Raw genomic sequence first — 115,343 nt, forward strand, 5'->3', positions numbered from 1 at the left:
AGATGGCCTATGAAGAGCAGCGTTACCATGATGCACGCCGCTGGATGATCGCCAAGGAAACACTTGGAAGGCCGTTGACCTACATCACCGTACTGGGCAAGTTCAAGCCGGGCAAGTCGATGAAGGAGCCTTACCGCTACGATCCGACCGTTTATGACTATACCTACACGCCGGTAGAGGAGAAAGCACATGAGAACCGGACCTGGATCGACAAGATGTACTTCCGTCCGTTCAGCCGTGACGAGATCAACCGAAATGCACAGCTCGTGCAAAATCCCGGTTACGATAAATAGTTATCTTTTATTGACTAATTTTACCTGAAACTATGCCTTCTTGAGGGAAGGCATAGTTTCTTTTTTCTATTCAACCCTTCGTTTTTCTGATATGAAGCGAATGCAATTTCTGAAAGCAGGAATAATTCTACTGACAAGCATTTCGATTTTTACAAGCTGCGACAAGTCTTCGCGTAAAGATGAACCAAAAGAAGCTGATGGCGGTCCGCGCCTTTTTACCCTTTTGCCGCCCGAGAAAACAAAGGTTGATTTTGCAAATACACTGACAGAAGGCCTTAATACCAACGTGTTGATGTATGAATACTTCTATAACGGCGGCGGCGTGGCTGTCGGCGATCTCAACGGCGACGGGCTGGATGATATTTACTTTACCGGAAATATGGTTTCCAACAAACTTTATCTGAACAAAGGAAAGATGATTTTTGAGGATATAACCATGGCTGCGGCTGTCGGAGGAAGGGAAAGGCCTTGGAAAACGGGCGTAACCATGGCGGATGTGAATGGTGACGGAAAGCTGGATATTTATGTGTGTTACTCCGGAAATGTTTCGCCCGAAAGCCTGAAAGATCAGCTTTTTATCAATAAGGGCAATAACGCTGCGGGCATTCCGCAGTTTGAAGAATCCGCTGAAAAATACGGTCTTGGCAACCCAAGCAACAGTACGCAGGCGGCTTTTTTTGATTTTGACAAAGACGGTGATCTGGATATGTTTCTGCTGAATCACAATCCGAAATCACTGCCGATTCTGGACGAGGCGAGTACGGCCGATCTGCTAAAAAAAGATGATCCCGTAACCGGCGTCAGGTTGTTCCGCAATGACCAGAAAGGGAAAAACGAGCCATACTTTACGGATATTACCAAGAAAGCAGGCATCCACAGTTCACCTTTGACCTACGGCCTCGGGATCGGGATTGCCGATGTAAATCAGGATGGCTGGCAGGATATGTATATTTCAAATGATTACTCCGTTCCGGATTTTCTATACATCAACAACGGCAACGGAACGTTTACCGATGTCATTGGAGCGGGTATCGGCCATACCTCGCATTCTTCCATGGGAAACGACATTGCCGATTTTAACAACGACGGGCTGCCGGATATTTTTACGCTGGACATGCTGCCGGAAGATAACCGCAGGCAGAAACTGCTTTCCGGGCTGGATAATTACGAACTTTTTGACTTCAATGTTAAAGTCGGCTTTCATCATCAGTACATGCGCAATATGCTGCAGCTGAATGAAGGTTTAGGTAAAAACACGAAAACGCCCTTGTTTTCCGAAGTCGGGCAGTTATCCGGCGTTTCAAATACGGACTGGAGCTGGGCGGCGCTTTTTGCAGATTATGACAATGACGGCTGGAAAGATCTGTATATAACCAACGGAAACCTGCGTGATTTCACCAATATGGATTTTGTCAAATTCATGGGTGATCATTTAAAAAGGATCGAAGGCCAGGTAAAAAGAGAAGACGTGCTGAACCTTGTATATCAGATGCCTTCTTCCAATATGAAAAACTATCTTTTCCGGAATAATAAAAACCTCACTTTTACGAATGTTGCCGATAAATGGGGAACGGGCGACATTTCGAGCAGCGGTGGCGCAGCTTATTCCGATCTGGACAATGACGGTGATCTGGATCTGATTGTCAATAATATCAACAAACCTGCATTCATTTATCAGAATGACGGCGATAAATTGCTCAAAAACAATTTCCTGAAAATAAAACTGAACGGAGCAGGAAACAACACACTAGGCCTCGGGGCAAAAATCACGATTTACCAAAAAGGAAAGAAGCAATATCTCGAACAAATGCCGACACGCGGTTATCAGTCCAGCGTTTCGCCAATCTTGCATTTTGGTTTGGGAAAGGAAAGCGCAATTGATTCTTTGACAATCGTCTGGCTGAGCGGCAAACAGCAAAAAATCACTGCTCCGAAAACAAATCAGCTGCTCACACTTTCTGAAAGTGAAGCAAAATCTGTGAAAAGCATAACTAATACCTCTGAGCCCGTATTTACGCCAGTTCAGTCGCCGGTTGCGTATAAAAATCCGGGTATCAGAACAAATGATTTCAAGCGCCAGCCCTTACTGATCAATCCCATTTCGTTTTCAGGGCCTTGTCTGGTTAAAGGCGACGTGAACGGTGACGGGCTGGAAGATGTATTTGCAGGCGGCGGATCGGGCGAAGCCGGAAAACTATATTTACAGCAGAAAAACGGTTCTTTTACCAATAAACCGGTACCGGCGCTGGAAGCAGACAAGCAAAGTGAAGATACCGACGCCTTGTTTCTGGATGTAAACGGCGACGGATTTCAGGATTTGTTTGTGTGCAGCGGCGGTTACGCCAGTTTTATGCCCGAAGATCCGTTGCTGCAAAGCCGTTTGTATATCAATGACGGAAAGGGAAATTTTACGAAAGACGTTGCTGCATTGCCGAAGATGCTCACCAGTACAAGCTGCGTACGTTCTGCCGATGTAAACGGCGACGGAAAACCGGATCTTTTTGTAGGAGGGCGCGTTATTCCCGGCCGTTACCCGGAGACGCCAAGAAGTTATGTATTGATCAATGACGGAAAAGGAAGGTTTTCGGATCAGACTGCATCGCTGGCTGCGGAAATGGAAAGGATCGGGCTTGTGACGGATGCAGCGTGGATGGATCTGAACGGGGATAAAAAGCAGGACTTGGTCGTAGTCGGAGAGTGGATGCCGGTTACGGTTTTTATCAATACAAACGGAAAGCTGCAAAATAAAACGACTGACTATTTCGATAAATCATATAGTGGATGGTGGAATAAAATTCTGGCCGAGGATATGAACGGCGACGGCAAAACCGATCTGGTTCTCGGGAATATGGGACTGAATACGCAATGTAAGGCGAGTGATTCCGAACCTGTTGAAATGATTTACAAGGATTTTGACGATAACGGCGCGATTGATCCGATCATGAGTTTTTATATTCAGGGGAAAAGTTATCCGTACGTTACCAGAGACGAACTGCTGGATCAGATGAGCATCATGCGTACGCGTTTTCAGGATTACAAAAGCTATGCGGATGCTACGGTAAAGGAAATATTTACACCCGAGGAACTGGAAGGTGCAAAAGAATTGAAGTCGAATTATCTGAAAACGGCCTACTTTGAAAGAAGCCCGAACGGCAAGTTTGCTGAAAAAAACCTTCCTCTGCAGGCCCAGATTTCACCGGTTTACACCATTACGCCGCTGGATTACGATCGCGATGGTAAAAAGGATTTGCTGTTATGCGGCAATGTAAGCCGGGCAAGATTAAGGTTCGGCAAATACGATGCCAATTACGGCGTTTTGCTAAAAGGGAACGGCCGCGGACAGTTCACGTATATTGATCAGAACAAATCCGGGCTGGGCCTGAAAGGCGATGTCAGAAGCGTACTTCCAGTCGGGAATAAATTGTTGTTCGGGATTAATCAGCAGGAAATAAAAGCATATAAAATTGATAAAGTTCAGTAAAGCTGCTTTTGTGATAGCGGCTGTATTGCTGCTTGGCAGTTGTAAAAAAAATGAAAAACCGGATTATGTCAGTCCGCAGGCAATCGGGCAGATTACCTCACGCATGACTGACGTAATGGTGCACGATGTTACGAATCCGCCGCTTGGCGCACGTTTCTTTGCATATGCATGCCTGGCCGGCTATGAAGTTGTGGCGCAGAATGACACGGCTTACAAAAGCATGCATGGCGTACTGAATGAATATCCGGAAATGCAGAAACCGGCAGTTGAAGCTTATTCCTATCAGCTTGCAGCGGCTTTGGCCATGATTGAAACTGCAAAAAAAATGCAGCCTTCGGGCATGCTTCACCAAAAATACCAGGATCAGCTGATCGATTCGTGCCGTCATGCGGGATTCAGCGATGAAGTAATTGCCGGATCGCAGGAATATGCAGCAGCTATAAGCAAGCAGATTCTCAAATATGCCAAAGCCGACCGCTATAATCAGATCAGTAATTTCCCGCGTTACGAGCCTGAAAAAGCGACCGGAAGCTGGTACCCGACACCACCGGGGTATTTTCCTCCGGTAGAACCTTACTTTAAAACGATACGCGCATTTACGCTGGATTCGTCATCCCAGTTCCGTCCGGCCCCGCCGGCAGCATTTTCTGAAAACAAAAATTCGGAATTTTTCAGGCTGATGAAAATGAACTATGATGATCAGAAAGAACCTGAACATCGCGTTATGGCCGCATTCTGGGACTGCAATCCGTTCGCACTTGAAAACAAAGGTCACTTGCTCGTCGGAATGAAAAAGATATCGCCCGGCGCGCACTGGATGGGAATTACGTCCATTGCATGCAGACAGGCAAAATCGGATTTTTCCAGAACAATGCTGGTGACAACTTCGGTAGCTATCGGTTTGATGGACGGGTTCATGGCCTGCTGGGACGAAAAATACCGGAGCAACCGCATCCGCCCCGAAACTGCTATCCGCAAATACATAGATCCGTCGTGGCAGCCATTTTTACAGACACCGCCCTTTCCGGAATACCTCAGCGGACATTCTGTAATTTCCTCTGCGGCAGCATTGATCCTCACGCATTATTTTGGAGATAACTTCGCATATACTGACACAGTAGAAGAACCTTATGGCCTGAAACCGCGTAAGTTCAGATCTTTTCTGGCAGCAGCGCAGGAATCGGGCATGTCGCGGTTTTATGGCGGCATTCACTTTATGGACGCTGTTACCAACGGGCAGAAGCAAGGGTTTCAGGTCGGAAACTGGGTGTTGCAGACTTTGGGAAACAAAACGGATCAATCCGCTGACGAGCTGATGGCCAGAACTGCACAGGAAGTCCCGTAATGAAGTTACTTTGATAATCCGTCTGAGTACATTTTTTCAGCCGCGCCTTCCTGTAATAATGCCATGGTATACCGGTAACCAACATCAAATAACTGGCGTGCTTTCCGGAAATCGAAAATGCTGTAACGGCTGAGTTCCGGCGGTTCGATCAGAAGATTGCATTTTTTGAAACGTTCTTTTGTTTTGCTGTGCATTGCAAGGATCATGCTTCTGTACACGATTTCAGACGTCGTTTTCAGCGGTTTGTCCAATGCAAACGGATTGCAGTGCATACCGATAATGAATTCGGCTTCATTCAGAACCGGTTCAACGGGCAGATTATTGAGCACGCCGCCATCCACCAGCGAATGTCCTTGAAAGAGCACGGGACTGAACAATCCTGGAATGGAACAGGAAGCCAGCACAGGCGTAGCCAGCACGCCTTTTCTGAAATGAACTTCTTCGCCTGAAACAATGTCCGTTGCGGTTACAATCAGCGGTATTTTCAGCGATTCAAAACTGTTTTCCGGAATGTATTTGCATAAAATTGCTTCCATGCGGCTCATCCGTAACAAGCCTTTTGCGCCAAAGCCAAATCGTAGATAAGGATAAAAACTTGTCCGGATAACAGCTTCCAGAATGTCATCCGGCGAATGGCCATAAGCCAGCATGGCCCCGACAAAGGCTCCGGAACTCGTGCCGCTGATGATATCCGGCCGGATGCCATTTTGCAAAAGTGCCTTAATAACGCCGATGTGTGCAATTCCACGTGCCCCGCCGCCCGATAAAACCAGTCCGGTTTTCATACATTCATTTAAATAAAATCACTTAATGCACCGCGCTCACGGATGACAATGCCTTTTTCGGATTGTTCCAGAACCGCTGCTTCGTAAAACGGATCATGTTCGAATAACAGTATATGATTTTCCTGAACGGCCGTTTTTAAAACCTGCTCTTTTTCCTGCATCGTCAGAAGCGGCCGCACGTCGTAGCCCATAACCCACGGCAAAGCAATGTGAAAGGAGGACGGAATCAGATCGGCAGCGTAAATGATTTTCTGATTGTTATAGCTGATCACCGGCAGCATCATTTGCTCGGTATGCCCGTCCACATGGATAAAATCAATGGATGCAAACGGCGAAATTCCTTTTTCAATAAACCTGAGATTTCCTGATTCCTGCAATGGAATGATGTTTTCCTTGAAAAAGGAAGCTTTCTCTCTCGGGTTCGGATGTACGGCCCAGTTCCAGTGCGATTCATTGGACCAGTAAACAGCATTGGGAAAAGTTGGCAGCAGCTTTGTACGGTCCGGATTATAAATGACTGCGCCTCCGGCATGGTCAAAATGCAGATGCGTTAAAATGACATCGGTAATATCCTCGGGCCGGTAACCGCATTTTGAAACGGAAGAAAACAGCGTTGCATCGCCGTGCAGGTCATAATGACTGAAAAATTTCGGATCCTGCTTGTCGCCAAGTCCTGTATCGATCAGAATGAGTTTTCCTTTGTCTTCCACGAGCAGACAGCGCATTGCCCATGTGCAGCGATTATTTTCATCGGCCGGATTGTGCCTGTTCCATAACGTTTTGGGTACGACGCCAAACATGGCGCCGCCGTCCAGTTTGAAATAGCCGGTTTCAATGATATTTAATTTCATAAGGTAAAAGTTGATTTTAATCACCTTTAAACATTGCGCACTTCGGAAAGCGAAGCGTAACATAATATATTTTCGGGATCTTTTGCCCTTTTAAAACGAACAAAAATGACCATGCATTTCCGGTTTTCTTTTCTGCCCGTCCTTTTTCTAATGTGCATGCTGTTTGGCATTAGGAATGTTGCTGCGCAGGAAAAGCCCTTGATTGAATATGTAGAAACCAGAATCGGAACGGCGCCGTCCACAACCGAAAGCGCACGCATGCACAGCGAAGCAGGCAGTGAACTGAAAGGACAAACCATTCCTGTCGCAGGCGTTCCAAACGGCATGACGCACTGGACGCCGCAAACAAGAGCTTCCGAAACAAAATGCATTGCGCCCTATTATTATAACGACACCACCTTTCAGGGATTTCGCGGTACGCACTGGCTCAACGGTTCCTGCGTGCAGGATTACGGCTCGTTTACGGTCATGCCGTTATCCGGCGAACTGATTACAGATGCGGATCAGCGGGCCTCTGCTTTCATGCATGAAAAAGAAAAAACGTCGCCGGCATATTACGGAACATGGCTGGAAAAATATCAGATCAATGCCGAAGTGACGGCAACAGCGCGCGCGGCAATGATGCGGTTCAGCTTCGAAAGCGGTGAAGAATCATTTATCGTTATTGAACCAAACAGCGATGAAGGGGAAGCTTTTATCGAAGTTTTCAAGGAAAAAGGAGAAATTGTCGGCTACAATCCGGTGCACCGGATTTATCAGGGAGCAGGCCAGCCGGCCGGTATCAGCGGCTATTTTGTACTGAAATTTGACCGCCCGATCAAGCAGTTTGGCGTCTGGCGCGGCGATACGGTTTCACCTGCGGGAAGGTCCGTGACCGGAAACGGGAACAAGGTTAAATCCGGAGCGTACCTTGGTTTTGGTTCTGGCAAGCAAGTCGTTTCGGTAAAAATCGGCACTTCCTTTACAAGCCTGGAAGGTGCAAGGCTGAATCTGGAAAAAGAAACAGGAAATCAGGATTTTGAAACGGTAAGGAAGTCTGCTGAAAAAGCATGGAACGAGGCTTTGGGAAAAGTGAAGGTAAAAGGAAGTGAAAAAGACAAAATTCTGTTTTACAGCGCCTTGTACCGCACAAAGCTGTCGCCGAGGCTTTTTTCAGATGTGGATGGGAAGTACCCTTCTTTTGCCGGCGGAACGCCTGTTCAGCATGCGGAAGGATTTGATTATTACTGCGATTTCAGCTTATGGGATACATTCCGGGCAGCTATGCCTTTAAATATTCTTCTGGAACCGAAAAAAACCGGGGATATGTTGCAGTCACTTGTCAAAAAAGCGGAGCAAGGCGGCTGGATGCCGATTTTTCCCTGCTGGAACCATTACACCGCTGCCATGATCGGCGATCATGCCATGTCGGTTATGGCAGATGCTTACATCAAGAACGTACGGAATTTTGATGTAAAAACGGCTTACGATTTTCTGAGAAAAAATGCATTTGAAGTCAATGCCGATCCGAAAAGCTATGAAGCGGGAAAGGGCAGGAGAGCACTGGAATCTTATCTCCGATACGGCTATATTCCTCTGGAAGACAGCGTATGGCAGGCTTATCATAAACGCGAACAGGTTTCCCGAACTTTGGAGTATGCTTATGATGATTTCTGCCTGTCGGTGCTGGCGTCCGGTTTGGGGTTCACAGACGATGCCGCAAAGCTGAAAAAAAGGGCTTTGAATTACAAAAACGTCATTGATCCGGGAACGGGCTATGCGCGCGGGCGCTATGCAAATGGAAAATGGATTGCTGATTTCGATCCGTTTGTGAAGCGTTCCAGCTTTATTACCGAAGGTTCGCCGGCTCAGTATACATGGTTTGTACCGCAGGACATTGCCGGGCTTCAGTCCGCCGCAGGCAGCAGAAATGCATTTACCAGCAAGCTGGACACGCTTTTTGAACAAGGTCATTACTGGCACGGAAACGAGCCGAACCATCAGATTTCGTATTTGTATGCATATGCCGGACAGCCGTGGAAAACGCAGAAACTGACAAGAAAAATCATTCGTGAGGAATATGACACCGGAAACGGCGGGCTGAGCGGAAATGAAGACGGCGGACAAATGTCGGCCTGGCTGGCGTTCAGTATGATCGGGTTTTATCCCGTTGCTCCCGGTACGCCGGAATATGTGCTCGGAAGTCCGGTTTTTGAAGAAGTAACAATCCATTCGGGTAATGGTAAAAAGTTTGTTATTGAAGCAAAAGGCGTTTCTGAGTCAGCGTATTATATTCAGTCGGCTACTTTGAACGGCAAGGTGTTTACAAAAAATTTCCTCACACATGATGAAGTTGTAAACGGCGGAAAATTGGTTTTGCAAATGGGTACGGAACCCAGCAAAACCCGGGGTACCCAACCGGCTGACGAACCTTTTTCTGTTTCAAAAACCAAACTGAAATAAAACAATGATTATTGGTTTGTAATAGAAATATGTAAATGATTAGTTGGACTTTATATTACTATTTAAAAGAATATATGGCTGTTGATCATAAATACAATACAAAGTTTGCAATACTTTGCTGTGTTGCTTAATTTTCGTTTGTATCTATTCTCTAAATCCAGTCCGATGAACCGTAGAAATTTTTTTGCCAAAGCCGTTCCTGCAAGTTTTGCAATGGGTGCGGTTGCAGCTTCCTGTGCGCCCAAATCCCAGCAATTATATCCCGACAAACACTTTCACATCAGCCGCGGTTATCACCAGATTCCCAAACTAAGGCTTTCCACCGATCGTATTGTAAAGGAAACGGTCGGTTTAAGGCCGTTTCGTGCTTCCGGTCCTAGACTGGATGTTGAAAAACTTGGCAACAAAACAATTGTTCACAATTACGGACACGGAGGCAGCGGCTGGTCGCTGTCGTGGGGAACGGGCAATATTGCAAGAAGAAATGTGCTTGCTACAAACGAAAAGAAAATTGCGGTTCTGGGCTGCGGTACGGTCGGCATTGCAACGGCGCGGCTATTGCAGGAAAGCGGCTGCGAAGTCACGATTTATACAAAAGATGTTCCGCCCAATATCACAAGTAATCTGGCAACAGGCACCTGGTCGCCGGCGTCGCGTGTATGTGATGTAAAAGTGGCCAGACCTGAATTCCGGACTGTCTGGGAAGAAGCCACCCGGTTTTCATTTCGCAGGTTCCAGTTTCTGCTGGGCATGAATGAAATTGCCTGCTGGGCGGAGGAATACGGCGTTTTCAGGGAAATGCCGGTGTACACGCCGGGTGCCGGTGGCGAAGATTTTGAGATTGAAGGATTGCTGCCGGAACGTGTAAAGCTGGATTCCAAAGAGCATCCGTTCAAAGCAAATCATGTTACGCGGCGTTCCAATCTGATGTTTAACATTCCTACTTACCTGCGGCATCAGCTGACGGATTTCATGATGTTTGGCGGGAAAGTGAAAATCCAGGAGATCAAAAAGCCGGAAGATATTGATGCGCTGCAGGAAAATGTCGTTGTCAATTGCATGGGGCTTGGCGCAAAGCCTGTTTTCAATGACGAAGAACTTACGCCGGTTTCCGGCCAGCTTTCATGCCTTATTCCGCAAAGTGAAGTTAATTACAAACTCTACACGCAAGGCGCCAATTTTATTTCTAGAAAAGACGGCATATTTATCGGAAGCAACGGCATAGTCGGAAACTGGGACACAACACCGAGTAAAGAGCAGACTGAAAAAACCGTGGGTATTTTACAAAAGCTGATGGAGGAAATGAAGGGTTAATCCGGGCGGATTCAGAAGAGAAGCATATTGATAATTGATTTTCATTCCCAGACAATCCCGGGAATGAAAATCAGCGGCAATCAGAATGAGCTTCCAAGACCAATGATGATACCGGCCTGCAGCGTAAAGAACTTGGTAGAATTATTGAAATCAACATTATTCGCATTTCCCACAGTCAGCGTATTGTCATTTCCGAAGACTATGTTATAAGCGCCTTCTGCAAATACACCAAACGTTTTTCCCAACGGGATCTGAACGCCTATTTTTGGCGCAATACCGAAATTGGACGCAGTTGCTTTCAGGTCACCGCTTTTCAGTTTCAAAAAGTAAACACCGGCTTCTGTTCCCAGATAAGGACGGATTCCTTTGTCTGTAAAATAATATTCGATCAATCCGGAAATCGGAATGATGGAACTGGACGTTTCAACTGATGCTGTACTCGGTGTAATTTCCAGGTCTTCGGTAAATACTTTTGCAGTGGCACCGACAGCTACTCTTGGGCCAAGAAAAAAGCGAAGCTGCGCTCCGCCGCCATAAAGTCCATTGGAAATATCTCCCTGATCCGAGAATCCGTATGATCCGTGTAAAGAAATGGAAGGCTGGGCAGAAGCCTGGCCGTACAATATGCTGCCGAGCAGCATGAGTGCAAACGTACAAAAGATGTTTTTCATTGATTTTAGAGATTATAGTCGATTGAAGAATTAATTTTACATCAATTGCCTTATCAATTATTGTGCCTGAGTTCAGGCCTGTTTCTTCCCAGGCGTTTAGGTTAAAGCCTGAGTCTTCTCAGGCTCCCGGCCGCTGTTTTAGGCTTTTTCCGATCCGCAGCAGTGTAGGAAAACGGATATTTTTTTTAGGATCATTTCCCCATGTTCTGTGGAGTTCTTCTGCAATCAGTTCAACGGGATTGCTATTGTTTTTTTCAATGTAATGCTGCACTGCAGACCATGTATTCATATAATTCATCAAATCGTCGGCACTCCATTTCATGATCTGCGCAAATTGCTGATCTGATTTTATTTCATCAAACGGAAACGGGATTGTTGTGTATCTTTTGTTGATATATTCCCGCTCTTTGTCCCAGTATGGCCCTAGAATATCTGTATATAATTTCTGGACAACTTTGTCTGTTGCTTCATCAATTTCCAGCAATGCATAACCGATTACTGCGATGATGCCGTCATTTTTAAGTACCGAGCGTACTTTCGCATAAAAATTGTCGAAGTTAAACCAGTGAATGGCCTGCGCAATTGTCACAAGGTCAAACTGGTTTTCGGTAAAGCTGTTTTCTTCGGCACTTGCAACAATATACTGGATATTATCTCTTTTAACCGCATTACCAAGCTGTTTCTCGCTGATATCCGTTGCAAAAACGGAAGTAAAATGTCCGGAAAGTTTTGCTGCAAGCTGACCGTTTCCGGTTCCGCAATCCCAGGCAGCATCTTTGGCTTTTACAGTAGAAAGTATAAAGTCAAAAGCTTCATCCGGATAAGTGGGACGAAACCTTGCATATGCATCGGCCTGTTTTGAAAAATTGTCTTTCATGAAATTTCTGGTTTTCTGTTCAGGAAAATATGGTACAAAAAACTCAGGCCTGCGGGAAAGGTTTATTTAGCTGTTGGCTGTTAGCTTATAGCTTTTGGAAATTACAAATGCAGATAGCAAACTATGCTGAAAGAAAGCGTTATGCAAGCCGGATAAAAGGATAACCGCAATCCTTGATGTTCCGGTCAAAAAAAGAACCTTTGGACGGCGCTTTCAGGAAAAGCTGAAATACTTCGGGGTCCACTTCCCTGTAATCATAAACGCTGCCCGACAAAAATTCGACCCGCAAAGTCCGCTTCGGATAATCGTAACCAATAGCCGCCAGACTGGAAGAATCAACAGAAACCATATCCATCATCACTACTTCTAAAAAAACATTTCACATCTTACCTACCACATCTCACCTATTACATCTCACTAAATTCATTCACGCAACATCCTCCTTTAGATGATACCTTCTCCGGATTTCATTGATGAGGAATTTTTTATGCGCTGTAAAACTTTCAGGATGCATGTCCGCAAATAACCTTTTCCATTCCGAAAAGCGTGTTTCATCTGCGTTTCTGAAGGCAGAAGCGTCTATTTTTTTCTGTTTTAAAAATTCTTCAAATTCCATTCTTCCTTTTTTAACGCAATATATCAGTTTAAACTTTCAGGCATACAGGTTTGAAATTTCATTTCTGTCTTCGTTTTTACCAAAATATGCAGGTTCTTTAAAATGAACATTCCGTTATTTGCGTTACAGAAGTTTTTAAAAAAGTATCAGGCCCGGATTCAAAGGGCATCTTTGAAAATGAAAATAGACTTACGAAGCGATACAATTACAAGACCCACACCGGAAATGCAGCAGGCCATGTGGGCCGCAGAAGTGGGCGACGATGTGCTTGGCGACGATCCCACGGTGAATGCACTGCAGGAAAAAGCAGCCAGGCTTTTTGGAATGGAAGATGCCTTGTTCTGTCCTTCCGGAACCATGACCAACCAGCTTGCGATTCGTGTGCACACGCAGCCCGGAAGCGATGTGATCTGTGACAAATATTCTCACATTTATCTTTACGAAGGCGGCGGCATCATGCTGAATGCATTATCATCCGTGAAGCTGCTGGATGGTGACAGAGGCCGCATTTCTGCTGCTCAGGTTGCCGGGGCCATAAGTCCTGCAAATGATATTCATTCGACGGTAACGCGGCTTGTATCGCTAGAAAACACCATGAACAAGGGCGGAGGCTGCTATTATGATTTTCAGGAAATAAAAGTAATTCAGGAAGTTTGTTCGCAAAACAACATTCCGCTGCATCTGGATGGTGCCCGGCTTTTTAATGCTTTGGTGGAAACCGGCGAGTCGGCGGAACAGTACGGGCAGGTTTTCGACAGCATCAGCATTTGTCTTTCCAAAGGACTAGGCTGCCCGGTCGGTTCACTGCTGCTCGGAACCCGGGAAGTAATCAGCAAAGCGCGCCGTTTCCGGAAAGTGATGGGCGGCGGCTGGCGGCAGGCCGGTTTTCTGGCTGCCGCAGGAATTTACGCACTTGACAATCATGTTGATCGGCTTAAAGAAGATCATGGCAGGGCACGCAAGATCGGGGAGATGTTCCGTGCCAGACCGGAAGTCAGAAGTATTCTTCCTGTTGATACCAATATCGTCATTATAGAACTGGACGAAGCGATTTCAGAAGCTGCATATGTAAGAAAACTGGCAGACGCAGGTATTCTGGCGGTCGCGTTCGGCAAAAGTCTGGTCCGGTTTGTCACGCATCTTGATTTCAACGACGATCATCTGGAAGAAATGCACAAAAGGGTCAAACTTCTGGAATAATTTCCTCGTATTCGTACTCAGAATTGGGCCCCTGATAAATTACTTTCATTCCGGTCAGGTCTGCAACATAAGTATGGATTCCGGCATTTCCGATTTCTCTCAGAAAAGTCGGATAATCCGTTACGCCTTCCTGATTGCGCCTGATCGCTGCCTTTACATCTTCCAGTACAAACGCTTCGGCACATTCAAATTCAGGAAAATTGCCGGGAACGATCAGCTTTTCCCCGTTCATGGCGGTGTAAGTTCTTTTATTGTTCTTGACCTTTACTTCATAATTGTCAACACCAAAGGATTTAAGGCTTTTTACAAAATAAGGATAAGATTGTCCCTGCGAACGCTGCTCCACAGACTTAATAAGATCTTCTGTCAATTCAATCAGTTCCATAGCAATGCTTTGATATTTTAGCGTAAAATACCCAATTAGGGCTTTATTTCAAGAAATTTTGATATTAAAAAATCAGGCGAGCCGTAAATTGTTTATGGCTGCAACCCATTCATCTCTTTTACAAACCGGGCACACTGCAGTTCCTGCCTGATGCTCTTCCGTATGGCCGCAAAATGAACATGCATGATAGCCGTCTTTCATAATGGCTTTACTTTTTTTGTTGTACAGTTCCGGCAGCAAGGGCAGGCCGTATTTTACATCTTCATCCTTGAAAAAGAAAACGCTGACCTCGCCGGAAGGTTCAAGGTAGGCATTGCGCACTTGTCCGAGATGCTCAATGCTTTTGACGCGCAATTCAGAAAAAAATTCGTCCTGCGCAAGGCTCTCTTTTGCAAATTCGGTTATGGAAAATCTGCCATTATTGATGAGACAGACGGTTTTGCCTTCAATCAGTTTTTCAAACCATGTATTTTTTCCGGTCAGCCATGTTACCGATCTGTAAAGTATAATGACCGTGGAAAATACGACAAGTGCAGGGATGATGCCTACATCTTCGTAAAACATGGGGTCGCCTGCCGCAGAGCCGAGGGAAATGATGATTACAATTTCAAAAATGGACAACTGTTTTACGCCTCTTTTTCCGGTTATGCGCAATGCGATAAGCAGGAATGTAAACATCACGGTAGACCGCAGTATTACTTCCAGCAGAAAAGTAACGGGCATTTCATTAAACAGCACACGATCCCATTCCAGAATTTTATTCATGTCGGAGAAAATTTGGCATAATACAGGCTACAAAAATGGAATTTCAGGCGTTTTTAATTGCAGGGCTCAAAAGAAAAGATGTTATTCAAACCAGATTCTGGCCAAATAACATCTTGATTCTAAGTAATTTATTGATGAAGTGTAGTATTGTTTATTACGCGTTTTCGTCGTCAGTCGGATGAACGATCAGCGAGCTTCTTGTATCCAGTTTTTTAATCATTTCGGCAGACATTGCATCGGCATAAACACCATAGCTGCTGACGAGCGTACCTTTCAGGCCATCTTTGGATTCAATGGCATAAAGTATGGACATGTCGGAAGGGTTTGTCATGCCTTCGAACCTGAAAACCTGTACGATGTCAAAATCTTCCGGAGAAAGGGCAAGTTTGACGCCGTCTTCTTTATGGAATTCAAGCGAATGAGCCGTCAGGTTAAAATCGTATGTGTAACCTTGTTCCTGTAAACTTTCAAGTGTTTCCACCAGTGTATCCGGCTCACTCATATTTTTATTCGATGGATGCGGTTTTTTTTCGTTATCCTTATCGGTGTGTTGCAAATCCATAATGAAAATAATTTAGGTTATTGATATTTTTATATGATCAGCCTTGCTGACGTTTGTCAATTCAGTTTTATAAGTACAGAAAAACCAGATTCCAGCTTATGCAGTAATGAAATAAACCGTGCTGATTGATTCAATAATCGGGTTACAAGAAAAAACTATGCCGGACATACGCAGCATTCCATATGCAGGAATATTCATTTTATTCATTTAAAAATGATATGCAGGCCGGTGTTGAAAGTGATGCAAAATGCTGTAATCAATCTATTTAAGTTGCTGCCGGTCCTTTGCAGCTTTGAACTTTATTGCGGCTTCTGTTCAGTACTTAGCAGACAGCATAAATGCCAATATGAGGTGCTTTGACCTCATATTGGCATTTATGTAGAAACAAAAACAATAGAACAAGCTTGCTGGAAAACGGCTTAAATCATGTCCCGATCAAAGTGCTTTGTCGAGTCCGCGGTTTTCGAGCAGGTATTTCACATCCGGTTCCCGGCCTCTGAAAGATTTGTATAAATTCATCGGCTCCTCGGTCCCGCCTTTTTCAAGAATATTTTTTCGGAAAGATTTGGCAGTTGCAGGATCAAACAGGTTTCCGGTTTCCTTGAAAGCTGCAAAAGCATCGCTGTCCAGCACTTCCGACCAGATATAACTGTAATATCCGGCTGAATAGCCACCCGAAAATACATGCTGAAAATAGGTGCTGCGATAGCGCGGTGCAATCTGTTTTATTAATCCAAGTTCATTCATTTGTTCCTTTTCAAATGAAGTCGCCTGCACTTTTGTACCAGATCGGATCGTATGATAACGCATATCCAGCAAGGACGCCGCCAGGTATTCCACCGTCGCAAATCCCTGATTGAATTTGGAAGCCTTTTTCATTTTTTCAATCAGCTCGTTCGGAATTACTTCGCCGGTCTGGTAATGTTTTGCATAAAATTTAAGAACCTCGGGTTCAAAAGCCCAGTGTTCCATAATCTGTGACGGCAATTCTACAAAGTCGCGCGGAACGGAAGTTCCGGACAATGTTTCAAATTTCACGTTCGACAGCAAGCCGTGCAATGCATGTCCGAATTCATGAAAGTACGTTTCAACTTCATCGGGCGTCAGTAAAGCAGGTTCGCCGGCAGCTGGCTTTGCATAATTGCAGACAATGGATACAACGGGTGAAATACGCTTTCCATTTTTGACCGCCTGCTTCCGGTACGAAGTCATCCATGCACCCCCGCGCTTGGATTTGCGTGTGAAAAAATCCATGTAAAAGATTCCCACATGTGCGCCGTCCGCTTCCTTTACTTCATAGGCGACTACATCTTCATGGTATCTTGGAATATTTTTGATTTCGCTGAAAGTCAATCCATATAGTTTTTCAGTAACCGTAAAAATGCCGTCTCTTACATTTTCCAGTTTGAAGTATGGTTTCAGTTCTTCTGCGTTATAATTGTATTTCTCTTTTCTTACTTTATCGGCATAGTAAAACCAGTCCCAGGCTTCCAGCTGTTCACCTTTTCCATTTTTATCCATTACCTTTTGCATTTCCAGCGCCTCCATTTTAGCAACCGGAAGAGCGGCTTTCCACAGCCCGTTCAGCAGTTCATATGCCTGTGCAGGCGTTTTAGCCATGCTTTCTTCCAGTACATAATCAGCATGCGACTTGTACCCGAGTAAATCCGCCTTTTCAGCACGCAAGGTTGTAATCTGCGCTATAATTTCCTTGTTGTCGTACTGGTCGTTGTAATTGCAGCGGTTGATGTATGCCGTGTACATTCTTTCTCTGAGCTGTCTGTCGTCCGCATATTGCAAAAAAGGCATCACGCTCGGATTGTGCAAGGTAAATTTCCATTTTCCTTCCTGCCCGGCCTCTTTCGCCGACTGTGCCGCAGTGGATTTGAGCGAAGCAGGCAATCCCGACAACTGAGATTCATTATCGACAATCAGTTCAAAGTTATTTGTTTCGGCCAAAAGGTTCTGCCCAAAACGCACGGTAAGTACCGAAAGCTCTTTGTTGATCTCCCGCATCCGGGCTTGCTGCGCAGCATTCAGATTGGCTCCGCTTCTGATAAATGCCTTGTACATTTTTTCGAGCAGCCGCTTTTGTTCAGAAGAAAGGTTTTCACCTCCCTGCTTTTCATTGACTGTTTTTACCCTTTCAAACAGTTTTGCATTCAGGTAAATGTCATCGCTGTGCTGAGATAACCGGGGTGCGATTTCCTTTGAAATCTTTTCAATTTCAGGATTTGTATGGGCTGAGGAAAGGTTAAAGAAGACGGTGCTCACATTTTTAAGCAAGTCGCCGCTCTCTTCAAGCGCAGTAATGGTATTTTCAAAGTTTGGTGCGGATGCCTGCGTACAAATGGATGAAATTTTCATCTGCTGCTCTTTCATGCCCTGTTCAAATGCAGGCATAAAATGTTCAGGTTTCACCTTGTCGAAAGGCGGAACCTGAAACGGCGTATGGTATTCGGATAAAAAGGGATTGGTACTTTGTTGCGCCTCAACGGCTTTGTTAATTGATAATGTCATGCCGGCAGTCAAGATTATAGCCTGAATTGATCGTTTCATATATCAGAAAATTTTCTTTTCAGCCTGCAATTTATCAATTGCATGTTAAGGCACAATAGCGGATTTTCAGTTCATGCTCAAAGTACTTTCTTCCACGCTGTTCCGAAGCATCAATCCTGAGGAAATGCTAGCCAGTACGAGTTTAAGATCACCGTCCAGATTTTCCCTGATCCATACCTTTCCATTATTTATGACAGAAACTGCTCCGATTACTTTGCCGTCCATTTGAAATTCGTATCCGTAAACATCACCCTGCGTAATCAATGCCGAAGATCCTTCCAGTTCACGAATACCGATGATATCAATCTGCGTTTGACGGTTTCTTACAAATCCGATTGTTTGATTGTTTTTGATGCTGCGGCTTGTGCCATCCACATTGTGTACGATGAAATCCCAGGAATTTTCATCGGAATTCAGCTTAATGCTTCCTGCGAAATAATTTTTGTATTTGAGCGCAACAGAGAAATAATCTTTTATCGGCTCAAATTCCGTTTCCTTAAACCGGCTTACCAAAGCTACATCGGCTGCTTTGTTATTTGTTCCAAATTGCTGAAAGCTCAGCTTTTCCTTGGCTCCCTGAAACTTGACAATAAAAGGAATTGCATAACTGAATGTCCAGCCCCGCTTTACCTTACTTGTTTTATATTCCCCGAATGACAAAGTCTGACCGATTTGGAAACCTTGTCTGCCTTTCACATTAAAGATCTCAGTATGGCTTTGAAGGTCACTGTTTACCGCAACTTCAGCAGTCCGGCAGGATGAAAATGAAAGAGAAATTAACGAAACAAATAAAAATAACTTAGTAATGAAAAGGCTGCTTTTAAAATGAATGTTCATGGCGTTTTGCTTGATTTTTTTATTGAAGAATCAAAATTAGCCATGGAAGTTGTAGGGAGTTAAAGTTTTTGAGTGAACGGCAGCAAGGCTCTGGAAGAGCCTACTGTTTGTAGAATAATAATGCAACATGTAATAAAATGGCTCCTGCCGAGCCTTCTTTCCTGCCAGTCAAGGCAACTCCTGCGGAGTTACATTTTTATACCTGATCACGTTTATGCTATAAACAGAAAGCCCCTGCCGGGGCTCATTTGTTTGCACAATGCGGCTCCGGAGGAGCCTTCTGTTTGTAGAATAATAATGCAACATGTAATAAAATGGCTCCTGCGGAGCCACCTGATTTATGAATAACGCAACTCCTCGGGACTTACATTTTCATATCTAATCAACCTTATGCTATACCAGAAAGCCCCTGCCGGGGCTCACCTAATTCCTTTAACATTCATTTTCAAGCCATAAACCGCCGTTTCAGCCGTAATAAAAAGCAAGTCACGATTTTTTCCGCCAAAACATAAGTTGGCCGTCCAGCCTTTATGCACAGGAAAATGAGCAATTTGTTCACCTTTTTTATCGAAAACAGTAACGCCGTCACCGGTTATATAGAGATTGCCTTCTTCATCAAGGATCATTCCGTCCGAACCTTTCGAGACAAACAAAGTTCTGTTTGTCAGCGATCCATCCTGAGCAATGTCGTATACGTAGGTTTTGTTGTCGCCAATATCGGCGACATAAAGCTTTTTGCCATCTGCAGTTCCAATGATTCCGTTTGGTTTTTTAAGCTTTTCATCTACCCGAACCAGTTTCTTACTTCCTGGGCTCAGGTAATAAACGTGCTCGCCGTCCTGTTGCATTTCAGGGCTCCGTTTCCAGTAATCCCGTTTGTACAGCGGGTCAGTCAGGTAAATGCCGCCTTTCGGGTCAATCCAGATATCATTGGGCCCATTCAAAAGTTTTCCTTCGTAGTCGGTTACCAAAACGGTCGGCTTGCCATTTTTGTCAAATGACCAAACCTGATTTTCTTCATCCGAACAAGCCACAAGATTTCCTTTATTATCAAAATACATACCGTTTGCACGGCCGGAGCTTTCAGAAAAAGTACTGAATTTACCCGTTTCCGCATCCCAGCGAATGATTTTATTATTAGGCTGATCCGTGAAAAACACGTTTCCATCTTTATCGGCAACAGGACCTTCCGTGAATTTGTAACCGTCACCGAGTTTTTCAACCTGGGCCCCGGGCGCAACAATTGATTTAGAATCCATAATTTGAGCAGAAAGTGAAAGCGGCACGAGCATCGCTGTCACACTTATGATGATTGAATAAACAACTGCAGATCTTTTCATATTAAAACAATGCCGGGCAAAATTCATATTTGATTTATTAATAAAGTGCCGCAATGAACCTCCATACTTGGTATTATAATGGAATTCATGTTTCAATAACTTCTGGAAAGGTTTACAAAGTACACGTACGACTTTATCTTTCCTGTTTCAAACAAGGTTGAAATGTTAACAGGCGGGTTTTAAAGCTTACAGATTGTACTTTGCTGCGAGTACAACATTTATTTCAAGCATCAACGTAGCAACAAGCTCGTCTTCCATAAATTCATAGTCATCTGGTATATTTAATACTTCAATTTCAGGCAATTGCAAATAATGGTAAATTTTTTTAATCTTCATTTTCTGATTGCCTTCCATTACAAGAACCAAGTCCGCCCAGTTCAAATCATTTTCGGAAATCTTCCGATTACTTTGTGGACTTAATCCAGCAGACCTGATATTAAATCGGTCATCATTTTTAAATAGATGTTCTGCTGTTCTGCTACGCCTTTTATTTCTCCCGCAAATAACGAGAATATTAGGTTTGATCATGTTTAATTCAAGACTCACTTCTTCCTTTTCACCACTTCATCAATCTCGCCAAGCAGCGACTTTTTTTCTGTGCTGTCCTGCAATAATTGCCAGATCATTACGCCGCTGACTTTTTGTAAAGCCAGTTCTGTCTTTTTTCGGATGGTCGGTATTCCGTTATAGTACACAGCGCCGCCGTTTATTTTCATTTCATCCTGCATGACTGAATCGGGATATTGTTGCAGGATATTTTTGAAAGATATGCTTTCAGGAGCGGTGCCGCCAAAGCCATAACCGTAAAAAGGAACGCCTAACGTCAGTTTTTCCTTTGGAATTTTGCGCGTGCTAAGCCAGTAGTCAAGGTCTTCTTCGGCCATTTCGTAAGGCGAATGCGGACCGGGTTTTTCAGGCCGCCACGGGCCGGTACGATCGTAAGACATGATGTTGACAAAATCAAACTGCGCCAATGCCTTGTCCGTAAACTGATCTTTGTAAACCGTGGCAATAGCCGCCGTGATCTGTTTGTTTTTCTGCTTCAATGACGCTGCCAGATCCACTACAAAATTTTCATAATTGGCATCAATCAATGCGCCTTCCAGATCTACATCAATACCGTCAAGGTTATTGTTAACGGCCAGATTTACAAGATCATTAATCAGTTTTGCTTTCTTTTCCCCGGTCAGAAAAGAAGGATAATAATGGGGTGCGCCGCCTCCGCCAATGGAAGCCATGATCTTCACATTTCTGGAATGCGCCAGCTCTGCCATTGCTTTCAGGTTTGCCGTTCCCATCAGATTTCCCAGTGAATCCGGGTTTACAAATGCAATGTACAAATGCGTAATTTTTGCAAAATCGACCTGAGCGGCGGCGGCAAGAAGATCAGGCCGGTTAGGCAAATAGCCAATTATCTTAAATTGATTTCGGGAAGTTTCCTTACTGGAAACAGAAACATTTTTCCTGCTGCAACCGGTACCTAACGCAAAAATCACCAGGGCGGCGAAAATGCATTGTTTCAACAAATTCGAGATCGCCATGGTGATTTTTGTGTGCATTAAAGTGCTGTTATTTGCCTGTTAACATGATTTTTGCGCCATTTTTCCGGATTGATTCGTAAACTGCGTCTACAACAATCATATCTTTTAAGCCTTCCGCTCCGCTCACGTTCGGGTCGGGCTTGTTGTTGAGGATAATGTCTGCAATACCGTCCATTTGCAAGGTTTGGTGCGTTACGACGGGCTGGTTCATCGGGCCAAGATGCGTATGACCTTTGATCGGGCCGTAACTGAAAGCCGGGCTTAGTTCCGCAAAACCTTTTTCACCAACTACATATAGTCTTTCGTAATTATTAAAATTGTAAGTCGTCCCGCAACTGGCGATTACGCCGCTCGGAAAGCCAAGCTGAAACATAATGGTTTCGTCCACTTCCTTGAATTTCACGGGATCGGTTTTGCTTTCCTGCGCAGTGACCCAAATCGGTTCTTCGCCCGTTGCGTACCTTGCGCCGTTCAGTGCATAAATTCCCACATCCATCATCGCACCGCCGCCAGCCAGTGCTTTTTTCAGCCTCCACTGATTCGGATCGCCGGATTTGAAACCCATGTAATTGTTAACGTGCATAATTTTACCAAATTCGCCGGCTTCGCGCATCCGGATCAGCTCGCGGGTATGCGGTTCAAAATGCATGCGGTAACCGATATAGAATTTTACACCCGCTTTTTCGCAGGCTGCAATCATTTCGCGTGTTTGCTTTGCATTGTCGGCAACCGGTTTTTCGCAAAGTACATGTTTTCCTGCCGCGGCAATTTGCAGCACATGTTTGTGATGCAGCGAGTTGGGTGTAATTACATAAACAAGATCTATGTCCGGATTGTCCTTTATTTTACTTACATTCTCGTAGTTATAAGTATTTTTCTCCGGAATGTTGTATTTCTGTTTCCAGGTTTCCAGCTTGGAAGGCGTTCCCGAAATAGCCCCGACCAGCGTTGCCATTTTACAATCCTTCATGGCCTCTGCAACGCGCGTTCCGTAACTTCCGAGTCCCATAATGGCTACCCGTAATTGTTTGTCAGCCTTGGGGCTGGCACATGATGCGCTGGCATAAGCAGGCAATCCGGAAATGGCCGTTGCACCAATTCCAAGTGAAAGTTTTTGAAGAAAGTCCCGACGAGAATCCATGTGAGTAAGATCTGAATTATTTATTGATAAAGATTTTTGCGCCCTTTTTCCGGATCAATACCCGGTTTGCATTTGAGCCGGTGCATGTTTTCGTAATGATAGCCATTTTTGTTTTCAATTCCGTGTTTCTGCTTGCAGATTAAAGCGATTGATTCTTGGATTATTGAAAAGAGGTTGTGAAGTATTATCTCCTTATATCAAACTATCTTTAGAAAATGGTTAAACTTTGAAAATCTCAGATCGGGTAAGTTTCGGGTGTTGCAACAAGAATCGTTGCTTTTTTTACAATCCTTGATATTTCGGGTAAAAATTGTATTTATTTCATTTTCAATGGCCGTATTGTACTGAATGGCACCTTCAAAATTCTTGAAACCGGAAGCAATAGCAAGATCAGAGGCCAAGTCTTTTCAGCTTTTCCAGGATCAACGCTTTTCTCCGTCTGAAAAATTTAAATTTTGCCGCAGCCTGGATTTCTGCAGCATTGCTTTCCGCAACCTGTGTTTCTGTAACCAGACTTTCATCCAACCCATGAGCAGATTCGTATGAGATGATTAAAGTCCTGAGTTCTTTTCATAGCGATTCAAGTTCTGGCTGTTCCTTGCTAAGCAATCGTAAAGAACTTTCCGCCAAAGCTGCTCTTTCCAGATCGAGTTCAGAAGTTATTTCACCTTTCCGGATTATGGATAAAATATCTGTTTCTTTCATTTCACGATATTGTTGCTTCTAAAAACAGAACTTTTGGAAATGCAGCTTTGTACATTAGACTCAAAAGCTGCATTAAAGTCACAGCGTAATGCAAAAAGCAGGCTTCCGGATCAGCGGAAGCCTGCTTTTAAATTTGATGGAGAAACCGATTACTTCACCGTCAGCATTCTTTCTGTTTTTTGTGCAGATAACTGGAATGTTTTGGACTGGACCTCATTTCCGCTGATTACTTCCAGACGGTACTTTCCGGCTTCCATTTCATCCAGATTTAATGAACGTCCGAATTTCTGTTCGTTTTTATTGATTGTTTCACGGTAAATAATATCGCCGTTTTCATTTTTGATCAAAAGAACTGTATTGGCGTCATTATTGACTTTATCTACCAAAACGTTGATTCTGCCGGTTTTTGTTGGGTAAATGCCTGTTCCGAACGTCGATGCTTTTTTGGTTTCCTTGTCTTCTGCGCTGGCAGTGAAAGTGGCAGATGCTAAAAGAGCTAATGCGAATGCGAAGGTTTTTACTGAATTTTTCATGGCTGTATTTATTTATGATTTGCTGTTGTTGTAACTAAAAGAACATGACAAATGTATATGTTATGCTTGGTACTATGTTATACAAAGTACATGAGCGGAGAAATGGAAATGCTGAGTGGCAATTATCTGAAATAAGCAATTAAACGGTATGGAGTTGTTTGATTGTTTTCTTGTAAAAAGCCCTGAAATTTTGTGAGAAAAGGCCTTTAAAACAAAAAAACGGCTTTTACTCCGAAGCCGTTTTTTTGCTTTATGAAATCGGATATTACTCCTTTTCGATAAAATTCATGTCTTTTGTAAAAGTCTCTTCCAGAAAGTAAAGTGCAGTCAGTGCAACAAGGCTCGTTGTGGCGCCGATCAATAATCCGCTTTGGATTACGCCCAGATCGGGTTTGAAATTTACAAACAATGCAGCCAGCGGGATCGTGGCGCCTCTTACAAAGTTCGGGACAGTGGTGGCAACGGTTGCACGCAGGTTTGTCCCGAAAAGTTCAGCCGCAATGGTGATGAACAAGGTCCAGTAACCATTGCAGAATCCAAGCAAAGTACACATCAGATAAAAGGAAAACAGATCCTGCATAGGAATCATCAGATAACCGATCACCATGGCCAGTGAAAGTATAATGAACAAGCCGATCACCCGTTTTCTGCTTTTCAGATACTGGCTGAGCAGCCCGCTTCCGATGTCTCCCAAAACCTGTCCGGAGAATGCCAGCATAACGGCTTTTCCTGCATTAACGCCTTCAATTCCCTTTGCTGCGCCGAACTCCGGTGAAAATGTAATGAGAATTCCGACTACAAACCAGATCGGTAAGCCGACGAGTATGGCCATCAGGTATTTTCCAAAGCGTTTTCCGTTTGTCAGGATCATCAGGATATTTCCCCGGTCGGCAGTCTGTTCTTTTATTTGTCGGAACATGCCGGATTCGAAGACATTGAACCTCAGCACCAAAAGCAGCAAGCCCATTCCGCCGCCTACGAAATAGGAAATCCGCCATGCAAAAAGATCGGCCACAAAATAGGCAAGTATGGCACCCAGTACGCCCAGCGTTGCAACAAGTGTAGTGCCGTAACCGCGGATTTCTTTCGGAAGTACTTCTGTAACCAGCGTAATGCCCGCTCCAAGCTCGCCTGCAAGTCCCACGCCCGCAATAAAACGAAGTATTGCATACTGATCCAGCGATGTCACCAAGCCGTTGCCGATATTGGCCAGTGAATACATGATAATGGAGCCGAAAAGTACCGATAACCGTCCTTTTTTATCTGCAATGATTCCCCAGAGAACGCCGCCGATCAGCATTCCTGCCATTTGATAATTGAGCAGACTGATTCCTTCCGTAAGCAATCTTTCGGCCGGAACATTCAATGCCTTCAAACTGGGAACACGCACAACACTGAACAGAAACAGGTCATACATATCGACCAGATAACCCAATGCCGCCACAATAACCGGCACTTGTAAAAGTTGCGAAAGCAAAGAAGGGCGTGATTCGGTTGTTTGTAGCATGGTTGTTGGCTGTTAGCTGTTAGCGATTGGCTTTTGGCTTTTGGGGATTTGATTAACTATTTTTGGGAGTTACAATGGAGTAAATCTTATATTTTAATATTTATATTTAATTTCTTGATAACAGGTGAAATAGCTGAAAGCTATAATTCAAAAAACTACATTTCACATCTCACATTTAACAACAAACAGCCAAACGCTAAAAGCCATCACAACCTGTCAATCAGCATTCCGCCATCTACGCCGATAACCTGTCCGGTAGAGTAGGGGAAATCGCCTCTTGTGAGCGATGCAACGGCTTTCCCGACATCCTCCGGCGTGCCCCAGCGCGATTGCAGTGCAATGCCGTTCTGAAACAGGTTATCATATTTTTCCTGAACCTTGGAAGTCATATCGGTGGCAATGATGCCCGGCCTTACTTCATAAACCGGAATGTTGAACTCGGCCATTCTGACTGCGAAAAGCAAATTCGTCATGGCAAGTCCGGCTTTTGAAATGCAGTATTCACCGCGGTTTACCGACGCTACGGTTGCCGAAATGGAGGTTACAAAAATGATCGCAGCTTCAAAAGCATGATTGTTCTGTTTGATGTGCGCCATTCTTTTTGCAATGGCCTGCGTCAGGAAAAACGGCCCTTCCAGATTTGTTTTCATCACTTCATAGTAATTCTCAATGGAAGTTTCCAGAATGTCCAGCCGTTCGCGGGGCGCAATGCCGGCATTGTTGACAAGTACATTGATCTGCCCGAAAACGGAATATGCTTTTTCTATAACCAGTTCTCTGTCGATTGAACTCGCGACATTTCCCTGACAATACAGTACCTCCGCGCCAAGCTGACGAAGTTCGTCCAGCGCGGCCGCAGCGTTTTCTTCATCCCGTACACCATTAATCGCAAGGTTAAAACCTTCACTTGCCAGTGCTTTGGCAATGCCGAAACCGATTCCGCGGCTTCCTCCGGTAATCAGGGCTGTTTTTTTCATAATTCCTCGATGTTGACCCATTGCCGTTTCTCCCAGCTTTCAATTCCTTTTTCAGCCAGCTGAACGCCTCTTGCGCCTGCTTTCAGATCCCACGGAAAAGGCGTGTCTTTTACGATGTGTTTTAAAAACAATTCCCATTGTGCTTTAAAAGCATTGTCATAAACTTCCTGTTCAGGCACTTTTGCCCAGCCTTCAAAAAACGGAATCGGCTGCGGAATATCCGGGTTCCAGACGGGCTTCGGCGTATTTCCGTAATGCTGGATATAACAGTCGCGAAGTCCGGCAACCGCAGAGCCTTTTGTTCCGTCAACCTGTAAAGTCAGCAAATCATCGCGGCGGACGCGCACGGTCCATGAAGAATTAAAATGTGCAATGACATCGTTTTCCAGCTCAAAAGTCGCATAACAGGCATCATCGGCAGTGCATTTGTACGGGTTTCCGTTTTCGTCAATCCGTTCGGGAATATGCGTGGCCCCGAGGCAGGAAACGGCTTTTACATTGCCGAAAAGATTATCCAGCACATAGCGCCAGTGACAAAGCATGTCCACAATAATGCCGCCGTCATCTTCCTTGCGATAGTTCCAGGACGGGCGCTGTGCCGGAATGCTGTGCCCTTCAAAAACCCAATAGCCAAATTCCCCGCGTACTGACAGGATTTTTCCGAAAAAGCCATTCTCCATCAAACGTTTCAGTTTCAGCAATCCCGGAAGCCAGAGTTTATCCTGCACCACGCCGTTTTTCAGTCCGGCCTTTGTTGCCAGTTCATACAATTCAAGTGCTTCCTGCACAGAAGTTCCCGTCGGTTTCTCACAGTAAATATGTTTCCCGGCAAGAATCGCCTTTTTTACAGACTCGGCTCGTCTTCCGGTAACCTGCGCATCAAAATAGACCTGATACTGCGGATCAGCCAGCACTGAATCAAGATCCGTCGTGTATTTCTGAATGCCGGCCTGTTTGCAGAGTGCCTGCAGTTTGCTTTCATTTCGTCCAACCAGAATCGGATCGGGCATAATGGTTTCCTCCGAAGAAATTTTCACGCCGCCTTGCTCGATAATGGCCTTTATGGATCTTAGCAAATGCTGGTTGGTTCCCATCCGGCCGGTTACGCCGTTCATGATGATGCCAATGGTATGTGTTGTCATGTTTTTTAGTTTTTGGCTGTTGGTTGATAGCTGTTAGCTTTTAGCTGTTAGCTTTTTTAGCTTATAGCTTTTGGCTGTTAGCTATTGTTTTTTTGTTAATTGCTGTTTTAGTAAATGACGTTTATGTATTAATTTTCAAATTCTTGCTTCTGAACTAACTGCCAGGAGTTACTAAAAGCTAACGGCTAATAGCTAACAGCTTTAAGCCATTAGCTATACTTTCGAGACAAATGCCTCCGTAACTTCTTTCAGAAACAAATGCTGATCTTTTGCCCAGTGTATATTTGAAAAAATCTCTACTTCGCAGAAACCCTTAAAGCCGGTGTTTTCCACCCAGCTGCGGATTTGCTTCAGATCAATGCAGCCTTCACCCATTAATCCGCGGTCGTTGAGCATATCGATCGTATTTACTTTCCAGTCGCAGACGTGAAAAGCAAAAAGGTTTCCGTTTGCGCCGCATCGTGCAATTTCACTTTCCAGATTCCCGTCCCACCATAAATGATATACATCCACAGCAACACCTACAAACGGAGAATTAAAAGATTCCGCCAGGTCATTCGCCTGCGCCAGCGTATTGATTGCAGAACGGTCGGCGGCGTACATCGGATGCAAAGGCTCGATAGCAAGCTTTACTTTCAGCTTTTCAGCCAATGGCAGAACCGCCGTAATTCCTTCTTTTATCTGTTGTCTGGATATTTCCAAGGACTGTCCGGGCGATGCGCCGCAAACCAGTACGAGCATGGGAGCGCCCAGTGCAGCGGCTTCTTCCAGCAGCTTCTTGTTGTGTTCAATCGCCTGTGCTCTTCCGGCGCTGCCGGTATGCGTAAAAAAGCCGCCCCGGACGTAAGAAACAATTTCAAGACCCGCCTCGCGGATTATTTCACCTGCACGATGAGGCCCGATTCCTTCCGTAGCATTCTGCCAGACGCTGATTCCTTTTACACCGGCAACGGCATAATTTTCAACTGCTTCGGGCAAGCTCCACGGCTTGGTTGTAATCGTATGAATGCAGCAGCGATCGAGTGTTATATTTTCCAAAGTGGATTTGTTATCAGGTAAATAATGAATCCTCCCGGATTACTTCACACTTGCTGTATAGGCGTAATAAGGCAGCCCTTTGTTAATCCGGTGCAGGTACAAGGCGACTTCGCGTGCGTGGTAATCGCCCCACATGCTGGATTCTCCGTTCGGGATTTTTTGTCCGGCCGGAATGTTGTCCCAACCATTTGGCCGGTGATAAATGGAATGCAGGATCAATCCCTGATGATTCGGGTCCGTGGAAAGGTATGGCTCGTCAAAAAGTGTGTTTAGTGCGGTCAATCCTGCCTGCCAGTAACGGTTTCCTTCTTCGGACCGGTTTTTGTCATTCAGGTATTTTCCCAGACGAAGCAATCCCTGCGCACCGATGGCCGCCGCCGAGCTGTCAACGGGCTCAAACTCGTTATAAGGATCGGAACTGCGACTGGTGTAATCGCCTAATCTGTACAGTTGCGGCGCGCCCGTGTCCCAGTAAGGAATGCCGTCCGAAGCGGTATTTTCTATAAAAAAATCGCAGGTTGCTTGGGCTGCTTTCAGGTAAATGCTTTCAATTTCAGCTCGTCCGCCCAAGGGAGCCAGTTCTTCGTCCGAAAAGAGCGGCAGCGTTTCAAGCTGTTCTGCAAACCCGGCCATGGCCCAGGCAAGTCCGCGCGTCCACGTTGTAAACCCTGAAAATCCCTGCTGCGAATTCGGGCAGCGGTAATTTCCGTCATTCGTGTTGAATACACTTTCATGCGCCGTTCGTCCCCACAAATCATAACTGTCGCGGCTTGCGCCATAATAAACCGAATACTTTGCGGTAGCAATGGAATGCAGTGTTCCGCGTTCGAGCAAACTGGTTTTTACATCGTTTTCACCCATCAGGCTATGGCCCAGCAAATGCGAAACCATCAATGCGCGCACGGAGCGGATTGTGTCAACGAATAAAGAATGCGGACCGTTGAATGAATGGATAAAACCTTGTCCGTCCTTTGTTGCCGTCCAGCGTTTTGCCTGAACTGAACCGGATACTTTCAGTGCGATTTCATAAAAGTTGCGTTCCCATTCGTTTTCCGGAATACGCCCTTCGTTCATTAGTCTGAGCAGATTTCCGTAAGTGCTTACATTATTGAAACCATGATCATGCACGCCGAAATGACTGACATGCGATGCCATGTTGCCAACCGTATTTTTCCGCGCACTTTCCAGAAAAGCGGTTTCGTTCGTTGCATCAAACTGCAATACTTCCGCGCCGTACTGAAATCCCTGCGTCCATTCGGTCCAGCCGCGCAGTGTGTATTTGCCGTTTACGGTAAATACCGGCGTACCTTTGGAGTTGTCGTATTCTCTGGAAATAAGATTGATTTTCTCGGCTGAAAGCTGCCAGAGCTTATCGATTTTCGGCTGGATTGCTGCGGCGGTAAGATCGTTGCGGATTTGCATGATTTATAATTATGGTACTATTTAGTCATTTTTTATAAGTATAACGCAAATATATTCTGGTCTAAATGCCGCAGCAAGGTACATTTTTGCTATTAAATGGTACTTTTCCGAACATGGTCCCGGTATTCATTCGGAGTCAGGCCGGTTTTCTTTTTAAATATTCTGCTGAAATACGATGGATCTTCGAGATTAATATGATAACCGATTTCCTTGCTGCTCAGGCTTGTAAAAACAAGCAGCCGCTTGGCTTCAAGCAGTAATTTATCCAGAATATATTCCTGTGAAGAAATGCCGAGGTGTTTCCGGACGATTTTGCCCAGATAATCTGGAGAAACCGAAAGTGCCTGTGCATATTGCTGTACTTCATGCATCTGCCTGAAATTTTTCTCAACCATTTCCTGAAATCTGCCGGCCAGTTCCGGAACGGTATGCGCCGGAGATTCGGGCAAATTGTCTTTTTCCCTGACCAGAGAACTGCATTTCTGAAGTAAAATGCCAAGGTATTTGCCAATCATGGTCTGGTCCGCACCGGCATGCAAATAATCGCAAACCATATTTTCCAGAATATTATGAAAATACCTTTTTTCAGGCTCTGAAATAGTTATAACGGGTTGCCGGCGTGCAGGCTGGAAAAACGGAAGCGACGAAAGCGAAGGATTTACCGGATTGTAAAAAGTATAAAAATCCTCGGAGAACGCTACGATATAACCCTGAAATGAAGTGGAAAATGTAAGTAAATGAACTTGCCCCGGCGTAAGAAAATGCAATCCGGCACTCTGGATAGGGTAGGAACGGAAATCAATTTCGTGAAAACCTTGTCCTTCTTCAATGAAAAGGATTTCGTAATACGTATGGCGATGCGGCGTATTCGTGGGCAGCGGGGTAATCGGCAGCGATACCGGCGATTCTTTCTGTGCGGTGCTGCTGTTTTTAAACCTGTATATTTTCAGCGCCAGAACCTGATCTGTTGTTTTGGGAAGGGAATGAACAGGAATGGCGTCGCACATTGCAAACAGGATCAGTTATAGCTTTTTCAGACTCATTAACCTTTTTAAAAGCCAGATCACCAGCAAAACTACCAGTACGATTGCAATGAAAGGCAGAAAAATCGCCAGACCGGACAAGCTGAACGAAGCAACGTTTTCTGCCGTGGAAACAACCGGGTTGCCGAAACCGGCAGTCGTTTTGGAAGAAAGCAGCCGGAGCAAACCCGTACCCGCCTGCACAATGCCGGCCGTGCCGCCGCCCAGCATCAGGCCCAGTCCCCAGTGCAGCACAGGATTGTTGATTTCGATAACCGAAGTTGTAAGCAAAGTTCCGGCGATTACTGCTGCGGGCGTGGCAATGGTATCGAGCAGATTGTCAACAAACGGAATGTAATAGCCGCTGATTTCAGCGATTGTAGCGGAAAGCAATGCAAAGAAAGCCGGCCAGGTGCTCAGCCAGGCAAACTGCTCGCCCGGCGAAATCCAACCGCTCATAGCCGCAACGTTGGCTGCAAGCATGGGCAGAAACACCCTGAAACCGCAGCTGGCGCTCAGGCCCAGTCCTACGCAAAGGCTAAGCAGTAAATCCATATTCATCCGTGCGAAGTGTAAAGCATGTAAGGTAAGTAATTTGTGCAAAATGCATTCCCGGGAAAGGTTTTTTTAATCTGCGGGTGACATTTTTTACATTTACATTGTTGATCTAAAAAAGCCATAATCCAAAAAATACAAGGTGAAGCAGGAAACCAAAAGCGGCCAGATATTTGATCTTCCCACATTAAGACGTCTTTATACATTCGTTCGTCCCTATCAGAAACAGTTTTATCTGCTGATCGGGATTATTTTACTGAATGCGCTGCTGGCGCCGCTTACGCCGCTTTTGATCAAATACACCATTGATACGCCGATTGCCAACGGTGATTATTCGCAGCTGACTGTAATGTTGGTTGTGATGATTGTCGTTACCATTATTCAGGGCCTTGCGCAGTTCTGGAATACGTACATGTCGGGCTGGCTCGGGCAGTATATTATCCGTGATATCCGTGTGCAGCTTTATCAGAAAATCATCGGGCTGAGGCTCAAATTCTTTGACAATACGCCGATCGGGCGCCTTGTTACACGTACCATTTCCGATGTGGAAACACTTTCCAATGTTTTCAGTGACGGAATGGCGGCCATTGCAGGCGATATCTTGCAGCTTACGCTCATCATTGCCGTCATGTTTTATACCGACTGGAAGCTGTCGCTGATCAGTTTGTCCATGATTCCGGTCATGCTGTACTGCACGTATATTTTCAAGGAAAACATCAAAGATTCTTTCAATGAAGTGCGTGCGGCTGTTTCCAACCTCAACTCGTTTGTTCAGGAGCATCTGACGGGAATGGGAATCGTCCAGATTTTCAGCAGTGAAGATATCGAGTACAGGAAATTTCAGGAAATCAATAAAGTTCACCGCGATGCGAACATCCGGTCTATTCTGTATTATTCCATTTACTATCCGGTTGCCGATGTTATTGCAGCAGCGGGAACAGGCCTTGTTGTATGGTATGGTTCCAGGCAAATCCTTGATGCAGAAGTGACTTTTGGTACGGTTACCGCATTTGTCATGTTTATCAACCTGTTTTTTCGTCCGATCCGGCAGCTTGCAGACCGTTTCAATACCTTGCAGATGGGAATCGTAAGTACCGACAGAATCCTGAAACTGCTTGACAGCGACGAGTATACTTCCAATGAAGGAACCATTGCGCCGGAAACGATCAAAGGAAATGTGGAGTTCAGGAACGTCTGGTTTGCTTACAATGAAGAAGAATATGTACTGAAAGACATCAATTTTACGGTTAAAGAAGGCGAGACCATCGCGTTTGTAGGCGCGACCGGTGCCGGAAAATCATCCATTATCAATCTGCTGTCACGTTTTTACGATATCAATAAAGGAAGCATTTATGTTGACGGTATCGAAATCCACGATTTTGAACTGAATGCATTGCGTAAGAACATCGGTGTCGTTCTTCAGGATGTTTTTCTGTTCTCCGATACGATTGAAAACAATATCCGGCTGGGAGATTTTTCCATAACGCATGAAAAAATTGTGGAAGCAGCCAAGCTCGTCGGTGTTCATGACTTTATTGAAAGGCTGCCGGGCGGTTATGCTTATAATGTCATGGAAAGAGGTTCCACGCTTTCTGTCGGGCAGCGTCAGCTTATCTCCTTTGTGCGTGCCATGGTGCATGAGCCGAAAATCATTGTTCTGGACGAAGCAACTTCTTCAGTAGACAGTGAAACGGAAGAACTGATCCAGAAAGCAATCGAAACGTTAATGCAGGGGCGCACGGCCATTGTCATTGCGCACCGGCTTTCCACGATTCAGGAAGCGGATAAAATCATTGTGGTGGACAAAGGACAAATTGTCGAAGAAGGCAATCATATTCAGTTGCTTGAAAAAGAAGGCTTCTACGCCAATTTGTACCGTATGCAGTATAAGGAAGTTCTTAAAATCTAGTTTCAGTTGGCGCTGCCGGTATCCAGCGGAATCGGCGGCGGCCCGATCAGGAATTCATCTTCGTCGTTTCTTTTGGCAGGCGTGCTGTCGCCTTCTGCACCCAGCGAATCACTTTCGTAACGCTGATAATAAGTGGGGCAATTGTACGTCTTTACCACTTTGAAACTTGGTTTCGGAAATGGTCCGGGTTCAATGCCGTTGGATTTATCCCGATAAATTTTTTCCAGAAAACTGCCGACGATCGGCAACGCGGTTTTAGCGCCTTCACCCAGGTTTGTTGTTCGGAAGTGAATACTTCTGTCATCGCCGCCAACCCACGCGCCCACGACAAGGTCACGGGTAATGCACATAAACCAGCCGTCGGAATTGTTGGATGTTGTTCCCGTTTTGCCGCCGATTTCGTTTCCGTTTTTGGTTACGTCAAATTTCCAGCGAATGCTTCCCGACGTTCCGCCCGGCTCTTCCACGCCGCCTTTCAGCATCTGAACCATCAGAAACGCAGATTCTTCGCTGATTGCCTGACGGTGTTCCGGCTGAAACTCTTCAATAACCTTGCCGTTACTGTCCTCAATTTTGGTGACCAGAATAGGCTGTGTGTAAGTTCCGCTGTTTACAAAAACGCAATAAGCGGCAACCATATCATAAAGCGAAACATCAAACGGTCCCAGACCAATGGAAGGAAGCGGTTCGAGCGGTGTCGTAATGCCCATTTTTTTGGCATAGCTGGCAACATTGGCCGGCCCGACCTGGTCGGTCAATTGTGCTGTGACGGAGTTTATGGATTGTGCAAGTGCCCGTTTCAGCGTCATGTTGGAATAAGAAAATGTGCCGGTTGCATTTCTTGGCTTCCATTCTTTTTCCACACCGTCTTCCATATACTTTTTTTCAAACGGCTTGTCCACAATCTGATCGCACGGCGTCATATTGAAGTTCGGATCGTCAATCGCAGTGGTGTAAACAAACGGCTTGAAAGTGGAGCCTGGCTGCCTTTTGCCCTGTTTTACAGCATCATACTTGAAGTAATTATAATCCAGGCCGCCAACCCACGCTTTGATCTGTCCGGTATGCGGGCTCATGGCCATCATGCCGGCTCTTAATACCCTTTTGTAATAATCCAGCGAATCCATTGAACTCCAGTATTTTTTCATTTCGCTGCTGTTTTTCCAGTCATAAACCGTCATGGTATCCTTTTTGTTAAGGTAATAACGGATGCTGTCGGGCTGGTTCGGGAATTTGGCCGCGAGATTTTTGTACTTGCTTGTTCTTTTAACGACATTTTCAAGAAAGTCCGGAATTTCCTTACCCTGTTCGTCAACCCACGGATTTTGCTTGCCCCAATGCGCTTCAAACACACGCTGAAGCTGTTTCATTTTTTGCGTCATGGCTTCTTCCGCATCCGCCTGCATACGCGAATCAATGGTTGTGTAGATTCTGAGACCGTCGGTATAAAGGTCATATCCGTTTTCATCACCCCATTTTTTTACAAAATCAACAACGGCATTTTTGAAGTAATTTGCGTTTCCGTCGTACGGCGTTTCAAACTTTGTTTTCAGTTCAATGGGCAATGCGCTGATGGAATCGGCCTGTCTGGCGCTGATGAATCCGTACTTCTGCATTTGCCCGATCACGACATTGCGGCGTTCCAGCGAACGTTTTTTGTTACGGATCGGATTGTAGGTTGTCGTTGCTTTCTGTAACCCGACCAGCACTGCAGATTCCTGAATGTTGAGGCTGTCGGGCGATTTACTGAAATAGGATTGTGCGGCCGTATTGATTCCGTACGTATTGTTGCCGTAATCAACCGTGTTGAAATACATGGTCAGGATTTCTTCTTTGGTGAAATTCCGTTCCAGTTTGATTGCCGTAAGCCATTCCTTGGTTTTATAAATCAGCGTACCAAATCCCGGAATGTAGCCCAGAAAGCCGCGTGCATCCGTTTTTCTGGTTTTAAAAAGTTTTTTTGCCAGCTGCTGCGTAATGGTACTTCCGCCGCCGCGATCCGTTGCGCCGGTTATAATCCCGACCGCAACACTGGCCATGGCTTTGTAATCAATTCCTGAATGCTTGTAAAAACGAACGTCTTCAGTAGCAATCAATGCCTTGATCAGATTTGGTGAAATCATTTTTGCGGTGACGGGCGTACGGTTTTCGGTATAGAATTTACCGATCATCACGCCGTCGGCAGTGTAAATTTCGGAAGACTGCGCCACTTTCGGATTCTGAAGATCTTCCACGCTGGGCATGCTGCCCATCAGCCAGAGAAAATTGGTTTCAACGCAGAAAATGTAAGCAGCAAATGTCAGAAATCCGTAAATGAAGGTTTTCCAGATGAATTTGACCGGGCGGTAATAAGCAGAATGTACATCTACCGTTTCGTCCCGCCAGTTCCTGAATGCTTGTTTCTTTCTACGGTATGACAAAAAAAATGAGTCAGCTCGTTCCTTGCCGGTTATTAACGAAGTTAGCTTGTAGGCAGTACGGTTAATGAATGTTGAAAGCTGATTCCCAAGGTTTTGGAACATTGCCTGTAATTTATAATAAATTGATCGGTATAATTTCCTGCCAACTTTTCTGTTCGCTGGAATTCAAAGATAACAAAAGCCGGATATATCTGACCAGATCCGGCTTTTGTGTAATTACGCTATTCCGCTTTCTCGAATTTCAGGGCAGCGCCGTTCATGCAGTAACGCAGGCCGGTCGGACGCGGGCCGTCGTCAAAAACATGGCCCAGATGCCCGCCGCATGTACGGCAAACTACTTCGGTGCGCGTCATGCCGTGACTTTTATCCACTATTTCTTCCACATTTCCGGAAGCCACCGGCTGAAAAAAGCTTGGCCATCCTGTTCCGGAGTCAAATTTGGTTTCAGAACTGAATAAAGGCGTTCCGCATGCTGCACAAACGTAAGTTCCATTTTCTTTATTGTCGTTATATGGATGCGAAAACGGTCTTTCCGTCCCTTTTTCGAAAAGAACAAAGCATTGCTGACCGGTGAGTTCTTTCCTCCATTCTTCCTTGGTTTTTTCTATTTCTCTCATTGTCAAAATATTTTTATAATCAATGGCATAAATTAGCAAAATTATGCCACTTATATCATCAACGAACAGCTGACGTTTATCGTTTGTTAAAAATGCGCCTCAGCCACGAATCCTGCGGCGGCCAGCACTTGTTCTGCGATTCCGGGGACTTATGGTAAATGCCTGCCGCTATTCCGAAGTATACGTTGAATGCTTTCGGGTTACCGATATTCAGTAGCCCGGCCAAATGATCCGTCCCCATCCATAACGGTCCGGCACGGCCTGCCAGTCCAATTGCCGGCGAACGGTAGCGGTTCATCAGTGAAAGCGGAACGGATAATTCATACCATTTATGTTCATAACGCGGCGTTACCGTAACGGTGGATTCAGCTTTCATGCCAAATGCTTTTTGCGGAACAAGGTTCTGCACCCATAATCCGCTTACATACACATTAGGCCTGATGTTGTAATCCACACTCGCCTGAAAGGCTGCCGGCAGAACGGAACGGAAGTCCGGTGCAATCGTCGGGCCGCCGTCCAGTGAATTATTGATGGCATTGAAAAATCCTTCTGATCCGTCCAGCTTCTGAAAATCATCAAACCTGAATTCCTTGTTGGTTGTGTGCGTTTCCTGCTGCAACAGATATGCCGGATTGTTGAAACGGACCCGGCCGATATCCGTTAACGAAACAGCGACGCGGTAGAGATATTTATTTTTTGAATGATCCTTTTTGCGTTCGCCTTTTTCGTAATAACTGTATTTGCTGACATCCGGCCGGTATTCGTACACAGCACCGACATCAAAGCCCCAGCCCATGCCGGGAGGCCTGCCGCTTGGCGCCAGGCCTTCGTCGCGCGTCATGGCGTAGCGCACATTGATTTCATTGACGTTAATATACTGGCGTTTGTTTTCCCAGGATGCATCGGGCAAAACGTTGAAGGATGAGTTTTCAATGATGGCATGCGCATTATACAGTCCGATAAGTCCTTTCAGCGTTACACCGACTTTCAGAAAATCGGTTTCATTGTCCATCACCACGCCGCCTAGTGCAAATGCAATTTCGCCCAGACCGTTAAAATGAAGTTGTCCGGACTGGTTATTGAAAACAGGGCCCTGCAATGCTTTCAGCTGCGTCGTTTTGCTGATCAGTCTGGCCAGATCTTCAGTAATGCCGGAAGCATTCAGAATATATCTTGCCCTCAGCAGAACAGCAGCGCCCAGTCTTCCTTTCAGCATGTTGAACATAACGGATGGAAGCCGCGTATCGCCGCCTGCATTCATATATTTAAGATTGCCGTTCAGCTTTTCACCGAGGTAGGAGCGGGGAAACTGTACAACGCCGCGGCTGCTGCGGTATTTGGCAGAAACCGTATTGGTAAGTAAATTAAAAAATGAAAAAGGTGCTTCATACCTTACATGATTGTTGGCCGTATAAATCTGTGTGGCAGCCACATGGATATAAGCCCGGTACCTGCTGTCGGCAACAAATGCCGGATTATGGTATAAAGCGTTGGTCCCTGCATAATTTCCCATGGAAGCTCCCGGTAAATGCTGCGACCAGCCCGTAAGTGCCCAGCCGAAAACCATTCCGAGTGCAAGTAACCAGTTTCTGTGCATAGTGGATTGATGACATTTGATATTTTCCTGTCATTTCAGTGTGCAAAGAAAGTGCAAACGTTCCTGTAATGCGTGTTTGCCGGTCAGAAAAATAATATGGAGCAGGAACCAACCGCATGATTTTAACATTTAAAACAAAAGCATTGGTCATTGGCCGGCCCTTGTTTTCAGGTTTATTTGAATTCAGCATAACAGTGTAAGTGTATTAATAAAGACAAGATTACAGAATTGGAAAAGGAATGTAAGTGCAGATTGTTTTGTATAGTCAAACATTGACCATATATTGTTCTGTAAATAATGGAAGTATACTTATTCAAATTTTGTATTGTATGAATTTTTCATTTTCAAATTATCAAAGCGAAAATTTCTTCGATGAGATGTTTACCCCAGAGGGAGAAATACGGCCGGGCTATGAACATTTAAAGAACAAATTTGAAAACCTGACACACGAAGATCTTACAAACCGCCAGCTGGCTACGGAACGTGCCCTGCTTTCAATGGGCATTACTTTCAATGTTTATTCCGAAGGAGAAGGAACCGAGCGCATTATGCCGATCGACATCATTCCGCGCGTACTTTCCAATGCGGAATGGGAATGGCTGGAAAAAGGATTGAAACAGCGGATCAAGGCACTGAACATGTTTATTGACGATGTTTACAATGATCAGAATATACTCAACGACGGCGTCGTCCCGCGTGAACTGATCGAATCCAGCAAATGTTTTCTGCGGCCCTGCATCGGCCTGAAACCACCGAAGGGAATCTGGTGCCATATAACCGGTACGGATCTTATCAAAGGCGAAGACGGCACTTTTATGGTGCTGGAAGATAACCTCCGCTGTCCTTCCGGTGTTTCCTACATGCTGGAAAACCGGGAGCTTTCCAAGCAGATTTTTCCGGATGTGCTGGCGCGTACGGGCGTAAGGCCCGTTTCTGATTATCCGACAAGGCTTCTGCAGATGTTGCAGCATCTGGCCGACAGGCCCAATCCGACCGTTGCGGTCCTGACGCCGGGTATTTACAATTCCGCTTATTTCGAGCATTCCTACCTTGCGCAGCAAATGGGTGTCGAGCTTGTGGACGCGCGTGATCTTGTGGTTTCGGACGGCTATGTGAAAATGCGTACAACTAACGGACTTCAGATCGTGGATGTGATTTACCGCCGCATTGACGATACTTTTATGGACCCGGATGCATTTAATCCCGATTCACTGATCGGTATTCCGGGCATTTTCGAGGTTTATAAAAAAGGCCGCGTTGCGCTGGCGAATGCGCCTGGAACCGGTGTGGCCGACGATAAAGTGGTGTACGCCTATGTTCCCAGGATTATTAAATATTACCTCGGAGAAGAAGCCATTATACCCAATGTGAAAACCTACATATGCGGAGAAGAAGAAGACTTCAATTATGTTCTGGAAAATATTTCGCAGCTGGTTGTAAAGGAAGCCAATGAAGCCGGTGGCTACGGTATGCTGATCGGGCCGAAGGCAACTGAAGAAGAGCATGAGCAGTTCAGGGAAAAGATAAGAAACAATCCGCGTAACTACATTGCGCAGCCCACTATTTCACTTTCACGCGTGCCGTGCATGGTGGACGGGCATGCAGAAGGAAGGCATGTGGATCTGCGCCCTTATATTTTATACGGAGATGATATCAGCGTAATACCGGGCGGCTTGACGAGAGTAGCCCTGAGAAAGGGTTCACTGGTTGTAAACTCGTCACAAGGAGGAGGAGGAAAAGATACCTGGGTTTTGTATTAAACGGTCATGATTGTTGCTGGACACATCGATGAAAATGATTGTTACAATTCTAAAAGCCCGGAATTGACTTTCCTGATTTTAAACGAATTACAGCAACTTAAATGAAAACGAAATGCAACGCGAGGTAACAGGCTGGTTTAGTCCGTCACTGAATGAACATATGGATATTGCGGTATACGGGCACTATGGGTTTGCATTGCTGCTGATTCCCACGGCAGCTTCAAACTTTCTGGAATATGAGGAAAAAGGACTTATAGAAAGTATCCAGCCGTTTATCGATTCAGGAAAAGTAAAAGTATACTGCATCAACAGCATTAATTCGGAAAGCTGGCTTAATCCGTACATGCATGGTTATGACAAGGCAATAAGGCATCAGCTGTTCAATGATTATGTGATCCGGGAAGTGATTCCGTTTATCAAGGAAAATTCGAGCCCGACAAACGAAATCATTGCAGGCGGTGCATCATTCGGAGCCATGCATGCGGCCAATCTTTTCTTCAAGCACCCTGATTATATCCATGGCGTGATTGCAATGAGCGGATGTTACGATCTGAGTGTATATACGGAAGGGTATCACGACGATAATGTCTATTTCAATTCGCCTGTTCATTATCTGCCGCAGCTGAAAGCGGAATGGCACCTGTCCATGTACAGAGAAAGCCGCCACATTCATTTTATAACCGGCTCGGGCGCTTACGAAGTGCCGGAATACTCACGGCAGATTTCCATGATCCTGACATCCAAAAATGTTCCGCACGAGCTCGATATCTGGGGAAGCGACATGCCGCACGATTGGTGGGTATGGAAAAGAATGCTTCCCTATTATCTGGAAACAAGATTTTAACATCGTTTTTTCGGCAGAGCAGATTACTGAAATCTGCTCTGCTGAAAAAATCAGGCTCCTTCAAACTGCCTTAAAAATCTTACGTCATTTTCGGTAAACAACCGGAGGTCGTTGATTCCGTAACGCAGCATTGTAATCCTTTCAATTCCCATTCCGAAGGCAAATCCGGTATATTCCTCGCTGTTTATTCCGCAGTTTTCAAGTACGTTCGGGTCCACCATGCCTGAGCCGGCAATTTCCACCCAGCCACTGTGCTTGCATACATTGCAGCCTACGCCCTTGCATATGAAACAGGTTACGTCAATTTCCGCGCTTGGCTCTGTAAACGGAAAATAGGACGGACGCAGACGGATTTTTGAATCTTTCCCGAACATTTCCTTGGCAAAGTGATACAAAGTGTCTTTCAAGTCTTTAAAGCTCACATTTTTATCTACATACAAGCCTTCCACCTGATGAAAAACGCAGTGTGCACGTGCGGAAATAGCTTCATTCCGGAATACCCTTCCCGGCATTATGGACCGGATCGGCAATTTCTGTCTTTCCATCAGCCGAACCTGAACATTGGACGTGTGCGTTCTCAGCAGAACATCTTCTTTTACGTCACTTTCACTTTTCGAGATAAAAAAGGTATCCTGCATTTCACGCGCGGGATGATTATCTGCAAAGTTCAGCGCACTGAAATTATACCAGTCTTTCTCAATTTCTGGCCCGTAGGAAACATTGAAACCCATGCGTTCGAATATTTCAATGATCCTGCGGCGTACGATGGTCAGTGGATGCAGGCTGCCCTGAAGATTGGGTATTACTGGCAAAGTAAGGTCCGGAGCCGCCTCCGAACTTTCCTCGGAAGCATTTTCGAGAATAGCTGAAAACTCCTGAAAGCGGTTTTGTGCCAGATTTTTAAGCGTGTTCAGTTCCTGTCCAACCGTACGCCTGTCTTCCTGCGGTACATTTTTCAGACCTTCGAAAAGTTCTGTGACAACACCTTTTTTACTGATGTATTTTAATCTGAACGCTTCCAGCTGTTCTTTGCTGGCTATTGTAACCTGTTCAATTTCCGAGATTAGTTCCTTTACCCGTTCGGTAATCATATCACTTTTTTTGTATCAGTTGCAAGTAAGCTGTCTGCCTTAAACATGGCGGCAGCGTTTGTTCATTCACACTTCATTACGCAATTTATACGCAGCATGCGTTACTAAAACACGGCAAAGATAATTAAAGTTGAGGCTACAAATGAGAGCACCCGTATTCTTATGTTCCTTCAGGTGGGTTTTCGTTGCAGATACGGGGTTTCCGGAGTAGGTAAAATTACGTGTTTTAGTAAGTTCAGTTACGTCTTTTTGTATTATTGGTCCAAGATAAGTAATTGGCATTCAGTCGATTCTTGATATGCAAGTATTTTTACGTATTTCTTACGTTTAGGCTAAATGTTAATTTTGATACAAGAAACAAAAACATTTATTAGCCTTACTTAACATGAAAAATTTTACAAGTATCGTTCGCCCTAATCTGTCAGAAAAAAACTTGAATGACAGCAAGGCTTCCATCTCCGTTCAGTCGATGGGCAGAACTGTTTTTTTGACTCCTGACGTAATCATCTTTCTGGAAGGTGAGGGAAATTATACGTATATATATACAAATACCGGAAAAAAATATCTGGTTTCAAGAACTTTAAAATCGCTTGCTGAACAACTGAATCCTAACTTCATGCGTGTACACAAATCGTACCTTGTGAATGTGGATTATGTTGTCGAACGTCTGGAAGATGACCGTCTGCTCAAATTGTCCTGCGGAAAAGAAGTCGTGGTTTCTCGCCGTAAAATAAAAGAGATCACAGGATTGCTGGATCATTCCAACCTTCGCATCAGCGCGTAAGTCTTATAGTGAATTAAATTAGTGGGTTATTCATAAAAACAGCAGCCATCGCTTGATCGAAGGCTGCTTGTTTTGTTTTATAACCTTTATAAATTTTTCTTAAAGCAGTTTAAGCCCCAGAGTAACCTGCCACGAACTGATTTTCTGTTTGATGGATGCATCGCCGCCCACAGACTGGCCATTTACCTGAAAAGAGGCAAGGTTTGTAAATGAGCCCTCTTTTCTTACATCCAGACTTATATTTCCTATATCAATACCCGCACCCAGCTGATACCCGAAACTCGCTTCGGACAATGCATTGTTCAAATCCGAAGTATATTGTTTGAAAGCATCTCTCAAACGCTGATTATCGCCGATCCTGAAAGAAGTGACCGGCCCCGCCAGGATCCGGATCGGTCCGCCTTTAAGCCCGATCAGTAACGGAACATCAATATTGCTGTATTTGATATTAACGATTTTGCTTACAGGCTGCTCCCGGTCCATTTGCACGATTTCAAAAGAGCCTCCTTTGGTAGAAACCAGCACTTCGGGCTGAATAAATATCGTACGCCCGAACCGCATATAAATGCCGCCCACGGCACCTGTTCTTGTGCTGAAGCTTTGTTTCAGATTATCCTTTACTTCCTTTCCATCATAGCCCAGATACGGGTTTCCGTTGTCGTCATAGCGTGTCGTAAAAACATCTCCCATCGTCAGACGTGAAAGATTCACACCTCCCTTAATACCAAATGCAAAGCCTTTTTTCTGCGCTTTCGCTGTAGAAACCGCACAAATGCACAACAAACAGATACAGGCTACTTTTTTCAGGATGTTCATGGATAATATAATTTTTTAAGTAAAACCGGATAATAACGCTAAAAGGAAGAAAACTGTACCTTGCCATTATTTTTTTTGGAATGATGACCAAAACATGCGAATATTTGGATATTTATGCCTCAATTCTTGTTATCAATAAGCTAATCTAAAATTATACTTTTCTCCTTATGGCCAAAGCCAAAACAGCATATTTTTGTCAGGAATGCGGATATAATTCTCCTAAATGGGTGGGACGCTGTCCGGCCTGCGGTGAATGGAACACGTTTGTTCAGGAAGTTATTGAAAAAGAAGATAAAAAGCCGACAGTTACTTTTAAAGGCGTTAACCTCGCCAGCCGGCCACGGGCCATTGCCGAAATAGAATACGAGAACGAGCCAAGAATCGCAACACAGGACGGCGAACTGAACCGGGTTCTGGGCGGCGGTATCGTTCAGGGTTCACTTGTGCTGATCGGCGGCGAGCCCGGAATCGGAAAGTCTACATTAATGCTCCAGATCGCTCTGACGCTTGGCAATAAAAAGGTTTTGTATGTCTCCGGTGAAGAATCGGAACAGCAGATTAAAATGCGTGCGGAAAGAATGACTGCGAAAAGCGACCGCTGCTATATTTTTACAGAAACGCATACGCAGAACATTTTCCGGCAGATCGAAGATTTCCAGCCTGAAATCCTGATCGTGGATTCTATTCAGACGATGCAGTCGACATACATTGAATCGGGCGCAGGAAGTGTTTCACAGGTGCGGGAATGTACGGCGGAATTCATGAAATATGCAAAGGAAACAGGCGTTCCCGTATTTCTGATCGGGCATATAACCAAAGACGGCTCGCTTGCAGGGCCGAAAGTGCTGGAACATATGGTGGATACCGTTTTGCAGTTTGAAGGCGACCGGCATAATACGTATCGGATTTTACGTACCATCAAAAACCGCTTCGGCAGCACTTCCGAACTCGGGATCTATGAAATGCTGGGCTCCGGTCTGCGGCAGGTAAGCAATCCGTCCGAAATCCTTATTTCACAGCGCGACGAACCTGTCAGCGGAATTGCAATCGGCTCCATGATGGAAGGCAACAGGCCGCTGCTCGTCGAAATTCAGTCGCTTGTCAGTGTTGCAACTTACGGAACACCGCAAAGGAGCAGTACCGGTTTTGATGCAAAACGGCTGCAGATGTTGCTTGCCGTACTTGAAAAACGAGGCGGGTTCCGGCTGGGCGTGCAGGATGTTTTCCTGAATGTTGCCGGCGGGTTAAAAGTGGAAGATCCGGCCATTGACCTTGCCGTTGTGTCTTCCATTGTTTCCTCTTATGAAGACAAATTCATTGCGCCGTCGGTCTGTTTTGCTGCCGAAGTCGGGCTGGGCGGTGAAGTGCGTGCGGTAAACCGGATTGAAAGCCGGATTTCAGAATCGGAAAAGCTGGGATTCAAGAAGATTTACATTTCGAAGTATAACAGCAAGGGACTGGATCTGAAAAAATCAAAAATCGAGATTATTCCCGTTGCACATCTTGATCAACTGTTTATGTCGCTTTTTCTGAACTCCTGATCTAAGATTACAGGTGCAGTTTGAAATTAAGGACAATAAATTACCGCATTTTGGAGTGTTTTACCAGGTATGCCATCAGAATCGGGTCAAAGCCTTTGGCGATATCCGCTTCAATAAAGTCTATTTTGTACTGACCGCATTTTAATTTGAGCTGCTGGTAAAAATTCCCGACAAATTCCTTGTAAGAATCTCTGACCTGATCCGGCTGAACTTTTATTTTTTCGCCGGTTTCAAGGTCAATAAATTCGTAAGGACGGTTTTCAAAAGAGAAATTCTCTTCGGTTTTCCGGTCGGTAACATGAAACAGAAGCACTTCATGCAGATTGTGCCGTAAATGCTGCAAAGCAGAAAAAATCTTGTCCGAATTTTCCAGATTGTCGAACATGTCACTGAAAATAACCACAAGCGAACGCTTATGTATTTTTTCTGCAATCTGATGCAGTACGTCAGAAACGGAAGTTTTGAGAAGCGGTCGCCTGGACTGGAGCAGATTTTCCAGTTCAAGCATGATTTTATGAACGTGCGAAGGCGTTGATTTTACAGCTGTCTGAATTTCAATGTTTTCAGAAAATGTACACAGGCTCACAGCGTCTTTCTGCCTTTGCAATAAATAAGTCAGGCTGGCGGCAGCCATGACGCTGAATGTCATCTTGCCGTTATTTTCTTCCGGATAATACATGGAAGAAGATGTATCCAGCAAAATATGGCAGCGCAGGTTGGTTTCTTCTTCGTAGCGTTTCACATAAAGCCGGTCGCTTTTTGCAAAAACTTTCCAGTCGATATTTCGGGTGGATTCGCCGGTATTATACAGCTGATGCTCGGCAAATTCGACGGAAAAACCGTGGAATGGCGATTTGTGCAGGCCGGTGATAAATCCTTCGACAAGTTGCTTGGCAAGAAATTCAAGGTTTCCGAACTCTCTTACTTTCGCTAAATCAAGCTGCCTGCTGCTCATCTGAAAGAAAGATTTTAATGCTTGGTTCGCATCGTAATAACCTTGCCGGATTTCGGATCGATGTCTTCATTGGATCCAAGTAAAACCATTCCTTCCATACCGACTACGCGAATCGAGACATTGGCAACGCCTTTTGCAATGATTCCAAGCAGTCTTGCGGCTTCCTTGCTGACATCCACTACGCGGTTTTTGGAAAAAGGGCCCCGGTCATTCACTCTTACTATTACTTTTTCATCGTTATCAAGATTCGTCACTTCCAGCATCGTATTAAGCGGGTAACTTTTGTGAGCGGCAAGCAATTCGGTGCTGTTATGGACTTCACCAAATGAAGTTTTCTTGCCATTGAACCGGGTTGCGTAATACGATGCATTTCCGGTTTCCGTTTTGCCTAGTTTAACCTGAGCGAATGTGTCTGGCTGTGCAGCAAAAGCTAAAATGATGAGAATCAGAATACGATTATAAGTCATATCTCTGGATTTAGGTGAAACTGAATAAGGCTGAACAACCTTACATTGATCCTGTTTGTCCTGGAATTTCGCGGAATTTGAAACCCGGGAATTTCAAAAGTAATACAAAATTCGAAGAAACGTATAATTTTTAAGGTGAAAGTGCAAATCAATATGAAAATTCAAGATGTTCAATGCTAACAAATTGCTAATATCCCGTGGTTTTTTTGTTCGCAGCAATAAACTTTATATTTTAGCGTTTGAAAACCTATTTAAACTAATCATAGTGGAAGACAGAGAGCAAATCTACTCCAAAAGGGTCAGGGCAGGAAAACGGACTTACTTCTTCGATGTTCGCTCTACGCGATCCAACGATTATTATCTAACGATCACTGAAAGCCGCCGGCATCCTCAGGGCGATGGCTTTACGTACGAGAAGCACAAGATGTTTTTGTACAAGGAAGACTTTGATAAGTTCGTAGATGCGTTAAAGGATGCAGTGGATCACGTCAAAACTGAGTTGATGCCAGAGGTTGACTTCTCTCAGTTCGAAACCAAAGCCGATGAAGTCGACGTAGTCGGAGAATCGGATCTTAAGTGGGATTAAAAAAATGATGCTAAAAATGGAAGCCTTCGCAATCTCTTACGAAGGCTTTTGGTTTTTGTACCCGCTAAATGGTAATTTTGTCAAAAATATCATTTAGCAGTCAGGAGTTCTTTGCCTGTGCATTGAAGATTGCCTGCTATTCACTGCATACCTTTATAATATGAGTCTTCAATGTGGGATTGTTGGATTGCCGAACGTAGGGAAATCCACTCTTTTTAATGCCATTTCTACCGGTAAAGCCGAAGCTGCAAATTATCCTTTCTGTACTATAGAACCGAACGTTGGCGTCGTTACCGTGCCGGACGAACGTCTGGATATCTTAACTGAACTGGTAAAGCCGCAGAAAGTAATACCGACCATCATAGAATTCGTCGATATAGCCGGACTGGTGAAAGGTGCAAGCCAGGGTGCCGGTCTCGGAAATAAATTTCTGGCCAATATCCGTGAAGTGGATGCGATCGTGCATGTTGTACGCTGTTTTCAGGATGAAAATGTCGTGCATGTGGAAGGACGTGTCGATCCGGTTTTTGATAAGGAAATCATTGATATCGAACTTCAGCTGAAAGATCTTGAATCCATAGAAAAGAAAATCCAGCGTACCGAAAAAGGAGCCAGAGCCGGTGATGCCAAAGCAAAAGCAGAACTGGAATGGCTGAAAAAGTACAAGGAAACGCTTGAAGCCGGCAAAAACGCGCGAAGCCTGCAGATTGACGAAGAAACCAAGGAAGCTGTAATCGGCGATCTTCAGTTGCTTACTGCAAAGCCGGTTTTGTACGTTGCCAATGTGGACGAAGGTTCCATGCTTACAGGAAATGAATATTCAGAAAAGCTGAAGGAAGCTGTAAAGCACGAAGGTGCCGATGTAATCGTGCTTTGTGCCGCAATCGAATCGCAGATTTCCGAAATTGATGATCCCGAAGAACATGCCATGTTTTTGAGCGAATATGGTCTGCAGGAATCCGGATTAAGCAAACTGATCAAAGCTTCGTATGCGCTTTTAAATCTGATTACTTATTTTACGGCAGGCGTTAAGGAAGTGCGTGCGTGGACGATCATAAAAGGCTGGAAAGCACCGCAGGCCGCCGGCGTGATCCACAGTGATTTTGAAAAAGGATTTATCCGTGCGGAAGTGATCAAAATTGCTGACTACGAACAGTACAAAACGGAAGCAGGCGTAAAAGAAGTGGGAAAAATGGCCGTTGAAGGAAAAGAATACGTCGTGGCGGATGGCGACATCATGCATTTCCGGTTCAACGTATAAGCCAATATATTCAGTCAGATACAAAAAAAGGAGCAGTTTTGAAGCTGCTCCTTTTTTTGGTATAAAATCAGTCTTCCTGAAAATCGGCAAGGTCATTGTGTATAACGGCACGCAAGGTTCTGGCCATTCTCAGAATGGAATCCACCCGGTAATGCGCTTTTTTGAGTACTCCGGCATTAAGCCCTTCATGGACAAGCCGGGCAAAAATTTCTCTGAGATAAAAAAGCTGATCAATATTTACTGAAAAATCTTCAACGATATACATCTGAAATCCGCGGTCCTCGGGATTTGAAAAGTATAAAACAAGGTACAGATCTTCTTTTTCGTAAAATGAAATTACATGACTGCACTCGAAATCCGCCGGCATTTCTGCATGATCTGCAAGGAAATCAATAATCAGACTTTCATCATTGGTAATCCACAAATTCGGAGCAAGGCAAGTCTTCTTTGAAAGTAATTTCATAACCGTAACTTCATTTAAGTAAATTGCTGAAGATCAGTTTAGATTAACATTTTTATGATAATCCGAACAACTCACAGCTAATTGCCGGCAGCTTCTCGTAAAAACCGTTTTATCTTCTTCTGTTCCATTCCACCGTTCTGTAACCTACCAAAAGATCGGCTCGGCCGGCCTGTGGACGGTGATAAACCAGAATGTCGTAATCGTTTTCTGTGGGTGCGTAATTGCCTTCAATGTAGGCTTCATCCGGTTTTGCACCCGCTTCTTTCACCATCGTATAGTCATAATTGATCACACCTTGTTTCAGCATGATTTCCACTTCATAAGCATTTGTAGCCGGATTGTAAGTCATCCGGTTGCGGTCGTTCAGCTGCCAGAGATTAAAAGCGCCGTTTACATAAAATTCTGTGCCGGGCTCCTCCGGAATGTGCAGGTTAAAGAGTACCGGCGTATAATCGGCCTCAATGCTGCCCCGTCCGGATTCCCTTTGATCCACAACATACTGGCCGTTAAAATCATCAATCTGAATGTAAGAACCGTTTGAGCGGAATTTGTCGGGAAAAAGGATCAGCCTTGTGAATTCATCCGTTCTTTCAATTTCCGTAATCCCGTATCCGCGTCCGGTCAGCGAACGGCTGTCGAAGTAGCGGAATTCATTGCCGCCGGGAAACGTATTTTCAAGGTCAAAAAAGGCATATTCAAGAAGCTGGTCAAACGGCCTTACATTAGTTGGCTTGAATCCCGTACGGATCTGGTCCCAGCGGAAGTTCTTTCTTATAAATACCTTCAGGTCGGTCTGCGGCGCATTCAGCGGATAACCTTTGTAATCGATATTAAAATCAATCTGCTGATCTGTAAACTGCTGCTGGATACCTTGTGAGAAGCGCGCTTTCGCATCAATATTTACCCTGTTTTCATACAGCATAAACCGCCGGCTCAGAACGACTTTCCGTCCGCGCTCGGCATATACATAAACTACATAATTGCCGGATAATTTCAGTTTGGGCAATTCAAGCCGGTAATGAAAATACGGCACTTTGGTGCTGAAAGACTGTTCGGAACTGTGAATCGGATATTCATTATATTCAAAAGTAAACTCGATGTCATTCAGGTTGGATTTGCTCCAGTCCGCATTGCAATGAATGATTTTCGCACGATACCCTTCAAACTGACCGGAAAGATCATCGAATTCAAGAACGAGCGGAGCGTCGCTGTTCAGCGGTTTGATCGCCGGCGTTAAAAGACGTGCAGGATTTTCCGGATCCTCAAGGGCGGGATAAAGCAATACCGTTCTGATTTGCTCATTGTAAATGTGATCTTCGAGACGGACATTTTGTGCATTTGTAAATGATGCTAGTAAACACGACAGTACACAAAACAGAAGTAATAAACGCATAACAGTTTTTTAAGATATTAACGTTACTATTGAATGAAAGGTACGTATTGTTAGGAAAAGGTATTTGATGACAATTAATTATTTTTGTATTAACAGCTACGTATAAATGTCCGCACAACCTATTAAAATGTATTCAGAAAAAGAATATCTCGAACTGGAAAGGGAAGCCCCTTACAAAAGCGAATTTTACCGTGGTGAAATTTTTGCAATGGCCGGCGCCGGACATAATCATAACCGCATTGTAGAAAACCTGTCTGGCGAATGTTATATCATGTTCAAAGGCAAATCCTGCAGAACTTATTCCAGTGACCAGCGGCTGCATATTCCTGAAAACGGCATTTACACGTATCCCGACCTGATAATTGTATGCGGTAAAAATGAATATCTGGATGCAAAAAAAGATACGATCCTGAATCCAAGCGTCATTATCGAGGTGCTTTCCGAAAGTACTGCCGCCTATGACCGGGGTGAGAAATTTCATTTTTACCGCAGCATTCCTTCGTTGTCGGAATATGTTCTGATCAATTCACAATCCGTAGCGGCCGAGGTTTTCAGGAAAAATGAACAGGGAATTTGGTTCCTGGCTTCCGAGGCTTACCATATTGATGAAAGTATCCGTTTGCAAAGCGTAGATTTAAGTCTGAAACTGTCGGATATTTATGCTGAAGCAGAGGATTTGATCAACAGCTGATAAAATATAACTATTGGGCATACAGTAAAAAAGGAGATCGCCGGATCTCCTTTTTTACTTAGTTTATTTACCTGCAAGCTCGTCAACTTCAAGCATGAGGTTCTCCCACGTCTCGGTACTTTGTTGCAGCTTCTTTTTGATGTCTGAATAAGAAAAGTTCAGTTCGGCAAGCGCAGCATTGTCATTGTAGATTTTCGGATCGGCGAGTTTCGTTTCCGTCTCTGTTTTCTTTATTTCAAGATTTTCAATACTTGCTTCCAGTTCTTCAATCTGCTTCTGTACTTTTTTCAGTTTCTGGGCATCTTCATTGGAAACTGGCTTTCCGTTACTTTTCTGAGGATTACTGTTTGCCGCCGGCTGCTGATTGCTCTTCACCTGCGGCGGCGCGCTGCTCACCACTGCTTTTTCACTGACAGCAGACTGCAATCCGCGTTCTTCCACCCAGATCTCATATTCTTCATAGGTTCCCGGATATTCTTTTATCTTGTGATCTTCAATATACCATATTTTGTTGGCTATGTTTTCGACGAAATAACGGTCGTGGGAAACAACAATGTAACTGCCTTCATACTGCTGCAATGCCTGAATAAGGATATTCACCGATTGCATGTCAAGGTGGTTTGTAGGCTCATCCAGAAGCAGGAAATTGGCTTGTGAAAGCAACACTTTGGCTAATGCAACTCTGGACTTTTCACCTCCTGAAAGCACTTTGATTTTCTTGAACACGTCATCGCCTGAAAAAAGGAAGCAGCCAAGAACCGTTCTCAGTTCAGTTTCTGTTTTGTTCGGATTGGCGTATTTAAGCTCTTCGATCAGGTTATGGTTAATATTCAGCGATTCCAGCTGATGCTGTGCATAGAATGTAAAAGATACATTATGCCCGAGTCTTCTTTTCCCTTCAATGGGCTCCGTTCCGGCAACAACGCGCAGAACCGTTGACTTTCCACGGCCGTTGGCCCCGATCAGCGCAATCTTGTCGCCCCGCTCCATGCTGATGTTCGTGCTGTCCAGAATAACTTTGTCGCCGTAAGCCTTGGACGCATCTTCCAGCTGGAAAACATGCCTTCCCGGCTGTGTTGTGAACTGAAAGCGGAAATGGACTTTTGCATTTTCATCCACTACCTGATCCACAACTTCCATTTTGTCCAGCGCTTTTACACGGCTCTGAACCTGACGGGATTTTGTTGCTTTTGCTTTGAAACGCTCAATGAAACGCTCCGTCTGACGGATTTTAGCCTGCTGGTTTTCATATGCACCGCGCTGGATTTCATTGCGTTCTTCTTTTTCCTCCAGATAGTAAGAATAGTTTCCGGCGTAATAATTCAGCTTGCCGCCTGAAACTTCCACCGTTGTATCAATGGTATTATCCAGAAACTGCCTGTCGTGAGAAACCACAATAACCGCGCCTTCGTAACTCTGCACGTATTTTTCCACCCATTGAATAGAAGGCAAGTCAAGGTGGTTGGTCGGTTCATCGAGCATCAGCAGCGAAGGCTTTTGCAAAAGCAGCTTGGCAAGCATGACCCGCATGCGCCATCCTCCTGAAAACAGTCGCAGCGGCCGGTGAAGGTCATCGGTCGAAAATCCCAGACCTTCCAGAATGGCTTCCGCTTTGGACTGGATGGTATAACCGTCCAGCGCGTCAAATTCATCCTGAACTTTCGCCAGTTTGTCAACAAGTGCATCCGTGTAGTTATGCTCCATATCATGCAGGATCTTGTCAATCTGAATCTGAAGTAGATTCTGGCGTTCAAACGCCTGCATGGCTACAGAAAGAATCGAATCGTCACTTTGGTAGGAAAGCAGATCCTGATTCAAAAATCCTATGGTGCAGTCGCCTGCTTTGGAAATATTTCCGCCGTCCGGCTGAAATTCCCCGTTTATCATTCTGAGAAGCGTTGACTTTCCCGTGCCGTTCAGGCCGATAAGGCCGATTTTCTGTTTGGGCTTGATATGCAGCGAAGCACCGTCATAAAGTGCACGGTCGCCAAGAAAGTAACTGAGGTTTGTAATCGCGATCATGCTGCAAAGGTACGGCGAAAGATGGAGATAGTAAAAGTGTAATTGTTGGAATAGTTATAAAGACATACGCATGGCGCAGTATTTGTAAGTTTTAATGTAAATTTGATATATGAACAATCTGTTTCCCATATTCCTGAAACTTGAAAACCTGCATACGCTCATTGTCGGAGGCGGTTATGTCGGCCTGGAAAAGCTGACGGCTGTCCTGGACAATTCGCCAATGGCAAAAGTCACTTTGGTTTCGCCCGAAATCAGGCAGGAAATCCTGGATATGGCTGAACGGAATTCTCGGATTAATTTAATCTTGCGCAAATTTGAAGACGAAGACCTTTCGGCAAAAGACCTTGTAATTGTGGCAACGAATGACAAGGAAGAAAACAAAAGGATGTGGGAACTGGCACGGACAAGGCACATTCTGACCAATGTGGCCGATACGCCTGCCATTTGCGATTTTTATCTTTCGTCCGTTGTCCGGAAAGGTAACCTGAAAGTGGCGATTTCAACCAACGGCATGTCACCGACTTTTGCCAAACGCCTGAAAGAAGTGCTCGGCGATGCGCTTCCGGATAATCTGGATACGGCTATGGAGCAGCTTAAAGCCGTCAGGGATATGCTGAAAGGAGATTTTGCCCACAAAGTAGAAGAACTTAACCGCATTACAGCCGTGCTGACTACAAAGAACAACGGCGAATAAATGCTTTCCGGATTCCGGCCGAAAAAACCAGAGTTCAATTTCAGGAAGTTTATAAATGCTTGAAATATTGTAAAATACACTTGCTGCCGGCACAATAATCCGGGGTTTTGCATTGTTTTACATTAAAACCGACGCCGGTTTCCAGCCTCTCCGCATCCGTAATTTATTCTGCTTAATACCGTCGTTACCAACTACGGTCATTTTGTTTTTTTGTGTAAATGCTTTTGAAAAGATATATCGACATTCCTGTTAAAATACTTTTCGTTTTTTACCTTGATAATTCGTATTATTGAATTCATGATTATTTAAAGCCCGTTAATTCAGAGTCAGACTTATACTTACTTTATATGGATGTTTTTTATCGGATCAGTGGCCTGAATCGGCTTCTAGTGCTGTGTTTAAGTTTAATTCTCCTGCATCTTTCTTATTCCTCATTTTCATTGCCTTTGGCAGCTATTGATGTAAAAGGCGTTGTCAGAAGCGGTTCCGGCGAATTACTGATCGGTTCTACAATCCGTGTGAAAGGAACGCAGCAAGGAACGGTCACCAATGAAAAAGGTGAATTTGTGCTTACGGATGTGAATGAAGGTGCCACGCTGGTTATAACAATGATCGGGTTTTTGCCGAAAGAAGTTAAAGCTGCCAGAAACATGAGTATCGAGCTTGCAGAAGATGCGGTCGGCCTTCAGGATGTTGTCGTAACGGGTTTTCAGCAAATTGACAAGGATAAATTTACCGGCTCGGCCGTCACGCTTAAAACAGACGATGTTAAAATCGACGGTCTGCCGGATGTAAGCCGCATGCTGGAAGGCCGTGCTGCGGGTGTTTCCATTCAGAATGTTTCAGGTACTTTCGGCGCTGCTCCGAAAGTAAGGATCAGAGGCGCCACTTCACTGAACGGCGACAACAAGCCTTTGTGGGTTGTGGACGGCGTTGTGCTGGAAGATATCGTGAATATTTCCAATGACCAGCTTTCCAGCGGCGATCCGACTACTTTGCTCGGTTCTGCCGTTGCAGGTATCAATCCCAATGACATTGAAACCTTTGATATCCTGAAAGATGCGGCAGCGGCAGCGTTGTATGGTGCACGTGCCATGAACGGCGTGATTGTAATTACAACCAAGCGCGGTAAAAGCGGCAAGCCGGTTATTACTTATTCCGGCAATTTCAGCACGCAGCTGACGCCTTCTTACAGGAACTTCAATATTATGAATTCGGCCCAGCAAATGTCTGTTCTGGGCGAGCTGGAAAGAAAAGGTTATCTGACTTCTTCCGTTCTGTCCAAGCCGGATTACGGCGTTTACGGCAAATATTACAATTCCGTGACCGGTGATGACGAGGGAAATTTTCCGGTAGCGAACACGCCGGAAGCAAAAAGGGATTTCCTGCTCAGATACGCCAGAGCCAACACAGACTGGTTTGATGTGCTTTTCAAACAGAACTTCATTCAGGAGCATTCGGTGAGTGTTTCCTTTGGTACGGATAAATCAAACTCCTATTTTTCAACAAGTTATCTGGATGATAATGGCTGGACGATTGCCGATAAGGTAAAAAGGTATACGCTCAACTTTAAAAATACCTACAACCTTTCAGATAAAATCACATTGGTGACTTCCACGCTTGCATCGGTAAGAAGGCAGCAGGTGCCGGGTTCGTTAAGCCGCAGAAGCAACCCGGTAGAAGGGAAATTTGACAGGGACTTTGATATAAACCCGTTCAGTTATGCACTGAATACAAGCCGTACGCTTACTGCGTACGATGAGAACGGCAACCTTGAATTTTTCAGAAGAAATTTCGCTCCTTTCAATATTGTTCATGAACTGGCAAATAACAAGATCAACCTGAATCTGGCAGATATCAAATTACAGGGTGAATTGTCCTACAAAATTACGGATCATTTGACCTACGATTTTCTGGGTGCATTGCGCTACACACAGACCGGGCGCGAACATATTATTACAGAAAATTCAAACATGGCAAATGCATACCGCGCTGCCGATAACTCAACCATTGCACTAGCCAACAAATACCTTTATACAGATCCCGACGTGCCTAATGCCTACCCGATTGTCGTATTGCCGAGCGGCGGTTTTTACAACCGGACTGAAGATCAGATGTTGTTTTACAATGTTCGTAACAATTTGAGGTTCAATCAGACTTTTGCGGCAAGGCATGCGGTTAACTTACTTGCGGGCTCCGAAATAAAATATACAAACCGGCAGAATTCCAACAATACAGGCTACGGATTTCAGTATGAGCAGGGCGGAACGCCGTTTGTGGATTACAGGATTTTAAAGCAAACCATTGAAAGCAATTTTCAGTATTATGGAATGAAAATGGATTACGAACGTTTTGCCGCATTTTACGGAAGTGCCGGTTATACGCTCGATGACAAGTACAACTTTACAGGCTATATCCGCTATGACGGTTCCAACGGATTCGGGAAATCGGCGAGGGCTCGCTGGCTGCCAACTTACACCGTTGCGGGATCGTGGAATTTTGACCGTGAAAATTTCTTCAAGAATTTCAAATGGCTGAGTATGGGCCGTCTTCGTGCAAGCTATGGACTTTCTGCGGATACCGGCCCGGCAACCAATACGGCCGCATTGTTCCAGAGTATCATTACGAGAAGGCCGTATACCGACGAAAAAGAATCGGCTACGCAACTGGCATCGCTTGAAAACACGGAGCTTACGTGGGAAAAACTTTACAGCGGCAACGTAGGTGTGGATCTTGGATTTCTTGCCAATCGCATCAATCTTTCGGTAGACGGCTACATCAGGAACAGCTTTGACCTGATTGACAGAATCAAAACGTCAGGCATCGGCGGGCAGATTTACAAGGTTGCAAATTATGCCGATATGGAGTCGCATGGTGTGGATGTTTCCCTGGACGGAGTGCTTTTCAAAAGCAAAGACTGGGATTTCCGTTCCAGAGTCACGGTCGGTTATGCCAGAACGCTGATTACACATGTCGATAACAATCCGAATATTTTTGAGCTTGTGAAGGCAGAAGGCGCCAATGTGCAGGGCAAGCCGGTAAGAGGGTTGTTTTCAATTGATTTCAGATCGCTTGACCCGAAAACAGGCGTTCCGATATTTGTGAACGAGACCGGAGAAGTCAATTCGGATGTATATCTTCAGGACCAGAATGTGAATTATCTGAAATATGAAGGCCCGGTTGATCCGCCCATTACCGGCGGTTTCAATAATACGCTGACATACAAGGATTTTACACTGAATGTGTTTCTGACTTATCAGGCCGGAAACAGGATCAGGCTGAATCCTTTATACAAAGGTTCGACGCTAAGCAGCAATTCGTTCAGCGATCTGGATGCCATGCCGAAGGAATTTCTGGACAGGTGGGTTATGGCCGGTGATGAAGCCAGCACAACCATGCCATCCATCAGTGACATGCTTCAGCAGCAGTATCTTACCGGAACTTATCCGTACAATATTTACAACTACTCAACCGAACGTGTTGCCAAGGGCGACTTCATCCGTCTGAAATCGGTTTCATTACTGTACCGGGTTCCTTTGCCGGTTGCGGTAAAGGCAGGTTTCAAGGCCGCAAGCATTCAGCTGTCGTCCATTAATCCATGGCTGATTTATGCGGACAAAAAGCTGAAAGGACAGGACCCCGAATTTTTTAATTCCGGCGGCGTTGCCCAGCCGATCCAGAAACAGTTTACCGTAGCCATCAAACTGACGTTATAAAAGTGCATAAGCCGGGAATGTTGAAGTTCAGAATGATTTTATGTATCCGCGAAATATGAAAAGCCTATTTTACAAGAAATTTCTACTGATTATACCCGTACTGATTTTTTCAGGCTGCGATGAATTCCTGTCTACAGAACCGGATAGCACGCGGGCAACGATCAGCACGCCGCAGCAGGTTTCACAATTACTCACAACCGCTTATCCGCAGGCCAATTACATTGTGTTTGCAGAAGCCATGAGTGACAATGTCGGGGATAAAGGAGTAGGCGAGGACGATAAGACGAACCTTGCATCGTATATTTTTCAGGAAGTGGAAGCAACCGTGGACGATTCGGACTCTCCCGACTTGTACTGGGCAGAATGCTACCGTGCCATTTCGGTTGCCAATCAGGCGCTTCAGATTATTGAGACTTCCGACGATCCTTCCCGGTTTTCGGCGCAAAGGGGAGAAGCACTTCTTGCAAGAGCTTACGCCCATTTTATGCTGGTTACTTTTTTCAGCAAGTTTTACGATCCGGCACAGCCGAACACCAATCCGGGGATTCCTTATGTAACGGAGCCGGAAACAGTCGTAATCAAGAAATACGAAAGAAAAACAGTAGCTTACGTGTATGAAATGATAGAAAAAGACCTGCTGGAAGGATTGCCTCTGATCAGCGACGGTTCTTATTCCGTTCTCAAATATCATTTTAACCGTGCAGCTTCCTATGCATTTGCCACCCGTTTTTATCTGGTTAAAAAAGATTATGCAAAAGTACTGCAGTATGCCAATCAGGTTTTTTCGGAAGGCAGTATTGCCGATTATCTGAGGCCGTGGAACACAACTTACTCCTCTATGTCGCCGGAGGAATTATTCAATACTTACTCACGTGCCAGCGAAAATGCCAATTTGTTACTGATTGAAACGGCTTCCACCTATGCCCGCTTTGTTGCCAATTACCGATATGGACTAACTTATGCAAAATGGCTGGAAATATCTTCCGGCGAAGGCGTTATTGCAGGATCGGCAAATCTGATTTATCCGTTGTATTACCGCGGCGATAACAACTATTTTATTCCGAAACTGAAGGAGTACTTTGTACGTGAATCGGTAAATGCTGAAATTGGGCTTCCGTATGTGATGCTGCCGGCTTTTACAGCAGAAGAAGTTTTGTTCAACCGTGCAGAAGCCAATGCATATCTGGGCAATACAGCGGCTGCTCTTGCTGACCTGAATGTGTTTGCAAGTAAAAGGGTAAGCAATTACAACGCCTCAAAACATGTAATTACAACGGCAAGTATCCGCAGCTTTTTCGGGACTTCCAACGTAAGGCAGGGATTGGTCAATACAGTACTTGCGCTGAAAAGGATTGAATTTGTGCAGGAAGGAATGCGGTGGTTTGATATTCAGCGACATGGTATTGAGGTGGAGCATGAAACTGTTTTCGGAGCAGTGATTACGGTTCCGGCCAACGATCCGAGGCGTGTTTTACAGATTCCGCAATCCGCAACCATTTCAGGAATTGCACAGAACGACAGATAACATTTTGAAACTTTACGATATGATCATTAATAAAATACCGGGATTTTTTCTTGCCGTGCTGCTGATGAGTGTTTTGCTGAGCGGCTGCAAAGAAGAGGAAATAGGCGAAGTGGATGATATATCCGGACTTGGCGGCAACGAATGGGTTAAGGGCCCGCTGGACAAATGGATACTGGACAGTCTGGTTACGCCTTACAACATTTCAGCCAAATACAAATGGGACCAGTTTGAATTCGGCAACATTACAAAAAACCTCGTGCCGCCGGATGAAGCACAGGTGGTACCGTTGTTAAGTTCCATTAAAAGGGGATGGGCCGCTCCTTACGTTGAAGAAGCCGGAAAAGTGTTTTTTAACAAATACTCGCCCAAGTTCTTCATTCTTTCGGGAAGTAATGAATACAATACAAACGGAACCATAACGCTGGGAACTGCCGAAGGCGGACGCAAGGTGATTTTGTACGGCGTAAATCTTTTCAAGGTAAAAGGAATGACCGGATATGATGCGGCAAGAGATTCATCTTTTGTTAAGCAATGGTTTTTTCAAACGATACATCATGAATTCGGCCATATTCTGCATCAGACGGTTCTGTATCCTGTAGAGTATAAAAGTGTAAGTGCCGGCGTATATCAGGGCGGAAACTGGATCAACTGGGACGATGCATATGCACGGAGAAACGGGTTTATTACCGCTTACAGCTCTTCCAGCTTTGACGAGGATTTTGTTGAAATGATTGCCATCATGCTGATTGAAGGCAAAGCCGGTTTTGATAAAATAGTAAACAGCATTCCGGAAGGAACCAGTGAACAGGGTATAACCCGCGCTCAGGCACAGGCTGCGCTGAGGCAAAAAGAAGCCATTGTTGTGGCATATTATAAAAATACGTGGAAGATAGATTTTTACAGCCTTCAGGCCAAGGTCAGGAAATCCATGAACTCGCTTTTTTAACAGAAATATCAAACCAGTTTTTGCAAGCTATTCCAATTACAAAATTATTCCGGATGAAAAAGTCCATATTATACCTGCTGTTTCTGAGTGCTGCTTTCCTGTCATGCGAAAACAAGGACGATACCGTTTTTGAAGAAACAGCGGACGTTCGCATCAATGCTGCTCTTGCATCTTATGAAAAACAGCTGGTGGAAGCGCCGTATGGATGGAATGCCGTGGTTTATCCGGCACTCGGAGGTAGTTATGGCTTTTATTTCAAATTTGACGACAAGAACCGCGTGGTGATGTATTCGGATTTCAGCAATGAAGCGGCGGCAACTTCCAAGGAAAGCAGTTACCGGCTGAAAGCCTTGCAAACACCCACTTTGATTTTTGACACGTATTCGTATCTGCATGTGCTTGCAGACCCCGATCCGGAGGCAAATAATGGTGTAACCGGAGTTGGGCTTGGTGCCGATTTTGAGTTTAGCATTTTTCCGGATTCTGTGAAAACGGATGTAATTTCACTGGTCGGAAGAAAAAACCAGAGCCGGCTTGTGCTGACAAAAGCCACGCAGGAACAATCGGCTGCATACCTGAAAGGTGATCTTGCAAAAGGATTGTTGTTTAATAATATAGAAAAATATCAGACTTATTTCAAGCGTGTGACACTAGGCGGCGTAACGTATGAAATATCAGCCAACCCTATTGACAGAACAATGAAGCTGACATGGCTGGACGGCAATGCGCCCAAGACTTTTACAACCAATTATTATTATACATCCTCGGGTGTTGCTTTTGTTTCTCCGCTGACGAACGGTTCACAAACTATAACCGGTTTCAGTAATATAACATGGAATGCAGCCACTCTTCAGCTCGGCGTTTCGGCCGGCGGTTCTACGGCCATTGTACAAAGTGCTCCAAAACCCTTGTCAGTTGATGCAGGCGCTGCAAAAAGATGGTGGCAGTCCCCGATAGAATCGGGAGGTGAATGGCGGTCTGACAGTGCATTTCACGTAAACGGAGCGGATGATGCATACAATGTCAGTACATTGAAAGTGGATCAGGGATTTTATGTGTTTTATGTTTATCAGCCGGGAATCAATGCTAAATATGACTTGTTCGGACCTGCATTTGTAGTGGGTAATGCATTGACACTAGAATACGCCGATGCGCCGGCGACGCCAACCTTTGCAGCTGACGGCAGAATAATTTTCACCAAATACGGCACATTCGGGGAGTTTCCGAAAACGGGGCCGGCTGTAAGTACATCCAATTTGCTGTTTGATACCAGCGGCTATTACATGGTTCAGACCTCGGCAACAACTTATGATATGGTAAGTGCCAAAGACGCCAAATCCTGGATAAGCTGGTACAGATAATCATTTGTAAAAGGTATTACAACAAAAAATCACTTCTTTACGGAAGTGATTTTTTGTTGTTCAGTAGATTGTTTAAAACGCAGTATTCCTAGTTATAACCTTCATTCTGAACCAGTTTCGGATTCACATCAATTTCGCGCTGCGGAATCGGAAGAATGAGTTTCGGCGAGTTGTACGGCAGCGTTCCGACATTGCCTTTGTTGCGTTTGATGTCGTATAAAGTATGGCCTTCAAAAGCAAGTTCAAGATGACGTTCCTTTAAGATAGACTCCAATGTAACCGTTGTCACAGGTTTCAGCTTTGCACGGGTGCGGATTACATTGATATCTGCAAGCGGTGTTGCTCCGATTGCTGTTCCCAGCCGGAAATTGGCTTCTGCCCGGGTGAGATACATTTCCGCAAGCCTGAATACGATGACGTTACCGAATGTATCAAGGAATTTTCGCGTAAATGTATTGTTGGTCGGGGTGATAAAGAAAGTTCCTCTTACGTCACCCGGCTCATAAAGGCTGATATGCTTTGGTAAAATCCTTATATCCCCACGTCCGGAAGTACCCGGAATATCAGAAATGGTTGTTCCGAAAAAGGTATTCATGTCATTTACTCCATCTTGCTGTGTAACAGTCATGGCAAATATATACTCTGCGGGACTGGAGCCTCCGTTATTCAGGAAAGTGTTGTACAACGATTCAAAATTCGGTGCAAGCGTAAACTGGCCCGAAGTAATTACTTCATTTGCCTCATCCCGTGCACCCTGAAAATTGGACTGCATCAGATATACACGAGAAAGCTGTGCAGAGGCAGCATATTTGGTTGCGTAAATGGTATTGGTTTCCGGTAACAGCGTCTTGGCCGCTGTAAGGTCTTCCAGAACCTGCGCATAAACTTCTGCAACGGAGTTTCTCGGAATTTCATTGGCTTCTGTTACAACGCGTGTTGGTGTAAGCACAATCGGAACACCCGGATTGGAAGCATTATCCCCGTCACCCCAGGTTTTAGCAAACAGTTTTACCAATTCAAAGTAAACTGACCCGCGTATAAAGCGTGCTTCGCCTTCAATACGTTGCCGCTTGTCTTCATCCACTTTGTCCAATGCCGAAAGTACATTGTTGCAGCGGTTAATCGTAACGTAGGAATCCCGCCAGGTTGCCGCCGCTGTCACATTGGCTTTGGTAATTTCTTTATTATACATTTCCAGCAAATTCTGGAAAGTTCCTCCGAATCCCAGTTCGCCGTTGTTGCCAAGCAATTCCGACGCATACTGAAATGCTCCGCCATAAACATCAATATCCTGCAGAGCGTCATAACAGCCAATCAATGTCACTTCTACATCTCGAGAAGTGCTTAGTGCCTGGCTTTCATCGATACTTTGTGTTGGCTGCACATCCAGTTTGTTATTGCAGCCAACGGTAAAAAACAATCCGGCGGATAATGCCAGAGAATATATAAATACTTTCTTTTTCATAGTTCTTTAATAATTAAACCTGATGCTATTAGAAACCGATATTAACGCCCAATAACAGCGTGCGCGGCTGAGGGGCTGTGTAAAAATCATTTCCAAGCGCAAATTTCAAATCCCTTTCACTCATGTCATCCGTATTTACTTCCGGGTCCCAGCCTTTATAGTTGGTAAAAGTGGCAAGGTTCAAAGCAGAGACATAAATGCGTATGCGGTCCATTTTGATCCGGCTCACAAGACTTGACGGAAGGTTGTATCCTAATGTCATTGTGCGAAGGCGAAGGTATGAACCATCATAAATATAGCGCGTGGATGCCTGATTGCCATTTCCACGGTAAAAACGTGCTTCCGGAACATTTGTGTTCGGATTTTGCGGCGTCCATGCATTCAACTGATCGGCAGTCTGGTTGTCTTCATAAATGCCGTTTGCAGAAGAATACTGGCCTACTCCGTAAAAATTGATTTTATTTCCTGCAACACCGTTAAAGAATACGTTCAGGTCAAATCCTTTATAAGAGAAAGTATTGGTAATACCGCCTACAAATTTCGGGTTCGGATTGCCCGCTGCTACGCGGGTAGCACTGTTATAACCATTGTTTGTTACGGTTGAACGATCCACTGTTCCGTCCGGATTGGGTGTGTTTTTATAGAAAAGGGCGTCTCCGTTTGCAGGATCAACACCTGCATACTCTACAGTATAAAAAACACCGACCGGCTGTCCTTCCATAACGCGGCTCATATTCCTCATTCCTCCTTCAATAATTTGTCCCTGAATGTCGATAACCTTGTTCTTGTTATTTGCGACATTAATGGAAGTGTTCCATTTGAATGCACCTACAAGGTTCTGTGTGTTCAGTACGAATTCAAAGCCTTTGTTTTCCAGCTTTCCAACGTTGGCAACCTGAGTAGAGAAACCTGTTGTATTTGGAACATTTACTTCCAGCAAAAGTCCGTTGGTCTTTTTTACATAGTAGTCGATTTCACCATTAATACGGTTGTTGAAAAAGCCGAAATCAATACCAAAATCAGTTTGCTTTGTGGTTTCCCATCTCAGATCAGGGTTGCTAAGCTGCGAAGGCCGCTGTCCGGCTGCCCCTGCGTAACCTGCATCTCCTGCATACAAGCCAAGCTGAGGAAAATCGCCGATTTCTGAATTACCTGTAGATCCGTAGCTTCCTCTGAATTTAAGAAAGCTTATGATGTTGTTGCTTTTAAGAAAGCTTTCTTCGGTAAGAACCCAGCCTGCAGACACAGACGGGAAAAATCCGTAACGGGAGTTTACTCCAAACCTGGAAGAACCATCAATACGCGCGCTTGCTGAAAGCAGATATTTATCTGAAAACTTGTAATTCAGACGTGCAAAATAAGACAGGAACCGGAAATTCGTTTCGGTCGAAGATCCGTCCGATTTGGTAGCAGCACTGGCAATTTTTTTGTAAGAATCGGAAGGGAACTGGGTTCCTGCAATGTAGCTGTACTTCGTTTGTGACTGCTGATACGACATACCCAATGTCGCTCCGAAAGAATGAGCATTGTGTATCTTGTCATATGAGATAAAGTTGTTGGTATTGTAATTGGTGACGAAAGTAGCATAGTTTTCACCCAGCCCACTACTTGCATTGCTTACATTGCGGATATTCTGACTTTGCCAGTAACCTTCCTCATTCTGGTTTAAAAGGTCAATGCCAAGCTCACTGCGGAATTTCAGATCTTTTGTAAAGTTAATCTGAGCATAAGCATTGGTAAGGTTCCGGAAAGAAGTAGCTACATAACTTGCGTACTGGATTGAAATCATCGGATTGAAGTACAATGGCACGTTCACGTCACCGGGAGGTGTTCCGGTAGGCAATCCCGTTTCAGGATCGGTAAACGGTGTCAAAGGCGTAAGCGCTGCCATCTGCAATGGATTTGAGAAAGCGTTATCTCCGGGCAAACGCTTGTTATTGGTACGTGCAAGTCCCATGGATAATCCGATCTGCAGCCAGTTATATGCCTGATGATCCAGGTTCATACGGGCTGAAAGACGATCCAGTTTGTTGCCGATGATGGTACCTTTCTGATCAAGGTATTGGCCTGATAAAAAGAATTTTGTTTTTTCACTTCCGCCATTTAACTGAAAGTCAAGCTGCTGCATTGGGCCTTTCTGAAATGCCTGATCCTGCCACAAATATTCCTTTTGATTTGGCGTATTGTAAGTGCCGAGGCTGTAATATTCAAGAAATCCGCCGGGGCCCAGCATGTATTGGGTGTAAGAATCCGGATCCGTTGTTTCAACACCGTCAATACGGTCGCGATTATTGGCAGCCATGGTATAAAATTTCACGTACTGCTCAGCATTCAGGAAGTCAACGCGTCTTGTGGCTTTGGATGAACCCAGCTGATAGTTGATGCTTACATTGGTTTTTCCGGCTTTGCCGCGTTTTGTTGTGATAAGTACAACGCCGTTTGCAGCACGGGAACCATAAATGGCGCCTGCGGAAGCATCTTTCAGTATCTCAATGGATTCAATATCATTGGAGTTGATATCGGATAAAGGGTTGGTCGCACCTCCGTTGTTGCTCAGGTCCGATGTCGTGATCGGCATTCCGTCCACCACGTACAATGGCTGGCTGCTCGCACTGATGGACGAATTGCCCCGGATACGCACATTGATTCCCTGCCCCAGTTTTCCCGAACCGCTGTTAACATAAACTCCGGCCGCACGTCCCTGCAATGCAGCATCCACGCTCGCAACGGGCATGTTCTGGATTTCAGTGCCTTTTACCTGCGCAATGTTTCCGGTAAGGTCGCGCTTGATCTGCGAGCCGAAACCGGTAACAACCACTTCGCTCAGATTACGCGAGTCACTTGCAAGCTTTACGTCGATAACCGTCTGGCTGCCTACGGTTATTTCCTGTGCAAGCATTCCTACAAAGCTGAATACAAGTACAGAGCCGTTTGATGGCACACTGATGGAATACGTTCCGTCGGCATCCGTCTGTGTTCCTGTTGTTGATCCTTTAAGCTGGACAGTAGCACCCGGCAATACAGAATCTTCGTCATCAGATGTAACTTTTCCGGTTATTTGCACACTCTGCCCGTAAGCGGACAGCCATGCACTCAATAAGCAGAAAATTACTGCTAGCAAAACTTTTTTCATAATAGTTAGATTTGGTTATTTGCTTTTATATTAAAACAAATATATCTCTATTGGCATAACAACCAAATGTTGTAATAAGATATTTGCTAATATCCCTTTTTTTATTACAATATATTTTTACAAAAAACGACTGTCGTGTTCGTCGGCAGGAATGAAGAAATTCCGGAAATCACGCAATTTCAGGGCTTGTTCAATTTTTTAAAAATTGGATTATTTACCAGTACCGGCCATTGCGGCGGGCAAACTGAAACCCTCTCTGAAAAATAAGCAGGTGATTGAAAAGGGCAGGAATGAGGCCGAAATGCTTGCGCAGAACATGAAATCTGTCCATCAGCGAGCGACGGTGATTTTTGACCGAAATGCCGCCCAGGAGGTATTTGCAAAGCAGAAAATCGAGGTACTGCACTTTATCTGAACGTTTCAGGATCTGAATTTCCCAGTCAATGTCCGCACTGAGATTCTGGTCGTCGTAATGAGGGGCAATCTCTTTTTTTGCGATAAAAGCCTGATGGCAAACTTTCATTCCGAATGCAAAATCCTGCCATTTCAGGTTTTTCGGAAGATCGTGCGGCGTGAACCGGCTTCTGAGCCCCACTTCATTTTCATCGTCTTTTACAAGCATGGCATCGCTGTAATACACATCCGCATGGCTTTCAAAATTCAGGAAAAGCTTTTTCATGACATTTTCATCGTAAATTTCATCGCCTGCATTCAGAAACCAGATGTATTTTCCGGTCGCAAGTGCAAGTCCTTTGTTCATGGCGTCATAAAGCCCGCGATCAGGTTCCGAAACGATCCTGGAAATAATCTGTTTGTGTTTTTCAGCAATTTCCAACGTTCCGTCCGTTGAATTTCCGTCAATAATCAGGTATTCGGTTTGGGACGGATTATCCGTATTTTTCAACGCCAGTTCAACGCTTTTCAGCGTCCGTTCAAGAAAGCGTTCTGCGTTGTAAGTAATCGTGATAATCGTAAGTAGCGGTGTCGTGTTCATTGTGCAAGTAAAGACTGATACAATTCCTGATACCGGCGGGCAATAACATTTTCTGCATACGAGCGGATAACCTTTTCACGCGCAAGCCTTGACAATGAATAACCGGTATTGTTATCCATAATCCATTGCATCCCTTCTGCAAGTGAATCGGACGATCCGGCTTCTGAAACATAGCCATTCACTTTATGATCGATCATTTCAGGAATGCCGCCCGTACTGAACCCTGCGACCGGCGTTCCGCAGGCCATTGCTTCCATAATCGTATTGGGCAGATTGTCTTCAAGCGACGGAACGGCGATTATATCCGCTGCATTATAAGCATTTACAAGTTCCTGCTGATCCGATATCTTTCCCAGATAATGAACGTTCGCCGGAAAGCCGGTAAAGTTTTCCGGGCGCGATTTTCCCAGGACAAGCACTTCGATTTCTGTGGAATTGCGGTTCAGTTTGGCAACGGCATCTTTGAAATAGGAAAAACCTTTCCGCGGGTCCTGCGTGTTGGCGCCGGCAAAAAGAACCAGTTTTTTATCCAGCGGTAAATTCAGCCTTGCACGTATTTCTGACTTGTCCAATGAAGTAAACAAACCGGTATCAATGCAGTTCGGAATACTCTGGGCATGTATATTTTTGGTTAAAGCGGCGCTTTTCACAATGTCATCGAGCCATTGGCTTGGCGATACAAGTGCCATCCGCGCATTGCCGTACATGGATCTTTTACGTTCAAACTGTGCAAATGACAAATCATACGCTTCCGGCCGGGCAAGAAACGGGCAGTAACGGCAGTGCGAAAGGAAATTTTCACATCCTTTGCTGTAATGGCAGCCGCCGGTAAAAGTCCACATGTCATGCAAAGTCCATACAATCGGTTTGCCCAGTGAAAACAGTTTTTCGAGAGAATGAAGCGACAGAAACCCGAAATTGATCCAGTGAAGGTGAATAATGTCCGCTTGCTGAACCAATGGATGCATACGGATGTCTGCGCCGATTGCGGCCGGCGAAAATGCAAACCGGACACTTTTATCTTTTTCATAAGGTAAAAAAAATGCCCTTTCCGCAACAAACCGCATCCATGCCTTTCGTGCCTGCCATTTGGTGTTCGCCAGGCCGTACACGCCATTTTCTTCATGCTGAACAGCCGGTACGAGCATGCCGGAATCGGATCCGGAACGGAGCAATGCCCTGTGCAGCCGGGTCGCTGCAACGCCGGCTCCGCCTTCCAGATGAAAAGTACTCAGGTGAAGCACCATTTGAATTTACTGCTTGTGTTCAGAAATGAGCGACTGATTTACAGGTCCGTTTTGCAGCCTGAAACCGGTGGCTTCATCATTCCCGGATAATGGGAATGAACTTATTGCGGTAAAATTAAATAGTTCTGCGGTTAAATAATCAGCTGTCGGCAATTAGCTTTCAGCAGCGAGGAAGATAAATATATAACAACGGGCAAATTGTAAAAACTAAAAATCTCAACTAATTTTAAGCAAATACTTGATTTTTATAGCTTCAAACTATCTTTATCAAAAATTAAGATTTCAGGAACAATGTCCAATGAAAAGCGGAGCCATGAGGCGCATTCCGGATGGTATGAAGTACAGTACGCTACACAGGAAGCGAAGGATAAAGCCATTGAGCTGTGGGAATATGACGAGGCAAACAAGACTATAAATTGCTGGATTCATCATCGTTTGCTGGATCTTACAAAACCGTTTGTAAGTGAGAAAAAATCGTGGCTTACGGTTGGGGACGGTTATGGATTTGATGCCAATTATTTTTTCAGAAAAGGGCTCGACGTAACTGCAACGGATATTTCCGGTACCTTTCTTCCTTTGTCGCAGTCGCATGGATTTTTTGAAAAATACTCGATTGAGAATGTTGAAAAGCTGAGTTTTGAAGACAACAGTTTTGACTATATTTTCTGCAAGGAAGCATATCATCATTTTCCGCGCCCGTACCTCGGCGTTTATGAGATGCTGCGCGTTGCGCGTGAGGCCATTATATTGATTGAGCCGCATGATCCGATTTCCAAAATGCCTTTGCTGCTGGCTTTAAGAAACATTTTTGACCGCTTTGATACTTCCCTTTTACAGAAATACTGGAAAAACAGGTATTCTTTTGAAGAGGTTGGAAATTATGTTTTCAAGCTTTCCGAACGTGAAATGGACAAGCTTGCGAACGGGATCGGACTTCCGATGGTTGCTTTCAAGGGCATCAACAATAATTACTATCATCCGGCTACCAGCAAGGAAAAAGCGGACGATTCTTCGCCGGCATTCCGGAAAATAAAGAAGAAACTGGCTGTTCATGACCTGCTTACAAAACTTTCGTTAATGCCTTCGCAAGTGCTTTGTGCCGTTATTTTCAAGAAAATTCCTTCGCAGGAAACGATGGAAGCCATGAAAAAAGAAGGTTTTCAGATTCATGTTTTTCCGCCAAATCCTTATGCCCGATAATTTGCAGGAACGTTCATTTTTATTCCCGCCAGCCAAAAATATTCAACTGTAAATCCATGGAATCATTTCCGCGGTAACGATGATTTGCAAATGGCCGCGTGCGGTGCTGATTGGTGTCAATAAAATACCGGAACCCGTTCTCTTCAAAAATTTTGATGGTTTCGGCCAGTCCCTGCGGATTTCCGATGTAGGAATGGAATTCAACAAAAAGGTTCTGAACGTGTCCGAGGTTTTCGCGGCAATCGGCAAGTACCGGCTGCTCTGCGCCTTCAATATCGATTTTCAGGAAGTCAATTCTTTTTTCTGCGAGTAAAAAATCCTTTAAACGGATTGAAGGTATTTTTTTCTTGTCTGAATTCGAATAAATGGAAGAAGAATCGGCTGCTTCGCTTCCAAACCAGACGCCGTTTTCATCCGTCCACACCGCTTTGTCAACAATGCGCACGCCGCTGATTTGATTGGTATTCAGGTTTTCACGCAGCAAGGAGGCAATTTCAGGTTCGGCTTCAAATGCAACAATTCTTGATTTCGGATACAATTCCTTGAAATACAAAATGCTCATTCCGACATTGGCGCCGCAGTCCAGAATGACAGGTTCGGCGTCCGGTGCCTGGAAAAAATAGAATTCATCCGCAAAGATTTCCTTGTACTGCCACAAAAACGACATACTATCCGGAACTTTAAGTTTGAACCTGCTGAACTGAACCGGCGTAAGCACATGCCTTTTGCTGTTTCCATACTGAAACAGCAACCTTAAAAACTCGCGATTGGAAGTTGTGCGCAAGGAATGATAAGGTTCTTTAAGCAAATAGCGAAGCCAGTACATAATTGAATTTCTTTATTCAGATCCCGTATTTGATCCGGTTTTTGATTTTTAAATAAAATGGAAGATGATAATAACGGCGAAAAGCGGTGATCATTTCCGGATCCGGTTTCAGCAAAGGATCAAATGAAACTTTGTCCGGATTCATTTCTTTTCCGTAATAACCCGTTTTAAAGGTAAAATTGGTCCCGCTTCCGTCCGTACCGATGTTTTTTATCTTGGATTTAACAGGATATACGCCGTATGCCTTGTTTTTGAACTGGCTGTACGTCCAGCGGATCGCCCAGGAATCAATCATGCCGAGCTGCTGCTTGGCGAGCATGGGCCAGAGGTCTTCGCCGCCTTGTGAAAATGCCTGTTTTTTGTCCGGATCATTTTTCAGCGAGTCAAAATCATTTACTTCCCAGTCCGCGTGCTGCCATCTGGATTTCCAAGTTCCCCAGCCCCACGAACTTGCCCGGGGCGCCAGATACAAATCATGCCTGTAAGCGGCAGGAACTTCAATGGGCGGACTGTAAGCCGTGACCGAAAAAACATCCTTTCTTTCCTGATAAATATGCAGGGCTTCATTCATGAAAGTCAGGAAATCGGGCGTACTGAGCATGTCATCTTCCAGCACAATGATTTTTTCATATTTTTCCAGAACGTCACTAACGCCCTTTATAACCGATTTTGCCAGGCCGTTATTTCTTTCTGCGGCAATTACCTTTACAGTTTTAAATCCCTTTATATCAGCAATGTAATTTCTTATATCTGCAATAAAAGGCTCATCCGACGGCAATTTCGGGCCGTCAGAATAAATAATCAGTTCACTTTGGGAAGCATGTGAATTGAGCTGCAGGGATTCGATAGTCTGCCGCAGATGCCAGGGACGATTGTAGCAAAACAGTACAACTGGAGCCAGATTTCCGGACAAGCCCATTTCAGCTTTTGTAAGCATCAATAATCAGAGAAGTATAGCCGAGCTTGCCGTTCTGGTTGCGGCTATCGTGATCTGCCGAACGGCGGATCATGCCGTCTTCCGGTTTCCACGGCGCTTTGTGAAATTGTCCGTTTTCATCAAAGTATTCCAGCAGTTTCACCGTAAACCCGATTTCCTGAAGAAAGCCGGACATCAGCTTGTAATTATACAGGATTTTATGGTCGTCTGCGCCGTTTCCGGTGCCGCCCGGCTTTACATAGTTAATGTACTCTTCGCTCGGATTATAGCCGTCGGGAACGGCAACGCGTAAAAAGCCGCCGGGTTTGAGATACGTATAGCAATGCTGAAATGCCAGCTTTCCTTCCGCTTCCGTCAGATGTTCCCAAACGTGCTCAGCCAGAATCCTGTCAATGGAATTTTCTTCAAAATATTTTTCCCAGTCGCTCCTTTTCAAAAGGTTGAGGGTTTCAATATCGGAATGTATCCAGCCCTTGTAAAGCGAAAACATGGAGCCTACGACCATATTTACCGGTTTGGTACGATCATACGTCATCAGCTGATACAAGCTGAAAGGCTGTTTTAAAACACCGGCAACAATTTTCTGCGTTAGCGACATCGGAATAAAATATTGAATGATAAAACGGCGTGTAAATGGCTGTTTTATTTTCCCAAAGATAGTAAAAGTTAAAATGGCAAAAGGCCGGCCTTATTTCATTTTCAAAAAGCTTGTTTTTACAAGGTTCCAGCCCGAGCGAAAGCCGCCGCTGATATCTTCCGAAACATTCCAGAGCAAAATTCCGCCTCCGAACAGGAGCGTGATCAGCAGCGATTTTGCAAACATGACTGCAAGCGATTCCAGAAGGATTCCATTTGCGGGATCGGGCACGAAGGATGCGGCAAGATAAGACACCATGGCAAGAACAATGACTTTCAGCGTGCCCGTTGTAAACGGCTGAATACCCATTTTGTACCTGATAAAAAGCAGTTTGACTACATTATAGGTTACGGTTGCAAAAAGTGCCGCCGCCGCTGCGCCGTTGTAGCCGTAAAGCGGAATGAGAAACTGGCTGCTTAAAAGAATCAGTGCAGTGAAAAAAAGCATGAAAACAATGTCGAAACGGTAAAAACGGGAATTGGTCAGTATTTCAGAATTCAGGCCCGTCATCATATCCGCAATCCTTGAAATCCCGACCATCAATACCACCCATTTGCCTTGTGAATAGATGTCGGATTTCGGGATAAGTCCGAAAATGGCATCGATATTGCACCAGATTCCGAGAAAGAGGAAAGAACCGATGATAAAAAGGTTAAGCGATGATTTTTTGTAAATCATATCAATATGCGCCAGGTCATTCCGGGCATATGCTCCGGAAATGATCGGTGCGCTGATCATGACAATGCTGTTCCTCGGAATGGAAATAACCAGTGCAATGCGCGAGGCAATGTCAAAAATGGCCGTGCTGCCGAGTCCGCCCTTAAAAGCGGGCAAAAGCACTTTTTCGATATGCGGAAGCAGCGCGGCACTGGCTCCGCCCAGCAAAACCCACAGCCCGTAGCGGTACATTTCGGAAAATGCAGGATGTTTTATAAAGCCGAAGTCAAGCGAAGTATACAAACGTTTCTGAAAATACAGGTAAATCAGCATGGCGACAATGGCCAGCGCGTAACTGACGACCGTAAGATTGACCATGGTGTCAAAAGAAATGATCTTGAAGCCGAAAAGAATAACGACAAGGCTGTTGGCAAGCCGCAGGCCGACTTCCCGGATCAAGGAAGGAACGGCAATGCGCAGATTGATCCTCGAATAGGATTCCAGTGCCAATAGATAAACCATACCGACCGTCAACGGAATGAAAACGTAATAATACCTGACGAGCATCGGGGAATGATCCAGATAAAATTTCAGGTAAAGCGGCTTGAAGAGAAGATAAAGGATCGCAAAAGCCGCCAGCCCGACAAGTGGTGTAATGATTATAAAAGTAAAAAGCTGCCTGCGCGATGCATGATCCTGAAACCGGCTGTGAAAGCGTACGGCCACGGAAGGAACGCCAAGCAGCGCAAATGACATGTAAATAACCGGAAAAGTAAGCAGCGTGGATGCGTACAAACCCAGCTGTTCCTGCGTAAGAAACTGGTTATAAAGTATCAGGATATTAAAAATGCCTATAATAACCCCGATATAAGAAACAATGGAGCTTTTAAATCCCTGCCGTACGATAATCCCCATTGAGGTACTACTTGGTTCACAGGGCGAAATAAGACAAAAAGCATAAGATAGCCTAACGATAATTGGCGATAACTTCACAATGACAGTAATTATAACTTGGGCCTGAAAACTTAAATTATGAATCTTTGAAAGTTCTGAATATCGTTGGCGCACGTCCCAATTTCATGAAAATAGCACCGATTCACAGGGCATTTATGAAATACAGTGACATCAGCTCAAAAATTGTACACACCGGCCAGCATTATGACGCACGCATGTCCGGCCTATTTTTCAGGCAGCTCGAAATGCCCGAACCGGATTATTTTCTGGGCATAGGTGCAGGCTCGCACGCGCAGCAGACGGCCGGGATTATGCTGGAATTTGAAAAAGTGATTTACAGGGAAAAACCCGATCTGGTCGTGGTGGCCGGTGACGTGAACTCTACGCTGGCTTGTGCATTGGTTGCCGTGAAGGAACAGATTCCCGTTGCGCATGTGGAAGCAGGTTTGAGAAGCGGCGACAGGCGCATGCCGGAGGAAATCAACCGTATCATGACGGATTCCGTTTCGGATCAGTTGTTCATTACCGAAAATGCAGCGCTTGTCAATCTGAAAAAAGAAAATGTGGATGAAAGCAAAATTCATTTTTCAGGCAATGTCATGATTGATTCGCTGCTTTATTATCTTCCAAAAATCAAAAAGCTGAATATTCCGGAAAGCATCGGCGTGGCCCCGAACGCTTACGTGCTGATGACCATGCACCGCCCGGCAAATGTGGATGGTGCGGAAGGGTTGAAAAAAATCCTGCAAGTTGTAAAGAAAATTGCCATGCTAAAAAAGGTTGTTTTTCCGGTTCATCCGCGCACTTTGCAGCATATGAAAATAACTGGTTTGAAAAAGGAATTTGAAAACATTGCCGGTCTCAAAATGCTGGAACCGCAAGGATATCTGGAATTTCTTAACCTTACATTACATGCCGCTTTGGTGCTCACGGATTCGGGCGGCATTCAGGAAGAGACGACTTTTCTTCAGATTCCGTGCATTACGCTGAGGGAAACCACGGAAAGGCCAGTTACGGTGGAATCGGGAACAAATTATTTACTAAGCAGCCCGGATGCTGAAGACGTTGTAAAACTTGCCCATGAGATTTTTGCAGGAAATGCCAAGAAAGGCATTATTCCGGCGCTCTGGGATGGAAAAGCTGCGGAAAGGATCGTTTCGGTTTTAAGAGAAAAATACATTAATTCGTACGTTTGTGGCAATTAACCGGCAATTGGCTGAAATAGAATGATCAAAAAAATAAAGAATAATGCCTGGAACGTTCTGAACGGGATGGGTCTGGGCGGAAGTGTTCAGCTGATTCTGGATGGCGCCTTAAAGCAGTACGGCTGGTTCAGAAGCTTTCATACCAAGCAGTCTGTGGACGCCAACGGCGACCCGCTTCCGTGGTATACGTATCCGTTTATTCTTTTCCTGAAACCCCGCATCAAGCCCCATTTCAACGTTTTTGAATACGGATCGGGCAACTCTACAAGATGGTATGCAGCGCGTGTGAAGCATATTACGGCAGTAGAACACGATGCCGACTGGATTAAACAGATCAGTCCGAAGCTTCCGGCGAATGCAAAAGTGCTGGAAAAGCCTTTGGGCGAATCTTACATCAAGGCAGTAAAATCAACAGGCGATTTTTATAACATTATTGTTGTCGATGGCCGTAACAGGGTAAAATGTGCCGTTTTTGCTGCCAGTTATCTTACGCCGGACGGCGTTCTGATCCTCGATAACTCGGAACGGGAATGGTATAGCAAGGCAAAGGAATTTCTGGCTGAAAAAGGCTTCCGGCGGCTTGATTTTATCGGAATGGCGCCGATTGTAGGCATTGAAACCTGTACAAGTGTGTTTTACAGAGACAATAACTGTCTGGGCATCTGATCTAGAATTTCTGTGAATAAGTGATTTTAACACATGCTTCTCCGCCGACGTTCTGTTTGAACCGGCTCAACGACGGCTTGTGAATGCCGTTGCCGTCAGCAGAAATGCCAAGATCAAGCATGCTGATCTGCTTTTCCTGACAAAACCGGTAAATAGTTTCCAGTAACAGGACTGTCGGACTGAATTGCCGGTAACTGCAGAGATCTGCCGGAAGGAAGTTGTACAAAACACGTTCGTTAACACGGACGGTCAGTGAAAGTGCAATAATCCGGTCAGTATCTTTCACAGTAAAAATTTGAAAATGATCCGGGAATACGTTCAGCAGCAGCTGCATTTGCAGCAAAGGAACCGAAACGGCATAGCCTTTCTGCAGGCGGCATTCCTGAATAAATTCGTAAGCGGTCTCATAGGAAACAGTAGAATCCGGACCGGAGATAAATTTTGCATCCACGGCTTTTCTTAATCTTCGCCTTTCGGCGGCAGCGATGCGGTTGCAGAATGGAACCGGACTGACCGGGATAAAATGACTGGAATAAGTACTTTCCGGAATAAAACCGGCATTCATGTAACAATTATGATAAAAAATGTGCATTTTCAAATCATAAGCCGAAGGAGCCGTCTTGATCGTCATTTTTTTTCCGGAAAATAGATTAACCCATTTTTTTATGCAGTTTAGAAGGAAAGTAATCTCATTTTCATTACATTTCCCATCAGACTGGATTCCACCGAACGGAGCGGCCAGCGGTGAGTACCAATTATCCTCCGGATCTCGGGTGCAGTGAAATACCGCAGCAGCATGTTCAGCATTTTGACGAAAAAGCATAAAAGTGTATATTTCACCTGAAGCTTGCGTCTGAATATGTGCGGAAGAAAAATACAGGTCAGGGAAAAAGCCCAAATGCTGGTTGCAATGCGAATTTCCTGTAAAAAGATGAATGCTGAAACCGGTATTCGGCCAGCTGTATTCAGAATTAAGTGTGTGTATGATAGTAGTAATAATTAATAGTGGTTACAATGCATATATTTTTGCCGTTTTTTAGAATTTATATCCTGATATTGTAACGTTTGGTAAATAATAATATACTAATTTGATTTTTTTTAGGTTTAATACAGCGTTGATTACTATTTTTGTTTATTATTCAACTTTCCTGATGGGAAATGTCGTAATTGTTCTGGTTTAATTATCAGGAACTTTAACAAAAATATGTATCTGTTCACATAAAGTTGATAGATTAATTTAACTTTGACACCAGGATAATTTTATATTCAATTGGACTCAAACCCATACATGAAACACATACTTATTGCTGAGGACCATGCAGTGGTTAGAATCGGTACGAAACACCTCCTCAAATCACTTATTCCGGAATCCACTATTTCGGATGTGGACGATTTTGACAAATTACTTCAGGAGCTTGAAGTAAAGCCATACGATCTTTTAATTCTGGACATTAACATTCCGGGCGGCAACACAACCAAAATGGTTGAGACCATTCGTGCCAAATCTCCCGGCGTAAGAATATTGATGTTTTCAAGTTATGACGAACAACTTTATGGTCTTATGTATCTTCAGGCCGGTGCAGACGGATATTTATCCAAGGATGCTCCGGAAGAAGAGTTCAAAACAGCCGTTATGAGCGTTTTGAACAATAAAAAATACATGAGCGAAGATATGCAGCAAATGAATATCAACAGGCTGATCAATCCGCGGGAATTCCTTCCGGATCCGGTTGTAAGCTTGTCGCCGCGTGAAACGGATGTGATGAATTTGCTGAAAGAAGGTCTGGGTACCGCCAAAATTGCCGAAAAACTTAACTTGCAGCTGTCTACGGTAAGTACTTACAAAGCCCGGATTTTTGAAAAGCTGGGTGTGAAAAACATTGTAGAACTCATTACCAAAATCAAATAAAGTTTTTTGATGAACTTGAAAAATCCCTGTGCGTGCTGCGTGCAGGGATTTTTTGTATCACAACGGATCTGTTCCTTTGGCAAAGATTTTATTATTTTTAATCGGTTGAAAAAACTTTCATGCGAAAACTGAGCGTTGAAGAAATGGGCCGCATGACGGTCGAAGAATTTAAAGAAGCAGATAAATTTCCTTTTACAATTGTACTTGATAATATTCGCAGCCTGAACAACATCGGGTCATTTTTCAGGACGGCTGATGCTTTCCGTGCAGAAAAAATTCTACTATGCGGCTACACCCAGAGCCCGCCGCACCGTGAAATAACCAGAAGTGCGCTGGGTGCGGAACTGGCGGTGAATTGGGAAAAGGTAGCGGATACGTTAGACGCGGTAAAGGATCTGAAAGCCGCAGGCTACAAGGTCTGGTGCGTGGAGCAGGCCGAAGGAAGCGTCCTCCTGCAGAACTTCATGCCGGAACCGGATTCTTCGTACGCATTTGTGTTCGGAAATGAAGTGGAAGGCGTCGCAGATGAGGTCATTGCAGCATCCGACGGATGTCTGGAAATTCCTCAGTTCGGCACAAAACACTCGTTTAATGTATCCGTTTCTGCAGGCATTGTTTTTTGGGAATATATCAGAAATAAATTAACATAAATATAACACAAAAAATTAGGTATTTACGACTTTATAAGTGGTAATTGCAGGTTATAAGCGTGAGCGAAAACAGTCCTTTTCCTGTTTGCAAAGCAAGTATTAACCCTGCGTCCGGCATATTGTTAATGTATTCACAAAACTAAATTATGAAATCTGCTACAAAAAAACTGACCGTTGACATTGCGGAATCTCTTTCAGAGAAAATAAATTCCGTTTCTGCCGGTTCCAAGAAAATAAAGAAATCGATTGAGAAAGCGGCTGCCAAACTTGCCAAGAAGGTCGTCAAGTTTGAAAAGGAAACGCAGAAAAAAAAGGAGAAAGAAGCCAAGAATGCTGAAAAGAAGTTAAAAGGCAAGGACAAAAAAGAAGGTAAAAAGCACAAGCATGAAAAAGTTGCTGCCCTCGTAGCCGAAGCTTCTTCCAAAGTTCCGGTGGCACCTCCGGCAAAACCGGTTGCAGCCAAGCCGGCAGCAAATACCAAAACAGCTGTTAAAACCGAATCGAAACCGACAGAAACTTTACCGCAAGCCGTTGAAGCAGCGGATAACAGCAGTGCTTCCGCAGAATAATTCTGATCACGGAATCCGCAGAAAAATTCAGCTTTTCAGAAAGCTGAATTTTTTTGTTTAAAGATCATGGGTTTTCATTCCAATTGTTGCCAGCATTCTGCCGGTAACCCCTTTTTCATGTCTGTACGAAAAGTAATCGCTGTTATTTAATACAGTGGAGAAAGCAGATACCTCAATATTTTCATTCTTCAGACCCGCATGGATCAGCTGATCGCGGTTGGCAAGTTTCAGGTCAATAAAATATTTGCCGCTGGTTTCATCCGCACGTTTGTAAGCGGATTCAAAATGTTCTGCAACTTCTTCACCCACTTCAAATGAACATTCGTCGATGCAGGTGCCGACGTATGCATAACAATGTTCAGGAACGGTTCCGTATTCTTTCTGAAGAGCAGCCACGGTTTTTTGTACAATGTGTTTTACCGTTCCCCGCCATCCGGCATGAATGGCCGCAACAGCATTGTGAACCGGATCAAAAATCAAAATCGGGGTGCAATCCGCAATTGTTACTGCCAGCTGCACATCGGGTTTACCGGTTATCAGGGCATCAAAAGTTTCAAACCGGCCAGGTTCTGTCACTTTCAGAATGGCATCGCCGTGAATCTGATGCGATTTTGCAACACGTTCCAGCGGCACCTGTAAGGCATTGAAAAAACGTCGCACGTTTTCTGCTACGTTTTCAGGTTTATCCAGCGTCGAACCGCCGAGATTCAGTGATGCATAGGCGCCTTCGCTCACGCCGCCGTGCCGTGTACTTTCTGCTGCAATAAGGTTCGGGAATTGTAAAAAGATGCCGGGAGCTCTGTAAAGCGGCTTTTCCGGCATTTCAGAATGGGTTGTCATGTTTAAAAATCAGTTTCAGAAATGGGGTTTTCTCTCTTGACCAAACATCAAGAGAACTTATTTAGCAGGAAATAGTTTTTAAAAGTATCAAAACCGTTGCAAAAAGAACCGGAAAATAGTTGCATTCCGTTATATGCAGTTAAATAAACTAGATTTGCAGCAGGCCGGACGGCTTTAATCAATGAAAAGGGATTATGATAAAAGTGAGTGTTTGTGTAGTTACCTATAACCATGAAAAGTTTGTCGCAAAAATGCTGGACTCGATTCTGATGCAGCAGACCACTTTTCCGTATGAAATCATTGTAGGCGACGATTGCTCAAAAGATAATACGGCTTCTATATTAAAGGAATACCAGCAGAAGTTTCCTGAAAAAATCAGGCTTATCCTGCATCCGAAAAATCTGGGTCTGAACGGAAAGTATAATGCATTGTCCACATTTGCCGCTGCAAAAGGTGAGTACATTGCGCAGTTTGACGGCGACGATTATCTGATTTCTCCGCACAAGCTTCAGAAGCAAGCGGAAATGCTGGACGCCAACCCGCATTATTCTGCCTGCTATCACAATGCACGCGTTATTTACGATGATAACGCTGCACCGCCGTATCTTGTGAATACGTTGTCCAAACCGGAAATAACCGTCGATGATCTGATCGGTGAAGACGAACTTTGCTTTATTGCGACTTCAAGCCTGATGTTCCGGCGGGAAGACTTTGCCAGAAATCCCGATCCCGAATGGACAAACCTTTCCACAAGCGGCGATATTCCGAGAAACATCATGTTTGCAACACGCGGCCCGATCGGGTACATTGATGAAGTGATGTCCGTTTATCGTAAAAACAGGGGAGGAGCCAGCTTTGCAGACAATCACTACGGTGCGGATTTCCTTTTCAACCGGATTCAGCTTTATAGTAACATCAACAAAGAGCTGAAATACAAGTATGACGATAAGCTTAAAAAAAATATAGCATCTTATTATTACAAGTTGCTTTTTTCAAGGGAATACGGCCATACATACTGGCCGAGAATGAAATATGCCATGAAATATCTTTCTCTGGCGCAGCCCGGCCCGGAGAAGAAAAAGGAAATTATCCGCGATTTTATCATACCTCCGTTTGCCATGAAGATTTACAGTTTTCTTGCACTTGGCCTCTACAACATCAAGGAAAAAGGAAGGGCATAAACAGGAATCATATTTTTTATAAAACAGAATTGCCCGGCAGATCATAAAAGATTGCCGGGCAATTTTGTTAAAACCAGCGCATTTTACAGCAATCGGTTTTCAACAGAAAATCAGAACAATTTTTCCTGCGGCGGTTTGATGCCTTTCATCCGGATGTAAACGGTAGCTTGTCCGCGGTGATGGGTCTGGTGCTCAAATGCTTTTTCAAACGCAGTTCCGGCCTTCATGTCCATATTAAAGATTTTTACGTCTTTGGCCATATCCGCATCGCTCATTCCTTTCAGGCTGGAAATTACAAAATCGTAACTGTCCATCACTACTTTGGTTACAGCAGCTTTGGACTGATCGGTCATCTTTTCTGCCGAACTGGTCATCGGGCTCTTTTTACCGGATGCGCCTGAAATAAATGCATAGTTTGCATCGGCAATATGATCCATCTGTTCTGCAAAACTGCGTATTTCCGGCGTTGGTTTGTAAGCATAGCCGTCTTCCGGCATGGCATCCAGATATTCTTTTGTGTATGTTTTGGCTCTTTCCCAGTCGGCAAGCTGCTTGTTGAGCATGGATTGCGCGAAAGCGGAATGAATTGCAAAAAGCATAAGGCAGGTAATTGTCAGTCGTTTCATCAGGTTCTGTTTTTGGTGGTTAATATTTACGGGAAAGGTAATTCTAACTAATGCGATTGTCAACACCCGGATCAAATTATTAGTAAATGAAACGCAAGGCGTGGTTACAAATCTGAATCCGCATGAGCAATAAATTTAACCGGCAGCCATTGACGTTTGTCAAGTTATTATTTTATTTACCAATCACTCTTAAAATTTCGAAAATCAAACGTATGCCTGAAACTTCACAGGATCGAACAAAAAAGTATCTGGATCTGGGGCATAGCGAAGCGGAAAACCACGCCAAGACACAGCTTGAACTTTACGAAAAGCATGTAAAGGACACTTCATCAGTCACCAATGTAATTTCAGAGTTTTTTAAAACCAATCTCGTCGGTTTTGCATGGCATTACATCAAAAGCCGATTTGGTCCGAGGCATCCGTATCAGTCGTATCCGAGAAACGGCGATTCCGGAGTTTACAGGTTACAGTCGTCTGTTCCGTCGCGCAAGGAAATCAGTCTGGCCCTGCTTTCCGACTGGGCGAGTGATACCGAAGAATCGGACAAAGTTGCGCATCTGGTCGCACGCTATGCACCCGATTATACGGTTCATATGGGTGATATTTACTTTGTAGGAAGCCCGCAGGAAGTCGAGGCAAACTTTACGGCGCCTTATGCATCGTGGTATTACGGCGCTTCCGGGAGCCTGGCATTATCCGGAAACCATGAAATGTATTCCAACGGCAATGCATTTTTCAAACATTTGCTGCCGGCCATGTACATTCAGGAAGGCGAAATCCGGAAAACGCAGCAGGCCGGTTTCTTTTGTCTTGAAAACAAATACTGGCGCATCATCGGGCTGGATACCGGTTATACATCCGTAGGAAGGCCATTTGTCGAGATCATTTCACCGCCGGACTGTCATTTAAAGAAAGAACAGATTGAATGGCTGCGGGATGTTGTGCGCATCGGCGATCCGGACGACAAGCGTGGATTGCTGTTTTTAAGCCATCATCCGTACATTTCTGCCTTTCGTGAGGATTATGCAAAGCCGGGCGAACAGATTCAGGAATTGCTGAAAGGAGCAGAGCGTCCGGTTATATGGCTTTGGGGCCATGATCATCGTCTGGTCATTTATAATCCGGGAAAAAACGGAAACGGGCCGCTTGCATACGGCCGTTGCCTGGGCCATGGCGGATTGCCGGTTGAGATAAAAATGCCTGATCCGAACGATCTTGAAAGAATCGGTTTTTATGACCGCCGCGTCAGAACGGTTGTTAAAAGACATGCGCTGGGTTATAACGGCTTTGTACGGCTGCTGCTGGATGAACAAAATCTGAAAGCCGAATACCGCGATCTGGAAGATACCTGCGTGTTTGAAGAGTCCTGGACAGTAAATATGCAGAACGGCCAGCTCGAATGGAAAATACTTCAGTCCATTCCGGAACTGGCCGTCCGTTGAATTTCTAGATTACTGTAATGGTCATTGCTGATGGTACCGGGTCAGTGATGGTCGGCGCCATGGCTGTCGTCCCTGTAAAATGCTGCAAATGTTACGATAAGTCCGACTGTTCCCAGAATAAAGGTGAAAAGATCACCGAATACAGCCAGTATAATGAACAGAATGATGAAAGCTATGATATAGACTGCACTTGGAAGCGAGCCGGATTTTGTATGCGTTGTTTCGGACATGGTTTCAGAAAAAGGTAAATCGTAATCGTTTGTTTCCGCTAAAATAATAAATCCGGTTCAAGTTTATACCAGTATTGCATATTTTTTGAAAGCGTGCCTTTCCGGCCGTTTTGTAAGGACCGGCATACGGACTTAAAATTTGCCGTTATAAATCCATTTCTTGGTTTGAATCCATACATTTGCTTCCGTGCAATTTTTCAGTTCGGCCTGCAATCGAATGCCAGCCGCTGTTACTAAAACAAAGAGAAATGTCTTACATTATTGGTTGTGATATCGGCACAACAAATGTGAAAGCGGTTGCTTTTGATTCCGTTTCCGGTGCAATACTGAACTCACACAGTGAAAGTTATGAAATGATGCATCCTCATCCCGACTGGAGTGAGCAGGACCCGGACGATATTTACGAAGCCGCATGCAAAACATTGAAAGCAGTTGCTGATTCCTGTACAGGAAAAGGCAAATTGCTCGGGATCAGTTTCAGTGCCGCCATGCACGGCGTACTGGCGCTGGACAAGAACGGAAAAAAACTGACGGGTCTGATCATCTGGGCCGATAACAGAAGTTCCGACATCGCCGTCAAGCTCCGGTCGTCCGTAACCGGGAAAAAAATATATTACAACAACGGAACGCCGATCCACGCGATGACGCCCGTCTGCAAGCTGCTCTGGCTGAAAAGTCATCAGCCTGAGATCTATAAAAGCGCAAGCAAGTTTCTGAGTATCAAGGAATACATTATTTATCGCCTGACAGGAAATTTCGTTGTGGATTATTCCATTGCTTCGGCCACCGGAATGTTCAATATCCGGGAACTGAAATGGGATGAATATACACTCAAAAAACTGGGTATTAAGTCTGAAAAGCTTTCCAACGCCGTATCGCCGTATCATATTGAAAAATTGCCTGCGAATAACGCCGTTCAGCTGCCCGAAGGCACGGCGCTGATTATGGGTGCCAGTGACGGATGCCTTGCAAATCTGGGAAGCGGTGCAGTCAGAAACGGTTCCATGGCCGTTACAATCGGTACAAGCGCGGCCGTACGTATCTGCTCGGACAAGCCTTATTCCGATCCTTATATGCAGACATTCTGCTATGTGCTGGATGAAAAAAACTATATAATCGGAGGCCCTTCCAACAACGGTGCGGTTATTTTTGAATGGCTGATGAATACGTTCTTTGAAAATGAAGAATATGATGCCGTTTTTCAGAAAGCATCTTCCGTCAAACCGGGCTCGGACGGCCTGCTGTTTTATCCTTATCTGCTCGGTGAGCGTGCGCCGTTATGGAGTTCAACGGTTCGCGGCGGTTTTTCAGGACTCGATATTCAGCACGGGAAAGCACATTTTGCAAGGTCCGTTATGGAAGGCATTCTGCTGAACCTTTACAGTATCGGAAAAATCCTGATGCAGATGAAAGAGACGGATACAATTTTTGCCAACGGCGGTTTTGCAAGAAGCCCGATATGGGTGCAGATGCTTTCGGATATTTTCGGTAAAAAGGTCATGCTGAATGAAACGGTGGAAACGGGCGCTGTCGGCGCGGCTATGCTGGGTTTGAAAGCACTGGGCGTTTACAAGGAATACTCGGAAATGAAATCTTTTACAACCGTCGGCAAAGAATTTGATGCTGTTTCGGAAGTGCATGTGCAGTACGATGAGCTGAGTAAAAAGTTTGTTAAAGGAGCACAGTTTATGCTGGCGTCCGGGGTTCAGGATTAGTAAAATGGAGTTTGTAAAATGTAAAATGAGTTTTGTGATATTAGTAAAAAGTCCCGGTTCGCAAGTTCCGGGACTTTTTTATTTTCAGAATTTGTAAGCAAGGCTCAACCTGTAATTTCTCGGCGCTTCCGATTGCCAGTAGTAAGCATTCAGCCATTGGTAATAACCGCCGCTATAAAGATATTTGTCCAGTAGATTGAATGCATTGAGCGTAAGCCGCAGTTTGTCTTTTTCCCAGAACAATCCGCCGTCCAGTTTGAAGTAATTTGGTAGGTTCATGCTGCTGTTTGTTTGACTCCAGTTGGCCGTTGCCCTGTCCGCCAGATATGTAAACCCGGCAGAAACGCCCGCACCTTTCAGTGCACCGTTCTGGACTTTATAGCTCAGCCAGCTGTTTACCGTATGTTTTGCAAATCCCGGAACAACTTCTCCGACCTGAATGCCTGCGACACCTTCTGTAACTTTCGTCACTTCCGAATTGGTATAGGCATAGTTTGCAGTAAGGTTCAAGCCTTTTACAATGGTTCCTCTAAGGTCAAACTCAACGCCTTGTGCACGTTTTTGTCCAAGAACGACGCTCAGCCCGGAATTGGGACCACTGTTCGGGTCGCCCGTAAGTTCGTTGTTTTTTACAATGCGGTAAATGGAAACCGTTGTATTCCATCTTCCGTCGGCCCAGTCTTTTTTAACGCCCAGTTCCCGGTTGCTGCCGGTAATCGGTTTTACATTGCCGCCGCCTGCAAGTCTTCCCGACTGAGGCAGAAAAGCTTCGTCATACAAGGCATAAAGTGCCGTATTGTTATCAAGCGAAACACTCAATCCAAGGCGTGGCGTAAAATGATGCGCACTTTCCGGTGTTCCGCCGTAAGATGACTGGCTTACATAAGTATAACGGCCGGCAACGGTCAGGCGGATTTTGTTATCCACAAAGCCAAGTTCGTCCTGCGCGTAAATGCCGGTATATTTCTGATCGATTGTTCCGCCGCCTTTTACCGCTCTGGCTTCCAGATTTAATGTACGGTCAAAAACAGGAAAGCCGTTTGCAGGCGCGGCATATACCGGAGCCATCGGATCAAACAAACCGCCCAATGTATCCAGCGGATGCGATTGTGACCAGTCTGCAAAATAGTTTTTTGAACCGATATCAATTCCGCCCAGAATCCGGTGCTTTACGCCGCCGGTTTGTACGTCGCCATTGATAAAAGCCTGTGCCAAAGTCATTTCACTTTTTGCGTCCCAAATGCCTACTGCACGCCGTATTTTTCCTTCCGGTGCTACGGAATTCGGCCACATGCTCGATCCTTTCTGTTGATAATTCAGGTAAGCAACCTGTGCAGTCACTTTCCAGTCTTTGCTGATCTGGTGCTGAAGATTCAGGAAAAGGCTTTGGTCCTTGATTCTGGTCGGTTCCAGTCCCGGAGGCATTGCCGTAAAATCGCGGGGCAGCGTCGCATAGCCTTTCGGTGAAAAAACATAGAATGAACCCACGTCTGACATTTTAGCATACTGCATCGTGTATTCTGCAGTAAACTTGGTCTTGTCGTCAATCTGATAGGAAATAACAGGTGCAATGCTGTAACGGTTGTTGTATTCGTAGGCTCGATGTGAATTTTTGTTCTGTCCGGCTGCATTCAGTCTGTAAAGCAATTTTCCGTTCTTGCTCAGTTTACCGTCCAGATCCAGCGCGGCGCGGTACAGGCCAAAACTTCCGGTCGTCAGACTGAATTCGCCTTTCGTTTCTCCGGTCGGCTTTTTGGTAACGACATTATACAATCCGCTCGGATCGCCGTTGGCCAGCATAAACCCGGCCGGGCCTTTCACGAATTCAATATGGTCTACAAAACTCATATCTTCGGTAAGCGGTCCCCAGTAGGAACTCACAACGTTGAACCCGTTGCGGAAGGCCTGAATCTGTGAACCGCGCATGGTGATGTTTGCATAAAGATCGCCCCAGTGTTCCAGACGCGTTGCGCCGCTCACATTGCGGATCAATCCGTCGCTCATGCTGATTACTTGCTGGTCGGACAAGACTTTTGAAGTAACAACCTGTACGTTCTGAGGCGTTTCCAGAATAGGAGTGAGCAGCTTCAGGCTCGACGATACCTGATCCGATTTGTAAAGATTACCGCTTTTTACGATCACTTCCTGCAATTGATTGGCGCTTTCAGACAAGGTGAAAAGTACGTTCACGGTTTCACCGGCAATTACTTCAATGTCTTTTTGCTGCGTTTCCAGACCCACGAAACTGACCAGAACGGTATAGTTTCCGGCTTTGATTTTTTCAATAGTAAAATTTCCTTTTTCATCCGATACTGCGCCTTTGGAACTGCCTTTGATACCCACCGAAACCTGTTCGGCAGGCTTTCCGTCCGAACTGATAATCTGTCCGGTTATTTTTCCATTTTGGGCGAATGCCGCGCCCGCAGCCATCATGAACAGGAGAAAAGTATAGATTTGCTTCATCGTAATTTTAAATTGTTCTAAATAGTAAATTATCCGGCAAATATGATTCAGCAATATTTGCGATACAAGTTTTTATTTAGATTTATTTAAAATAAGAAACAAAGATAGAATGAATTGTACAAGAGCAGAATAAGTCAATAAAAAAGCAGGATTGCCGTCGGACAAATCCTGCTTTTACCTGGATGAGAAAAAACGGTTTACTTTTTCTCTTTGGTTTCTTCAACCATTTTTTCGGTTACGATTTTCTTGTCGGAAGAATTTCCCCAGGAATTGCTGATGTAATTGACGACGTCGGCGATTTCATCGTTTCCAAGTCCCGGATTAGGCATCATATTGTCATAGTCAATGCCGTTAACTTTTATTTTCCCCATCAAACCGAATTTTACTGCCCTGATTGCATTTTCAGGCGCATTAATAAAGTAATCCGATTTGGCCAGCGGAGGAAAAGCGGCAGGAACGCCCTCGCCATTTCCCATGTGACAAGTAATGCAGTTTTCCGAATAAATCATTTTACCGCGCTCAATGCTTTTGGCAAGTTCATCGTCCTGATTTGGCATAACGGCTGAACAAAAAACACCGGCAGATAACAACGTCAGCAATTTCTTCATATAAAAATAATTAGGCAATCAACTTTTCGGGCTGATGCGGACGACTTTTCCTGAATTTTCGAGCACTACATAAATATTTCCGTCCCAGCCCTGACGCACATCGCGTACACGGCCGATTTTGTCAAAAACAATTTCTCTGCTAATCACTTTATTGTCTTTTACAACCAAATGCTGCAGATACATGAATTTCAGCGAACCAATTAGAAGATCGCCTTTCCAGTCCTTGAACTTGTCATTCGTAAGGAAAGTCATGCCGCATGGTGCAATGGACGGACGCCAAAAGGTAACAGGCTGTTCAAGTCCGGTGCGCGCTGTATCTTTTGAAATAATGCTGTTATCGTAGTCAATGCCGTACGTAATCAGCGGCCAGCCGTAGTTTTTGCCTTTTTCGATGATATTCAGTTCGTCGCCGCCTTGAGGTCCGTGCTCATGTTCCCAGATTACGCCGGTTGAAGGATGAATAATCATTCCCTGCGGGTTGCGGTGGCCGTAAGTCCAGATTTCAGGTCGTGCGCCTTCGGTTTTTACAAATGGGTTGTCGGTCGGGATTTTTCCGTCTTCATGCAAGCGTACAACCTTGCCCTGATCTCTGCCCAAATTCTGGGAATTTTCCTTTTGTCCGCGTTCGCCGAGTGATAAAAACACATAGCCTTTTTTGTCAAAAACAATGCGTCCGCCGAAATGGACATTGGCTTTTACATTCGGAATGGCTTTAAAAAGCGGCTGAATATCCGTTAATGCATGGTCTTTCAGTTTGGCACGGATCAGCGCCGTATTGGCGCCGTTGTCGTCGCCTTCTTCGCCAGCCGCTTTCGGAGAAGAGTAACTGATGTAGATCCAGCCATTGGATTTATAATCCGGATGCAGCGCAATGTCGAGCAGGCCGCCTTGTCCTTTGTAATAAACCTCCGGGATACCGGAAATTTCCTGCGGGTCCAGTTTTCCTTTATGCACCAGACGAAGTTTGCCGCCGCGTTCGGTAACAAGCAGATCGCCATTCGGCAGCAATGCAGAAGCCCACGGCATGGTCAGTCCGGTTGCAACCGTATCTACCTGCAGATTGGCTTCCGAAAATTTCTTTTCAGGCTTTTTATCCGGGTTTATACCGCTGTTGCTCATCAGCCCGGCAGATGCCATCAGCAATGCACCTCCGAGCGCAAGGGGAATGTATTTTTTCAGTAAAGGAATGTTTTGGTTCATAAATGTAAGTAAAGGCTTGTTGTTGTTTAAGACGGTTATGGTCAAAGATAGTAAAAAGAAAAGGTAGCGAATGCTACCTTTTCTTTCTTAATTAACAAGTTCCAGCTTGTTAAGGTGCTCCGTTATGAAGCTGATTTCCTCCTGACTTAAATCGATATCAATGGCGGCAGCATTCTGAAGGGCCTGTGCAGAATCCCTTGCGCCCACAAGCGCGATGGTGATGCCGGGCTGTTCTACGGTCCAGCGCAGCACAAGCTGCCCGAGCGATGCATTTTTTTCATCGGCAAGCGGCCTGATCTGATCCAGAAAGCTGTTGACCCTCTGCAGGTTTTCATCTTTGTAATATTTCAGAGAAGCGCGGTGATCGTCCGGAGCAAACTGGTGCCCGGGCTTCATTTTTCCGGTAAGCAAACCTCTTTCCAGCGGGCTGTATGCCAGAATGGACTTGTTGTTCTCCATGCAGTAAGGAACAAGTTCCGCTTCGTTTTCACGCTTCACCATGCTGTAAGGAACCTGATCGGAAACGAGATTAATGTACTTTGCAGCTTCTTTCATCAGTTCCGCGTCGTAATTGCAGACACCCGCATAGCGCACTTTTCCCTGCTCGATAAGCGTGGAAACAGCTTCCATCGTTTCTTCAATCGGCGTGGTTTTATCATGCCAGTGGATCTGGTAAAGATCAATATAATCCGTTCCCAGTCTTCTCAGGCTGTCTTCACATTCCTTGATCACGCCATCCTTGCCGGCGTATTTGTAAATGTCAATATCCTGGCCTTCGTTGTTTTTGCTGTGCATGGCCAGGTCGCCTTTGGCAATGTCCCAGCGCATGCCGTATTTCGTCAGGATCTGCACTTTGTCACGCGGGAAATCCTTGATGGCTTCACCCACAATTTCTTCGCTGAGACCCTGGCCGTAAACGGGGGCCGTATCAATGGAAGTAACACCCGCATGAAACGAGTCCTGAATGGCTTTTACAGCCTCACTTCTTTCCGTTCCGCCCCACATCCACCCGCCGGCCGCCCATGCGCCGAAAGTGATGACCGAAACTTCAAGGTCCGAATGTCCTAGTTTTCTGTATTTCATAGTTTGCTGATTTTAACGGCAGCCATTTGCCGGCTACCGCAATTTTTTTTACTTTGTTAATGAAAACGGCGCTGCTTCGGGCTTGGTTCCCCATGTTCCCGACGGTTTGCTGTCCATTGTAAACTGGATTGTTCCTCCCTTTTGGATGTCAGCATGTTCCAGAAATGTATTTCCGTAAGGCTTTCCGTTTAAAGTAGCCGCTTTGATGTACATATTGGCATGGCTGCTTGCCGGCGCCTGCACTACAAATTTCTTGCCATTCTCCATCGTCATGGTGGCTTTTTTGAAAAGCGGCGAGCCGATCACGTACTGCGTGGTGCCGGGCGTTACCGGATAAAAACCGAGTGAGGAGAAAACATACCATGCGGAAGTCTGGCCGTTGTCTTCATCGCCGCAGTAACCGTCCGGCGTTGCCTGATACAGTTTGTTCATCACCTGACGCAGCCAGTATTGTGCCTTGTCAGGTGCGCCTGCGTAGTTGTACAGGTAAATCATATGCTGGATCGGCTGGTTTCCGTGTGCATAATTTCCCATGTTCATGATCTGCATTTCGCGGATTTCGTGAATCGGGAAACCGTAATAGCTGTCGTCGAAGATCGGAGGCAATGTAAATACCGTATCCAGTTTCTGAACAAATGCTTCTCTGCCGCCGACAAGGCCGATAAGTCCTTTAACATCCTGAAAAACGGACCATGTATAATGAATGCTGTTTCCTTCCGTAAATGCATCGCCCCATTTGAATGGATTGAACGGCGACTGGAACTTGCCGTCCTTGTTTTTGCCGCGCATCCATTTGGTTTCCGGGTCAAATAAATTTTTGTAATTCTGGCTTCTTTTCAGGAACAAATCAATTTCTTTCTGCGGCTTTTTCAGTTCCTTGCCCAATTGCGAGATACAAAAGTCTGCATACGCGTATTCCAGCGTTCTGGCTGCGTTTTCATTTACTTTTACATCATAGGGAACATAGCCAAGCTCGTTATAATATTCATGTCCGAAACGTCCGACAGAACTTACCGGGCCGGCATTTTCAGTATTTTTGATAACCGCCTCATACAGTTTCTCAATGTCATAGCCCCGGATTCCTTTAACATACGAATCGGCAATGAGCGAAGCGGAATTGGAACCGATCATACAATCGCGGTGCCCCGGACTTGCCCATTCCGGAAGGTAACCGCTTTCGTCGTATGCATTTGCAAGTCCTTCCATAATGTGCGCGTTCAAAGTCGGGTACATCAAAGTGAAAAATGGAAATACTGCGCGGAAAGTATCCCAGAAACCGTTATCCGTAAACATATAACCCGGACGTGTTTCGCCATTGTAAGGGCTGTAATGCACTACTTTGTTGCTTTTGTCAAATTCATAAAACTTTCTCGGAAACAGAAGCACGCGGTAAAGGCAGGAATAAAAAGTGCGGATCTGATCCACATTGTCGCCTTCCACCTGAATCCGTGAAAGTTCGTTGTTCCATGCTTTCCGGCCTTTTGCCATGGTCGCATCAAAATTGTCCTTGCCGATTTCACGCTGAAGGTTAAGCTCGGCCTGTTCCGGACTGATAAAAGAGGAAGCCACTTTCACGCCGACTTTTTCACCTTTTTTTGTTTTGAAACCCACAACGGCTCCGGTATGATTGGCTTTCAGTTCCAGCGTATCTTTTGCCAGCGCCTTGCCGCGGAATGCGGATGAAAAGGTAAATGCCTTGTCGAATACAAGTACAAAGTAGTTTTTGAAGTTGGAAGGAACGCCGCCGCTGTTTTTGGTTGTATAACCGATGATCTTGCGCTCGGCAGGGATTATTTTGATGTAAGATCCTTTGTCGAATGCATCCACAAGAACGAAGGAACTGTCAGCTTCGGGAAATGTAAAACGGAACTGTGCAGCTCTTTCCGTCGGCGCTATTTCGGTGGTTACGTCATAATCTGCAAGATAAACCTTGTAATAGTGCGGCTTGGCAACTTCGGCTTTGTGTGAAAACCAGCTTGCACGGCTTTCTTCATCAATTTTCAGCTTTCCGGTTATTGGCAATATGGAAAACTGGCCGTAATCGTTGATCCACGGACTCGGCTGATGCGTTTGTTTGAAGCCGCGTATTTTTTCAGCATCATACATATAACTCCATCCGTCGCCCATTTTTCCGGTTTGCGGCATCCAGAAATTCATTCCCCACGGCAAGGCAATGGCAGGATACGTATTGCCGGATGACAAACTGAATTTGGACTGGGTTCCCATCAAGGGATTTACAAAATCAACGAGATCCTTATTGGTTTCAGACTGGGCAAAAAGCGTCGGGGCAGTAAAAAGCAGAAAGAGAAAGGAAAGGATTTTTTTCATATCGGGAACGATGCGTTACTGTATATATTAATTGAAAAACCGGTAAAGAGAACAAAAGTAATGGAAGGCCGGCTAACAAAAAGTAAACAGCTAAAAGATTTGCCGGAGGACAGGAAAACATGACAATTTGTACGGGCATAGTTCTTTACGTTAATAAAACATAAAGGTAAAACCTGGTTTCCGGCAATAACTGCAAGCAGTTGCAATCTGCTCTGTAGGCTGTTATTGCCGGGATGCAGAATGTATAAAAATTACGTATTCATTTAAATTACAATGACTGAACACTTAGACCGCTTGACCCCGCGTCAAATCGTTTTTGAGCTTGACCAATATATTATCGGACAAAATGACGCAAAAAGAAACGTGGCCATTGCATTGAGGAACCGGTGGAGGCGAATGAACAGCCCCGAAGACATACAGCGTGAAATTATTCCGAACAATATACTCATGATCGGTGCAACGGGCGTTGGCAAGACAGAAATTGCACGTCGTCTGGCCAAAATTGCCGATGCTCCTTTCGTGAAAGTGGAAGCTTCCAAATTCACCGAAGTGGGTTATGTGGGCCGGGATGTTGAAAGTATGGTACGCGATCTGGTGGAGCAGGCCGTTGGAATGGTAAGAACGCAGAAAAAGGAAGAAGTAAAGATCAAAGCGGAACAGGCTGTAGAAGATATTATTCTGGATGCACTCATACCGCCCGTACATGCATCGGGTATAGCAAAAGCTAAAACGGATACCGGATCGCCCAATGCAATTCCGGAAGATGAAGGAGAACTTAACCAGCGTACCAGAGAGCGGTTTCGTGAGAAAATCAGAAACGGAGAACTGGACAGCCGCAAGATCGAGATTGAAGTGCAGCAGAATCAGTCTCCGAATGTGGGCATGATCGGCGGCGCCGTGGACGACGTTTCGATGATGAACATTCAGGAAATGATCAGCAACATGATGCCGAGACGCGGTAAAAAAAGAAAAGTAACCGTGGAAGAAGCCAGAAAGATCCTGCTTGACGAAGAAGCGTCCAAACTTATCGATATGGATGAAGTCAAACTGGAAGCAATCAAAAAGGCAGAAAACCTCGGCATTATATTTATTGATGAAATTGATAAGGTTGCTTCCAATAAATCGGGCGGCGGCGGGCCGGATGTAAGCCGCGAAGGTGTTCAGCGCGATCTGCTTCCGATCGTGGAAGGAAGTGCAGTTACAACCAAACACGGCATAATTCATACAGATCACATTCTTTTTGTGGCAGCGGGTGCATTCCATGTTTCCAAGCCATCCGACCTTATTCCCGAGTTACAAGGCCGTTTCCCGATCCGCGTAGAACTGAACAGCCTGACCGAATCGGATTTTTACCAGATTTTGAAAACACCTAAAAATGCGCTTACAAAGCAATACGTAGCCATGATGGAGTCCGAAGGCGTAGAGCTGGAGTTTGAAGACGGAGCACTTCGTGAAATTGCCAAAATTGCTTTTGAAGTCAACAGCGAAGTAGAAAACATCGGCGCACGCAGGCTGCAGACTGTAATGAGTTTACTATTAAATGACTTCATGTATGACATTCCGGACATCATCGGTGCAGATTCCCACATTGTCGTCACTGCCGAACTTGTCACCGAAAAACTTTCGGCACTGGTTAAAAACCGCGATCTGAGTCAGTATATTCTTTAAAAAGAGAAAGGAGAATAGGAGTAGGGAAGAAAGGGAGAAAGGATCTAAGGAGGAAGGAGAAATACGTTTTTCTTTCCTCCTTTTTTGTTTTTCAATTTGTCAAATTTGTACATGTTTGCTCCGGAGGAGCAGCCTGGCGGAAGTAAAAGGAAACCCCTCCGGGGTTGATATGCATTCAATCATGTATTCAATTTTCTACAAACAGGCCACCGCTCTGCGGTGAACATTGGCTCCTGCGGAGCCTTCTGTTTATAGCAAGATTTGATTTATAAAATTTGTACATGTTTGCTCCGGAGGAGCAGCCTGGCGAAGGCAAAAGGAAACCCCTCCGGGGTTAATATGCATTCAATCATGTATTCAATTTTCTACAAACAGGCCACCGCTCTGCGGTGAATGTTGGCTCCTGCGGAGCCTTCTGTTTATAGCAAGATTCGATTCGTCACATTGGTACATGATTGCTCCGGAGGAGCAGCCTGGCAGAAGCAAAAGAAAACCCCTCCGGGGTAAATACGATTAACATATCTTCAACTTTCAACAAACAGATTACCGCTCCGCGGTGAACATTGGCTCCTGCGGAGCCTTCTGTTTATAGCAAGATTCGATTTGTCACATTGATACATGATTGCTCCGGAGGAGCAGCCTGGCGAAAGCAAAAGGAAACCCCTCCGGGGTAAATACGATTAACATATCTTCAACTTTCTACAAACAGGCTACCGCTCTGCGGTGAACATTGGCTCCTGCGGAGCCTTCTGTTTATAGCAAGATTCGATTTGTCACATTGGTACATGATTGCTCCGGAGGAGCAGCCTAGCGAAAGCAAAAGGAAACCCCTCCGGGGTAAATACGATTAACATATCTTCAACTTTCTACAAACAGGCTACCGCTCCGCGGTTAATGGCTCTTGCGGAGCATAAGAACAAAGAAAAACAATCAATGACCAGAAATGACCCAATTCCTTTCCTCCATCCTCCCTTCCCTCCATCTTCCCTTCCCCTGATTCCTTACGCTTCAAAAAATAACCACCTAAGCGCAACAGGAAATTCCTTGCTCCATTGTTCTTCGTTATGCTGACCTTCGGGATCGATGGAAGTTTTGATTTTTACACGGCTGTAACCAAATCCTTGATTTTGCAGCGTTTTCTGAAGCCTTTCCACATTCGGGAGCATATTTGCGCCTTCTTTGCCGCCGGCATACAGATAAATGCGTGTTTCAAAAGGTTCAAAAAAGTGGATCGCATCAAAATAAATCCGTTGCGAAATCCAGAGCGAAGGCGAAAAAATCATCAGTCTGCCAAATACATGCGGAAACATTAGTGCAGCATAAATACTCAGCAACCCGCCGACGGAACTTCCTCCTATGCCGGTATTAAGCCTTTCCGGTTTGGTACGGTACGTTGCATCTACATGCGGTTTCAGTGTTTCCGTGACGAATTTCAGAAACAGATAACCAAGTCCTTTTCCAAGCCGCGGATTGTCATACGGTGAAAATTCCTGTATTCTGTCTTCTTCTCCATGATCAATGGCAACAATAATGACATTCGCTTTATCTTCTTCTGCAAGATGAGCAAGACTGGAATCTATGTTCCAGTTTCCGTACGGAGAACCTTCACCAAACAGATTTTGCGCATCCGTCATATAAAGTACCGGATAATGTTCTTCCGGCTTGTCGTAGTAATCGTGTGGAAGCAGCACATGTATGCGCCGGCTTTTGTTGAGCTGAGGTATCTTAAAAGTTTCTGAAAGGACCTCAATAATCGGGAAAAATTCTGTTTTTAATTCGTTCATTGCAGGATTATGATGACTGTTTGTTTTATAAGCAAGTCCTTACTTGCACATCCAGCCATCAGAAGTTTGTTGAGAATTGTTACATTTAATTGTAAAACAAATTTTTTTACAATTCATTCCGTCTGATGTAATCTGCAAACACAAACGGGAAGTGATGACGTTCATCCGCTTCGTGAGTAATGCGGTTGGTTTCCGTCCAATCGGAAGGTTTTATGATTTCAAAAAAGGTATCGCCTTCTATAATCGTTTTAACTTCTGTGATATAAAGTGTGTCCGAAATTGGTTGTGCCTGTCTGTACAGTTCACCGCCGCCTATAATAAAAGCCTCATTTGCATCCATTTCTCTGGCTTTTTGCACAGCTTCTTCCAGCGAATGTGTTACGGTTACACCTTCATAAGCGAAGTCGGGGTTGCGTGTGACAACGATGGAAGTCCTGCCGGGAAGCGGTTTGCCGATGGACTCGAACGTTTTTCGGCCCATAATAATCGGATGGTTCAGGGTCAGGTTTTTAAAACGTTTGAGGTCATCCGGCAGGCGCCATAAAAGCTGATTGTCCTTTCCGATTACGCCGTTTTCGGAAACTGCAACAATAATTGATAGGGTCATTAATGAATTTGGATTGCGTTTTTACGCGTAATTGAAAAAAGTCAGTCTATATCTGAAAACGATTATCGTTTTCCCGGATCTTAAATTTTGTTTCCTCTCAGGAAATCGCCGGTATTCATTCTTTTTTTGCCTTCCAGCTGCAAATTTTCAACTGAAATCCAGCCATCGCCGGTACAAAAATGGAGATAAGTCTTATGATCCGTGCGGTATGCTCCGGGTTGTTCATCTTTTTGACTATCAACGATTTTTGTTCTGAATATTTTGCAGGAAAGCCCGTTCAAAACAGTCCATGCGGCAGGGTAGGGCGAAAGTCCTCTTACAAAATTGTGGATTTCCAGTGAAGGCCGCTTCCAGTCGATTTCGCAGGTTTCACGGAAAATTTTCGGAGCCATTTTAATGTCGGCCGGCTCTTGCTGCGGTTCCTGCGGAAAGCTGCCGTTTTCTATTGCCTGAACCGTTTTTACAACCAGCTGCGCACCTTTGAGCATAAGCCGGTCGTGCAGTGAACCCGCGTCATCGTCCTCAGAAATCGTTTCTTTATCCTGAAAAATGATTTTTCCCGTATCAATATCCTTTTCAATGAAAAAAGTAGTTACGCCGGTTTCCGTTTCACCGTTTATAACCGCCCAGTTGATCGGTGCCGCTCCGCGGTATTGCGGAAGCAATGAACTGTGCAGGTTGAATGTGCCTTTTGGCGGCATGTTCCACACAACTTCGGGCAGCATCCGGAAAGCAACTACAACCTGCAGGTCGGCGTTATAGGACTTTAATTCTTCCAGAAACTCCGGATTTTTCAGTTTTTCAGGCTGGAGAACAGGGATTCCTTTTTCCTGCGCATACATTTTTACAGGCGAAGCAGTCTGTTTCTGTCCGCGTCCCGACGGCTTGTCCGGAACGGTTACAACGGCTACTATATTAGAATTGCTTTCGACCAGGCTTTTCAAGCTGGGGACTGCAAATTCCGGCGTTCCCATGAAAATGATTCTTAACGGATTTGACATAGATTGTTACTGCTTTGTATAAAAATGGTGTTACCATTTACAAATATTGTTATTTTTGTCGTTCTTAACAGAAAATTATGATGCAGATGAAATCATATACGAGCCGAAAAGAAAAGGTCTTATAGCCTGCTACTACAAGTATCACCAACTTATGTAGAGCGGTCTTTGAGCCGTTCTTTTTTTTTATTCAATATTTCAAAATCAAGGACTTATAAACTTAATTAAGGTCATGGCTAAAATTTCATACTATACGGTAGAAGGATTAAACAAGCTGAGGAATGAGCTGAATGATATGAAAACCAAAGGCCGCACGGATATTGCACGACAAATTGCAGAAGCGCGGGATAAAGGGGATCTGAGTGAAAATGCAGAATATGATGCGGCAAAAGATGCGCAGGGAATGCATGAAATGAAAATTGCAAAGCTTGAAGAAATTCTTTCCAATGCCCGTGTGATCGACGAATCTTCTATGGATAATTCGCAGGTCGCAGTTCTTTCAAAAGTAAAGATCAAGAACCGTAAAAATGGAATGGAAGTAACCTATACGCTGGTTTCGGAAGAGGAAGCCGATCTGAAAACGGGTAAAATATCCGTCGGCTCGCCGATAGGAAAAGGATTGCTGGGCAAAAAAGTAGGGGATACGACCGAAATCAAGGTGCCTGCCGGTTTAATGGAATTTGAAGTCCTGAATATCAGCCGGTTTACAGAGTAACATTTGCCGGTTGCCGAATGTTGGATTATAAAATGAGCAGATCATTTCACGATCCAACATTTTTGTTTACAAAGGGCGAGGTAAATTGATTCAGAATTTTTTGTTACCAGAATATAAAGCCGGTCGTCAAAGATGAAATTCAAAGGGTTTTTGCTGAATATTTCATTCCTGTGGGTGGAAGGCATGGCTGTTTTTCCCTTTATTTTCCTGAGACGCAAGGCCCCCAGCCGTTTTCTCATCAATCATGAACAGATCCATTTGCGGCAGCAGCTTGAAATGGGGCTTGTTATCTTTTACATATGGTATTTTGCTGAATATTTAATCCGGCTCGTGCAGCACAGAAAACATTATTTGGCATATCTTCATATTTCGTTTGAAAGGGAAGCATACCAGCATCAGGCCGATCTCGATTATCTGAAAAAACGCTCTTTCTGGGCTTTCCGGAAATATTTGTAAAATTGGAATACGATTCGGACGAATCAGTCAAGCGCATAAATGGAATTACAATTTAATCAACACATATGTCTGAACAAAGCAAAGAATTTCTTTATAAATACCTTAACAATGCTTCTCCGACCGGATTCGAGTCGACCGGACAGCAGATATGGCTGGATTACATCCGACCGTACATTGAAGAAACGATTATAGATGTTTACGGCACGGCAGTCGGGGTAATTAACCCGGGCCAGGATTACAAGGTTGTCATTGAAGCGCATTCAGATGAAATTTCCTGGTTTGTAAACTATATTACCGACGACGGCTACATTCATGTGCGCCGCAACGGCGGATCGGATGCGGCCATTGCGCCGTCCATGCGTGTCAATCTGCATACTGCAAAAGGCGTTGTAAAAGGCGTTTTCGGCTGGCCTGCCATTCACGTACGTGATACGGCAAAAGACCAGGTTCCGAAAGTGCATGAGCTGTTCATTGATGTCGGCGCTGCCAAAAAAGACGAAGTACTGGAAATGGGAATCCACGTCGGTACTGTTGCTACGTTTGCAGACGGGTTTGATGAACTGAATGACAAATATTATCTCGGAAGGGCGCTGGACAACCGCATGGGCGGCTACATGATCGCGGAAGTTGCGCGTATGCTCCACGAGAACAGCGTTAAATTGCCTTTTACTCTGTATGTCGTAAATGCAGTTCAGGAAGAAATCGGCTTGCGCGGTGCTGAAATGATCTCGCGCCGCCTGAAACCGGATCTGGCGATTTGTACCGATGTGACGCACGATACGCAGTCGCCGATGTACAATAAAAAGGAACAGGGCGATCTTAAAAGCGGAAACGGTCCGGTTATCTGCTACGGTCCGGCAGTTCAGAACAACGTTCGCGATATGCTCATCCGGGTTGCGGAAGAAAAAAATATTCCGTTCCAGCGTCAGGCGGTAAGCCGCTCCACGGGAACCGACACGGATTCCTTTGCCTATTCAACCGAAGGAATCGCTTCTGCCCTGATTTCGCTTCCATTGAAATACATGCATACGACTGTTGAAATGGTTCATAAAGAAGATGTTAAAAATGTTATTCAGCTGATGTACGATGTGCTGCTTTCGCTAAAAGGCGGTGAGGATTTCAGATACATCCGATAAACCGGCTCATTTTTAGAAAGAAAAAATTTACGTCCGCTTTAAACAGGCTGGCGTGAATTTTTTGTTTTATAAACCGGCATGACGGCGGCTGCGAGAACACATCGCCGGCATTATGTCATCGTGTAAATTGTAACAAGCTGAAATATGGACAACGGTGCGAGAGGTCGCGGGGCTGGAATGAACACCCGTAACAAATTTTCAAAACTGCAGACGGAGTACATTTCCGAAGAATGGCAGCAATGGGAAGAGCCGGCTGCAAATCCCAAAACCCGGTTTATTGAAGAAGAATCCAAAACGCTGCTCAGTGTTTCGGACAGTCCTGATCTGGGCCGTTATCATTCTGTCAATCCATACCGCGGCTGTGAACATGGCTGTATTTACTGTTATGCACGCAATTCGCATGAATACTGGGGTTTTTCCGCCGGGCTTGATTTTGAAACAAAAATCATTGTAAAAAAGAATGCGCCGCAGTTACTGGAAAAGCTGTTTAATTCAAAAAACTGGCAGCCCAAAAGCATTCATCTTTCCGGAAATACCGATTGTTACCAGCCCGGTGAAAAAACGTACAAGCTCACCCGGCAACTGCTTCAGATTTGCCTCCGGTACAGAAATCCTGTCAGTGTCCTTACCAAAAATGCATTGATTCTGAGAGATATCGACGTGCTTGAAAAACTGGCGGAACTGAACCTTGTACATGCCGCTGTTTCTATAACTACTTTGAATGAAGATTTGCGCACTGCGCTGGAACCTCGCACGGTTACGGGTAAAAAGCGTCTTCAGATCGTTAAATCGCTGCATGAAGCCGGCATTCCGGTTGGTGTCATGACGGCACCGATTATCCCCGGCCTCAACGATCATGAAATTCCTTCCATCATTCAGGCCGCAGCTGAAAATGGCGCAGTATGGTCTGCTTATACGGTTGTGCGGCTCAATGGTGCTGTCGGTGAAATTTTTGAAGAATGGATCAACCGGCATTTCCCCGACCGTGCTGCAAAAGTACTTAACCAGATCGCTGCATGTCATGGCGGCTCGGTAAACGATTCCCGCTTCGGGCTCCGCATGACCGGCGAAGGGCAGTATGCCGAAAACATAAGGCAACTGCATAATCTGGCCTGCCGGAAATATTTCAAAGACAGGAAATTGCCGGATCTGGATACGTCCCGGTTTATAAAAGGCGGCCAGATGAAATTGTTCTGAGCTTTGAGCTGATGCTGATGTTTTTGAATATCCGTGGTAATTCGTGTATTCGTGGCTTAAAAAAACTATTTTAGCAAGCTCAATCCGGATCTTATGAAATCAATTTCAGCAATAATCAGCCTCACTATTCTCATTTGTCTTAACAGTAATTGTGTAAATTCCTCATCCCAGAAAAGTCCGGTAATCACCGGCACCGGCGGCGCGGATTCTACATTGAACCGCCCGGTAAAAGCAGCTCCGCTTATTACCGGCGCAGACCAGATTTCGGAATACGTCAGTTATCTGAAAGGAAAAAAAGTAGGGATTGTCGTGAATCAAACTTCCATAATCGGCAATACACCCATTGTAGACAGTCTGGTGGCCCTTGGAATCAATATCGTTACTATTTTCGGACCCGAGCATGGTTTCAGGGGAACAGCGAGCAATGGCGATAAAGTAAATGACAGCGTAGATCCGAAAACAGGCATTCCGGCCATTTCATTATACGGCAAACTGAAAAAGCCTACAAAAGAGCAAATGGCTGCTTTGGATATTATGCTGTTTGATATTCAGGATGTCGGCGCACGTTTTTATACTTATATCAATACGCTGGGGCATGTAATGGAAGCATGTGCCGAGAATGACAAGGAAATGATGATTCTCGACAGGCCAAATCCGAATGGTTTTTTAGTGGACGGCCCGGTTCTGGAAGATCATCTGCATTCGGGAATCGGAATGTACGCCATACCAATCGCACACGGAATGACGATTGCAGAATTTGCACAGATGATAAACGGTGAAGGCTGGCTGCCCAACAAAATAAAATGTAAACTCCGGATTGTTAAGGTCGCAAACTACACGCACGATACGCCGTACACTTTGCCTGTAATGCCTTCACCCAATCTTAACACGCAGCAATCCGTTATGCTTTACCCGCATATCTGTATGTTCGAAGGCACCATCATCAGCCAGGGAAGAGGCACGTACATGCCTTTTACGGTACTCGGAGCACCTTTGCTGAAAGGTAAATACGAATTTTCGTTCAAGCCGCAAAGTATAAAAGGAATGAGTGAAGCGCCTTTACACCAGAATCAGGAATGCTACGGGCTGGACTTGAGAAAGTACGATATGCAGCAGATCAAAAAAAGCCGCAAGCTGCATCTCGACTGGCTTATTGAATTGTACAAAGCATATCCGGAAAAAGAAAGATTCTTTGACATGAGCCAGAGCAAACAAATGGGAAATTTCGATAAACTCGCCGGAACTGAAAACCTCAAAAAACAGATTATTGCCGGAACCTCCGAAGAAGAAATCAGAAAAAGTTGGGAGCCAGGTCTGTCCGATTTTAAATCCGTTCGGAAAAAGTACTTGCTTTATCCATAACATACCAAATCGCAGCCTGCCATTTAAAATAAAAAATCACATCATTCAAGATGACAAGGAATGACAAACAATGACAAGAAATGACAAGGAATGACAAGGAATGACAAGGAATGACAAGGAATGACAAGGAATGACAAACAATGACAAGGAATGACAAACAATGACAAGAAATGACAAACATTGACAAGAAATGACAAACATTGACTTGTAATGACAAACATTGACTTGTAATGCCATCTCTGCAATTATTTTGATTAAATGCCCGGACCTCTTTTTGAATCAGAAGTCCGGTTCATCATGCCGTGAAATATTTGGAGGATAGAGGTATGGTTTACGTGGTGCAAAATTACTTCTATGTTTATTCTTTTATAATTCCGTGTGGTAAAAGGCCTGTATGTTGGGGTTTGCGTCGGAAATAACAATATATAATCTCGAAAATGCTTCAAAAAGGGCTTAGGAGAAAGTTTTCACCCGGCTGAGCAGCTCATTTCTGTTGTCGTTTGTAATAGGTATTTCTATATCGTTGATAATTACATGTACATAATTGATTCCGGTAATTGCATGCAGATTGATAATAAACGATTTGTGAACGCGAAAGAAGAAATTCGGAGGCAATTGATTAAGCATATTCTTCAGCGTTTCCCTGATCGTGTACTTTTTTCTGCTCGTATGTAGTTCCAGATAGTTGTCGTCACTCCGGATATACAGGATATCTGAAAGGAGTATTTTGGTAAACATATGTTTTTCCTTAATGAAAAGGGCGTCTTTTATAACCGTCGTATCCTGTTTTTCTTCCATGTCCGACTCGCCTGCAATTGCCGCCAGCCGGTAATTTTTAAGCGCCAGTTTCACCGCCGTGTAAACCGTAATTTTCTGAAATGGTTTTTGTAAAAAGGCATGCGGAGCCGATTGCAAGGCAGCATTGATTACCGCAATGTCTTCATGACTGGAAAGGAACAGGAACGGAATCTGGTAATTTTCCCTGATATGGTCCGCAAGATCAATTCCCGTTTGGTAGCCATTCAGGTTGATGTCGAGAATGGCAAGATGAAACACTTTATTGCTCAGCATTTCCGTTGCCATTGTATAGTCAGAAGCGATGTCTTTGGCTTCATAACCAAAACCGTTGAGCAGATATTGAAGATGTTTCGCAATGATATAATCGTCCTCAACAATTAAGATATTCATTCTGGTTTATAGTGTTCAGCTTAGCCTGGTGTGAAAAGGCTAAATGTGTTAATGGAATTTATGACCTGTGTACTATCCAAAAACAAATTTAGCATAATACACGAAGTAATTCTACTGATTTAAATCTATTTGTAAAACTTTTTTAAATATAAACTGAAAAGCTATTAATTGCTATTTTGTAGCAATAATAACTTGAAAATGAGAGATAAATCTATGTACGAAAAAGAAGCTGCTAAAGATGAGCATGCAGCGTAAAATATCCGGATGCTGAAAAATCAAATAACGGATGTGTACACCGGTGTATGTGACGGCGGTTGCCGGGAAATTTGCGGCATGCAGAAAAATGATTGCGTCCTATTGAATACGGCCGGTACTTGTCGAGAGGCAAGCATCAGGCGTCAGGCAGACAGCAACTTCGCCAATTGCAAAAGGCAATTCGAAAATGTACAAGTTCAGATTTTCCGCTTTATTTCAAAGCGTTCTGTGCCGGCCCGTGGCAACGAAGAAAACAGTTACAAGAGCAAGGCCGGCAAAAAACCAGAGGCTGAGTACCATATTATAATAAATGATGGCAATCAGGCAGATTGTGGACAAAACAAGTGCAATCAATGGAAAGAACGGGAATCCCGGCACCATAAACGGCCGTTCCAGTTCAGGTTCTTTTTTCCGTAAGACAAACAGGGCAACCATACTGATCATATACATGACAACGGCTCCAAGCGCAGCAAGAATAATAACCTGGTCCGTGGTTCCGAGCAGCAAAGCCATACAGCCGATAATGCCCCCGGCAATCAATGCCCAGTGCGGCGTTTGAAAACGAGCGTTGAGCCGGCCAAGAAAGGACGGCAGATAACCGCTTCTTGCCAGTGCAAAAATCTGCCTTGAATAACCGATCACAGTACCGTGAAATGAGGCAATCAACCCGAAAAGCCCGAGGCTTGCAAAAAGCTGCGTAAGACTGTTGTCGCGTCCGAGCACAATGCCCAGCGCCGCTGGAAGCGGATAATCAATTTCACTCAGCCGCCGCCAGTGTGCAACGCCGCCGGTGAAGATCATGACGGCCAGTGCAAGTACAACCAGCGTAAGAATCCCGTAAATGTAACCCAGTGATATCGTACGTTTCGGATCTTCCACTTCCTCCGCCACCATGGCAACGCCTTCTATGGCCAGATAAAACCAGATTGCAAACGGAAGCGCTGCAAAAACGCCCGGCCAGCCAAACGGCATAGGCTCGGTCACGAAAGTTTCATAGGAAAAATGCGGCGCAACAATGCCGATGTAAATCAGCAGTTCAGCAACGGCAAGGATGGTGACAACCAATGAGAAAAATGCCGATTCCTTGATTCCCAGTAAATTGATTACAATAAAAATAGCATAACACGCCAATGCAACTTCAAGGACCTGTAACGATGGATATAGAAAGTGCGTGTAACTGCCAAGTGCAAAAGCAATCGCCGGCGGGGTAATCAGGAATTCGATCAGCGTTGCATATCCGGCAACAATGCCTCCCCACCAGCCAAAAGCCCGGTGCGAGTACGAAAACGGGCCTCCTGCCTGCGGAATCGATGTGGTGAGTTCGGTAAAGCTGAATATGAATGTCACATACATAACGGTCACAACCAGCGTGGCAATAAGAAATCCGACGGTTCCGGAAACGCCCCAGCCATAGTTCCAGCCGAAATATTCACCGGAAATAACCAGTCCGACAGCAATGGCCCAGAGATGTATTGGTTTTAGAACTTTTTTAAGAGAAGCAGATTGTTCAGCAGACATGCAGCAGTTTTTAACTTTTGATAAAACAGCACAATATAATCTATAACTTTCCTAATGCAATTGATTGTATTTGGAAAGTTATAGATTTATGATATTTTATTTGGAGTTGTTATCGGGGCGCAGTACGAAGATAATCGCCCATTTCCCTTACTTTGTCCGTATTCAGGTAATCCACGCCCAGCATCATCATGATTTTCCAGGAATTAATATTGTCCGGAGTGGCCCATATCCGCATTTTTTTTCCAAGGCTGTGTGTCTGGTTAAGTACCTGAACAATCCGCTTTTTGTCTTTTTCGGGCAAAGGACCTTCACCGTTCCATCGGGAATATTTATCAAAAGCCTGACTGATCAGTCCGATGCGTTCCAGTTGCTTCGGCGTGTAAGTTGTTTCCGGCCGGCCGTCGAAGAAAATATAGTCGGGGTATTTTTCGAATGACGAAGGTTCCGGAACATTGCCGCTCACAACGATCCGGACCGTTCCTTTCGGCGCCAGAACATGCTTGTGCGGTTCCAGTTCTTTAACCAGTGCGGCCAGCGTCGGTTCAGCCGAAGTTTTCAGGTCGATAAGCAACTGAAGCGGCACATCTTCCTGCGGATAAATACTGCCGCCGTTCTTTTCAATCTGCTTTAAGATTGGCTGCATGTAAAGCGATGCGAATGTTCGTCCGGGACGGATGTCTTTTACAGTATGCGCAACAAAAAGCGTGTCATTTACCAGAAAAAGATCCGCTTCTATCGAACCGAATTGCTGGTCATAGGCATCATGAAAAGCTTTTTTTCTTTCATAATCATTGTGCGAGTGTGCTTGTGCGGTTGTGTAAGACTTGATGCTTTGTGCATGCAGCTGCGGATAAAAAAGCAGGGTTCCAAGGAGAAAAAGTATAGTAAGCTTCATTAATCAGAAAGATAAGGGGCGTAAAATCGGGTAAATATATGCTAAATTAGGATCAGCTGTTATTGAAAAAAGAATCCGTTTCGGAATTAGGCAATCACGGTTGTATTCTCCTCATTTTTAGGACGGCTCCCGTTTTTTACAAAACCGTTTTTCCCGGATTGCGGTACAAAAAATCAACTTAAAAGGAGTTGCGGCCAGAATATTGCTATTTTAGCTAAACTATTGCTTACTGACGTTGTGATAACTCGATTACTTCATGAAACAAAATTCTGCTCTCTTTCGTAAAAAAACAGTTGATCAAATACTGAAAGATGCCCACTCAAATGAAAACAGTCTGGCCAAAATACTCGGAGTGCGTGATCTTGTTTCGCTGGGCATTGCTGCCATTGTAGGAGCAGGTATTTTCAGTACAATCGGCCTGGCCAGTTACAACGGCGGACCGGCTGTATCTCTTTTATTCGTTTTTACTGCCGTTGCATGCGTTTTTACTGCTTTGTCCTATGCCCAGTTTGCAAGTACGGTCCCGGTTTCCGGCAGTGCTTATACTTACGCATACGTTGCCTTCGGGGAACTTTTTGCGTGGATTATCGGCTGGGCGCTTATTCTGGAATATGCCGTTTCCAACATGGTGGTTGCCATTTCCTGGTCCGAGTATTTCGTAAGCATGCTCAAAGGTTTTGGTATCAATTTGCCCGGCTGGCTTACTATGAATCAGGAATCTGCATCTGAGGCATTCAGCAAATTGCAGCTTGCAGGCGCGGCTCAGTTAACGGATTATGAGCGCTTTGCAGCGTCGGCTTACGAAATGGCTCCCCGCATCGGAGACTTTCCCGTTATTCTCAATCTTCCCGCCGGGCTTGTTACCTTGTTCATTACGGCGCTTGTTTACATCGGCATACGCGAGTCCCGGACGGCCAGCAACATTATGGTTGTGCTGAAAATCGGCGTGGTGCTGCTCGTTATTCTTGCAGGCGCATTTTATGTAAAACCGGAAAACTGGTCGCCGTTTGCACCAAACGGAGCCAAAGGTGTTTTGAGCGGAGTTGCGGCGGTATTTTTTGCATTTATCGGTTTTGATTCCATTTCAACAACGGCGGAAGAATGCAAAGATCCACAAAGGGATATGCCCAAAGCCATGATTTACTGTCTGATTATCTGTACCGTTTTATATGTGCTGATTACGCTGGTCCTGACGGGAATGGTGAATTACAAGGAACTGAAAGTAAGCGATCCGCTGGCGTTTGTTTTTCAGAAAAACGGCCTTGATTTCATGGCAGGCGTTATTTCGGTAAGTTCCGTAATTGCCATTACAAGCGCCTTGCTCGTTTATCAGCTCGGGCAGCCGAGGATCTGGATGACGATGAGCCGCGACGGGCTTTTATGGAAAAGGTTTTCGAAAATTCATCCTAAATACCAGACGCCTTCTTTCGCCACCATCGTCACGGGCTTTGTCGTAGGCATTCCCGCACTGTTTTTCAAAATGGATTTCTTTGTCGATCTGACGAGTGTCGGGACGTTTTTTGCCTTTATTCTGGTTTGCGGCGGCGTGCTGTATCTGGATCACAAAGGCATTTCTGCGCAGTCCAAGTTTCGCGTACCTTACGTGAATGGAAAATATCTGGTCGGGATCCTTTTTATCCTGTCCATCATGGGACTTTTACTGTACGGGCAGGAAGTAATTCAGGAGTGGAGTCTTCTTTCAGCAGAAGCAATATTTGAACACAAGCTGCTTACGATTATATTCTGGATTGTGTGGGCGGTACTTTCGGTAATGAGTTATCAGTATAATTTTTCCATTCTTCCCGTTGCGGGCATTCTTACAAACCTTTATCTGATGACGGAACTCGGCTCTTCCAACTGGCTGATTTTCGTAATCTGGCTGGCAATCGGGCTGGTGATTTATTTCAGTTACGGTTACCGCAGGAGCAAGCTGGCCGTTGGCAATCAGAATTTGTAAAAGTGATTTTGAAAATGCCGGTCAGATAATCAGCGTAAAAACAGTCCCTTTTCCGACTTCGGAAGAAACGTTGAGCTGTCCGTTATGCTGCTGCAGAATCTGCCGGGAAAGGCTTAATCCGATTCCCGAGCCTGTTTTTTTGGTGGTATAAAAAGGAATAAAGATATTCTCAATGGCTTCGGGCTCAATCCCGTCGCCATTGTCTTCCACCTCGATCATCACCGCATTGTCCGTCTGATATGCGGATAATGTAATCAGGCGGTTAGTCTGGGAAGAAAATGCTTCGGCGGCATTTTTGATCAGGTTGATCAGGACCTGCTGAATCTGGCTCGCGTCGGCTTTTACAGTCAGCGTTTCAGGCTTGACGGAAAGTTTCCAAAGCACTTTGGATTGCGTCAGATCTGTTTGCAGAAGCTGTATAACTTCATGTAAAAGTTCGGCAACACTCAGGCTCGCAAAAACCGGCTTGGGCAAAGTCGTAAAATCGCGGTATGCATTTACAAACTGCATCATGCCCTTGCTTCTTTTTTCAAGCGTGTGCAAAGCTTCCTTAAGGTCGTTTACCGCTTCCTGGTCCGTTGTGGATTTCTCAATGTCTTCATTTACAATGAGCCTCATCGTACCGACAAGCGAAACAATCGGCGTCATGGAATTCATGATTTCATGGCGCAGCACCCTCGTCAGATTTTGCCAGGATTCCACTTCCTGCTGCTGAAGTTCGGTCTGGATATTTTGCAGAACCACAATCCTGACCCACATGCCACGCAGCTGAATGGCCGCGCCCTGCAGGGCAAGAGGCTGGTCTGAAGGTGTCCGGTACAGTTCACGTACGCCGCTGTCCAAATTGGAAAGCAGTTCAAAAAGCCTCGGATGTTTGTCTTTCAGTTCGCCAAGCTGATGCAGCCTGTAAATGCCGAGCATCCGCAAAGCCGCATTGTTGATCAGATTCACTTGCCCGGTACTGTCAAAAGTGATGAGCCCGGTTCCGATATGCTGCACAATGGTGTTCAGATACTGAAGATTGGCTTCTTTTTCGGCCCGCGCCTGACGAAATGCGTGTAAAACTTCATTGAACTGCTGATTTAGCTCCTTGAAAGTCCTGCCCATTTTATTGTCCGACCGGAAATTGATCGTAAAATCGGAATAACGGACCGATTCCAGAAAATAGGTCAGTTTTCTGTTGACATTGGTTACATACTGATACAGCAGTGAACCCTGCACGAAAATAAAAACGGCGCCCAGAACATAAATGAGCATGCTGTTGGTATGTCCCGAAGCCAGCCATGCCACGGCAATAACGCTCAGGATAATCACTGTTATCCTGAGCATGATCATGATGCTGAAATGTCGTAATCCGACCATTTAAAACCCGGTATTCAGAAATTTGCTATTCGTTTTCCAGTACGTTCTGCGGTACACCCGACATTTCGCTCAGCACATACTTTTCCAGCGAAGGAATTTTATAATGCGCCAGATTGAATTTGGAATGTTCGTATACTTCCATAGCAGGGACCGAAATCGTGATCATTCCGGCTGCATGCGCTGCACGGAGGCCGGCATGAGAGTCTTCAAACGCAATGCATTCTTCGGGCAGTACGCCCAGTTTGGCAGCAGTTGTAAGGTAAACTGCGGGATGCGGTTTTGTGAATTCTTCCAGTTCGCCGGAATGCCATACATCAAAATAATCGATTATTTCAAGTCTTTTAAGCACGCCTTCGATCAGCTCCATGTGCGAAGCGGAAGCAACAGCCAGTTTGAGTCCTTTCGCTTTCAGATCTTTGATCAGGTCAATGGCTCCGGGCATGGCTACGGCATGGGCAAGAATGTTTTTATGCGCAAGTTCCAGAATTTCACTTTCCAGTTCCTCAAACGAAGGCGTGTTCCAAGGTTGCAGCTGGTGGCAGAAATCCAGGAACAGTTTCACCGACAGTCCGGTTGTCTGCTGTTTGAGCGCATCAGTCAGGTCAAAATTTACTTTCCGCATGACGTCACGCGCGGCTTGTGTCCAGATGGGTTCCGAATCAATCAGCAACCCGTCCATATCGAATATGGCAGCTTTAATCATTATCAGGTGAGTGGATTATAATTTATTATGGTTTTCCGGACTTCCGAATTTTTTATTAATCGCCCAAAACTACTACATTCGCCGGTAAGAATGGCTTTGGGGGTGTCCAAAAAGGACTGAGATTCATACCCTTTGAACCTGAAACAGTTTATACTGTCGTAGGAAAAAGCAATATCAAGGTAATAACTATCTTTTTTGTCTTTTAGTTGTCGTGCAATTCATCTTGTATGGCAGCTTCTTCCTCTTTGCCGTTCCGTTTGTCAATCTTTTAAATCCGAAGGAATGGAATTTAACCTTGCAAATAACCTGCACAGCCTGAGAGCTTCCGCTCCGCTTGTTCACAATATTACCAATTATGTGGTGATGAATTTTACAGCCAACGCCTTGCTGGCAATCGGTGCTTCGCCCGTGATGTCGCATGCTGCAGAAGAAGTGGAAGATATGGTTTCCATTGCCGGCGCATTAGTCGTAAACATCGGTACTTTGTCGCCGGAATGGGTAAAAGGCATGAAGCTCGCCATGCGCAAAGCAGCACAAACGGGCAAGCCGATCATTCTGGACCCGGTAGGAGCGGGCGCCACGCCTTACCGCAATGCGGTGCTGACAGAATTGCTCGAAACAGCCGCTCCGGCAATCATCAGAGGAAATGCTTCGGAAATCATGGCGCTTGCCGGAACAAACATTCAGACAAAAGGCGTGGACAGCACGGCAAGTTCGGCGGACAGTATGGAAGCGGCAAAAGCATTGAGCCTTAAGTATGGTTCCGTCATCAGTGTAAGCGGTGAAACGGATGTAATCGTGAGCGGCACGCAAACTGCATTCGTCTCCAACGGCGTTCTGCTGATGACAAAAATAACCGGAATGGGCTGCACGGCTTCTGCGCTTGCCGGCGCATTTGCGGCAGTAAGTTCTGATCCTTTTCATGCTGCCGTGTCGGCGGCAGCGGCCATGGGCGTATGCGGAGAGCTGGCTTACCGCCATGCAAAACTGCCCGGCTCGTTCCAGATTGCCTTTCTGGATGCACTTGCGGACATTTCACCGGCGCATCTTGCCGAATTGTCGAAAGTAAAATTTGCTTTCTGAGATAAGCCAGGTTTATTCTGAAATATGAAGCCCTAAAATCAAACTTAATTTTTTCCCAAATGGAACTTTACCTTGTAACGGACGAAGCTGCATGCCTTGGCCGGGATTTTTTCTGGGTTGTGGAAGAAGCTGTAAAAGGCGGTGTGACTATGGTTCAGCTGAGGGAAAAAGCGTTGTCAGCAAATGCTTTTATCGACAAGGCGAAAAGGCTGAAAGAGCTGCTGGCGCCGTATAAAGTGCCTTTGATCATTAATGACAGCGTGGAAGTTGCACTGGCTTGTGATGCCGACGGCATTCATGTCGGGCAAAGCGACATGCCGTTTCATGAGCTGAAAAACAGGTTTCCTGCCGGCAGGATCATCGGTATTTCTGCTGAAACCAGGGAAAATGTGCAGGAAGCGGAAGCGTGGAATATTTCTTATCTCGCACTGAGCCCGTTGTTTGCAACACCTTCCAAAATGGACACCGGAAATCCGTGGGGAATGAACGGGATCAGCTGGGCAAAGCGAAACAGCAGACATCCTTTGCTGGTCATCGGCGGCCTGAGCAGGCATAATACAAGAGAAGCCATTCTGAACGGAGCGGACGGAATTGCTGTCATTTCTGCCATATGCAGTTCGCCTTCACCGTATGAAGCCGCCAAAGAACTCGGATCCATTATTGCAGCCTCCAAATCCGGAATACACTTACCTCCACAAATGGAATTTCCCAACAAATAACTTGCTGAAAGTGCATGAAACGATACCCAACAGTACTAACCATAGCCGGTTCCGACAGCAGCGGCGGAGCCGGAATCCAGGCCGACCTGAAAACCATTGCAGCATTGGGCGCTTACGGCGCCTCGGTCATTACGGCGCTTACGGCCCAGAATACGCAGGGTGTAAAAGCCATTCATCCCGTTCCGGCAGATTTCCTGAAAGAACAGCTCAATGCAATTTTTGAAGATCTGACCGTGGATGCCGTAAAGATCGGTATGATCAATACCGTGGAAGCAGCCGTAACCATTGCGGAAATACTGGACCGCTACAAGCCGGGATTCGTTGTTTTTGATCCGGTAATGGTTTCTACAAGCGGATCAAAACTGATAGAAGATGAAACCGTTGCCGTTTTGTGGAAGGAACTGTTTCCGCGCGTGGACTTGATCACGCCCAATCTGGATGAAGGCCAGATCCTTATTTCCGGAAAAATTGATTCTGTCGGACAGCTGAAAGAAGCTGCCGAAGCAATGGTTCAAAAAGGCTGCAAAGCGGTACTGCTGAAAGGCGGACACCTGGTGGCACCTACGTTATCTGATGTTTGTGCCAGGCAAGATGAAGAAACGTTGATATTGGAATCCGGCTACATTGCAAGCGGTAACCTGCATGGAACCGGATGCACGCTTTCTTCGGCCATTGCAACTTACGTCGCGTTGGAAAATTCGCTTCCGGAAGCAATCATTTTTGCCAAAGAATATATTTCAGAAGCTATTGTAGCCGGCAAAGATGTAAAAACCGGCCACGGACCGGGACCGTTAAATCATTCTTTTTCTCCGATAAAAATGCAGTTTATTTTATGAAATTTACAGACCAGCTCTGGACGGAAGCTTTGCCGATCTATGAAAAGATAAAGCTCCACCCCTTTAATCAGGAATTGAAAAACGGCACGTTGCCGGTTGAGAAATTCAAATTCTACATTCTTCAGGATTCACTTTATCTGGCAGATTTCGCACGGGCGCTCGCCACGGCAGGAACGCGCGCAGGCACCAGCAATGAACTGCTCGATTTTCTGCAGTTTGCGCAGAATGCCATTCTGGTTGAGCGTGCGCTGCATTTGAGTTATTTCAAGGAATATGATATTCCATATGAAGGCAAAAAGGCGCCGGGTTGTTTTGCTTATACCAGTTATTTAATGGCTGTAAGTGCATTTGAGTCTTATGAAGTAGCCGTTGCTGCATTGCTGCCCTGTTTCTGGATTTACAAGAAAATCGGTGACTATATATATGAAAGCCAGGTTTCACCCAATCCTTATCAGAACTGGATCGACGCCTATGCAGGTGAGGATTTTGCACATTCTGTTGAAAAAGCGCTGACGATTTGCAATACGCTGGCAGAGACCGCTTCGGAAAAAACCAGAAAGCAGATGACGGAAGCATACCTTACCGCTTCACGGCTGGAATATGTGTTCTGGGACAGCGCTTACAGGCTGGAAAAGTGGGAAGTATAGACAGGCGGGCGGCTCATTCAGAAGTTCATCGCTGCATTTTGCTTCTTCATCATATGATTTGTTAACTCCGTCAGATTCGCATGTTCATCCGTCGAAAACGGATTTATATTCGTAGGTCAGCAGCCGAAAACGCTGATTTTAACCAAAAAACAAAAAAGCTATGGAAACGCCGCGCAATGAATTTCTCTGGAGAAAAGCAAAACAAAGAGCATCGTTTAAAATGCATCTTCGTACGTATCTGGTTGTCAATGCAGGTTTGTGGCTGATTTATCTGGTAACATTTTACCCAAATGCCGGAAGAGGCGGTTTTCCATGGCCGGTGTTCCCGATGCTTGGCTGGGGAATCGGCCTTGCATCGCATTATCTTTCGGCTTACGGCAGTCTGGATGAAAAAAATCTGGCTGAAAAAGAATATGAGAAACTGCTGCGTAACGGACTGAGATAACGGGTTCCACTGTTTTATACAACCGCATACCCGGTTTTGGAACAGTTGTTTTATTGATATCGAAGAATATTATTTTTAAGATTAAATAAAACAATCATGGAAAAGGACCTTCAGAATAAAGAAGCGGTAAAAAAACTGAAATCAGCAGCTGAGGATATTCGTTTTTGTATGTATACAACTTACAAAAACGGAAAAATCGAGTCCCGGCCAATGACGACGATCCAAATAGACGAGGACGGAAACGCATGGTTTTTCACCAGTAAAAAAACCGAGATCGGCAGCGAAACAAATCCGGAAGAAGCCGTAACGCTTATTTATTCCGATCCGAAAAACAATACTTATCTGAGCGTTTCGGGTAGTGCGGTCGCAGTTGAAGACCAGGCGAAAAAAGATGAGCTGTGGAATCCGATGACAAAAGCATGGTTTCCCGAAGGTAAAGATGATCCAAATGTTGTATTGCTGAAAGTTACAACCGACGAAGCAGCATACTGGGACAATACATCGTCACAAATGATCGTATTTTTCTCGATGGTAAAAGCAGTTTTGACGGGTACTACGCCGGATGGCGGCGATTACGGCAAACTGAATCTTGCCTGATTTTAACAGATAAAAAAAGAAGCCGTTCAGAATTTTTCTGAACGGCTTCTTTTTTTATAAACGATTTACAAATTCTGCTTATTCAGCGCTTGCTTCTTCATTTACATACGTTTCTGCAAGTGCAGTCAGTTTGTGATCGGTTTCGCCTTCCTGATCCAGCGTTTGTTGCAGCAAATCAGCTACATCTGCATGTCCCAATGTTCTTGCGATGTTACGGAGCGTACCGTAAGAAGCGATTTCATAATGCTCAACTTTCTGTGCTGCCATAATCAATCCGCAGTCACGAACCATGGTTCCTTTATCTGTGCTGCTTACGATTTCATTGGCTTCTTCGATCAGACCTTCCATGGCTGCACATTTTTTAGCCTGTGCTTTTTCGCCAACCAGTTCAAAAATTTGTTCCAGTCTTGCTGCATGTTCTTCTGTTTCAGTTGTATGCTGTTCGAAAGCAGCTTTCAGTTCCTCAGAAGTTGCACTTTTTGACAATTTGGTCAATGCTTTTGCCAGATTTTTTTCTGCCCAGTAAATATCTTTCAGACCGTCTACAAACAGTTCTTTCAATTTAGCGCTATCTGATTCTGTAATCTTGTTGGTTACTTTGCTCTTAGTTGCCATGATAATAAAAATTAAAAAGGTATTTGGTTTGAAAATGAATTTGGATGACAAACGTCATCTTGTTTGATTCCGGATGTTTAAAAAACCGTACCAATTTCAGTGTTGCAGTAACGGGCTTTCGGCCGGGCTGTAATGAAGAGTTAAGTCTACATATGCGTAAAACGGCTCTTTAATGCATAGACAATTCTGTTTTCAATCAAATTCCGGAGTATCTTATTAAAAGGTATGATTTTTATCTTCACCGCTCTGAACCAATAATTTAACCAATATGAACGGAAAGTTTGTAAAAACGCTGCTGATTGTCATTGTGCTGCTGATTGCCGGCGGTTTCGGCTGGTATATGTATAAAAAGAAGAACGAAAACCCGGTTTCCGATCTCAAACCACGTGTGGAAATGGGGATCGGGCAAATCAACAATATTACGGACAGTACGCTGGATATGGATTTGAAAGTACTTGTACATAATCCGC

Annotated in this window: 101 protein-coding genes and 1 riboswitch (1 of these 102 running past the window's edge); of the genes, 42 read left to right on the plus strand and 59 right to left on the minus strand. The window is 44.9% G+C overall.

What is annotated here, in order from left to right; translation table 11 throughout:
• The 3 genes from FEM33_RS25270 to FEM33_RS25280 form a co-directional block, all read left to right on the plus strand.
• The coding region (locus tag FEM33_RS25270) for a RagB/SusD family nutrient uptake outer membrane protein (RefSeq protein WP_139014760.1) at positions 1-293 on the plus strand (293 nt) is incomplete at its 5' end.
• A gap of 100 nt (positions 294-393) precedes the next feature.
• Positions 394-3,774 carry a VCBS repeat-containing protein gene (locus FEM33_RS25275; protein WP_374756452.1) on the plus strand — a complete coding sequence of 1,127 codons (3,381 nt, stop codon included), beginning with the start codon at positions 394-396 and terminating at the stop codon, positions 3,772-3,774.
• Positions 3,758-5,119, plus strand: a complete 1,362-nt coding sequence (locus FEM33_RS25280; protein ID WP_229214412.1) for a vanadium-dependent haloperoxidase — start codon at positions 3,758-3,760, stop codon at positions 5,117-5,119. The genes FEM33_RS25275 and FEM33_RS25280 overlap by 17 nt, the downstream gene beginning before the upstream one ends.
• A gap of 5 nt (positions 5,120-5,124) precedes the next feature.
• On the opposite strand, the gene FEM33_RS25285 is transcribed toward FEM33_RS25280, so the two are convergent.
• Complete coding sequence (locus tag FEM33_RS25285) at positions 5,125-5,904, minus strand: patatin-like phospholipase family protein (RefSeq protein WP_139014762.1); 780 nt, start codon at positions 5,902-5,904, stop codon at positions 5,125-5,127.
• Between the two features lie 8 nt (positions 5,905-5,912).
• The gene (locus FEM33_RS25290; protein WP_139014763.1) at positions 5,913-6,755 is read right to left on the minus strand and encodes an MBL fold metallo-hydrolase; all 843 of its coding nucleotides are present in this window, start codon (positions 6,753-6,755) and stop codon (positions 5,913-5,915) included.
• A gap of 105 nt (positions 6,756-6,860) precedes the next feature.
• On the opposite strand from FEM33_RS25290, the gene FEM33_RS25295 reads away from it, so the two are divergent.
• Together FEM33_RS25295 and FEM33_RS25300 are read left to right on the plus strand one after the other, a co-directional pair.
• Positions 6,861-9,197, plus strand: coding sequence for a GH92 family glycosyl hydrolase (locus tag FEM33_RS25295; protein WP_229214413.1), 2,337 nt, complete (start codon positions 6,861-6,863; stop codon positions 9,195-9,197).
• Positions 9,198-9,362: 165 nt separating this feature from the next.
• Positions 9,363-10,511: an FAD-dependent oxidoreductase gene (locus FEM33_RS25300; RefSeq protein ID WP_139014764.1), complete on the plus strand. Its 1,149-nt coding sequence runs from the start codon at positions 9,363-9,365 to the stop codon at positions 10,509-10,511.
• A gap of 80 nt (positions 10,512-10,591) precedes the next feature.
• Here FEM33_RS25300 and FEM33_RS25305 read toward each other — a convergent pair whose 3' ends face one another.
• The 3 genes from FEM33_RS25305 to FEM33_RS25315 form a co-directional block, all read right to left on the minus strand.
• Positions 10,592-11,182, minus strand: coding sequence for an outer membrane beta-barrel protein (locus FEM33_RS25305; protein ID WP_139014765.1), 591 nt, complete (start codon positions 11,180-11,182; stop codon positions 10,592-10,594).
• 118 nt (positions 11,183-11,300) lie between these two features.
• Positions 11,301-12,059 (minus strand): class I SAM-dependent methyltransferase, encoded by a 759-nt coding sequence (locus FEM33_RS25310; protein ID WP_139014766.1) that lies wholly within the window; start codon positions 12,057-12,059, stop codon positions 11,301-11,303.
• Between the two features lie 139 nt (positions 12,060-12,198).
• Positions 12,199-12,417, minus strand: coding sequence for a KTSC domain-containing protein (locus FEM33_RS25315; RefSeq protein WP_139014767.1), 219 nt, complete (start codon positions 12,415-12,417; stop codon positions 12,199-12,201).
• 435 nt (positions 12,418-12,852) lie between these two features.
• On the opposite strand from FEM33_RS25315, the gene FEM33_RS25325 reads away from it, so the two are divergent.
• Positions 12,853-13,875, plus strand: coding sequence for a threonine aldolase family protein (locus FEM33_RS25325; RefSeq protein WP_139014769.1), 1,023 nt, complete (start codon positions 12,853-12,855; stop codon positions 13,873-13,875).
• Here FEM33_RS25325 and FEM33_RS25330 read toward each other — a convergent pair.
• From FEM33_RS25330 to FEM33_RS25415, 18 genes are all read right to left on the minus strand, one after another.
• On the minus strand, positions 13,859-14,260 hold the full coding sequence (locus FEM33_RS25330; RefSeq protein ID WP_139014770.1) for a DUF1398 family protein: 402 nt from the start codon (positions 14,258-14,260) through the stop codon (positions 13,859-13,861). The genes FEM33_RS25325 and FEM33_RS25330 overlap by 17 nt on opposite strands.
• A gap of 72 nt (positions 14,261-14,332) precedes the next feature.
• Positions 14,333-15,025, minus strand: a complete 693-nt coding sequence (locus FEM33_RS25335; protein ID WP_139014771.1) for a DUF421 domain-containing protein — start codon at positions 15,023-15,025, stop codon at positions 14,333-14,335.
• Positions 15,026-15,179: 154 nt separating this feature from the next.
• A complete protein-coding gene (locus FEM33_RS25340; RefSeq protein WP_139014772.1) occupies positions 15,180-15,587 on the minus strand; it encodes a hypothetical protein in 408 nt (135 codons plus the stop codon).
• A gap of 435 nt (positions 15,588-16,022) precedes the next feature.
• Positions 16,023-18,107, minus strand: a complete 2,085-nt coding sequence (locus FEM33_RS25345) for a M3 family metallopeptidase (protein WP_229214414.1) — start codon at positions 18,105-18,107, stop codon at positions 16,023-16,025.
• Positions 18,108-18,212: 105 nt separating this feature from the next.
• Positions 18,213-18,842: a hypothetical protein gene (locus tag FEM33_RS25350; protein ID WP_139014774.1), complete on the minus strand. Its 630-nt coding sequence runs from the start codon at positions 18,840-18,842 to the stop codon at positions 18,213-18,215.
• Between the two features lie 560 nt (positions 18,843-19,402).
• Positions 19,403-20,242 carry an SMP-30/gluconolactonase/LRE family protein gene (locus FEM33_RS25355; protein WP_229214415.1) on the minus strand — a complete coding sequence of 280 codons (840 nt, stop codon included), beginning with the start codon at positions 20,240-20,242 and terminating at the stop codon, positions 19,403-19,405.
• A gap of 267 nt (positions 20,243-20,509) precedes the next feature.
• Positions 20,510-20,869 (minus strand): protein-tyrosine-phosphatase, encoded by a 360-nt coding sequence (locus FEM33_RS25360; protein ID WP_229214416.1) that lies wholly within the window; start codon positions 20,867-20,869, stop codon positions 20,510-20,512.
• Positions 20,866-21,882, minus strand: a complete 1,017-nt coding sequence (locus FEM33_RS25365; RefSeq protein WP_139014776.1) for a glycosyl hydrolase family 18 protein — start codon at positions 21,880-21,882, stop codon at positions 20,866-20,868. Before FEM33_RS25365 ends, FEM33_RS25360 begins: the two co-directional genes overlap by 4 nt.
• A 10-nt stretch (positions 21,883-21,892) precedes the next feature.
• Complete coding sequence (locus FEM33_RS25370) at positions 21,893-23,005, minus strand: Gfo/Idh/MocA family protein (RefSeq protein WP_139014777.1); 1,113 nt, start codon at positions 23,003-23,005, stop codon at positions 21,893-21,895.
• Positions 23,006-23,575: 570 nt separating this feature from the next.
• Positions 23,576-23,710, minus strand: coding sequence for a hypothetical protein (locus FEM33_RS26895; protein ID WP_262712010.1), 135 nt, complete (start codon positions 23,708-23,710; stop codon positions 23,576-23,578).
• 149 nt (positions 23,711-23,859) lie between these two features.
• Complete coding sequence (locus FEM33_RS25380; RefSeq protein ID WP_139014778.1) at positions 23,860-24,243, minus strand: hypothetical protein; 384 nt, start codon at positions 24,241-24,243, stop codon at positions 23,860-23,862.
• Between the two features lie 265 nt (positions 24,244-24,508).
• The gene (locus tag FEM33_RS25385) at positions 24,509-25,750 is read right to left on the minus strand and encodes an MFS transporter (protein WP_139014779.1); all 1,242 of its coding nucleotides are present in this window, start codon (positions 25,748-25,750) and stop codon (positions 24,509-24,511) included.
• Positions 25,751-25,956: 206 nt separating this feature from the next.
• The gene (locus tag FEM33_RS25390; protein ID WP_139014780.1) at positions 25,957-26,727 is read right to left on the minus strand and encodes a 3-ketoacyl-ACP reductase; all 771 of its coding nucleotides are present in this window, start codon (positions 26,725-26,727) and stop codon (positions 25,957-25,959) included.
• Positions 26,724-27,869 carry a Gfo/Idh/MocA family protein gene (locus FEM33_RS25395; RefSeq protein ID WP_139014781.1) on the minus strand — a complete coding sequence of 382 codons (1,146 nt, stop codon included), beginning with the start codon at positions 27,867-27,869 and terminating at the stop codon, positions 26,724-26,726. Before FEM33_RS25395 ends, FEM33_RS25390 begins: the two co-directional genes overlap by 4 nt.
• Positions 27,870-28,082: 213 nt before the next feature.
• Complete coding sequence (locus FEM33_RS25400; RefSeq protein ID WP_139014782.1) at positions 28,083-28,907, minus strand: sugar phosphate isomerase/epimerase family protein; 825 nt, start codon at positions 28,905-28,907, stop codon at positions 28,083-28,085.
• A 39-nt stretch (positions 28,908-28,946) separates the two neighbouring features.
• Positions 28,947-30,329, minus strand: coding sequence for a glycoside hydrolase family 88 protein (locus FEM33_RS25405; RefSeq protein WP_139014783.1), 1,383 nt, complete (start codon positions 30,327-30,329; stop codon positions 28,947-28,949).
• 92 nt (positions 30,330-30,421) lie between these two features.
• Positions 30,422-31,336: a helix-turn-helix domain-containing protein gene (locus FEM33_RS25410; RefSeq protein WP_229214417.1), complete on the minus strand. Its 915-nt coding sequence runs from the start codon at positions 31,334-31,336 to the stop codon at positions 30,422-30,424.
• Between the two features lie 15 nt (positions 31,337-31,351).
• On the minus strand, positions 31,352-31,906 hold the full coding sequence (locus tag FEM33_RS25415; protein ID WP_229214418.1) for a DUF4126 domain-containing protein: 555 nt from the start codon (positions 31,904-31,906) through the stop codon (positions 31,352-31,354).
• Positions 31,907-32,048: 142 nt separating this feature from the next.
• On the opposite strand from FEM33_RS25415, the gene FEM33_RS25420 reads away from it, so the two are divergent.
• Positions 32,049-33,815: an ABC transporter ATP-binding protein gene (locus FEM33_RS25420; protein WP_139014786.1), complete on the plus strand. Its 1,767-nt coding sequence runs from the start codon at positions 32,049-32,051 to the stop codon at positions 33,813-33,815.
• Between the two features lie 2 nt (positions 33,816-33,817).
• Here FEM33_RS25420 and FEM33_RS25425 read toward each other — a convergent pair whose 3' ends face one another.
• The 3 genes from FEM33_RS25425 to FEM33_RS25435 all read right to left on the minus strand — a co-directional run bounded on the left by FEM33_RS25425 (position 33,818) and on the right by FEM33_RS25435 (position 38,449).
• Positions 33,818-36,337, minus strand: coding sequence for a penicillin-binding protein 1A (locus FEM33_RS25425; protein ID WP_139014787.1), 2,520 nt, complete (start codon positions 36,335-36,337; stop codon positions 33,818-33,820).
• 119 nt (positions 36,338-36,456) lie between these two features.
• A complete protein-coding gene (gene msrB / locus FEM33_RS25430; RefSeq protein ID WP_138281737.1) occupies positions 36,457-36,852 on the minus strand; it encodes a peptide-methionine (R)-S-oxide reductase MsrB in 396 nt (131 codons plus the stop codon).
• A gap of 76 nt (positions 36,853-36,928) precedes the next feature.
• Entirely contained in the window at positions 36,929-38,449 is a 1,521-nt protein-coding gene (locus tag FEM33_RS25435) for a DUF5723 family protein (protein WP_139014788.1), read from the minus strand.
• A gap of 329 nt (positions 38,450-38,778) precedes the next feature.
• On the opposite strand from FEM33_RS25435, the gene FEM33_RS25440 reads away from it, so the two are divergent.
• Together FEM33_RS25440 and FEM33_RS25445 are read left to right on the plus strand one after the other, a co-directional pair.
• Positions 38,779-40,209 (plus strand): circularly permuted type 2 ATP-grasp protein, encoded by a 1,431-nt coding sequence (locus FEM33_RS25440; RefSeq protein ID WP_139014789.1) that lies wholly within the window; start codon positions 38,779-38,781, stop codon positions 40,207-40,209.
• A 112-nt stretch (positions 40,210-40,321) separates the two neighbouring features.
• A complete protein-coding gene (locus FEM33_RS25445) occupies positions 40,322-41,053 on the plus strand; it encodes an esterase family protein (protein WP_139014790.1) in 732 nt (243 codons plus the stop codon).
• 50 nt (positions 41,054-41,103) lie between these two features.
• Here FEM33_RS25445 and pheS read toward each other — a convergent pair whose 3' ends face one another.
• The gene (pheS, locus tag FEM33_RS25450; RefSeq protein WP_139014791.1) at positions 41,104-42,144 is read right to left on the minus strand and encodes a phenylalanine--tRNA ligase subunit alpha; all 1,041 of its coding nucleotides are present in this window, start codon (positions 42,142-42,144) and stop codon (positions 41,104-41,106) included.
• Between the two features lie 385 nt (positions 42,145-42,529).
• Here pheS and FEM33_RS25455 point away from each other — a divergent pair, with 385 nt between their 5' ends.
• Positions 42,530-42,928 (plus strand): LytR/AlgR family response regulator transcription factor, encoded by a 399-nt coding sequence (locus FEM33_RS25455; protein WP_229214419.1) that lies wholly within the window; start codon positions 42,530-42,532, stop codon positions 42,926-42,928.
• Positions 42,929-43,027: 99 nt separating this feature from the next.
• Here the strand turns inward: FEM33_RS25455 and FEM33_RS25460 are convergent, their stop codons facing one another.
• A complete protein-coding gene (locus FEM33_RS25460; RefSeq protein ID WP_139014792.1) occupies positions 43,028-43,744 on the minus strand; it encodes a porin family protein in 717 nt (238 codons plus the stop codon).
• Positions 43,745-43,911: 167 nt separating this feature from the next.
• On the opposite strand from FEM33_RS25460, the gene radA reads away from it, so the two are divergent.
• A complete protein-coding gene (gene radA, locus FEM33_RS25465) occupies positions 43,912-45,285 on the plus strand; it encodes a DNA repair protein RadA (RefSeq protein WP_139014793.1) in 1,374 nt (457 codons plus the stop codon).
• 40 nt (positions 45,286-45,325) lie between these two features.
• On the opposite strand, the gene FEM33_RS25470 is transcribed toward radA, so the two are convergent.
• Complete coding sequence (locus FEM33_RS25470; protein WP_139014794.1) at positions 45,326-46,240, minus strand: DUF58 domain-containing protein; 915 nt, start codon at positions 46,238-46,240, stop codon at positions 45,326-45,328.
• A 14-nt stretch (positions 46,241-46,254) separates the two neighbouring features.
• Complete coding sequence (locus FEM33_RS25475) at positions 46,255-46,707, minus strand: septal ring lytic transglycosylase RlpA family protein (RefSeq protein WP_139014795.1); 453 nt, start codon at positions 46,705-46,707, stop codon at positions 46,255-46,257.
• Between the two features lie 265 nt (positions 46,708-46,972).
• Here FEM33_RS25475 and FEM33_RS25480 point away from each other — a divergent pair, with 265 nt between their 5' ends.
• Together FEM33_RS25480 and ychF are read left to right on the plus strand one after the other, a co-directional pair.
• Positions 46,973-47,293: a DUF3276 family protein gene (locus FEM33_RS25480; RefSeq protein ID WP_229204180.1), complete on the plus strand. Its 321-nt coding sequence runs from the start codon at positions 46,973-46,975 to the stop codon at positions 47,291-47,293.
• Between the two features lie 160 nt (positions 47,294-47,453).
• The gene (ychF, locus tag FEM33_RS25485; RefSeq protein ID WP_139014796.1) at positions 47,454-48,554 is read left to right on the plus strand and encodes a redox-regulated ATPase YchF; all 1,101 of its coding nucleotides are present in this window, start codon (positions 47,454-47,456) and stop codon (positions 48,552-48,554) included.
• 67 nt (positions 48,555-48,621) lie between these two features.
• On the opposite strand, the gene FEM33_RS25490 is transcribed toward ychF, so the two are convergent.
• Together FEM33_RS25490 and FEM33_RS25495 are read right to left on the minus strand one after the other, a co-directional pair.
• Positions 48,622-49,017 carry a hypothetical protein gene (locus FEM33_RS25490; protein WP_139014797.1) on the minus strand — a complete coding sequence of 132 codons (396 nt, stop codon included), beginning with the start codon at positions 49,015-49,017 and terminating at the stop codon, positions 48,622-48,624.
• Between the two features lie 109 nt (positions 49,018-49,126).
• The gene (locus FEM33_RS25495) at positions 49,127-50,410 is read right to left on the minus strand and encodes a type IX secretion system plug protein (protein WP_139014798.1); all 1,284 of its coding nucleotides are present in this window, start codon (positions 50,408-50,410) and stop codon (positions 49,127-49,129) included.
• A 127-nt stretch (positions 50,411-50,537) separates the two neighbouring features.
• Here FEM33_RS25495 and FEM33_RS25500 point away from each other — a divergent pair, with 127 nt between their 5' ends.
• Positions 50,538-51,101, plus strand: coding sequence for a Uma2 family endonuclease (locus FEM33_RS25500; protein ID WP_229214420.1), 564 nt, complete (start codon positions 50,538-50,540; stop codon positions 51,099-51,101).
• A 63-nt stretch (positions 51,102-51,164) separates the two neighbouring features.
• Here FEM33_RS25500 and FEM33_RS25505 read toward each other — a convergent pair whose 3' ends face one another.
• Positions 51,165-53,123 (minus strand): ABC-F family ATP-binding cassette domain-containing protein, encoded by a 1,959-nt coding sequence (locus tag FEM33_RS25505; protein WP_139014800.1) that lies wholly within the window; start codon positions 53,121-53,123, stop codon positions 51,165-51,167.
• Positions 53,124-53,232: 109 nt separating this feature from the next.
• Here FEM33_RS25505 and FEM33_RS25510 point away from each other — a divergent pair, with 109 nt between their 5' ends.
• From FEM33_RS25510 to FEM33_RS25530, 5 genes are all read left to right on the plus strand, one after another.
• Positions 53,233-53,817 carry a precorrin-2 dehydrogenase/sirohydrochlorin ferrochelatase family protein gene (locus tag FEM33_RS25510; RefSeq protein ID WP_139014801.1) on the plus strand — a complete coding sequence of 195 codons (585 nt, stop codon included), beginning with the start codon at positions 53,233-53,235 and terminating at the stop codon, positions 53,815-53,817.
• Positions 53,818-54,263: 446 nt separating this feature from the next.
• Positions 54,264-57,533, plus strand: coding sequence for a SusC/RagA family TonB-linked outer membrane protein (locus FEM33_RS25515; protein WP_229214421.1), 3,270 nt, complete (start codon positions 54,264-54,266; stop codon positions 57,531-57,533).
• Positions 57,534-57,588: 55 nt separating this feature from the next.
• Positions 57,589-59,058 (plus strand): RagB/SusD family nutrient uptake outer membrane protein, encoded by a 1,470-nt coding sequence (locus tag FEM33_RS25520; protein WP_139014803.1) that lies wholly within the window; start codon positions 57,589-57,591, stop codon positions 59,056-59,058.
• A gap of 19 nt (positions 59,059-59,077) precedes the next feature.
• Positions 59,078-60,004, plus strand: coding sequence for a zinc-binding metallopeptidase (locus tag FEM33_RS25525; protein WP_139014804.1), 927 nt, complete (start codon positions 59,078-59,080; stop codon positions 60,002-60,004).
• 53 nt (positions 60,005-60,057) lie between these two features.
• Positions 60,058-61,365 carry a DUF4302 domain-containing protein gene (locus tag FEM33_RS25530; RefSeq protein ID WP_139014805.1) on the plus strand — a complete coding sequence of 436 codons (1,308 nt, stop codon included), beginning with the start codon at positions 60,058-60,060 and terminating at the stop codon, positions 61,363-61,365.
• 88 nt (positions 61,366-61,453) lie between these two features.
• Here FEM33_RS25530 and FEM33_RS25535 read toward each other — a convergent pair whose 3' ends face one another.
• From FEM33_RS25535 to FEM33_RS25550, 4 genes are all read right to left on the minus strand, one after another.
• Complete coding sequence (locus FEM33_RS25535) at positions 61,454-62,830, minus strand: RagB/SusD family nutrient uptake outer membrane protein (RefSeq protein WP_139014806.1); 1,377 nt, start codon at positions 62,828-62,830, stop codon at positions 61,454-61,456.
• 28 nt (positions 62,831-62,858) lie between these two features.
• Entirely contained in the window at positions 62,859-65,963 is a 3,105-nt protein-coding gene (locus tag FEM33_RS25540; protein ID WP_139014807.1) for a SusC/RagA family TonB-linked outer membrane protein, read from the minus strand.
• Positions 65,964-66,177: 214 nt separating this feature from the next.
• Entirely contained in the window at positions 66,178-66,957 is a 780-nt protein-coding gene (locus FEM33_RS25545) for a glycosyltransferase family 2 protein (protein WP_139014808.1), read from the minus strand.
• Positions 66,954-68,204 carry a glycosyltransferase family 4 protein gene (locus FEM33_RS25550; protein ID WP_139014809.1) on the minus strand — a complete coding sequence of 417 codons (1,251 nt, stop codon included), beginning with the start codon at positions 68,202-68,204 and terminating at the stop codon, positions 66,954-66,956. The genes FEM33_RS25545 and FEM33_RS25550 overlap by 4 nt, the downstream gene beginning before the upstream one ends.
• A 291-nt stretch (positions 68,205-68,495) precedes the next feature.
• Here FEM33_RS25550 and FEM33_RS25555 point away from each other — a divergent pair, with 291 nt between their 5' ends.
• Entirely contained in the window at positions 68,496-69,404 is a 909-nt protein-coding gene (locus FEM33_RS25555) for a class I SAM-dependent methyltransferase (protein ID WP_139014810.1), read from the plus strand.
• 19 nt (positions 69,405-69,423) lie between these two features.
• Here the strand turns inward: FEM33_RS25555 and FEM33_RS25560 are convergent, their stop codons facing one another.
• The 4 genes from FEM33_RS25560 to FEM33_RS25575 form a co-directional block, all read right to left on the minus strand.
• Positions 69,424-70,230: an FkbM family methyltransferase gene (locus FEM33_RS25560; RefSeq protein ID WP_139014811.1), complete on the minus strand. Its 807-nt coding sequence runs from the start codon at positions 70,228-70,230 to the stop codon at positions 69,424-69,426.
• A gap of 16 nt (positions 70,231-70,246) precedes the next feature.
• Positions 70,247-71,167, minus strand: coding sequence for a glycosyltransferase (locus FEM33_RS25565; RefSeq protein ID WP_229214422.1), 921 nt, complete (start codon positions 71,165-71,167; stop codon positions 70,247-70,249).
• Positions 71,151-71,765, minus strand: coding sequence for a class I SAM-dependent methyltransferase (locus tag FEM33_RS25570; RefSeq protein ID WP_139014812.1), 615 nt, complete (start codon positions 71,763-71,765; stop codon positions 71,151-71,153). The genes FEM33_RS25565 and FEM33_RS25570 overlap by 17 nt, the downstream gene beginning before the upstream one ends.
• Before the next feature lie 90 nt (positions 71,766-71,855).
• A complete protein-coding gene (locus FEM33_RS25575) occupies positions 71,856-73,376 on the minus strand; it encodes a lipopolysaccharide biosynthesis protein (protein WP_139014813.1) in 1,521 nt (506 codons plus the stop codon).
• A gap of 125 nt (positions 73,377-73,501) precedes the next feature.
• On the opposite strand from FEM33_RS25575, the gene wecB reads away from it, so the two are divergent.
• Both wecB and FEM33_RS25585 read left to right on the plus strand, forming a co-directional pair.
• Positions 73,502-74,620 carry a non-hydrolyzing UDP-N-acetylglucosamine 2-epimerase gene (gene wecB / locus FEM33_RS25580; RefSeq protein ID WP_139014814.1) on the plus strand — a complete coding sequence of 373 codons (1,119 nt, stop codon included), beginning with the start codon at positions 73,502-73,504 and terminating at the stop codon, positions 74,618-74,620.
• 21 nt (positions 74,621-74,641) lie between these two features.
• On the plus strand, positions 74,642-75,286 hold the full coding sequence (locus FEM33_RS25585; RefSeq protein WP_139014815.1) for a class I SAM-dependent methyltransferase: 645 nt from the start codon (positions 74,642-74,644) through the stop codon (positions 75,284-75,286).
• Between the two features lies 1 nt (position 75,287).
• On the opposite strand, the gene FEM33_RS25590 is transcribed toward FEM33_RS25585, so the two are convergent.
• Positions 75,288-75,917 (minus strand): GNAT family N-acetyltransferase, encoded by a 630-nt coding sequence (locus FEM33_RS25590; protein ID WP_161597229.1) that lies wholly within the window; start codon positions 75,915-75,917, stop codon positions 75,288-75,290.
• A 657-nt stretch (positions 75,918-76,574) separates the two neighbouring features.
• On the opposite strand from FEM33_RS25590, the gene FEM33_RS25595 reads away from it, so the two are divergent.
• From FEM33_RS25595 to FEM33_RS25605, 3 genes are all read left to right on the plus strand, one after another.
• Positions 76,575-77,195 carry a response regulator transcription factor gene (locus FEM33_RS25595; protein ID WP_138281768.1) on the plus strand — a complete coding sequence of 207 codons (621 nt, stop codon included), beginning with the start codon at positions 76,575-76,577 and terminating at the stop codon, positions 77,193-77,195.
• Positions 77,196-77,314: 119 nt separating this feature from the next.
• A complete protein-coding gene (locus tag FEM33_RS25600) occupies positions 77,315-77,845 on the plus strand; it encodes an RNA methyltransferase (RefSeq protein ID WP_139014817.1) in 531 nt (176 codons plus the stop codon).
• A 146-nt stretch (positions 77,846-77,991) separates the two neighbouring features.
• Positions 77,992-78,414, plus strand: coding sequence for a histone H1/H5 family protein, HCT subfamily (locus tag FEM33_RS25605; protein ID WP_229214423.1), 423 nt, complete (start codon positions 77,992-77,994; stop codon positions 78,412-78,414).
• A 57-nt stretch (positions 78,415-78,471) separates the two neighbouring features.
• Here FEM33_RS25605 and pgeF read toward each other — a convergent pair whose 3' ends face one another.
• Positions 78,472-79,254: a peptidoglycan editing factor PgeF gene (gene pgeF / locus FEM33_RS25610; RefSeq protein ID WP_139014818.1), complete on the minus strand. Its 783-nt coding sequence runs from the start codon at positions 79,252-79,254 to the stop codon at positions 78,472-78,474.
• A gap of 194 nt (positions 79,255-79,448) precedes the next feature.
• On the opposite strand from pgeF, the gene FEM33_RS25615 reads away from it, so the two are divergent.
• Positions 79,449-80,435, plus strand: coding sequence for a glycosyltransferase family 2 protein (locus tag FEM33_RS25615; RefSeq protein ID WP_139014819.1), 987 nt, complete (start codon positions 79,449-79,451; stop codon positions 80,433-80,435).
• Between the two features lie 110 nt (positions 80,436-80,545).
• Here the strand turns inward: FEM33_RS25615 and FEM33_RS25620 are convergent, their stop codons facing one another.
• The gene (locus FEM33_RS25620; protein ID WP_139014820.1) at positions 80,546-81,061 is read right to left on the minus strand and encodes a DinB family protein; all 516 of its coding nucleotides are present in this window, start codon (positions 81,059-81,061) and stop codon (positions 80,546-80,548) included.
• A 212-nt stretch (positions 81,062-81,273) separates the two neighbouring features.
• On the opposite strand from FEM33_RS25620, the gene FEM33_RS25625 reads away from it, so the two are divergent.
• The gene (locus tag FEM33_RS25625) at positions 81,274-82,503 is read left to right on the plus strand and encodes a metallophosphoesterase family protein (RefSeq protein ID WP_139014821.1); all 1,230 of its coding nucleotides are present in this window, start codon (positions 81,274-81,276) and stop codon (positions 82,501-82,503) included.
• 41 nt (positions 82,504-82,544) lie between these two features.
• Here the strand turns inward: FEM33_RS25625 and FEM33_RS25630 are convergent, their stop codons facing one another.
• Entirely contained in the window at positions 82,545-82,733 is a 189-nt protein-coding gene (locus FEM33_RS25630) for a hypothetical protein (RefSeq protein WP_139014822.1), read from the minus strand.
• Positions 82,734-82,981: 248 nt separating this feature from the next.
• On the opposite strand from FEM33_RS25630, the gene FEM33_RS25635 reads away from it, so the two are divergent.
• Positions 82,982-84,448: a gluconokinase gene (locus FEM33_RS25635; protein ID WP_139014823.1), complete on the plus strand. Its 1,467-nt coding sequence runs from the start codon at positions 82,982-82,984 to the stop codon at positions 84,446-84,448.
• 84 nt (positions 84,449-84,532) lie between these two features.
• Here the strand turns inward: FEM33_RS25635 and FEM33_RS25640 are convergent, their stop codons facing one another.
• The 5 genes from FEM33_RS25640 to FEM33_RS25660 form a co-directional block, all read right to left on the minus strand.
• A complete protein-coding gene (locus tag FEM33_RS25640) occupies positions 84,533-86,911 on the minus strand; it encodes a TonB-dependent receptor (RefSeq protein WP_139014824.1) in 2,379 nt (792 codons plus the stop codon).
• Between the two features lie 197 nt (positions 86,912-87,108).
• The gene (locus FEM33_RS25645) at positions 87,109-87,468 is read right to left on the minus strand and encodes a c-type cytochrome (RefSeq protein WP_229214424.1); all 360 of its coding nucleotides are present in this window, start codon (positions 87,466-87,468) and stop codon (positions 87,109-87,111) included.
• Positions 87,469-87,537: 69 nt separating this feature from the next.
• Positions 87,538-88,719, minus strand: coding sequence for a PQQ-dependent sugar dehydrogenase (locus FEM33_RS25650; RefSeq protein ID WP_139014826.1), 1,182 nt, complete (start codon positions 88,717-88,719; stop codon positions 87,538-87,540).
• A gap of 87 nt (positions 88,720-88,806) precedes the next feature.
• On the minus strand, positions 88,807-89,802 hold the full coding sequence (locus FEM33_RS25655) for an aldo/keto reductase (RefSeq protein ID WP_139014827.1): 996 nt from the start codon (positions 89,800-89,802) through the stop codon (positions 88,807-88,809).
• 48 nt (positions 89,803-89,850) lie between these two features.
• Complete coding sequence (locus tag FEM33_RS25660) at positions 89,851-92,130, minus strand: GH92 family glycosyl hydrolase (RefSeq protein ID WP_139014828.1); 2,280 nt, start codon at positions 92,128-92,130, stop codon at positions 89,851-89,853.
• 273 nt (positions 92,131-92,403) lie between these two features.
• Between FEM33_RS25660 and hslU the strand changes: the two genes are divergently transcribed.
• Positions 92,404-93,798: an ATP-dependent protease ATPase subunit HslU gene (gene hslU, locus FEM33_RS25665; RefSeq protein WP_139014829.1), complete on the plus strand. Its 1,395-nt coding sequence runs from the start codon at positions 92,404-92,406 to the stop codon at positions 93,796-93,798.
• Between the two features lie 1,001 nt (positions 93,799-94,799).
• Here the strand turns inward: hslU and FEM33_RS25670 are convergent.
• From FEM33_RS25670 to fmt, 3 genes are all read right to left on the minus strand, one after another.
• Positions 94,800-95,582 carry an alpha/beta hydrolase gene (locus FEM33_RS25670; protein ID WP_139014830.1) on the minus strand — a complete coding sequence of 261 codons (783 nt, stop codon included), beginning with the start codon at positions 95,580-95,582 and terminating at the stop codon, positions 94,800-94,802.
• A 106-nt stretch (positions 95,583-95,688) separates the two neighbouring features.
• A complete protein-coding gene (locus tag FEM33_RS25675; RefSeq protein ID WP_139014831.1) occupies positions 95,689-96,189 on the minus strand; it encodes a dihydrofolate reductase in 501 nt (166 codons plus the stop codon).
• 80 nt (positions 96,190-96,269) lie between these two features.
• The gene (fmt, locus tag FEM33_RS25680; RefSeq protein ID WP_229214425.1) at positions 96,270-97,190 is read right to left on the minus strand and encodes a methionyl-tRNA formyltransferase; all 921 of its coding nucleotides are present in this window, start codon (positions 97,188-97,190) and stop codon (positions 96,270-96,272) included.
• A 229-nt stretch (positions 97,191-97,419) separates the two neighbouring features.
• Here fmt and greA point away from each other — a divergent pair, with 229 nt between their 5' ends.
• The 5 genes from greA to FEM33_RS25705 all read left to right on the plus strand — a co-directional run bounded on the left by greA (position 97,420) and on the right by FEM33_RS25705 (position 102,053).
• Positions 97,420-97,902 carry a transcription elongation factor GreA gene (gene greA / locus FEM33_RS25685; protein WP_138281781.1) on the plus strand — a complete coding sequence of 161 codons (483 nt, stop codon included), beginning with the start codon at positions 97,420-97,422 and terminating at the stop codon, positions 97,900-97,902.
• A 132-nt stretch (positions 97,903-98,034) separates the two neighbouring features.
• On the plus strand, positions 98,035-98,358 hold the full coding sequence (locus tag FEM33_RS25690; RefSeq protein WP_139014832.1) for a hypothetical protein: 324 nt from the start codon (positions 98,035-98,037) through the stop codon (positions 98,356-98,358).
• A 65-nt stretch (positions 98,359-98,423) separates the two neighbouring features.
• A complete protein-coding gene (locus tag FEM33_RS25695; RefSeq protein WP_139014833.1) occupies positions 98,424-99,494 on the plus strand; it encodes a M42 family metallopeptidase in 1,071 nt (356 codons plus the stop codon).
• 144 nt (positions 99,495-99,638) lie between these two features.
• Entirely contained in the window at positions 99,639-100,691 is a 1,053-nt protein-coding gene (locus FEM33_RS25700; RefSeq protein ID WP_139014834.1) for a PA0069 family radical SAM protein, read from the plus strand.
• A gap of 93 nt (positions 100,692-100,784) precedes the next feature.
• The gene (locus tag FEM33_RS25705) at positions 100,785-102,053 is read left to right on the plus strand and encodes an exo-beta-N-acetylmuramidase NamZ family protein (RefSeq protein WP_139014835.1); all 1,269 of its coding nucleotides are present in this window, start codon (positions 100,785-100,787) and stop codon (positions 102,051-102,053) included.
• 453 nt (positions 102,054-102,506) lie between these two features.
• Here the strand turns inward: FEM33_RS25705 and FEM33_RS25710 are convergent, their stop codons facing one another.
• The 3 genes from FEM33_RS25710 to FEM33_RS25720 form a co-directional block, all read right to left on the minus strand.
• The gene (locus FEM33_RS25710) at positions 102,507-103,241 is read right to left on the minus strand and encodes a LytR/AlgR family response regulator transcription factor (RefSeq protein WP_138281786.1); all 735 of its coding nucleotides are present in this window, start codon (positions 103,239-103,241) and stop codon (positions 102,507-102,509) included.
• A 471-nt stretch (positions 103,242-103,712) separates the two neighbouring features.
• The gene (eat, locus tag FEM33_RS25715; RefSeq protein WP_139014836.1) at positions 103,713-105,014 is read right to left on the minus strand and encodes an ethanolamine permease; all 1,302 of its coding nucleotides are present in this window, start codon (positions 105,012-105,014) and stop codon (positions 103,713-103,715) included.
• Positions 105,015-105,123: 109 nt separating this feature from the next.
• Positions 105,124-105,909 carry a phosphatidylinositol-specific phospholipase C/glycerophosphodiester phosphodiesterase family protein gene (locus FEM33_RS25720; RefSeq protein WP_139014837.1) on the minus strand — a complete coding sequence of 262 codons (786 nt, stop codon included), beginning with the start codon at positions 105,907-105,909 and terminating at the stop codon, positions 105,124-105,126.
• Positions 105,910-106,165: 256 nt separating this feature from the next.
• Between FEM33_RS25720 and FEM33_RS25725 the strand changes: the two genes are divergently transcribed.
• Positions 106,166-107,866, plus strand: a complete 1,701-nt coding sequence (locus FEM33_RS25725) for an amino acid permease (protein WP_139014838.1) — start codon at positions 106,166-106,168, stop codon at positions 107,864-107,866.
• Between the two features lie 21 nt (positions 107,867-107,887).
• Here the strand turns inward: FEM33_RS25725 and FEM33_RS25730 are convergent, their stop codons facing one another.
• Together FEM33_RS25730 and hxpB are read right to left on the minus strand one after the other, a co-directional pair.
• Positions 107,888-109,228: a sensor histidine kinase gene (locus FEM33_RS25730; protein ID WP_139014839.1), complete on the minus strand. Its 1,341-nt coding sequence runs from the start codon at positions 109,226-109,228 to the stop codon at positions 107,888-107,890.
• Between the two features lie 25 nt (positions 109,229-109,253).
• Positions 109,254-109,931, minus strand: a complete 678-nt coding sequence (hxpB, locus tag FEM33_RS25735; protein WP_139014840.1) for a hexitol phosphatase HxpB — start codon at positions 109,929-109,931, stop codon at positions 109,254-109,256.
• Positions 109,932-110,019: 88 nt separating this feature from the next.
• Positions 110,020-110,113: riboswitch (TPP riboswitch) on the plus strand.
• A gap of 100 nt (positions 110,114-110,213) precedes the next feature.
• On the opposite strand from hxpB, the gene thiM reads away from it, so the two are divergent.
• From thiM to FEM33_RS25765, 6 genes are all read left to right on the plus strand, one after another.
• Positions 110,214-111,014 carry a hydroxyethylthiazole kinase gene (gene thiM / locus FEM33_RS25740; protein WP_139014841.1) on the plus strand — a complete coding sequence of 267 codons (801 nt, stop codon included), beginning with the start codon at positions 110,214-110,216 and terminating at the stop codon, positions 111,012-111,014.
• Between the two features lie 59 nt (positions 111,015-111,073).
• A complete protein-coding gene (thiE, locus tag FEM33_RS25745) occupies positions 111,074-111,733 on the plus strand; it encodes a thiamine phosphate synthase (RefSeq protein ID WP_139014842.1) in 660 nt (219 codons plus the stop codon).
• 14 nt (positions 111,734-111,747) lie between these two features.
• On the plus strand, positions 111,748-112,569 hold the full coding sequence (gene thiD / locus FEM33_RS25750) for a bifunctional hydroxymethylpyrimidine kinase/phosphomethylpyrimidine kinase (protein ID WP_139014843.1): 822 nt from the start codon (positions 111,748-111,750) through the stop codon (positions 112,567-112,569).
• Positions 112,566-113,216: a thiaminase II gene (gene tenA / locus FEM33_RS25755; RefSeq protein ID WP_139014844.1), complete on the plus strand. Its 651-nt coding sequence runs from the start codon at positions 112,566-112,568 to the stop codon at positions 113,214-113,216. Before thiD ends, tenA begins: the two co-directional genes overlap by 4 nt.
• Positions 113,217-113,376: 160 nt before the next feature.
• Positions 113,377-113,661 (plus strand): 2TM domain-containing protein, encoded by a 285-nt coding sequence (locus FEM33_RS25760; protein WP_139014845.1) that lies wholly within the window; start codon positions 113,377-113,379, stop codon positions 113,659-113,661.
• 96 nt (positions 113,662-113,757) lie between these two features.
• Entirely contained in the window at positions 113,758-114,258 is a 501-nt protein-coding gene (locus FEM33_RS25765; RefSeq protein ID WP_139014846.1) for a pyridoxamine 5'-phosphate oxidase family protein, read from the plus strand.
• 78 nt (positions 114,259-114,336) lie between these two features.
• Here FEM33_RS25765 and FEM33_RS25770 read toward each other — a convergent pair whose 3' ends face one another.
• Positions 114,337-114,873 (minus strand): YciE/YciF ferroxidase family protein, encoded by a 537-nt coding sequence (locus FEM33_RS25770; RefSeq protein ID WP_139014847.1) that lies wholly within the window; start codon positions 114,871-114,873, stop codon positions 114,337-114,339.
• 268 nt (positions 114,874-115,141) lie between these two features.
• Here FEM33_RS25770 and FEM33_RS25775 point away from each other — a divergent pair, with 268 nt between their 5' ends.
• On the plus strand, positions 115,142-115,343 hold the start of the coding sequence (locus FEM33_RS25775) for an LEA type 2 family protein (protein ID WP_139014848.1). 713 nt of this gene lie beyond the right edge of the window; the window shows 202 of its 915 coding nt (coding positions 1-202); the start codon lies at positions 115,142-115,144; its stop codon lies off the right edge, out of view.

Origin of the sequence: Dyadobacter flavalbus, from assembly GCF_006149045.1 — a bacterium.
Lineage (GTDB): Bacteria > Bacteroidota > Bacteroidia > Cytophagales > Spirosomataceae > Dyadobacter > Dyadobacter flavalbus.

Bases quoted from the DNA above. Each gene is read 5' to 3' on its own strand.
- FEM33_RS25720 (WP_139014837.1), bottom strand. From the start codon at position 105,909: ATGAAGCTTACTATACTTTTTCTCCTTGGAACCCTGCTTTTTTATCCG.
- FEM33_RS26895 (WP_262712010.1), bottom strand. From the start codon at position 23,710: ATGAAAGAAACAGATATTTTATCCATAATCCGGAAAGGTGAAATAACT.
- FEM33_RS25330 (WP_139014770.1), bottom strand. From the start codon at position 14,260: ATGGAACTGATTGAATTGACAGAAGATCTTATTAAGTCTGTGGAGCAG.
- FEM33_RS25305 (WP_139014765.1), bottom strand. From the start codon at position 11,182: ATGAAAAACATCTTTTGTACGTTTGCACTCATGCTGCTCGGCAGCATA.
- FEM33_RS25495 (WP_139014798.1), bottom strand. From the start codon at position 50,410: ATGCGTTTATTACTTCTGTTTTGTGTACTGTCGTGTTTACTAGCATCA.
- thiM (WP_139014841.1), top strand. From the start codon at position 110,214: ATGGAATTTAACCTTGCAAATAACCTGCACAGCCTGAGAGCTTCCGCT.
- FEM33_RS25550 (WP_139014809.1), bottom strand. From the start codon at position 68,204: ATGGTGCTTCACCTGAGTACTTTTCATCTGGAAGGCGGAGCCGGCGTT.
- FEM33_RS25520 (WP_139014803.1), top strand. From the start codon at position 57,589: ATGAAAAGCCTATTTTACAAGAAATTTCTACTGATTATACCCGTACTG.
- greA (WP_138281781.1), top strand. From the start codon at position 97,420: ATGGCTAAAATTTCATACTATACGGTAGAAGGATTAAACAAGCTGAGG.
- FEM33_RS25670 (WP_139014830.1), bottom strand. From the start codon at position 95,582: ATGAACGAATTAAAAACAGAATTTTTCCCGATTATTGAGGTCCTTTCA.
- FEM33_RS25700 (WP_139014834.1), top strand. From the start codon at position 99,639: ATGGACAACGGTGCGAGAGGTCGCGGGGCTGGAATGAACACCCGTAAC.
- FEM33_RS25690 (WP_139014832.1), top strand. From the start codon at position 98,035: ATGAAATTCAAAGGGTTTTTGCTGAATATTTCATTCCTGTGGGTGGAA.
- pheS (WP_139014791.1), bottom strand. From the start codon at position 42,144: ATGATTACCGAACGGGTAAAGGAACTAATCTCGGAAATTGAACAGGTT.
- thiE (WP_139014842.1), top strand. From the start codon at position 111,074: ATGGAACTTTACCTTGTAACGGACGAAGCTGCATGCCTTGGCCGGGAT.
- FEM33_RS25390 (WP_139014780.1), bottom strand. From the start codon at position 26,727: ATGAAAAAAACAGCCCTGATTACCGGAGGAAGCCGCGGAATCGGTTTC.
- FEM33_RS25380 (WP_139014778.1), bottom strand. From the start codon at position 24,243: ATGAAAAATTCAGTAAAAACCTTCGCATTCGCATTAGCTCTTTTAGCA.
- FEM33_RS25490 (WP_139014797.1), bottom strand. From the start codon at position 49,017: ATGAAATTACTTTCAAAGAAGACTTGCCTTGCTCCGAATTTGTGGATT.
- FEM33_RS25645 (WP_229214424.1), bottom strand. From the start codon at position 87,468: ATGCCAAATCAGGACGATGAACTTGCCAAAAGCATTGAGCGCGGTAAA.
- FEM33_RS25560 (WP_139014811.1), bottom strand. From the start codon at position 70,230: ATGTACTGGCTTCGCTATTTGCTTAAAGAACCTTATCATTCCTTGCGC.
- FEM33_RS25455 (WP_229214419.1), top strand. From the start codon at position 42,530: ATGAAAAATTTTACAAGTATCGTTCGCCCTAATCTGTCAGAAAAAAAC.
- FEM33_RS25590 (WP_161597229.1), bottom strand. From the start codon at position 75,917: ATGACGATCAAGACGGCTCCTTCGGCTTATGATTTGAAAATGCACATT.
- FEM33_RS25345 (WP_229214414.1), bottom strand. From the start codon at position 18,107: ATGACATTATCAATTAACAAAGCCGTTGAGGCGCAACAAAGTACCAAT.
- FEM33_RS25625 (WP_139014821.1), top strand. From the start codon at position 81,274: ATGCCTGAAACTTCACAGGATCGAACAAAAAAGTATCTGGATCTGGGG.
- radA (WP_139014793.1), top strand. From the start codon at position 43,912: ATGGCCAAAGCCAAAACAGCATATTTTTGTCAGGAATGCGGATATAAT.
- hxpB (WP_139014840.1), bottom strand. From the start codon at position 109,931: ATGATTAAAGCTGCCATATTCGATATGGACGGGTTGCTGATTGATTCG.
- FEM33_RS25660 (WP_139014828.1), bottom strand. From the start codon at position 92,130: ATGAAAAAAATCCTTTCCTTTCTCTTTCTGCTTTTTACTGCCCCGACG.
- FEM33_RS25460 (WP_139014792.1), bottom strand. From the start codon at position 43,744: ATGAACATCCTGAAAAAAGTAGCCTGTATCTGTTTGTTGTGCATTTGT.
- msrB (WP_138281737.1), bottom strand. From the start codon at position 36,852: ATGAGAGAAATAGAAAAAACCAAGGAAGAATGGAGGAAAGAACTCACC.
- FEM33_RS25285 (WP_139014762.1), bottom strand. From the start codon at position 5,904: ATGAAAACCGGACTGGTTTTATCGGGCGGCGGGGCACGTGGAATTGCA.
- thiD (WP_139014843.1), top strand. From the start codon at position 111,748: ATGAAACGATACCCAACAGTACTAACCATAGCCGGTTCCGACAGCAGC.
- FEM33_RS25510 (WP_139014801.1), top strand. From the start codon at position 53,233: ATGAACAATCTGTTTCCCATATTCCTGAAACTTGAAAACCTGCATACG.
- FEM33_RS25725 (WP_139014838.1), top strand. From the start codon at position 106,166: ATGAAACAAAATTCTGCTCTCTTTCGTAAAAAAACAGTTGATCAAATA.
- fmt (WP_229214425.1), bottom strand. From the start codon at position 97,190: ATGTCAAATCCGTTAAGAATCATTTTCATGGGAACGCCGGAATTTGCA.
- FEM33_RS25695 (WP_139014833.1), top strand. From the start codon at position 98,424: ATGTCTGAACAAAGCAAAGAATTTCTTTATAAATACCTTAACAATGCT.
- ychF (WP_139014796.1), top strand. From the start codon at position 47,454: ATGAGTCTTCAATGTGGGATTGTTGGATTGCCGAACGTAGGGAAATCC.
- FEM33_RS25540 (WP_139014807.1), bottom strand. From the start codon at position 65,963: ATGAAAAAAGTTTTGCTAGCAGTAATTTTCTGCTTATTGAGTGCATGG.
- FEM33_RS25325 (WP_139014769.1), top strand. From the start codon at position 12,853: ATGAAAATAGACTTACGAAGCGATACAATTACAAGACCCACACCGGAA.
- FEM33_RS25565 (WP_229214422.1), bottom strand. From the start codon at position 71,167: ATGCTTACAAAAGCTGAAATGGGCTTGTCCGGAAATCTGGCTCCAGTT.
- FEM33_RS25340 (WP_139014772.1), bottom strand. From the start codon at position 15,587: ATGGATTTGCAACACACCGATAAGGATAACGAAAAAAAACCGCATCCA.
- FEM33_RS25620 (WP_139014820.1), bottom strand. From the start codon at position 81,061: ATGAAACGACTGACAATTACCTGCCTTATGCTTTTTGCAATTCATTCC.
- FEM33_RS25395 (WP_139014781.1), bottom strand. From the start codon at position 27,869: ATGACAACACATACCATTGGCATCATCATGAACGGCGTAACCGGCCGG.
- FEM33_RS25770 (WP_139014847.1), bottom strand. From the start codon at position 114,873: ATGGCAACTAAGAGCAAAGTAACCAACAAGATTACAGAATCAGATAGC.
- FEM33_RS25470 (WP_139014794.1), bottom strand. From the start codon at position 46,240: ATGAGCAGCAGGCAGCTTGATTTAGCGAAAGTAAGAGAGTTCGGAAAC.
- FEM33_RS25290 (WP_139014763.1), bottom strand. From the start codon at position 6,755: ATGAAATTAAATATCATTGAAACCGGCTATTTCAAACTGGACGGCGGC.
- FEM33_RS25765 (WP_139014846.1), top strand. From the start codon at position 113,758: ATGGAAAAGGACCTTCAGAATAAAGAAGCGGTAAAAAAACTGAAATCA.
- FEM33_RS25405 (WP_139014783.1), bottom strand. From the start codon at position 30,329: ATGCAAATCCGCAACGATCTTACCGCCGCAGCAATCCAGCCGAAAATC.
- FEM33_RS25445 (WP_139014790.1), top strand. From the start codon at position 40,322: ATGCAACGCGAGGTAACAGGCTGGTTTAGTCCGTCACTGAATGAACAT.
- FEM33_RS25640 (WP_139014824.1), bottom strand. From the start codon at position 86,911: ATGAAGCAAATCTATACTTTTCTCCTGTTCATGATGGCTGCGGGCGCG.
- FEM33_RS25475 (WP_139014795.1), bottom strand. From the start codon at position 46,707: ATGACTTATAATCGTATTCTGATTCTCATCATTTTAGCTTTTGCTGCA.
- FEM33_RS25650 (WP_139014826.1), bottom strand. From the start codon at position 88,719: ATGAACCAAAACATTCCTTTACTGAAAAAATACATTCCCCTTGCGCTC.
- FEM33_RS25335 (WP_139014771.1), bottom strand. From the start codon at position 15,025: ATGAATAAAATTCTGGAATGGGATCGTGTGCTGTTTAATGAAATGCCC.
- FEM33_RS25575 (WP_139014813.1), bottom strand. From the start codon at position 73,376: ATGGGGATTATCGTACGGCAGGGATTTAAAAGCTCCATTGTTTCTTAT.
- FEM33_RS25555 (WP_139014810.1), top strand. From the start codon at position 68,496: ATGTCCAATGAAAAGCGGAGCCATGAGGCGCATTCCGGATGGTATGAA.
- FEM33_RS25310 (WP_139014766.1), bottom strand. From the start codon at position 12,059: ATGAAAGACAATTTTTCAAAACAGGCCGATGCATATGCAAGGTTTCGT.
- FEM33_RS25370 (WP_139014777.1), bottom strand. From the start codon at position 23,005: ATGGATTCTCGTCGGGACTTTCTTCAAAAACTTTCACTTGGAATTGGT.
- FEM33_RS25440 (WP_139014789.1), top strand. From the start codon at position 38,779: ATGAATTTTTCATTTTCAAATTATCAAAGCGAAAATTTCTTCGATGAG.
- FEM33_RS25415 (WP_229214418.1), bottom strand. From the start codon at position 31,906: ATGGATTTACTGCTTAGCCTTTGCGTAGGACTGGGCCTGAGCGCCAGC.
- FEM33_RS25710 (WP_138281786.1), bottom strand. From the start codon at position 103,241: ATGAATATCTTAATTGTTGAGGACGATTATATCATTGCGAAACATCTT.
- FEM33_RS25545 (WP_139014808.1), bottom strand. From the start codon at position 66,957: ATGAACACGACACCGCTACTTACGATTATCACGATTACTTACAACGCA.
- pgeF (WP_139014818.1), bottom strand. From the start codon at position 79,254: ATGACAACCCATTCTGAAATGCCGGAAAAGCCGCTTTACAGAGCTCCC.
- FEM33_RS25605 (WP_229214423.1), top strand. From the start codon at position 77,992: ATGAAATCTGCTACAAAAAAACTGACCGTTGACATTGCGGAATCTCTT.
- FEM33_RS25530 (WP_139014805.1), top strand. From the start codon at position 60,058: ATGAAAAAGTCCATATTATACCTGCTGTTTCTGAGTGCTGCTTTCCTG.
- FEM33_RS25535 (WP_139014806.1), bottom strand. From the start codon at position 62,830: ATGAAAAAGAAAGTATTTATATATTCTCTGGCATTATCCGCCGGATTG.
- hslU (WP_139014829.1), top strand. From the start codon at position 92,404: ATGACTGAACACTTAGACCGCTTGACCCCGCGTCAAATCGTTTTTGAG.
- FEM33_RS25500 (WP_229214420.1), top strand. From the start codon at position 50,538: ATGTATTCAGAAAAAGAATATCTCGAACTGGAAAGGGAAGCCCCTTAC.
- FEM33_RS25630 (WP_139014822.1), bottom strand. From the start codon at position 82,733: ATGTCCGAAACAACGCATACAAAATCCGGCTCGCTTCCAAGTGCAGTC.
- FEM33_RS25525 (WP_139014804.1), top strand. From the start codon at position 59,078: ATGATCATTAATAAAATACCGGGATTTTTTCTTGCCGTGCTGCTGATG.
- FEM33_RS25570 (WP_139014812.1), bottom strand. From the start codon at position 71,765: ATGTCGCTAACGCAGAAAATTGTTGCCGGTGTTTTAAAACAGCCTTTC.
- FEM33_RS25315 (WP_139014767.1), bottom strand. From the start codon at position 12,417: ATGATGGATATGGTTTCTGTTGATTCTTCCAGTCTGGCGGCTATTGGT.
- FEM33_RS25595 (WP_138281768.1), top strand. From the start codon at position 76,575: ATGAAACACATACTTATTGCTGAGGACCATGCAGTGGTTAGAATCGGT.
- FEM33_RS25655 (WP_139014827.1), bottom strand. From the start codon at position 89,802: ATGAAATACAGAAAACTAGGACATTCGGACCTTGAAGTTTCGGTCATC.
- FEM33_RS25635 (WP_139014823.1), top strand. From the start codon at position 82,982: ATGTCTTACATTATTGGTTGTGATATCGGCACAACAAATGTGAAAGCG.
- FEM33_RS25385 (WP_139014779.1), bottom strand. From the start codon at position 25,750: ATGCTACAAACAACCGAATCACGCCCTTCTTTGCTTTCGCAACTTTTA.
- FEM33_RS25355 (WP_229214415.1), bottom strand. From the start codon at position 20,242: ATGGATTCTAAATCAATTGTTGCGCCCGGGGCCCAGGTTGAAAAACTC.
- FEM33_RS25365 (WP_139014776.1), bottom strand. From the start codon at position 21,882: ATGCACACAAAAATCACCATGGCGATCTCGAATTTGTTGAAACAATGC.
- tenA (WP_139014844.1), top strand. From the start codon at position 112,566: ATGAAATTTACAGACCAGCTCTGGACGGAAGCTTTGCCGATCTATGAA.
- FEM33_RS25275 (WP_374756452.1), top strand. From the start codon at position 394: ATGCAATTTCTGAAAGCAGGAATAATTCTACTGACAAGCATTTCGATT.
- FEM33_RS25760 (WP_139014845.1), top strand. From the start codon at position 113,377: ATGGAAACGCCGCGCAATGAATTTCTCTGGAGAAAAGCAAAACAAAGA.
- FEM33_RS25675 (WP_139014831.1), bottom strand. From the start codon at position 96,189: ATGACCCTATCAATTATTGTTGCAGTTTCCGAAAACGGCGTAATCGGA.
- FEM33_RS25435 (WP_139014788.1), bottom strand. From the start codon at position 38,449: ATGCACAGAAACTGGTTACTTGCACTCGGAATGGTTTTCGGCTGGGCA.
- FEM33_RS25585 (WP_139014815.1), top strand. From the start codon at position 74,642: ATGATCAAAAAAATAAAGAATAATGCCTGGAACGTTCTGAACGGGATG.
- FEM33_RS25600 (WP_139014817.1), top strand. From the start codon at position 77,315: ATGCGAAAACTGAGCGTTGAAGAAATGGGCCGCATGACGGTCGAAGAA.
- FEM33_RS25410 (WP_229214417.1), bottom strand. From the start codon at position 31,336: ATGTGCGACGCCATTCCTGTTCATTCCCTTCCCAAAACAACAGATCAG.
- FEM33_RS25505 (WP_139014800.1), bottom strand. From the start codon at position 53,123: ATGATCGCGATTACAAACCTCAGTTACTTTCTTGGCGACCGTGCACTT.
- FEM33_RS25730 (WP_139014839.1), bottom strand. From the start codon at position 109,228: ATGGTCGGATTACGACATTTCAGCATCATGATCATGCTCAGGATAACA.
- FEM33_RS25705 (WP_139014835.1), top strand. From the start codon at position 100,785: ATGAAATCAATTTCAGCAATAATCAGCCTCACTATTCTCATTTGTCTT.
- FEM33_RS25615 (WP_139014819.1), top strand. From the start codon at position 79,449: ATGATAAAAGTGAGTGTTTGTGTAGTTACCTATAACCATGAAAAGTTT.
- FEM33_RS25295 (WP_229214413.1), top strand. From the start codon at position 6,861: ATGACCATGCATTTCCGGTTTTCTTTTCTGCCCGTCCTTTTTCTAATG.
- eat (WP_139014836.1), bottom strand. From the start codon at position 105,014: ATGTCTGCTGAACAATCTGCTTCTCTTAAAAAAGTTCTAAAACCAATA.
- FEM33_RS25300 (WP_139014764.1), top strand. From the start codon at position 9,363: ATGAACCGTAGAAATTTTTTTGCCAAAGCCGTTCCTGCAAGTTTTGCA.
- FEM33_RS25425 (WP_139014787.1), bottom strand. From the start codon at position 36,337: ATGTTCCAAAACCTTGGGAATCAGCTTTCAACATTCATTAACCGTACT.